The sequence below is a fragment of the Litchfieldella rifensis genome (assembly GCF_042646605.1).
GTDB classification, from domain to species: domain Bacteria; phylum Pseudomonadota; class Gammaproteobacteria; order Pseudomonadales; family Halomonadaceae; genus Litchfieldella; species Litchfieldella rifensis.
Window position 1 is genome coordinate 1 of sequence record NZ_JBHRUG010000029.1, and the last position, 115,343, is coordinate 115,343.

The following is a 115,343-nucleotide window of genomic DNA, read 5'->3' on the forward strand; positions in this document are numbered from 1 at the left end:
CTCGCGACGACGCAGTTACCTTCGGCTACGGGGTCATGGCTTACCCCGGTGTGGACTTTCACCACACGGAATGCACGCCTTCGCGGGCGCACTAGGAGCGGCTTCAGCCGCGATTGGCCAGTCGGCCCCGACACCCGCCATCTACCGCTATAGCTCTCTTTCTTCTTCAAGTCGCGAAGCGACGTCTTCCCGGCGCGCAGCGCCGCCCTTCCAGCTTCCAGCTTTTCATGCCGACAAATACCGGTCCTGGTACTCGTTACGCAGCGCCACGTACCACGGTTCCTGGATCGGCCACCACCACAGGTTGGCCAGGTCGTCCTCGGTGTAGGAATCCTGGAAGAACTTGCGGGTCGCTTCCGGCAACAACGCCTCGGCACCCTTGGCGGTGGAGTTGTAGCCGGTGGCCTCGACGAACATGGATCCGGCTTCCGGGGTGTAGTACCAGTTGATCAACTCGTAGACGGCATCGGGGTTCTGGGCGTTCTTGGGAATCACGAAGCCTTCCATCCACGCCAGGGCACCTTCACGCGGCGCGGCGTAGGCGATATCCTCGCCCTCCTGCTGCAGGCGGAAAGCGGTGCTGTCCCACGTCTGGCCGATGATCGCGCCGTTGGTGCGGAAAGCGGCCTGGGCATCGTTTTCGGTATCCCAGAACTGCACCAGCATGTCCTTGTGCTTGATTGCCTCTTCGAGAATGACATCGAAATTGGCACGCATCGCCTCTTCATTCTTGTAGGAATCGAGCAGTGGGAATGGCAGACGCCCTTCACGCTCCAGCCACAGGCCGATACCCACCAGCGCCGAATGCCCACGTACCGTGACGCCCTGGCCATGATCGGGATTCCACAGGTCGGCATAACTCAGCGTCGCACGGTCGATGTCGGTGAAGCGGCGGTTGTAGGTGATCGCCTCGGTTCCCCAGTCGCTGGGCGCGAAGTAACGCTTGCCATCCACTACGCCGCCCACCTCGGAGCCGGCGATGGCGCTGTCCAGCGCGCCACCCCAGTTGATGCGCGACTCGTCCAGCGGCTGCACCAGGTCGTAGTCGAGGTAGCCCGGCACGCGGTCCACGGTGGGCATGATCACGTCGAAGCCGCTGCCATCGGTGGCACGCAACGAATTCATCAGCTCGTCGTTGGTGCCATAGGGAGTGAAGGTGGCGCGGATGCCGGTTTTCTCGGTGAAGTCGGCAAGCATCGCCTCGGAAAAGTACCCGGCCCAGGCATAGATGCGCAGGGTCTGGTCCTGGGCAATCGCCCGATTGATGTAGAACGGCACCGAGGCGGCGGCCCCGGCGGCCAGTGTGCCCTGCAGAAAACGACGACGCGTGATCGACATTTGTTGGTCTCTCCCTGCTAACGAAATCCGATTCATTGTTCGAGGGGCTGCCCGGCCCGCCACTCGTCATGACAGGGGCCTTGGTACCCATCGCGACCCTAGCGCTGGGAGATGACCGGGAGATGACGATTGAATGACCGTTCAACTTGCCTAGCGTTGAGAATAGCAGGCGGCCAGAAAAGCGACAGATGGGGGATTCAACGCTGCGGGCTGCGGGCTGCGGGCTGCGGGCTGCGGGCTGCGGGCTGTAGGGTCGCCACCCAGGCAGCAAAAGCAACACATCGCTCGTAGCTCGTGGCCCGTGACTCGCTGCTGGCGCGCAGCGCCCGTGGCTGTAAGTTTTGGCGGGCCGACGCTACAAAGAACCAGACACCTTACTGATCAACTTGACCACCATCCCGGATAACGATGGTTGATACAACGGGTGTCGTGACGCGCAGCATAGTAAATAGACTGACAAGTCGAGGTGTCCCATGAAGATCACGCTATTCACCACAGCCGCTCTGGCATCGCTTCTGATGGCAGGCTCGGCTTTTGCCATGGATTCCGAGGCCGTGGAAAAACATCTGGAAAAAATCAACCAGCAGGCAGAAGAAACCGCTGCCAACCAATCCCGCGTCGAGGCGCTCGAAACGCAGGTGCAAGAACTACAAGAATTGATTCGCATGATGCTCGAGGAAGAGGAGGAAGGTGCAAGCACCTGACCCCTTATCCAGCCGAAACATTCGCCTCTTTACTTGCGAGTGCCGAACAAGGATGGGCCGCTAAAGGCGGCCCATCCTTGCCTTGAGCGCCCTGGTCAGACCAGGAGGCAACACGACTTCATTGACGGTCCATCTGGACCACCTTGAGTTCATAGTTATTGACGCCGGTCATCACCGAGCCGAACTTCTGGCCCTGCACACGGATGCGATAGCGCCCGGGAGTCAACTCGGTACGCAGATCGACATTGCCATCGAAGCCCTGGCCCGCCCCTTCGGCGACCACGCGCCCGCTCTCGTCCAGCACCTCCAGCTCGATCCGGTAGGTGTCCTCATACCCCTTCGGATAGGTCGCGGTGGTGATGGCGATGGTGCCGGCTTCGACCACATCGAAGGTCAGGACTTCGCCACGGGCACGGATCTTCACATCGGTGACGATGGTCTCGAAACCCTCGGGTGTCGCCCTGTCAGCGGCCTGCCCGGCTGGTGCTTCACTGGCTGACGGCTGGGGGGCGGCAGTCGACGGCGCAACGTCCCCGGCCATGGCAGAGCCCTGGGCATCGCTCGGCGGCTCGGCCGCGGGGGCCGCTATGGTCGCCACGTCGCTGCGGTCGCGCACAAAGACGCTGCGGCGCCCCTTGCGGTCACTGCCGGTAAAGACCAGCCCCTCGCCATCGCTGACGCCCTCCTCGAGGCGACGCCCTTCGGCATCCAGTCCCGACACCGTGATATAGAAGCTGTTGCCTGACCTGGCGCGGGTGCCGAACTTGTGGCCCTCCACACGCAGCACATAGTCGCCCGGCTGCAGACGCTGACGCATCGCCAGGCCACCGCTCCGCCCCAGGGCCTCGCCACGGGCGATCACCTGGCCCTGGTCATCCAACAACTCCGCCGCCACCCGATAGTCCTCCGAAAAGCCGCCCGGTACGCGGCTCTCGAACAGATAGGTCCCGGCTTGCTTGACGGTGAAGTCATGCTCATGGGGAGAACCGTAGAGGAAGCTGCGGCTACGCGCGTCGTTCTCCGACTGCAGAAAGCCGGTCAGATCGAGCTGGCGCCCTTCCTCGCGAAAGCGCTCCTCCATCACACTGTCGGCGACAGCGACATCGGCCAGCACAAGACCGCACGCTATCAGGGCGCCGGTCACAATAGACGGTTTCATAGGACCTCGCATCGGCACAAAGAAAAAAGCCGATCCCGCAGGGATCGGCTTCGTTATATAAGGCTTTCGGTACAGGGTCAAACCCCGCGACAAAAGCGCTTAGAACAGGTAGGTGACACCGACGGCTACGCCATCGTCTTCGTCGTTTGCCTTGTCGTACCAGGCACCCTCGACCCAAGTGTACATGGCGTCGGAGATGTTGTAGGTAGCGCCAAGGATGACCTCGTTGTAGGTCTCGTCACGGTCCTGCTCATCCTGGATGGTTTCGTCCAGCTCGCTCAGCAGGGTACCGGCACCCACGTCGACGTACTGGTAGGCGGCGTAGATGTCGCCCATGCCGTAGCCGTAGCGGGCACCCAGGCCGTAGAAGTTGATGTCGTCGATGGCTTCACCACCGAAGCTATCCTGGCCGGCCTCGAAACGCTCGAGCTTCAGCGCCACACGCAGGGTATCGACGGTGTACTGGGCGGTGATACCGTACTGCTCGCCGGCATCGAAGGAACCGCCACCGGTGAAGTCGGCGTCGTAGTTGTCCAGGTTGTCGTAGGCGGCCGCGATGGAGAAGGCGCCAACGGCGTACTTCACGCCACCGAAGAAGGAGGCGCTGCTGTCGGATTCGACTTCATCATTGATTTCTTCCGCATCGCCCTTGTACTGGGTACCGACGGCGAACTGGAAGCCGCCCAGCGACGGTGACGTGTAGGTGAACTTGTCGCCTTCACGGTCGCCGATGCCGTAGCCGTCGACGATGGCGCCGTTGGAGTCGCTGACGTCGAAGAACTCGTTGTTGCTGACCGGATCCTGGATCCAGTCATCGATCAGCGGATCGTAGGAGCCCAGGCGACCGTCACCGAAGTTGCCGCGCAGACCGACATAGGCCTGGTCGCCGGCATCACGACCCCTGACCTTGATCTCGTCGGCCTGGAAGTCGTCGAACTCGAGCTTCAGGTAGCCGGTCAGGCCCGGATTGATCACGTGCTCGGCATTGAAGCCGAAGGTGGAGCCGTTATCGAGGAGCTCGTCCTGCCTCTCACCCTCACCATCTTTGGTGTTGGCGTAGGCGATCTGGATGTTGCCGTACAGGTCCAGCTTGGTGCCGTCCTGATTGTAAACGGTGGCAGCCTGAGCAGCGGCAGAGGCACCCAGGGCACCGGCGATAGCAGTCGCTAACAGTGTCTTTTTCATCGCGATATGTTCCTTTTTCACTAGCTTACTGTTTCGATCGTTACTGCAAAAGCAGTCGGCTTTCCCGGTGCGCTTTGGATTCGATACCAGCCGAATCCGAGACCGCCACCTGAGCGAAGCCTTGTTATAATCCAATGCTCGCAGGGAAACCTTATACCGGGATTTTCGAGAGCGCAAGAAGAAAAAACACTGTTTTTAATCTCAACACTCGAAAATCATGGAACCTTTTCCCTGCTCCCGTGGTCGCGCCACCACCCTGCAACGCGCCCCAGACTGACGACCTTGCATGACAACAAGATGACGGCAGCGAGCCTCGCCTATCTTGGCGACACCCGCGCCAGCTTGCAAGAGGGAATCTAATCAACGGCTTGCGAATCCGCTCAATAAGGATATGACGGTCTTTACAGACAAGGGGATAGCGCTCGAGCCGTAGGCGAGATCTCGAGCATAGTAGGAAAGTTTACGGGCTGCGGGCTGCGGGCTGCGGGCTGCGGGCTGCGGGCTGCGGGCTGCGGGCTGCGGGCTGGATGCTCGCTATCGAGGTGGCAAAAGGCAAGGAATCGCTCGCAGCTCGTGACTCGAAGCTCGTAGCCGGCGCATAGCGCCCCGCTCGTAGCCCGCAGCCGTTACCTCAGTGATCGTGCTTGGCCAGCAACTCACCGATCTTTCGCTCGAGCCGTTCGTCCTTCTCCTGCTGACGCTGACGCTCGCGGCGCTTGGCCTGGCGGGTGCGATTCTGGGCCTGCAGATCGTCGAGCTGCTTGCGGGCGTACTTGGCTTCGCCCTCGGTGACCGTGCCGGCGCTCTCGCCGTCCAGCCCCACGCGTTCGGCCCCGGCGCGTACCGCCTTGAGATAGCGCGGCAGGTGCACGTAGCAGGCCAGCGCCCGGCGCACCAGTTTTTCCGGCCATGGTTCACGCGCCACCAGCTCTTCGTGAATGCCGACCTTGAGTGGCCGGGTGTGGCCCTTGAAAAAGGTCTCGGTATAGCGGCGGTACCATTCATCGAGCAACGCCTGGGGGGAAGGGGCTTCACCGATCGGCAAGCGGCTCTGGGGCCCGGGCGCCTCGTCTGGCGCAACCTCCGAGGGTGACTCGCCGCGGGATGGCGGCTGTCGGTCGAGCACTGCTGGCGATGCCGGACGAGGGGAAGTCGGTGGCGCCTGTTCGACGGCCGATTCGTCTTTCCCTGCCCCTGCGGCGGGATCGTCCTGGGTCACCGGGGCCTTGGCCTTCTCCGAAGCCGGCGGCGCATGGTGCCGAGGCCGGCGCGCCATCAACGCCGCCAACCCCTGGCTGCGGCCGGCGGTCACGGGGGCCTCCCGCTGGGCATCGAGCTGGTCGCGAAGCTGGCGATTCTGGGCCTGCAGCTCGCGGTTCTCCGCTTCCAGCACCTTGATCTGCGCGCGTGCGTCGAGAAGCTCCAAGAGCCCCTTGTCGGCTTGCCGTTCCAGAGCGTCGATGAGTTGAGGGATCAAGGGCACAACCCTCCCTGAGTGATGCTGTATGCCATGCGCCATTCGAAAGGGATCGACGTGGGTGTCGAGCCCCGCTTGATTCACCAGTCTGTGCCAGCTTTGACCCACTGACAAACTGCCCACCCCCTCAATGGCGCCGATATTCGACGAAAGCATAAGCCGGCTGCCCTTCCCTGGCCTCACCGGCTACGCGCTGCACCTCTTGCCATTGGGCCATGTCCAATTCGGGGAAACGAGCATCGCCTTCGACCTCGAGATCGACCTCGGTGAGATACAGCCGCGAGGCCCAGGGCAATGCCTGAGCGTAAATCTGGGCGCCGCCCATGACCATGATTTCCTCGGCGCCGTCGATGATCGCCTGCTGGTCGGCCAGGTCCAGAGCACTGGCCAGGTCGTGACAGACCCGCACGCCGGGCGGCTCGAAGTGGGGGTCGCGGGTGACGACGATATTCAACCGCCCCGGCAACGGCCGGCCGATCGAAGCGAAGGTCTTGCGCCCCATCACCAGCGGCTTGCCCTGGGTCATGGCCTTGAAGAACTTGAGATCCTCGGGCAGGTACCAAGGCAGCTTGTTGTCGACCCCGATCACCCGATTGCGCGCCAGGGCGGCGATCATCGCCACCGGGACGACGGTTTCGACATTCGGCGCTTCGCCACTCATACCGCCACCTCGGCCTTGATATGCGGATGGGGATCGTAGCCCTCGATGCGAATGTCTTCGTACCGGAAGGCGAACAGGTCCTCGACATCCGGATTGAGTACCAGTCGCGGGGCCTCACGCGGGGTGCGCGAAAGTTGCAGTTCGGCCTGTTCGAGATGATTCGAGTAGAGGTGCGCATCGCCCAGGGTATGGATGAACTCGCCCGGCGCGAGACCGCAGACCTGCGCCACCATCTGTGTCAGCAGTGCATAGCTGGCGATGTTGAACGGTACGCCGAGGAAGATATCGGCGCTGCGCTGGTAGAGCTGACAGGAGAGCCGCCCCTCGGCGACATAGAACTGGAACAGCGCATGGCACGGCGGCAATGCCATCTCGTCGACCAATGCGGGGTTCCAGGCTGAGACGATCAATCGCCGCGAATCGGGATGCGCCTTGATCTGCTCGACGACATTGGCGATCTGGTCGACATGGCCGCCATCGGGTTTCGGCCAGCTACGCCACTGGTAGCCGTATACCGGGCCCAGCTCGCCATTCTCGTCGGCCCATTCGTCCCAGATACGTACGCCGTGTTCCTTGAGGTAGGCGATATTGGTATCGCCGGCCAGGAACCACAGCAACTCGTGGACGATCGAGCGCAGGTGCAGTTTCTTGGTGGTCACCAGCGGAAAGCCGCGCGACAGGTCGAAACGCATCTGATGGCCGAAGACGCTACGCGTACCGACGCCGGTGCGATCGTGCTTTGCCACACCGTGCTCGAGCACGTGCCGCATCAGGTCCAGATAGGGTTGTTCCAGCGCCGGCAGCGCCATATTCGATGGAGTCGATGGGGATTGCTTTTCAAGGAATGTCACAGTATCGCCGGACGTCAAAGCCAATGTGGAAGGCTAGTGTAGCGATGCTGTGACATCAGAACCAGAGCCCAAGAGTAAGCGTGCGTTATCCCTTGCTTGGCGAAAAATCCACCGGCTGGCTGCGCGACCAGGCAATCAGCGCCACACCGGCCGCGATCATCGGCAAGGTAAGCAACATGCCCATGGTCACCCAACCGAAGGCGATGAAGCCGATGTGAGCGTCGGGCAGACGCACGAACTCGACGGCGAAGCGGAACACGCCATACAGGAGCAGGAAAAGACCGGAAATCATGCCGCGAGCGCGGGGCCGGGCCGAGACGAACCACAGGATCGCAAACAGCAACACCCCTTCCAGCAGCGCCTCGTACAACGACGAGGGATGACGAGGCGCCGGCCCCATGCCGGGAAACGCCATGCCCCACGGCAGCTCGGTAACCCGTCCGGGCAGTTCATGGTTGATGAAGTTGCCGATGCGCCCGGCCCCCAGGCCAATCGGCACCAGCGGCGCGACAAAGTCGGTGAGCTGGAAGAACGCCAGCCCATGCTTGCGCGCAAACAGCCAGGCGGCAAGCAGCACGCCGATGAGACCGCCATGGAAGCTCATGCCGCCATCCCATACCTGGAACAGCCACAGCGGATTGTCCAGCAACCGCTCGATACCATAAAACAGTACATAACCCAGTCGCCCACCGGCCACCACGCCGATGGCGCCATAGAACAGCAGGTCGCCGACATCGTCCCGGGTCAGGCCGATCCGGGCGGCGCGCCTGCGCCCCAGCCACCAGGCCGCCACGAAGCCGATCACATACATCAAGCCGTACCAGTGGACGGTCAAGGGCCCCAACTGGATGGCCACGGGGTCGATATCGGGATAAGAAAGCATGCAGGATCCTTGATGAATTCAAAACCAGGAGTGAAACGATAAAAACTGCCACCGAGGGGCGGTAAGCGATAAGCTGCGAGCGGTAAGTCACCCACAGACCCCAGCCCCCGGGGAGGGGGTTGTTTTTTCTTACAGCTTACCGCTTCAAGCTTACAGCTCCTAAAGCAGAAACCTTACCCCCACCCCCGCCAGCAGGGTGGCGAAGGCCAGGCGCAGTACGCGGGCCGACAACACATGCGCCAAGCGTACTCCCAGGCGCGCGAAGGGCACGCTGGTCAGGACGATGCCCAGGAAGGCCGGCCATGCTACGAAACCGATGGCCCAGGTAGGGAGTTCGGGGTTCCCCCAGCCCACGACGATGAAAGTCAGGGCACCGAAGATGGCGATCGGTAGGCCACAGGCCGCCGATGTCCCGACGGCTTCGGTCATCCGGGCCCCGGCACGCGACAGCCACGGCACCGTCAGGGTGCCGCCGCCGATGCCGAACAGCGCCGAGATGCCACCGATCACGACACCGGCCAGGCCCATCGCCAACCGCCCAGGGGCGGTGGAGCCCGGCCGCGGGGCCAGGCCCAGCGCCATCCTGACGGCGACCACCACCACGAACAGGCCGAACAACGTCCCCAGCAAACCACCGGACAGACTACCGGCGACGAAGACCCCGGCTACCGCACCCAGCATCAGCCCCGGCAGCAGCGCCAGAAACCAGTGACGGTGTACGCTGCCCTTCTGTATGTGCCCCCAGGTGGAGGAGGCGCCGGTGACCACGATGGTGGCCAGCGAAGTGCCAACGGCCAGGTGCATGGTCACGGCCGGCTCCACGTCCTGCAGCTCGAAGGCGAGGACCAGGGCCGGCACGATGATCAGCCCGCCGCCAACCCCGAAGACACCGGCCAGGGTGCCCGCCAACGCCCCCAGAACCAGATACCCCGCCATGATCGTGACCGACGAGGTCATCACTGCTGCCGGTCTTCCAGCGCATCCGGCAGCCAGCGCCCTACCATGTCGAGCAGGGCCTGGGGACGATACGGCTTGGGCAGGAAGTCATCCATTCCCGCGGAAAAGAAGCGCTCACGATCCACAGTGCTGGCATTGGCGGTCAGCGCCACCAGCACACTGGGAATGGCACCGCCACCCTGCTCTTCTTGATGACGCCAGCGACGACTGGTTTCGACACCATCGAGATCGGGCATGTAGATATCCATGAACACCAGGTCATAGTGTTCGCGTGCCGCCAGTTCCAGCGCCTGCTCGCCACTCTGGGCAGTATCCACACCGAGCCCCTCGGCCTCAAGCACCCGGCGCGCCAGCATGGTATTGACCGGTCCGTCATCGACGATCAGGATCCTGGCGCGGACTTCCGAGGCAGCCTGGGAGGGTTCGGCATCGTCGCCATCGATCGGGCTGGGACCGGTGAGATTGGCCACCAGTATGGCAAGATCGGCAAGGCGCTCACGCAGAATGCCGTGCTGCTCCGGCGACTGGCAGACGTCGAGATGTCGGCCCAGGTCGTTGATGACGACATCCAGCTCATGCTGCAACAGAATCAGGTAGCTCGACTTGAGCCGCGACTCCTCGCGCGCCCGGTCCCGCGACAGCGTCAACTGCGCCAGACGCTGCTGTTGGTCGTTGACGTCTTCCAGGATTCCCAGGGCATGGCCATGACCGTCAACCAGGGACGACAAGCGAAAGGTCTGCCATCCGCCCTTGCTGTCATGGAGCCTTACGACACTGGAACCCTGCCCCTTGTCATCGCGACGAATCAGATATTGCAGATCGAGCCCCCGCATTTCGCCAAGCGAACGGCCGACCAGTTGCTCGAAGGCACTGTTGGCAGCCACCAGACAGTCATGGCGAGCAATGAATGCCGGCCGTGACAAGCGTTCCAGCATCTGCATCAGATGAGGGCGTTCAGCGAACCGGTTGAGCACCGTCTCCAGCACATCGAGCAGCGATTCCAGACGCGTGACCGGCCCCTCCCCTGTGGTCCTGGCCGGTACCAGCCGCCGTGACTTGAGCCACGGCGGCAGCTCTTTCTGCAGTTCGCGCAACACTCGCTCCAGGCGCTCGAAGGGTACCCCGAGTGCCACTTCCCAACGCTGCAATCGATGGCGCAACAATAACAGGAAGGTGGTGACGATCAGGCTGGTACCCACCAATAACGCGAGTATCAACCAGGAGAGGGCTCGCCAGGATTGCTGTGCCGGCATCGCCGACTGCCACAGCACCACCCACGCCAGCGCGCAAAGCACCACCAAGCCAGCCTGCACCAGCAACAGTGGCCAGAGAGTGGGCCAGATAAGCCAGCGCCATAGGCTATCCGTGCGTGTCTCGACTCTCATTATCGTCCCTGTGATCGGTCGATGATGGCAACGAGTGTACGTCGCGCGAGCGTGTCTGTCATGACGCTATCGATGTCGCCACCCCTTTCCTGAAACAGGGATACAAGGCTAAAGTAGCGCTCATGTGCCTGATCGCCTTCGACTATCGCCCCGGCCAACCAGCCCCTCTGCGCCTGGTGGCCAATCGCGATGAATTCCATGCCCGCCCCAGCGCCGCCCTGGCCGTCTGGCCAGATGCGCCATCCATCGTCGGCGGTCGCGACCTGCAGGCCGGCGGCACCTGGCTGGCGGTGCACCGCCGCGGGCGCTTTGCCGCAGTCACCAATGTCCGCGACCCGGAGCTCATCGCCCCTTCCGGAGCTCCCAGCCGTGGGCACCTGGTGCGCGAGGCCCTGGAATGCAACGATCTGGCTGCCTGGCTTGAGGCACTGGCCGATCGTCATGCCGCGGATTACGCCGGCTTCAACCTGCTGGCTGGCGGTCCCCATGGCTTGTGGCACCTGCATCGTGGCCGCCAGAGGATTCAATTGCTGCCCATCGCCCCGGGCATCCATGGCATCTCCAACGATAACCTGAACACCCCCTGGCCAAAACTCGAACTGGCCCGCCGGGGCCTGGCCCAGAGCCTGGAATCCGGCAACTGGCCGCAGGCAGCATTGGCCGCCATGCGTGAAAGTCGCCCAGTCGAAGAACTCGAGCGCCTGCCGGATACCGGCGTCGGCGCGGAACTGGAAAAACGCCTGTCGCCACCCTTCATCGTCGGCGACGACTACGGCACCCGAGCCATGAGCTGGCTAGAGTGGCGTAGCGATGGACACATCGAGATCGGCGAGCGACGCTTCGGCCCAAACGGCGAAGCGTTGGGGGAGACGCAGTTGGAGGTCGAGTGCGGCTAGGCTTATTGGCTCGGTCGCGTGCAGGGGTGGTTTCAGCCGCGATGGAAAGTATCGCCCAGGCTAGATAGGGCACCGCGCTCAAGTAGGAGTGGCTTTAGCCGCGATCCGACCGTCAGGTCGGCTTAGCTTCCTGTGCCCCTTATGCCAAGGGCAGTGGCTATCGGGCTCTGACTGACGCTGGTGCCAGGAACATCGCGGCTAAAGCCGCTCCTACCTTAGCCATGGTGCCCACAATGCCTGCTGCCCGGGCATCGGCAACCAATCGCAGCACAGCCGCATCCCTTAGCGATGGTGCCCCAACGCCTGCCACTCAATCCTTCGGCGGCAGCAGATGTGCCAGTTGCCATTCGCCCAGGCGCTTCTCGAGATGCTGCCGAACCTCGCGCGGCGTCGCCAGGCTCAAGATCTCGGAAACCAGGGACTGTGCCGATGTCTGCGATACACGACGAATGGCAGCGCGCACCCGCGGCAGGCTCGGTGCGTTCATCGACAGGGCATCGAAGCCCATTCCCATCAGCAACAGGGCTCCGGCCGGATCCCCAGCCAATTCGCCGCAGACGGAAATCGGCACGCCCAGCGCCGCGGCCTCGTCGGCCAGCCGTGCCAAGGCCACCAGCACGGCCGGATGACAGGCGTCATAGAGCCCGGCCACGCGAGGGTTGTTGCGATCCACCGCCAACAGATACTGGGTCAGGTCGTTGCTACCCACCGAGAAAAAGTCGACCCGCGCGGCCAGTGGCTCGAGCTGGTAAAGCGTGGCCGGCACCTCGAGCATGACCCCGATCTTCGGCCGCGCGACCGTCACGCCCTCTTCGGCCAATTCGGCCTGGGCCCGCTCGATCAGCTTGAGGGTGTCATCGACCTCATCGACATTGGTCACCATCGGCAACAGGATCTGCAGGTTGCCGAGTCCCAGTGACGCACGCAGCATGGCGCGAAGCTGCACCATCAGCACCTCGGGATGGTCCAGGGTCACGCGGATACCGCGCCAGCCCAGGAAGGGGTTGGCCTCGTCGATGGGAAAGTACGGCAGATCCTTGTCACCGCCGATGTCCAGGGTGCGCATCACCACCGGCAGCGGTGCGAAGCTCTCGAGCTGGTCGCGATACAGGCGCGTCTGCTCCTGCTCACCGGGAAAGCGCTCGGTGATCATGAATGGCACTTCGGTGCGGTACAGCCCCACGCCACTGATTCGCGTCTTCAGCGAGGCCACCGCATCGACCGCCAGACCGGTATTGACCATCAATGGCATCGCGTGGCCATCGGGGGTCTGACTGGGCAAGTCCTGTTCGTGCTCGAGCACCTGAGCAAGAGCCGTTTCCTCGTCGATCAGGTTCTGGTAGTGGCTCTGCAATTCGGCATCGGGACGCACGAACAACCGTCCGCGGTGGCCATCGAGGATGACCGGCGCACCATTCAGACGCGGGAGCGGCAGGTCGACCATTCCCAGCACCGTGGGAATCCCCATGGCCCGAGCGAGAATCGCCACATGCGAGGTACTCGATCCGCGAATCGATACCAGCCCGGCCAACTTGCCGCGCGGCACTTCACCGAGGGTGGCTACGCTGATCTCGTCCCCCACCAGCACGGTGCGCTCGGGGAAAGTGTCCGGCGTCTGTGGTGTTTCTTCCTGCAGGTGCGCCAGCACCCGACGCCCCAGATCGCGCACATCCGCCGACCGCTCGCGCAAGTAGTCGTCATCGACCCGTTCCAGATACTGCACATGGCGACGCACCACGTCGGCCAGCGCCCCGGGCGCCCACTGTCCCTCACGAATACGCTTCTCGACTTCGTGGCCCAGCGCGGCCTCGCTGAGCATCTGCTGGTAGACCTCGAACAGCGCCAGCTCCTGGGCACTGATACGACTGGCGAGGCGTTCGCCGGCGGCGCGGATCTCGTCGCGTACGCGATAGATGGCATCCTTCAGGCGCTGGATTTCGTAGTCGGTATCGGTGGGAATCAGGTCAGGGACATTATCCAGATCGGCAGGCGGGGCGATCACCAAAGCTTCGCCGATGACCATGCCCGGCGAGGCGGCCACACCGGTGAATGTTGCCATGCCATCGGCACGGGTCGGTCGATTGAGCGCACCGGTAGCCAGCGCGTGAGCCAGGACCCCGGCCAGTTGCGCCGCCATGGTTACCAGGAAGGCTTCATCGCCTTCGTCGAAGCGCCGCTTGTCCTGCTGCTGTACCACCAACACGCCGAGCATGCGCCGTTGATGGATGATCGGCACGCCCAGGAAACTGGAGAAGCGTTCTTCACCGGTCTCGGCGAAGTAGCGGAACTGCGGGTGTGTGGGGGCGTCCTCGAGATTGAGCGGTTCCTCGCGCTGGGCGACCAGGCCCACCAACCCTTCGCCCAACCGCATGGAAACCTGTCCTACGGCCTGGGCATGCAGGCCGATGGTTTCCATCAATATCAGGCGCTGCTGCTCGGTGTCGAATAGGTAGAAGGAGCAGACATCGGTCCGCATCGCCTTGCGAATACGGCGCACCATGGTCGAGAGCGCGGCGTTGAGGTTACGCGCGCCGTTGACCTCCTGGACGATGCGGCGAAGAACATCGAGCATAGCTTGTCTTCTTGTGTAGCCTGAAAATTCATGCCGGCGGGAGCTCAAACGCCCCCTAGTGCCAGCCGCTGTGCACGTGGTGCCAATTCACGCAGGGCGCGACGATAGACCTCGCGCTTGAAGGGCACCACCTGTCCCAGAGGATACCAGTAGCTGACCCAGCGCCAGCCATCGAATTCCGGCTTGGCGGTGGTATCCACACAGATCCGGTTATCCTGGCAACGAATCTCGAGCAGAAACCATTTCTGTTTCTGGCCGATACATACCGGCCGCGAATGCGTTCTTACCATGCGTCGTGGCAGACGATAGCGTAGCCACCCCCGGGTGCAAGCCAGCACGTCGACATCGGCTGCCGTGAGGCCGATTTCCTCTTCAAGCTCTCGATACAGGGCCTGTTGTGGTGTCTCGTTTGCCTTGATGCCTCCCTGAGGAAACTGCCAAGCATTTTGTCCTACCCGACGCGCCCAAAGCAGCTGGCCCTCGCGGTTGGCGATGATAATGCCAACGTTGGGGCGGAAGCCGTCAGCGTCGATCACGGACGTCACCTTATGAATCCACTATTACGGCCATTCTTCCACAAAGCCGGAAAGCGCATCAATACAAGCTATGACTCCGTGTAACGACAGTGTTCATGATCGGGCGTGTCTGTAATAATCGGCAACCCGTTTCATAGTGACAAGGAGCCTACCTTGAGCCTGGCCATCTTCGACCTCGACAACACCCTGCTGGGCATCGATAGCGACCATGCCTGGGGGGAATTCCTGCTCGAGCAGGGCGCCGTGGACCCCATTTCCTATCGTGAGGCCAACGAACGTTTCCTGCGCGACTATGAAGACGGCACCCTGGATATCCATGCCTTCCTGGCAGTGGCCTTGAAACCGCTAGCCGACAACACCCCCGAACAGCTGGCTGCCTGGCACCAGCAGTTCATGGCCAGCAAGATCGAACCCAATATCCTGCCCAAAGGGGAAGAACTGCTGGCACGCCACCGAGCACATGGCGACACTCTATTGATCGTTACGGCCACCAATCGTTTCATCACCGGCCCCATCGCCGAGCGACTGGGCGTCGATCACCTGATCGCCGTGGAACCAGAAATCGTCGCTGGCCGCTACACCGGCCGCGTTTCCGGCACCCCCAGTTATCGCGAAGGCAAGGTCGTCCGTATCGAAGAGTGGCTAACCGGCAAGGAGCTGACGCTGGACGACGCCTGGTTCTACAGCGACTCCCACAACGACCTGGCGCTGCTCGAGCGGGTCGACCACCCGGTAGCGGTGGATCCCGACGACCTCCTGCGCCAGGAAGCCAAGGCGAGGGGCTGGCGGATCATCAGCTTGCGCTGAGGCTGCGGGCTGCGGGCTGCGGGCTGCGGGCTGCGGGCTGCGGGCTGCGGGCTGCGGGCTGCGGGCTGCGGGCTGCGGGCTGCGGGCTGCAGTCTCGTTACTTTCAAGCTCACTGCAAACCGCTTGTAGCTCGTCGCTCGTCGCTCAATTCCTTCCTTCTTTTGGTCAGCAGACAGAAATTTCCATATTGCACCGCACCATGAACCAACGCCATGCATCCATCACTATCATACTGATTTTCATGGTATTTTTCCACACCTCCATTCCCAAGCTTTTCCTTATGGCCAACTGCTTCAGCATAAAGTTAAGCTTTGGTATGGATTTTTTTTGCCGCCAATGTGGCTATAATGCGCCATCTGACTCACGTCGAACCTGTCAAGAACGACCGATTTCCGACAGGCGTAGGCCTCCGGGAAACCCTGGAGGGTTTGTCCCGCACCCAGGCAAGCGAGAGCATTCATGTCCACACCGACCTATGATGTCCTGATAGTGGGTGGCGGCGTATCCGGCACCGCCCTCCTCTACGAACTGGCTCGCTACACCGACCTCAAGGCCATCGGCCTGGTCGAGAAGTACGATCACGTGGCGATCGTCAACTCCCATGGCCGCAACAACAGCCAAACCATCCACTGCGGCGATATCGAAACCAACTACACGTTGGAAAAGGCCAGGGTGACCAAGCGTACGGCGGGCATGGTGGTCAACTTCGCAACCAAACTGGCGCCAGAGGTGCGTGACAAGATCGTCTATCGCTATCCGAAGATGGTGCTCGGGGTTGGCGAGCAGGAGTGCGAATTCCTGCGCAATCGCTATACCCGGTTCAAGAAACTCTTTCCCCGCATGAAGCTGCTCGAGCGCGACGACATCGCCGAACTCGAGCCCAAGCTGGTCGAAGGGCGTCGTCCGGAAGAGCCCATCGTCGCCATGGGGTCGACCGACGAATACACCGCAGTCAACTACACCACCCTTTCCGAGGCCTTCGTCAAGGAAGGCAGCAAGAGCGCCGAAGAGAAAGGCATGGCCTGCGACATCCACCTGTCGACGGCGGTGGAGAAGATCGAAAAGGTTGGCGACCTGTACAAGATCAAGACGCCCAACAAGGGCACGTTGAGCGCCCGCTACGTGGTGGTCAGCGCCGGCGGCCATTCGCTGCTGTTCGCCCATCAGATGGGCTATGGCCGGGACAAGTCCTGCCTGCCGATGGCCGGCTCCTTCTATTTCACTCCACGAGTGCTCAACGGCAAGGTCTATACCGTCCAGAACGAAAACCTGCCGTTCGCTGCCGTCCATGGCGACCCCGACGTGCTGGTGGAAGGCAAGACCCGTTTCGGGCCAACGGCCCTGATGCTGCCGCTGCTGGAACGCTACAATGGCAAGACCTTCTTCGAGTTCCTCAAGGTCCTGCGCCTGGATCGCAATGTCGTCAAGGCTCTGTGGGACTTGATGAAGATACGCGACATCCGTCGTTATATCTTCAAGAATTTCCTGTTCGAGGTACCCTGGCTGCGTGAGCGCCTGTTTCTCAAGGACGTCCAGAAGATCGTGCCCAGTCTGACGGTCAAGGACGTCAGTTTCGCCAAGGGCTTCGGCGGCGTACGCCCGCAATTGATCGACAAAGGGGAGAAGAAACTCGTCATGGGCGAGGCGAAGATCACCCCGGGTAACGGTATTGTCTTCAACATGACGCCTTCTCCCGGTGGTACCAGTTGCCTGGGCAATGCCGAGAAGGACATGTACCTGGCCCAGGAATTCCTCGGCTTCCACATCGACAAGGAAACCTTCGAGCGAGATCTGCTCACGGGCGAGATCCCGCTCACCGACCTGGTGCGTCCGGCCGCCACTTCATTGATGTAACGTCTCCCCCGACCCACCGCCGCCCTATCGCCCCGGTCCACTACCGGGGCGACGACGTTTTGTCCGGACGGACAAATGCGACATGCCAATCCCTGCGTTATGATGCTGGCCACATCTCGCCAATCCGCCCAAGGAAGGCCTATGGCATTTCGTCGTCCTTCTCTGTCCTTCGTGCTCGCTACCGGCTGTGCACTGGCCCTGCTGGTGTGGATGACATTCGGTGATCTGCAACGCTTTCGTGCCGAGGCCCCCGCCGCCGAACCCACCGTCGACCCGCTGCCCCGGGTGGAAGTCCGCGAGAGCCGACAGGCGTCTTATCAACCCTCGCTGATCGCGCAAGGGCAACTCATGCCCTGGAAGGAAGTCGAGCTGCGCGCCCGCGCCAGCGGCCAGATCGAAACCCTGCCTGTCGCCCAAGGTGATGCCGTCGAGGCCGGCACCCCCCTGCTGCACCTCGCCCTGGAAGACCTGCCCGCGCAGCTCAAGCGCGCCGAGGCCGAACTGGAACTGGCGCGTGCCGAATTGAGCGGTGCCGAGCGCCTGCGGGAGCGGAATCTGGTATCGCGCACCGAGCAACTGCGAATGGCCAGCGCGGTGGCAGAGGCCGTCGCCGAGGTGGAGAGCCTGCGCCAGACACTATCGCATACCCGCCCCCAGGCGCCCTTCGCGGGCACACTCGATCGCCTGGATGTGGAAGAGGGCGACGTGCTGCAAGTCGGCGAGCCCTATGCCCTGCTGATCGACAACCAGCGTCTGAAGGCCCAGGCCTACGTGGCCCAGCGCGATGTCCTCGACCTTTCCCCCGGCCTGCCAGTGCGGGTCAGGCTACTCGATGGCAGTGAACTGGCAGGCGAACTGACCCATGTCGCTGCGCGTGCGGACCCGAGCACTCGCACCTTCGCCATCGAGGCCGTGGTCGACAATCCCGCACGCCGCCGCCTGGGTGGCGCCAGCGCGACTCTCGATATCACGCTCCCCGAGCGGCAGGCCCATCAGCTGTCACCGGCACTGCTGGTGCTGGACGACATGGGGCGGCTGGGCGTCAAGACCCTCGACGCTGATGACCGGGTTGCCTTCCATCACGTGTCGCTGGTGGCGATGAAACCCGACCACGCCTGGGTCGCCGACCTGCCCGAACAGGTACGGCTGATCACTCTGGGAGGTGGCTTCGTCGAGATCGGCGAACGCGTCGAAGCAGTGCCGGTGGCACCGGATGCCACCCCCGATGAGGGCTCGGCCCTGGCCGGCGGCAAGTTGCCTGGTGCCGATGGCGACGACGGGGAGCGCTGATCGATGCGCACGCTGATCCTCGCCGCCCAGGACCGCTCGCGCACCACCCTGCTGCTGCTGGTCTTCCTGTTGCTTGCCGGCACGGCAGCCTATTGGGCGATTCCCAAGGAGGCCAATCCCGACGTCGCCATCCCGATGATCTATGTATCCATGACGCTGGAGGGAGTGAGCCCGGAAGACGGCGAGCGACTGCTGGTGCGGCCCATGGAACAGGAACTGCGCGCCATCGAAGGCGTGCGCAAGATGACCTCCCAGGCCAGCGAAGGCCATGCCTCGGTGATGCTCGAGTTCGATGCCGGCTTCGATCCGCGCCAGGCCTTGGCCGATGTGCGCGAACAGGTCGACATTGCCAAGAGCTCGTTACCCGAGGAGGCCGAGGAACCACGGGTCATCGAGGTCAATGTGGCACTGCTGCCGGTGCTGTCGATCGGCCTGTCGGGGCCGCTCGAGGAAACCCAGTTATTGACGGTGGCACGCCGGCTGCAGGAAGAGATCGAAGGCATCCCCGAGGTGCTGGAAGTGGAGATCGGCGGCGAACGCGAGGACCTGCTGGAAATCGTCGTCGACCCGCTGGTGCTCGACAGCTATGGCGTCGACTTCGACACCCTGTTCAGTCAGGTTTCGCGCAACAACCGCCTGGTGGCCGCCGGCAGCCTGGATACCGGGGCCGGCCGCATGGCCCTGAAGGTACCGGGGGTGATCGAGAACCTCGCGGATGTCCAGGCCATGCCGGTCAAGATCGACGGCGACCGGGTGGTGACCTTCGGCGATGTGGCGCGTATCCGGCCGACCTTCAAGGACCCACGAGGCTTTGCCCGCATCAATGGCCAGCCAGCGCTGGTGCTGGAGGTCACCAAACGTGCCGGAGCCAATATCATCGCCACCATCGGATCGGTCAGGGCGGTATTCGAGGAAGCCGCCCCACTGCTCCCCGCGGACCTGGAAGTGACCACCATCCTGGACCAGTCCCAGACCGTCGAGGACATGCTCTCGGATTTGCTCAACAATGTACTGACGGCGGTGGTACTGGTGTTGATCGTGGTGGTCGCCGCCATTGGCCTGCGTGCCGCACTGATGGTCGGCCTGACCATTCCCGGGGCCTTCTTCACCGGCATACTGCTGATCTGGGCAGTCGGCTATACACTCAATATCGTGGTGCTGTTTTCACTGATCCTGGTCGCCGGCATGCTGGTGGACGGGGCCATCGTGGTCAGCGAACTGGCCGACCGCCATCTCATCGAGGGCCAGCCGCCACAAGATGCCTGGGCCAATGCGGCGGCACGCATGTCATGGCCGGTGATCGCTTCCACCGCCACCACGCTCGCGGTTTTCGTCCCCTTGATGTTCTGGCCCGGCGTGGTCGGTGAGTTCATGAAATACCTCCCGGCCACGGTGATCCTGTGTCTGCTGGCCTCCCTGGCCATGGCACTGATCTTCCTGCCTACGCTGGGGGGAGTGTTCAGTCACGGACGCGCTCGCAGTCAGGTCGTCATCAGCGCAGGAGGGCACGCCTATCGCCGCGTGCTCGGCTGGCTGCTCGTCCGCCCCGGCGTCACCCTGCTGAGCGCCCTGGCCGTGATGGCGCTGGTCTATGTCGGCTACGCACGCTTCAATCACGGGGTGGAATTCTTTCCCGACGTCGAACCCGACAGCGCCCAGGTCACGGTGCGGGCGCGTGGCGACTTCTCGGTCATGGAGAAGGATGCCATCGTGCGCCGCGTCGAGTCGCGGCTGGCCGGCATGAGCGAAGTCAAGGCACTCTATGCCCGCACCTTTGCGATGGCCGATGAGGAGCTCCAGCTCGGCGCCGACGTCATCGGCGTGCTGCAGTTCCAGTTGATCGACTGGCAGCAGCGTCGCCCGGCTCGCGAGATCCTCGACGACATGGCCCGTCGCACCGAGGACCTGGCCGGCGTGGTTCTGGAATTTCGCCAGCAGGAGGAGGGGCCGGCGGCCGGCAAGCCGATCCAGCTCGAGGTAAGTGCCCAGGACCCGGCGCGAACGCTCGAGGCCGTCGACCGATTGCGCGCAGCCATGGAACAACTGGGCGGTTTTCGCGATATCGAGGACAACCGCAGCCTGCCCGGCGTGGAGTGGCGAGTACAGGTCGACCGCGAGGCAGCGGCACGCTTCGGTACCGATGTCGCCACGATCGGCAGTGCCGTGCAACTGGTGACTACTGGTCTGCAGGTGGCCAGCTACCGCCCCGCCCGGGTAAACGATGAAGTGGATATCCGGGTGCGCCTGCCGAAAAGCTGGCGCTCCCTGGATCAGCTCGGCCGCTTGACGCTGAACACGCCGCGAGGACAGGTCCCCATCAGCCACTTCGTCGAGTTGGAGCCGGCGCCCAAGGTGGGTAGCCTGCAGCGGATCGATGGCCGTCGCGCGCTCACCCTGGAGGCCGACGTGGCCGAGGGCTATCAACCCGATGAGCGGCTGCAGACGCTCGTTGACACCTTCGACTCGCTACCCGATGGCGTGATGCTCAATGTGGCCGGCGAGCAGGAAGACCAACGGGAAACCATGCAGTTCCTGATCACCGCCTTTCTGGTCGCCCTGTTTCTGATGGCGCTGATCCTGGTGACCCAGTTCAACAGCCTTTACCAGGCTACTCTGGTACTTTCGGCGATCGTCTTTTCCACCGCCGGGGTACTGATCGGTCTGCTGGTCAACGGCCAGCCGTTCGGCATCGTGATGGTCGGCATGGGCATCATCGCCTTGGCGGGCATCGTGGTGAACAACAATATCGTGCTGATCGATACCTACAACCATCTGCGTCGTGAAGGGCTGTCGGCACCGGAGGCAGCGCTGGAGGCCGGTGGCGTGCGCCTGCGCCCGGTACTGCTCACCGCTCTCACCACGGTACTGGGGCTGATGCCGATGGTATTGGGCGTCAATGTCAATCTATTCGCGCCATCACTGGGCATCGGCGCGCCCTCGACCCAGTGGTGGACCCAGCTTTCCAGCGCCATCGCCGGAGGCTTGACCTTCGCCACCGGTCTGACACTGCTGCTGACGCCCTGCATGCTGGTGCTGGGAGCGAAACTGGGCAGGAAGCGGCACTGATACGGAACTTCGCATGGCCGATTGGCCATGCGGTATGCGGAACAAAGTCGGGGGAGGTGCCGAAGCGGGTTCTTCTCAGGTCGTGGCTCGCGACGCCATCTGAGCGCCCGGCGGTGGCGAATGGGCGGCATGCAGACGCCCGATCAACTGGTCTTCCAGGGCGAAGCGTTCTGTCAGCCCCTTGCCCAAGCGGTCGAGCCATGCCGGTAGTCGCGGCAGATAATGCTGGCAGCGGGTCGGCGACGCATAGTCGGCATCGAACGACAATACCAGTTCGGTGGACATGTCCAGGCGCTCGAGCAGCTTGTCGGCAATCACCAGCGCTTCGTCATCGCTGAATGCCTTGGCTTCCTCGCGCAGTTGAGGATAGATCTCGAAGTGACCGGCACTGATATAGTCCATCAGCAATTCACTGAAGGCGTCGATCTGCGCCTTGTCGACGGCATCGAGCTCGACATCGCAAGCCTCCCGCAGTTCGACGAAGCTCACCAGCATGTCACGGCGCTGGTCGAGCCAGCGATCTATCAACTGGTGCACGCCACCCCAGCGTTCCAGTGCAGACTTGCAATCTTCCAGCATGGGCGCCTCCCTAGCTCGTCTTCTACGCCAGCGGTCGATCGTCTCCAACCGCATGGTGGACTGACAGACTCACCTGCCTGGCAGTCGCTGTCAATCCCGATCTGAGCACTTGCCGGTGGAGAATCGGTTCAACTCTCAAGATCCGCCGCGCATGCCGCGAAGCAGCATGCCCAGCGGGGACAACGCCAGTATCAGGAAACCGATCAGCGTCCAGCCGGGCAGCGACAAGCCGAGAAACAGGAAGCCGATCTCGGCACATTCTCCGGAACCTGACAGCACATGCACCAACACCTCGCGCAGGGGCAGGACGTCCACCATGTAGTCCAGGCTCGGTCCGCAGCTCGGCACCTGGTCGGCTGGCAAGGACTGCAGCCACAGATGACGCCCGGCCACGCCGATCCCGCCGGCGACACTGAGCAGCCCCAGGGTGCCGTAAAGTGCGCCCCAGCGTCCCCGCGGATTGTGAATGGCGGCCACCAGCAACACCGCCGCGGTGGCCAGCACCCCGACCCGCTGGAAGATGCACAGCGGGCAAGGCTCGAGCCCCACCACATGTTCGAGATAGAGCGCCACGCCCATCATCAGGGCACAGAACAGCAGGCCGGCGATGCTCCACTGCCGCACGCTAAGCGTTTGCCGCATGCTGAACGTTCTCACTGACATCATCGACCGACGGCCTCCTTGCTCGTCGCACGGGGTTCTTGAGCCCGGGCGAAGTAGTGTTCGAGAAAATCGCTGAAACTTTCGATATCCGCCGCCTCGATATCGCCCTGCTGCTGGTGCGAGGTTTCGGTGAGTTGGCTGAACAGTGCATCACGGGCACGATCCATGGACTCGCCACGCAACTGAGTCGCCTGGTCGCGGGCCAGCTCCAGCATGTAGTCGACGAAGTCGTCACCGCTCTCCTCGAGCGCCAGCAGCATCTGGCCCGACGGCGTCAGGCGCGGATCGTCGAGACGCGGCGCCAGCTCGCGGATGGCATCCGCGTGCGGGCTACCGCCTTCGATGATATCCAGCAGTTCAGCGACCTGGACCAACTCGGCGAACACCTCATGGCCCAGCTCTGCCAGGCGCCGCTCGGTGCTGTCGATGGCCAGTCGCAGCGACGGGTCACGCCCGCGCTCGACCACCAGCGCGCGGTTGTCATCGAGCCGGTCGCATTCATCGTCGGGAATCCAGGGGCTGTCGGTGAGCAAGCACCACATCAGGAAGGTATCGAGGAAGCGCATCTGGGTTTCGTCGATGCCCAGTGTCAGGAAGGGATTGAGGTCGAGACAGCGCACCTCGATGTATTCGACGCCACGCGCTTCCAGAGCCTGGCTGGGCGTCTCGTCATGGCGAGCCACCCGCTTGGGCCGAATGTCGCTGTAATACTCGTTTTCGATCTGCAGGATATTGGCGTTGAGCTGCTGCCAGTCGCCGCCATCGTTGACCCCCAGCCGTTCGTAGGCCGGCCAGGGGGTGGAAATGGCATGGCGCAGGGTACCGACATAGTTCGACAGTGAGTTGAAGCAGATCTTGAGCTGGGCCTGGACCTTGTTCTGATAGCCGAGATCCGACATGCGCAGGCTCGTGGCATAGGGCGAAACCAGCGTATTGCGGGCATGCGCGCGTAGCTTGTCGGGTGTTGCCCCGGTCAGAAAACTCCGGTCCAGTGCCGGCGATGCGCCGAACAGGTACATCAACAACCAGCTATGGCGGCGAAAATGGCGAATCAGGCCGAAGTAGCGCGACGAACGATAGTCGTTCATGGCGACATCGCCCTGTCCGTCCAGTTCACGCAGCAATGTCCACATGTTATCGGGCAGCGAGACGTTGTAGTGCACCCCGGCGATGGCCTGCATGATGCGCCCGTAGCGGACATCCAGGCCCTTGCGGTAAACGTGCTTCATCGTCCCGATGTTGGAAGTGCCATAGTCGGCGATGGGTATGCTGTCGTTGCCGTTCAGGCGCGCCGGCATACTCGCCGGCCAGATCAGTTCATCGCCCAGGTGGCGATAGCTGAAGCGGTGCAGATCGCCGAGGAAGGCCATGGCATCCTTGGGCCGGCAGTACACCGGGGTGATGTACTCGAGCAGTGCCTCGGAATAATCGGTGGTGATATGCGGATGGGTCAGTTTCGAGCCCAGCTCCCGAGGATGCAGGCTCTGGGCGATCCGCCCGGCGCTGTCGACACGCAGACCTTCCTTCTCGATACCGCGCCGCAAGCGGCCGATCAGTCCCTGGCGTGCCGGCCCCTTGAGCCGCGTGATGACGGTGGCAAGTTGCTCGGACAAGGTGAACACCCCATGTCATGGAAGCGGTCGGCGATGCCGCGGCCGCTTCGGTCGTGATAACCACGCGAGCGGCGACTCTCGGGGTCGGCGCTTGCACAAGTGTCAGATTATGGTGGCGGGCAGCTACCTTTCAAGTTTCGGGCTTCGAGCTGCGAGCTGCGAGCTTCGAGCTTCGAGCTTCGAGCTTCGAGCTTCGAGCTTCGAGCTTCGAGCTTCGAGCTTCGAGCTTCGAGCTTCGAGCTTCGAGCTTCGAGCTTCGAGCTTCGAGCAGAATTGTCGTTGGTTTCGAACCATCTGCAAATTGCCCGCAGCCCGCAGCCCGTGGCCCGCTACCCGCAGCTCGTGGCCCGTAGCGGTCATTTCCCTTTGCGCGCCTGCAGCAGCGCCGCCCCCAGGGCACCTAGCTGGCCGCTGTCCTGGCCACGTTGCGGTTCCTTGCCCTGGGGCTTGCGCTGGCCCTTGCGTGACCCGGTGCCATTGGCACCGGCACGTTCGCCGCTGCGCTGTTCTCCCGGCTCATCGGAAAGACGCATCGACAGACCGATCCGCGCACGCTGCAGATCGACGCTCATCACCTTGACCTTGACGATATCGCCGGCCTTGACCACCGAGCGAGGATCCTCGACGAACTTGTCGGACAAGGCCGAGATATGCACCAGCCCGTCCTGATGCACGCCAATGTCGACGAAGGCACCGAAATGGGTGACATTGGTCACGGTACCTTCCAGCACCATGCCCGGCTCGAGATCCTTGAGGGTTTCCACCCCTTCGCGGAATTCGGCAGCGCGGAATTCGGGGCGCGGGTCGCGGCCGGGCTTGTCGAGTTCCGCCAGGATGTCGCTGATGGTCGGCACGCCGAAGTGGTCGTCGACGAAGTCGGCGGGCCGGATCGCTTTCAGGGTGGCGCTGTCGCCAATCAGGCTGGCCACGTCACGCTGGCGCTGCCGCGCGATGCGCTCGACCAGCGAGTAGGCCTCGGGGTGCACGGCGCTGCCGTCCAGTGGGTTGTCGCCGTTCATGATGCGCAGGAAGCCCGCACACTGCTCGAAGGTCTTGGGGCCCAGTCGACCGACATCCAGCAGCTCCTTGCGGCTCTTGAAAGCGCCTTGGGCGTTGCGACGGGCAACGATGTTGTCGGCCAGTCCCGGATTGAGTCCCGAAACGCGTGACAGCAACGCCGACGACGCCATATTGAGGTCGACCCCCACCGCATTGACGCAGTCCTCGATCACCGCTTCCAGGCTCTTCGAGAGTTGCAATTGGGAGACGTCGTGTTGGTACTGGCCGACGCCGATCGACTTGGGCTCGATCTTGACCAGTTCGGCCAGCGGGTCCTGCAGGCGCCGGGCAATCGATACCGCGCCACGGATGGTGACATCGAGATCGGGGAATTCGCGGGCCGCGTATTCCGAGGCCGAATACACCGAGGCGCCGGCCTCGCTGACCATCACCTTGGCCAGGCGCTGCTTGCCGGCCATGGCCTTGACCAGTTCACCGGCCAGCTTGTCGGTCTCGCGGCTGGCGGTACCATTACCCACGGCGATCAACTCGACGCCATGCCTCTCTACCAGCTTACCGAGCACGGCCAGGGATTCGTCCCAGCGGTTTTGCGGTGCGTGGGGATAGATGGTGGCATGCTCGAGGAACTGGCCGGTGGCGTCGACCACCGCCACCTTGCAACCGGTGCGCAGCCCCGGGTCGATGGCCAGGGTCGCCTTGGGGCCGGCCGGAGCGGCCAGCAGCAGGTCCTTGAGGTTGGCGGCGAACACCCCGATGGCCTCCTGCTCGGCGCGTTCGCGCAGGCGGCCCATCAATTCGGTTTCAAGATGCGTATACAGCTTGACCCGCCACGTCCAGCGCACCACCTCCGTCAACCAACGATCGGCGGCGCGCCCCTCGTCACGAATATCGAAGTGCTGGGCGATGGCCACCTCACCGGGGTGACGCGGCGCCTCGTCCTCGCCGGACAGCTTGATGGCGAGCGACAGCACACCCTCGTTGCGGCCGCGAAACATGGCCAGCGCACGATGCGACGGCGCCCTGGCCAGGCGTTCGTCATGCTCGAAGTAATCGGAAAACTTGGCCCCTTCGCCCTGCCTGCCGTCGATGACCCGGGCACTGAGCTGCCCCTCGTTCCATAGCCGCTCACGCAAGCGTCCGACCAGTTCGGCGTCTTCAGCGAAACGCTCCATGAGGATCTGCTTGGCGCCATCCAGTGCGGCCTTGGCATCCTCGATGGCGGGGATATCCCCTTCCGCGGGATGCAGATAACCCTGTGCCGTGGCCTCGGGGTCGAGGTTCGGATCGGCCAGCAGGGCGTCGGCGAGCGGCTCGAGGCCCGCTTCACGGGCGATCTGGGCCTTGGTCCGCCGCTTCTTCTTGTACGGCAGATAGAGGTCTTCCAGTCGCTGCTTGGTATCGGCAGCGCGGATCAGGCCGGCCAGTTCATCGCTGAGCTTGCCCTGTTCGTCGATGGCGGTCAGCACCGCCTCGCGACGCTCTTCCAGCTCGCGCAGATAGCGCAGCCGCTCGTCCAACTGGCGCAACTGGGTGTCATCGAGGCCGCCGGTGACTTCCTTGCGGTAGCGGGAAATGAAGGGCACGGTGGCCCCGCCATCGAGCAGCTCTACGGTGGCCGCCACCTGCTGGGGGCGGACGGCGAGTTCCTCGGCGAGGCGTGCGGTGATCTTGGCGTGTGCGTCCATGAAATCCTTGGCAATCGATATCCAGACAATCGCGACAAGGTATCATAAACGACGTGGCGTCGCGCCCGTCAGCGTGTTTCGCCGCCCGCCTCGCGTTGCCGCTCGAGGGCATTGCGGTAGAGCGCCCCCAGCCGAGAGCGACATCAGCGTCGCCATTCGCCACCGTCCCAGAAAGGCCGGCGTGATTCGCGTTCGACATCCTCGCGAGTCAGGCCGATATCCCGGAGCATCGCATCGCTTAATTCCCGCAGTTGGCGGCGCTCGCGACGGAGCCGAGACCAGCGAGACAGACGAGCCCACCATTCGTCGAACCGGCCCCGGGGGCGGGCGTACAGTGCCTCGACTCGATCGGCGTGAAGTCCAGTGTCGCGGCAGGTTGATAATGTCATGGTGACCTCCTTCCGTGTCTGCTGGAAGTAGTGTCGACCGCGGACTAGAATCAATCCAACGAATGTTTTTGATGCCGAACATCAATAGAAATGATGGAAATACTCCATGCTTCAGACCATCGATCATGAACTGCTACGCACCTTCGTCGCCATCGTCGACCACGGCAGCTTCACTCGCGCCGCCGAAGCGGTCAACCGCACCCAGTCCGCCGTCAGCATGCAGATCAAGCGGCTCGAAGAGGACGTGATCCAGCGCCCGTTGATCGAGCGCGAGGGTCGCATGATGCGCCTGACCAGCGAAGGTAGCACCTTGCTCGGCTATGCACGCCGCATTCTCGACCTGCATGGCGAGGCGCTCAACGTGCTGCGCACGCCCGATATGGTGGGCCGTGTCAGGGTCGGCGTGCCCGATGACTATGTGATGCGCTTCCTGCCCGGTATTCTCAAATCCTTTTCCCAGACCTGGCCTATGGTGGACGTGGAAGTCCATTGCGCGCCCTCCTCCGAGCTGTTGAGCCGACAGAATGGCAGCCTCGACCTGAGTATCGTGACCCGCGAGGTGGGTCACGAGATCGGCGAGATACTGCGTCGGGACGAGACGGTATGGGTCGTTGCCGACAGTCACTCGCCGCATCAGCAGACCCCGTTGCCGCTGGCGCTTTTCGAGGAACCCTGCTTCTGCCGCCGGCATGCGTGTAACGCCCTGGCACGTGCCGGACGGGAATATCGCATCGCCTACAGCAGCCCGAGCCTGGCAACGCTACAGGCGGTGGTCGGCGCGGGGCTGGCCGTCTCGGCGTGGATGAGAAGCCTGGTGACGCCGGGCATGCGCATCCTTGACGAAGCCGACGGTTTTCCAGCATTGCCCGACTCATCGATCGTGTTGCTGCGCGCCCCCGAGGCACACTCTCCCGCCATCGATGGGCTGGCCAGTCATATCATCGAAGGATTCAAGCACTAGGTTCTGTCCGAAAACTGTCTGCGCTTGCCCATGCGGCGTTAAAAATCATCTCAAAATGCTCATTTACACCCACGTAAACTGCGCTTTTTCGATGATTTTTGCCTTGCCTGGCCTTCGCTCGCCGACTTTTCAGACAAAACCTAACCCTTCAAGCCACACAGGCTACGACATTGTCGCTCAGTAAAAGCATTTATTCCTAATATAAAGAAATATGCATATAGTTCTTTTTGACATCCTCCTATTTTCATTCAAGTTCACCGCCTATCTGCCGATGAAATAGTCAGGACGCATACCAACTCAGCGAACCCACCACGCAGCATAAGGACATGCCAATATACAAGAAGCCAACCTGCTCCTTAAGGGGATACTAATGACAAAGCTTCTTAACAAGATAAGTGTCAAATATGCTGTTGCCTTCATTGGGGTAGCTCTTTCATTGCTTATCGTTGTTACGCTCGATTTCCTGCTTGTGAATTCTGTCAAGAATCGCATGGTCGAATTTAGCGGCACCTTCAATACCGCCATATCCACCATACTGAATGCCGATCGCGATCTTTACCAGGCCCACCTCGCCGAGCTGGAATACTTGCGCGCGGAGCCCGGATCAGAGAGAGCGAAAGCCGAACAAAAAAACTATGAGGAGAATGCACAACAGGCCTACGATCGCATGCATGAGTTTTCACAAGTGATGGCGGCCTATCCTGACGTGATCGAGCCATTGAATGAGTTTGAAACGCTATTCACCAATTGGGCCAACCAATCCGAAAAAACGCTTACGCTATACGACAAAGGCGATACCGAGGCCGCAGTGTCCCATGCCGAGGGAGCGTCACGAGATGCGTTCAACGAACTGCGGGAACTCTATAACATCGCCGGCGAAGTCGCAGACGGAAAGATCGTCGAATTGGAAACTGCCACCTTGGCGAGAGTCAGAAATCAGCAATATGTGGTGATCGCTTTTTCGCTTCTGGTTTTCCTCGCCTCTGTTGCCATCGCGCTCGTGGGACCACTCAAGATGTCACGGGCGATCCGGCAGCTGACGCATCGTATCCGCGAGATCACCGAAGGCGACGGCGATCTCACCGCACGCATCGACAGCCGGCGCAATGATGAGATCGCTGAGCTGGCCAACCAGTTCAACGTCTTCGTCGCTCGCATCGACAAGACCTTGCAATCGGTACGCACCAGCACCCGAAGCGTGCACGGTGCCTCAAGCGAGATTGCCAAAAGCAGTCAGGAGCTTGCCTCACGCACCGAGCAGGCAGCCTCCAATCTTCAACAGACATCGGCATCGATGGAGGAAGTCACCGCCACGGTGAACAACACCTCGGATGCCGCTCAACAGGCCAACCAGCTTGTCCAGTCGACGGCAGAAGTGGCCCGTCAGGGCCACCAGGCGATGCGCCAGGTAGAGAACACCATGGATGAGATCAGCACTTCCGCGTCACAGATCAAGGAGATCATTACCCTGATCGACGGCATCGCCTTTCAGACCAACATCCTGGCGCTCAACGCGTCGGTCGAAGCGGCACGTGCCGGTGAGCATGGACGTGGATTCGCCGTCGTGGCGCAAGAGGTGCGTACACTCGCCAGCCGTTCCAGCGACGCCTCGCGAGATATCCGCGAACTGATCGACACCTCGGTGGCTCGTACGCAATCCGGTGCCAGCCTGGTCAAGAGTACCGGCAAAACGATGCAGGAGATCGTGGAGAGCATCGAGCGGGTCACCGAGGTGATCGCCGATATCAGCACGGGCGCAAAAGAGCAGAGCCAAGGCATCGGTCAGGTCAATACGGCAGTCACCGAACTCGACAGCATGACCCAGCACAACGCCGCCATGGTCGAGCAAACCAGCTCTGCTGCGGATGAGATGCGCGAACAGGTCGAACGCCTGAATGCCCTGATCGCCTCATTCCGGTTGAGTGACGAAGGGGAGCCCCGTCTGCCCACCCCCGCTCCAACGGCAGGGGAGCCTATCGAGTCACTATCCGCCAAGCGAGATCGCGACAGGACACCGGTCCCCGACAGGACAGCCATGGCGGAATGGGAGGCATTCTAGCCAACGTCGGTCAATAGACAATGGCGTCAACTGGCGACGAATTTCAGCGCCAGTCCGTTATTGCACCAGCGCAACCCGGTGGGCTCGGGGCCATCGTCGAATATATGGCCCTGGTGCCCCCCACAACGCGCACAGTGGTACTCGGTACGCGGCCAGATCAGGGTGTAGTCGGCCTGCGTCAGCAGGTGGCCTTCGACATGCTCGAAGAAACTCGGCCAGCCGGTCCCGGAGTCGTACTTCATGGCACTGGTGAACAGCAGCAGGTCGCAACCGGCGCAGCGATACTCGCCTTCGCGCGTTTCCTTGTCCAATGGGCTGGAGAAGGCCGGTTCGGTGCCATGGTTTCGCAGTATTTCGAACTGCCCGTCGGTCAGACGCTCGCGCCATTCGGCCTCGGACAGTTCCAGCACTTCGAGCCCTTCCGCCCGCTGGAGGTCGGGCTTGGGACGCGCGCTGACCATGCCGGGTATCACTCCCGCCAGGCCACCGGCCCCTAACAAGCCGAGAAAGTGTCGACGTTTCATGGCAGGACTCCCTCAAGTGCGAACCGAGACAGCGTACGCAAGGGCCCCTCTCTCGGAGGCGAAGGAAAACGGGGTGAGTCTCACGACTCACCCCGTTTCGACCATCCGGCTGCGATAGGGTTCGCTACCTTACGTGAGGCGTGGACCGGCGGCGATGATCGCCGCATCGACCCCGGAGAACTTCTTGAAGTTATCGATGAACTTGGCCACCAGCTCCTGCATCTGGCGGTCGTAGGCACTACGATCGGCCCAGGTTTCGCGCGGGTCGAGCAAAGAGGTCTCGACGCCGGGCACGGCCAGCGGCACCTCCAGGTTCAGCCCTTCGATGCAGCGGGTTTCGACATCGCGCAGCGCACCCGACTGGATGGCACTGATGATGGCGCGAGTGGTGGGGATCGAGAAGCGTGCCCCGCCTTGGCCGTAGCTGCCACCGGTCCAACCGGTATTGACCAGATACACCCGCGAGCCATGGGTCTCGACGCGCTTGATCAGCAGGTCGGCATACTCACGCGCAGGGCGCGGGAAGAAGGGAGCGCCGAAGCAGGTCGAGAAGGTCGCTTCCAGACCAGCGGAAGACCCCATCTCGGTCGAACCGACCTTGGCGGTATAACCGGACAGGAAATGATAGGCGGCGGCTTCCTTGGACAGTACCGAGACCGGCGGCAATACACCGCTCATGTCGCAGGTCAGGAAGATGATGGCATTGGGCTCGCCGGCGCGGTTTTCCGGTACCCGCTTGTCGATATGCTCCAGCGGATAGGCGGCCCGCGAGTTCTGGGTCAGGCTGTCGTCGCTGTAATCCGGCTCGCGACGGTCGTCGAGGACCACGTTCTCGAGTACCGCACCGAACTTGATGGCCTTCCAGATCACCGGTTCGTTCTTTTCGGACAGGTCGATGCACTTGGCATAGCAGCCGCCCTCGACGTTGAACACCGAACCTACCCCCCAGCCGTGCTCGTCGTCGCCAATCAGGTAGCGGGCCGGGTCGGCGGACAAGGTGGTCTTGCCGGTGCCGGAAAGCCCGAAGAACAGTGTCGTCTCGCCATCCTCGCCGACGTTGGCGCTGCAGTGCATGGGCAGTACATCGTATGCTGGCAGCAGAAAGTTCTGCACCGAGAACATCGCCTTCTTCATTTCCCCGGCGTAGTGCATGCCGGCGATCAGGACCTTGCGTGCGGCGAAATTGAGGATCACCACGGCTTCGGAATTGGTGCCGTCACGCTCGGGCTCGCAGACGAAGTGTGGCGCATTGAGAATGGTCCACTCTTCCTTGGCGGCGGGGTTGTACGCCGCCGGGCGCACGAACATGGTGCGCCCGAACAGATTATGCCAGGCGGTCTCGGTGTTGACGCGAATCGGCAGGTAATGGGTGGGGTCGGCCCCGACATGCAGCTCCGAGACGAAGTGATCGCGCTCACCGAGATAGGCCTCGACGCGCGTCCACAGGGCATCGAACTTGTCGGCCGCGAAGGGTCGGTTGACACTGCCCCAATCGATCTGAGCACTGGTGGATGGCTCGTCGACGATGAAACGGTCGGCGGTGGAGCGACCGGTACGCTTGCCCGTATTCACCACCAGGGCGCCGTTGGCGGCCAGCCGCCCTTCTTCTCGCAATACAGCGCGCTCGATCAGTTCGGCACTGCATAGGTTGGTGAAGGTCTTGGGGCTCGCAGCCCCCCTGGTGTCGATCTGGGCAGCAGCGTGGGTCGTGGTCATATCGATGTCCTGGGCCTGGTGGCCGATTCTCTCTCGTTAGCCCGAGTGTCATTCGACGACGGGTCATGGCACTGCACTCGGTCGATGCGGACGAGTGGTCTCGTCTCTGATGATCGATATGACGACCGAGCACCTCGATGGAGTAAACATTATGGCAAAAAGCGCGCCGCTGGAAAACGTTGAAATTAGCGGATTTTCTTGTAGTTTTTCTACTACATAGCGCAATTTACGCCCAGTGCGAAAACCGGGGGAACATGGTGCGGAAGAACGGCATATCCACCGCAGTTCAATGGATGATAGGTGCCGGCGAGTCCGGCGACTCGATCAGGGCCTCGATCTCGGCGGCCGCGAAGTGGTAACGGGTATGGCAGAAATGACATTGCGTATCCACGGCTTTCTGCTCCTTGAGGATGTGGCGAAGTTCTTCGGCACCCAGGCTGTAAAGTGCCTGGGCAATGCGCTCCCGGGAGCAAGTACAGCCAAAGCGTAACCCTTTGGGAGTAAAAACGCGGGTGGTTTCCTCGTGATAGAGACGGAACAGCAGTTCGCGCTGCTGCAGGCCGAGTAGTTCGTCGTTACGCAAGGTGGAAGCCAGGTGCACGGTACGTTCCCAGGCATCCGGATCCTTGTTGGCAGTGTCGTTGGGCAGTTGCTGCAACAGCAGTCCGGCGGCGCGATGACCGTCGGCGGCCAGCCACAAACGGGTCGGCAACTGCTCGGAACGGAAGAAATAGCCTTCCAGACATGACGCCAGGTCGTCGGCGTCCAACGCCACGATGCCCTGGTAGCGATTGCCACCTCGTGGGTCGAGCGTGATCACGATCCGGCCATCGCCAAGCCATCCCCGGAATCCGGCCGTGTCGTCGGGCAGGGCTTGCGTTTCGGACAGTCGGGCAATGGCACGCAGTTCGCCACCGGGGTTGGATTCGGCCATCAGCAGCGACACGGGCCCCTCTCCGCGGACCTCCATGCTAAGGGTGCCGTCTAGCTTGACCGTTTCGGTGAGTAGCGCCACGGCCGAGAGCAGCTCGCCCAGCAAGCGATTGACCGGTGCCGGGTAAGAATGCTTGTCGAGCACTTCCTGGTAAGCGGCTTCCAGGGTGACGATCTCACCCCGTACATTGGTGTCGTCGAAAAGGAATCGTTGGATTTGGTCGGTCATTGTCGATGCCTGAGGTCTAGTGATCTATCAAAGAGGTTGGCAACGGGCCGCGAGCGGCGCGCTACGAGCAGAATGGTGTCAGCGCTCGAAGCTCGAAGCTCGAAGCTCGAAGCTCGAAGCTCGAAGCTCGAAGCTCGAAGCTGCAAGTCTAGTCTTCGCCCTGCTGCCGCTGCAGCCGCTGGAGTTCACGGCGCTGCTTCTTGTCGGGGCGGCGCGGCGGCTGCTGGAAGGCCTGGTTGGCCAGGCGCCGCTGTTCGGCTTCGCGCGTGCGGCGCGCTTGGCTTTCCGGGGTCTCGCGGTAGAGTTCGCGTGCCTCGGGCGCGCCGCGGCGCTGGTCGGCCAGCGCCACGACCTCGACCTCCCAGACATCCCAGCCCTGAGGCACCTTGATCAGGGCCCCCATCTCAACGGCCTTGCTGGTCTTGGCACGTGCGCCGTTGTAGTGGACCTTGCCGCCTTCGATGGCCTTCTTGGCCAACGCTCGGGTCTTGAAGAAGCGGGCGGCCCACAGCCACTTGTCGAGTCGTACCGTTTCCATCACCCACCTCAGGTATGTGGCCGCTCGCCGGGCAGGATGGCGGCGAAGCGGTCCAGCGCGATGAATTCTTCGAGCTCGCGTTCAGGGCGCGTACTGTCGGGCTGCTTGATGCCCAGCAGATAACGAATGCCGAATTCGCGGGCACTTTCCAGGACCGCCGGGTTGTCGTCGATGAACAGGGTCCTGGCGGGATCGAAGGGCTCGATCTCCTGCAATGCGAACCAGAATTCCTGGGCCTCCTTGGCGACCCCGACATCTGCCGACGACACGATAGCGTCCAGGTAGTCCTCGAGGCCGGTCAACGGCAGCTTGAGTGCCAGGCTCTCGCGATCGGCATTGGTGGCCAGCACGACCCGCGGGTGGGCGCGCTTCAACCATTTGAGAAAGTCCAGGGCGTCGCCACGCAGGCCGATCAGATGCTGCACCTCACGCTTGAGCGCCACGATATCCACTCCCAGCTCGCGACTCCAATAGGCCAGGCTGTACCAGTTCAGGGTACCCTGCTCGCGGATGATGCGAGCGCGTAGTTCCTCTTGGGTGGCGTCATCCAGGCGGTGTAATTCGACATAGCGCCTGGGCAGGTGTTCCAGCCAGAAGTGGCTATCGAAATGCAGGTCCAGCAGGGTGCCGTCCATGTCCAGCAATACAGTGTCGATGGCGCGCCAGTCGATCATCGGCCAGTGGCTCCGCGCAAGGGGATTGAATGGTATTGTACTGGATCATCAGGACCGGCAACACATACCCAAAACACCTCGTGCCAGGAGCCCCCATGCCTGCATTTCCCGAAAAGCCGCGCATTCTGTCGCGCCGCGAAGTCACCCGTAGCCGACTGTTCACGGTCGAGGCGCTCGAGCTGCGCTTTTCCAATGGCGCCGAACGTAGCTTCGAGCGCCTGATGGGCAGCGATCAGGGGGCCGTGATGATCGTCGCCATGCCCGACCCGGAACACGTCCTGCTGATCCGCGAGTATGCCGCCGGGTTCGACGACTATGTCCTGACCCTGCCGAAGGGGCTGGTCGACCTGGGTGAGGACATCGTCTCGGCGGCCAATCGTGAGCTGATGGAAGAGTGCGGCTTCGGTGCCCACAGTATCGAGCCCCTGGTGGAGCTGTCGCTGGCTCCGAACTACATGCGCCATCGCATGCAGGTCATGCTGGCCACCGACCTTTACGCCCAGCGGCTGCCCGGCGACGAGCCGGAGCCGCTGATCGTCGAAACCCACGCCATCGACGAACTGCCCGCCCTGCTGGCCCGCGACGACTTTCACGAGGCACGCGCCATCGCCGCGCTATATATCGCTCGCGACAGGCTGCGTGACACGATGGGCACTCGCCCCAAGTTGTGGTAGGGCGTCCGCCAGCCGAATTCAATGCGCATGCAGTCGCTTGGAACCGGCGCTCTCCTTGAGTTTTACCCATCGGCCCTGACGAGAGCTATCGAGCCCCGTCTCGAGCAATTTCATCACCGCCAGGGCATCGTCGACGCCGATCGGACTCGGAGCATCGCCCTCCAGCGCCGCCACGATCCCCCGGTAATAGGCCAGATAGTCACCCGGTAGCGTAGGTTGCTCGCGGGACACCAGCTCGGCGTTCTCGCCTTCCCCATTACGCAGGGTCAGGATCCCGTGGCGACTGTCTTCGCCCCATTGCGGCGCCGGGACTTCACCCGCCTTGAGTCGCTCCTCCTGGGGATCGAGCCCGTACTTGACGTAACTGCCCCGGGTGCCATGGACGGCAAAGCGTGGCGTAGGCTCGGCCACCAGGGTGCTGGCCCTGAGCGTCACCCTGAGCCCGTCATAGTCCAGCAGGGCCAGGAAGTCGTCATCGACCTTGGCACCATCGCGGCGGCTGGCCAGATCGAGCAGGATTTTCCGCGGCATGCCGAACAACTCCCGGGCCTGGTCGAGCAGATGCGGTCCGAGATCGTACCAGATTCCTCCCCCCGGCTTGGGCTGCTCGCGCCAGCGATCGCGCACTTCGGGGCGGAAGCGGTCGAAGCGCGAGTCGAACTGCACTACCCGCCCTAGAGTCCCCTCGGCGAGTAGCGTCTTCAGCGTCAGGAAGTCACTGTCCCAACGCCGATTATGGAATACCGACAGCAGCCGGTCGCTATCATCGGCCTGGGCCTTGAGCAAGCGGGCCTCGGAAAGCGTCACGGTGAAGGGCTTGTCGAGCACGACATGCTTGCCAGCCACCAGTGCCGACTTGGCTAACGGAAAATGGGTCTCGTTGGGAGTAGGAATCACCACCAGGTCGATGTCGTGACGCGCGAACAATGCCTGCGGCTTGGCCTCCACGGCGATATTCGGCAAGTCGGCATGCACCTTGTCGGCATCACTCGACGACACCGCTACCAGTTCCAGGCCGGGAGTGGCCAGGATCAACGGGATATGAAAAGTCTTGCTGGCAAAGCCGTAGCCCACCACGCCAACGTTGAAGGTTTTCTTCATCCCGACTCCTCGTTCAGATTGCGCCATCATTCTCGATAGTACCGGGTAGATACGCCTTCGTTATGCACGTGAGTCTGATGCATATCAAAAAAGGATCAAAGAAACGTCATGTCGACCTTCGTCTAGTCAACCATACTGAGTGCGGATCGTGTCATCAGCCACTCATCAGGGAGGTTGCAGGATGTGCTGTTCCGAAGACAGTCTTGACATGCTTGTGCTGTGGTTCGAATTGGAATGCGAGCTTCAGGCACTTGAACAAGCCCCGAACGCCATTCGCGAGGCTGCCTGACGCATCGCGCCAGACAGGGAAATCGTCGGATTTCATCGAGGCCCGCACCAACAGGTGCGGGCCTCGTTTTGTGCTGTCTGGCTTGGTGATGTCAATCCAACTTGGTCAGATCGCGCACCGCACCCTTGTCGGCAGAGGTAGCGAGCAGCGCATAGGCCTTGAGTGCCGCCGACACCTTTCGGTCACGTTGGATGCCGGGTTTCCAGGCCCCACTGCCTCGATCCTCCATGGCCTTGCGGCGCGTATCCAATTCCGCGTCGGACAACTTGACATCGATGGCACGGCCAGGGATGTCGATGCGAATGATGTCGCCGGACTCGACCAGGCCGATGGCGCCGCCCGCCGCGGCTTCCGGCGACACATGGCCGATCGACAGCCCCGAGGTACCACCGGAAAAGCGCCCGTCGGTGAGCAATGCACAGGCCTTGCCCAAGCCCTTCGACTTCAGGTACGAGGTCGGATACAGCATTTCCTGCATGCCCGGTCCACCCTTGGGTCCCTCGTAGCGAATCACTACGACCTCGCCTTCGGTCACCTTGCCCTGAAGAATGTGCTCCACCGCCTGATCCTGGGACTCGACCACGTGGGCCGGGCCCTCGAAGACCAGAATCGAGTCGTCGACGCCGGCGGTCTTCACCACGCAGCCGTCACGCGCAATGTTGCCGTAGAGCACCGCCAGTCCGCCCTGCCGGGAGAAAGCGTGCTCGAGGTCGCGGATGCAACCGGTGGCGCGGTCGCCGTCCAGGCTCGGCCAGCGCGCGCTCTGCGAGAACGCCGTTTGGGTGGGAATGCCACCGGGGCCGGCCTTGAAGAACTCCACCACCTCGGGGGACGGGCTTCTCATGATGTCCCACTCGTCGAGGGCGTCCTTGAGGGTATCCCCGTAGACGGTGGGAACCCGGGTATCCAACACCCCGGCGCGGTCGAGCTCGCCAAGGATCGCCATGATCCCGCCGGCGCGGTGCACATCCTCGATATGATACTTCTGGGTATTGGGCGCGACCTTGCACAGCTGGGGCACTTCCCGCGACAGCCGGTCGATATCGGCCATGGTGAAGTCGATCTCTGCCTCCTGGGCAGCGGCCAGCAGATGCAGGATGGTGTTGGTGGAGCCACCCATGGCGATGTCCAGCGTCATGGCGTTCCTGAACGCCGCCTGGGAGCCGATGGCCCGGGGCAGCAGGTGTGCCTCCTCGCCTTCGTAGTAGCGCTTGGCCAGTTCGACAATGCGATGCCCGGCAGTCTCGAACAGCCGACGACGGTCGGCGTGGGTGGCCAGCACGGTACCGTTGCCCGGCAGCGCCAGACCCAGCGCCTCGGTCAGGCAGTTCATCGAGTTGGCGGTGAACATGCCCGAACAGCTGCCGCAGGTCGGGCAGGCGCTGCGCTCGACCTCGGCCAGGGTGGCATCGTCCACCGAATCATCGGCGGCCATGACCATGGCGTCCACCAGGTCCAGGCCGTGGTCGAGCAGCTTGGTCTTGCCCGCTTCCATGGGGCCGCCGGAAACGAAGATCACCGGAATGTTGAGGCGCATGGCGGCCATCAGCATGCCCGGGGTAATCTTGTCGCAGTTGGAGATGCACACCAGCGCGTCGGCGCAATGGGCGTTGACCATGTACTCGACGCTGTCGGCGATGATGTCGCGGCTCGGCAGCGAGTAGAGCATGCCGTCATGGCCCATGGCGATGCCATCGTCCACCGCGATGGTATTGAACTCCTTGGCCACGCCACCGGCCTTCTCGATCTCGCGGGCCACCAGTTGTCCCATGTCCTTGAGATGCACGTGCCCGGGTACGAACTGGGTGAAGGAGTTGGCCACGGCAATGATCGGCTTGTGGAAGTCATCGTCCTTCATGCCAGTGGCACGCCACAGAGCGCGGGCGCCGGCCATATTGCGGCCGGCGGTGGTGGTGCGGGAACGATATTCGGGCATGCTGTCCTCTATGCGCTTGCGCCGTCTTGGCCCACCCTCGCTCGGGGAGGAATGGGCCGACGGTCTCGGTGTCCAGGTTGGCCGTTGATTCTGGCACGACCGAGGGCGGCTGGCCAGATGACGGGCTTCGGGCTTCGGGCTTCGGGCTTCGGGCTTCGGGCTTCGGGCTTCGGGCTTCGGGCTTCGGGCTTCGGGCTTCGGGCTTCGGGTTTATAGTTTACAGCTTACAGCTTACAGCTCGTAGCTCGTAGCTCGTAGCTCGTAGCTGAACTTAGCCGAATACCACCTTGGCCACATCCTGATAGCGCTTGGCGAAATGCACCGTCATGCCGTCCTTGAGGAAGTCCGGCAGTTCGTTGTAGTCGCGGCGGTTGGCGTCGGGCAGGATCACCTCGAAGATATCGCTGCGCCGTGCAGCGATGATCTTCTCGCGAATGCCGCCCACTGGCAGCACCTGGCCGGTGAGGGTCAGCTCGCCGGTCATCGCCAGTTGCCGATCGACGGACTGGTGGCGAGCCAACGACAGCAAGGCCGTGGTCATGGTCACCCCGGCCGAGGGACCATCCTTGGGCGTGGCGCCTTCCGGGACGTGCAGGTGGATGAAGGCGTCGTTGAAGAAGTCGGCATCGGCGCCAAACTCCCCCAGGTGGCCCTGGACATAGCTGTAGGCGATATTGGCCGACTCCTGCATGACATCACCGAGCTTGCCGGTCAGCTTGAAGCCGCGATCCAGGGCATGCACCTTGCCGGCTTCCACCGGGAGGGTAGCCCCGCCCATGGCGGTCCAGGCCAGCCCGGTGACCACCCCTTCCCCCTTGAGCACCTGCTCCTTGCGGAACAACGGCGCGCCGAGGAATTCCTCGAGGTTGTTGACCGATATCTTGACCGTCTGCTGCTCGCTCTCCAGCAACTTGACCGCTGCCTTGCGCACGATGCGGTGGAGTTGCTTCTCGAGCTGACGTACGCCGGCCTCACGCGCATAGCCTTCGATCACCTGCTTGAGCGCGGCCCGAGTGAGGTTGATGCGCTTCCTGGGGATCTTGTCGCGCTTCAATAGCTTGGGCCACAGGTGATGCCTGGCGATGGCCAGCTTCTCTTCGGCGATATAACCCGACAGGCGAATCTGCTCCATGCGATCGAGCAACGCCCCGGGAAGCGTATCCACGGTGTTGGCGGTACACACGAACAGCACCTTGGACAAGTCCAGGCGCACGTCCAGGTAGTGGTCGAGAAAGTCGATGTTCTGCTCCGGATCGAGTACCTCGAGCAATGCCGAGGCCGGGTCACCCTGAAAGGACTGCCCCATCTTGTCGACCTCGTCGAGCATGATTACCGGGTTCTCGACCTCGACTTCCTTGATTGCCTGCACCAGCTTGCCGGGCATGGCCCCGATATAGGTGCGGCGGTGGCCCTTGATCTCGGCTTCGTCGCGCATGCCACCCACCGAAAAACGGTAGAACTCACGCCCCAGCGCCTCGGCGATGGAGCGCCCAACCGACGTCTTGCCGACCCCGGGCGGACCGACCAGCAGCAGGATCGAGCCACCGACATCGCCCTTGAAGGTGCCCTCGGCGAGAAATTCGATGATGCGGTCCTTGACGTCGTCCAGACCATCGTGGTCGCGGTCGAGAATTTGACGCGCATGCTTGAGGTCGAGCTGATCCTGGCTGGTGATGCCCCAGGGCAGTGAGGTCAACCAATCCAGGTAATTGCGGGTAGTGCCATACTCCGGCGACCCGGTCTCCAGTACCGAGAGCTTGTCGAGTTCGTCGTCGATCCGCTCCATGACCCGCTCGGGCACCTGGAGTTCGGTGAGACGCTTGCGGAAGGTATCGACATCGTTCTCGCGATCGTCCTTGGAAATGCCCAGTTCACGTTGAATGATCTTGAGCTGTTCGCGCAGGAAGAACTCGCGCTGACGCTGCTGCATCTGAGCATTGACCTGCTCGCTGATCTCACTCTGGAGTTGGGCGACCTCGATCTCCTTGCGTAACAGCGGCAGTACCTTCTGCATTCTCTCCATCACCGGCAGCGTCTCGAGAATCTCCTGCAGTTCGGGACCCTTGGCCGAGGTGATGGCCGCGGCGAAGTCGCTCAGCGGCCCTGGCTCGTGCGGGCTAAAGCGATTCAAGTAATTCTTGAGCTCTTCGCCGTAGAGCGGGTTGATCGGCAGCAGCTCCTTGATGCCATTGATCAGTGCCATGGCATAGGCCCGCGTCTCGTCTTCCTCGGCTTTGACCGGCTCTCTCGGATAGGTGACCTCGACCAGGTACGGTGGCTTCTTCGATAGCCAACGCACGATACGGAAGCGCCGCATACCCTGGGCGATGAACTGAATCTGTTCATCCTCGCCTTGCACCTTGTGCACGCGCACGGCGGTACCAATCTCGGGAAACTGGTCGAAGCTCAGATTTTCGACCCCGGCATCACCGACGAAAGCGACCCCCAGAGTATGATGGGGGGTATCGGTCACCCGCTGCATGGTGTCTTCCCAGCGCGGGCGATGAATCACCAAAGGCTGTACTTGGGCGGGAAAGAAGGGTCGATTGTGGATCGGCAGCAGATAAAGGTGTTCCGGCAGATAATCCTGGGTAGGAACCACCGCTCCACTCTGACGGGAGTCGTGACGCTGTTCCTCATCCTCGGAAGCTTCGGAAATGACATCATCATATAGGTCGTCGTCGTGCTCGCTCATCATGCATCCTGTATCGAGAGGTCCGTTGACCGCGTTGGGTACTGGAATGCGGGCGCTGATGACGAACTTCAAGCACCTAAGGTGTGTTCACGATAATCCGTCAACCACGGTAACGACAACATCGCTAAGGGAATGATGGCAATGGGCGTCCATTGACCGTCACTTCACCGGCCTCGATCTCGATCGTCAGGCGCTCGGTATCCAACGGCAGGCCAAGCTGCATGGCTACCAGGGGCGGCGGAGCCGTCCAGGTGAAGTGACCGTCGAGACGCGATCGCCAATGCTTCCGACCGGCGGCACTCTCCAGGTCGGTCAGCCTGAACTCACCCCAGTCACCGCCCGTGAAGCGCAGTTCACCGACGATATCGACTGACAGGCCGAGAGAAGGACTCGATACGCGCAAGGTTTCCAGCGACCAGCGCGGCGGTCGCTGGCCCGTGCCGGCCCGGTAACGGGTCTCGAGGGTCAGCGGCTCCACCAGCAGGGCGCTCTCCCCTTGCTCGACCTGCAGAGGCCCGACACGGGCCTGCACCTGCAGATCGTCTTGGCGACCATCGAGCACCAGTTCGCCGCCCTGGAAATCGAACTGTCGCTCGCCCTCGGTGGCTCGAAACGCCGCCAGGTCGACACGTACCGTCATGTCGTTGGACAGGGTTCGATAGTTGGCATGCCAGCGTGGCGGCGTGGCGGGCAGGCGCTCGCCGAACAGCGGGACCGCCTCCTCGGCGAGGATCGGCATCAGGCTGCCATCGGCACGCGTGGAGAGAAGTCCATGACGCGCGGTGTACGGCAGCTCGATCCGCCAGCCGTTGTCGAGCCGTGGCGTCACGACGATCTCGCCATGCGACGCGAACCAGCCCTGCTCGACCCCACGACGCTCGACCTGAAGATCGCTGCGCGCATCGAGACGATTCACGATGCGCTCGAGCTCACGCTCGAAGAGCAGGCTGGAGGTGGCCTGGGCAGCCAGATACCCCACCCCCAGCACCGCGATGACGATAACAACGAACAGTCCCTTGCGCATGGATCTCCTCGTCAGGAAGTGTCTTTTCTCAATGCAGCCATAACCACAAGTGGATGCTCCCCCACGCATAAAGAGCGGCCATGACATCATCGATCATGATACCGAAGCCACCGGCCACCCGGCGGTCGGCCCAACGAATGGGCCAGGGCTTGAAGACATCGAAGATGCGAAAGACGACAAACCCCCACAATGCCGCTTCCCAGGAAAACGGCACCGCCGCCATGGTCAGCCAGTAACCGACGAATTCGTCCCAGACGATCCCCGAGTGGTCGTGCACCCCTAGATCTCGCGAGGTCTTGTCACACAACCAGATGCCGATCAGCATGGCCACGCTGACCAGGCTCAGGTACCAGCCCAGCGGCAGGTCGGACATCAGCCAATAGACGGGAATCGCTGCCAGAGTGCCGAAAGTCCCCGGCGCCCAGGGCACGGCGCCACTGCCCAGGCCAAAGGCCAGGAAATGCGTGGGACGCCGCCAGACGCTCGCGGGAGCGCGATTCATGGAGTGTCCCCGCGAAAGTGCAGCCAACCACTCGGAATCGAATCGGCCACCCCGCGGATGCCCGGCTCGGCGGCAAGACTGCCGATCACGGTCAGGGGAACACCCAGCGCCTCCAGGCGTGCACGCGCCTCGTCGACAGCGGAGGGCGGCAAGCTGACGAGCAGTTCATAGTCGTCGCCACCGCCCAGGGCGGCGCGATAGGCCTCTTCCTCGCCCAGGCGCTCGACCAGGCCGGGCGCCAGGGGCAAGGCCTCGCCATCCAGATCGGCCCCTACGCCAGACGCCTCGCACACATGACGCAAGTCCGCCAGCAGGCCATCGGAGACATCGATGGCGGCCGTGGCCACCCCGCGCAACGCTTGCCCGGCGGCGATACGGGGCTGGGGCAACAGATAGGCGGCCAGCAAGGGATCATCGAGATTGCGCTCGCCATCCTGCCAGGCCCGCAAACCGCCATGCCCACCGCCGAGGGTACCGGTCACCGCCAGCACGTCGCCCGCTCGGGCACCATTGCGCCGCAACGCCGTACCTGGCGGCAACTCGCCATGCACGGTAACGCCGATGCTCAATTCACCGCGGGCGATATCGCCACCCACCAATGACACGCCACTGGCATCGCACAATTCATGGAAGCCTCGCGCGAAGTCGGCGAGCCAGTCGTCCTGCGCCTCGGGGAGCGTCAATGCCATCAGGCACCAGCGCGGCGTGGCCCCCATCGCCGCCAGATCACTGAGGCTGACCGCCAGCGCCCGATGGCCAATGGCATGGGCCGGCGCTGCGGCGGGAAAGTGTACATCGACGACCGAGGTATCCACGCTCACGACCAGCCAGTGCCCAGGGCTGGGCTGCAACAGGGTACAATCGTCTCCCACTCCCAACTGCACGCTGTCGTCAGCGGGCTGGCGAGAGAAGTAGCGGGCGATCAGCTCGAACTCGCTGGACATCTGGCTAGGCATCGTCCAGGACATGTCAGCGACGCGCGCTGACCTCGGAATAGCGCAAGCGTGCCGCTAGCTTGTCGAGAATGCCATTGACGTACTTGTGACCGTCGGTGGCACCGAAGGACTTGGCGAGCTCCACGCCTTCGTTGATCACCGCCCGATAGGGCACTTCCATGCGCCGCGACAGCTCATAGGTCCCCAACCGCAGGATCGCCAACTCGATGGGATCGAGATCTTCCAGGCGACGGTCGAGTACCGGGGCGATGGTGGCATCGAGATCGGCCTGGAAGCGCACCACGTTATGCAGCAGTTCATGGAACAGTGCCAGGTCGGCGATTTCCATCACCTTATGCCAGTTCTCGTGATCCTCCAGGTCGTCGTCGGCGATCTGGCTACGAAACTCGGCTTCCACCACGGAGATCGGCTTGCCGGTCAGTTGCCACTGGTAAAGCCCCTGCACGGCGAGCTCACGGGCCGCATGGCGTGCCTGCTGTGCCTTCGACGGGGCGCGATGCGATTGGCTCATGCCTCACCTCCGTCTTGCGCGAAGCAACGCAGCAGCGAGACCATTTCCATCGCCGCCATGGCTGCCTCGGCGCCCTTGTTGCCAGCCTTGGTGCCGGAACGTTCGATGGCCTGCTCGATGGAGTTCACGGTCAGTACACCATTGGCGATGGGCGTGTCGAATTCGAGCTGCAGGTTGCCGAGTGCCGCATTGCAACCGCCTGCCACGTATTCGAAATGCGGAGTGCCACCACGAATGACCGCCCCCAGGGCAATGACGGCATCCGGCCTGGCGACCTTCAAGACCCGCTTGACCGCCAGCGGCAGCTCCCAGGCGCCCGGTACGTGAACGATATCGATATGCTCGGCATCCACGCCATGACGCACCAGGCTATCCACAGCGCCTTCCACCAGGCTATCGACCACATGGTGGTTGAAGCGGCCCACCACGATCACGTAGCGACCATCGACATCGGTGAAGCTGCCTTCGACTTGGGAGATAGGTTGCATGGTATCCAATCCTGCTTAATCTGCAGCGTGCCCATGGGACACATCATAAAGGGGGCCTGTCACGAGGCCCCGGTCAAGGGCGACACTCTGGCCCAGCGGGCCGAGGCCGGATGCCTGCTGTATATCAGGGACTCAGGCGTTCGACGACCTCGAGATCGAAACCGGACAGCGCCGAGAACTTCCACGGCGAGCTGAGCAGGCGCATCTTGCCCACCCCGAGATGACGCAGAATCTGTGACCCGGTACCGATGGTCAGATAGTTGCCGGCGCCGTCGGAATCGCTGGTACGCGGTGCCCGCTTGCGCTCCAGCAGGACGTCGAGCTGATCCTTGAAATCCTGATGCGGCCGGCCATCGTCGAGCAGCACGAAGACGCCGGCATTCACCTTGGCGATCTCGGCCAGTGCTCCCTGGGCGGTCCAACTTTGACTACCGGGCCTGGTCAGCGTCAACAAGTCGCGCAGCGGCTCGGCCAGGTGCACGCGCACGGTGGTCGGCTGCTGAGGATCGGGACGTCCCTTGACCAGCGCCAGATGATGCGCGCCCTGGATGCTGTCGCGGAACACATGCAGCGTCAGCTCCCCGAAGGCGGTCGTCACCGGATTGGCTTCGAGGTGCTCGACGGTCTGTTCGTTATGGATCCGGTAGTGAATCAGGTCAGCGATGGTGCCGACCTTCAGGCCGTGTTCGGCGGCGAAACGCTCGAGCTCCGGACGCCGCGCCATGCTGCCGTCATCGCTCATCACTTCGCAGATCACGCCACTGGGGGCGAGCCCCGCCATGGCGGCCAGGTCGCAGGCGGCTTCGGTATGTCCGGCACGACGCAGCACGCCGCCCGGCTCGGCCATCAACGGGAACACATGTCCCGGCTGGACGATGTCCTCGGGGCGGGCGTCGCGCGCCACGGCGGCCTGCACGGTGCGTGCCCGGTCGGCGGCGGAAATGCCGGTCGACACACCCTCGGCGGCTTCGATGGACAGGGTGAACTTGGTGCCGAACCCCGAGCCATTGTCACGCACCATCAGCGGCAGCTTGAGCCGCTCGCAGCGCTCACGGGTCATCGGCAGGCAGATCAGGCCACGAGCATGGCGAGCCATGAAGTTGATATGCTCGGCCTGCACCTTTTCGGCGGCCATGATGATATCACCCTCATTCTCGCGATCCTCATCGTCCATGAGAATCACCATCTTGCCCTGCCGAATGTCCTCGATCAGGTCCTCGACTCGCGCCAGGCCGGTTGCCTGCGTCGCCTCGTTAGCGGGGGCCGAATCCTGGGATGAATGCGCCATGGAGTCTCCGAATCACATTGGTGCGAGGTGTTGCCGGCTCGCGACACGGCTTGCCGGCCGAGTTGCCATTTACCAACGCCTCACTTCAGTCGGCGCTCAGGGTACCTTGGCGCGGCGTCGGGCGCCAGTAGTGAGCACCTTGGCGCGGCGTCGGGCGCCAGTAGTGAGCACCTTGGCGCGGCGCCGGGCGCCAGTATCCGAGCTGTAAGCCGTAAGCTGTAAGTAAAATACGCCACCTCGGCGCCCATAGGGTTTTGCTTACAGCTTACAGCTTACAGCTTACGGCTTACGGCTTACGGCTTACGGCTTATCGCCGCGGGTCGGGCGATGATGCGCCAGTCGCGCCCGATGGCGCGGATATCGTCGATATCCAGCGGCCGCTGCTGCGCCATGCGCTCGAGCCCCGGCAAGGCAAACAGTGGCCGGGCGTTGCCACCCAGCAGGGTCGGCGCCATGAATAGCTGGATTTCGTCGACCAGTCCGGCATCCAGCATGGCCCCGGCCAGGGTCGCACCGGTCTCCAGCAGCACCTCATTGACCTGTTCCTCTCCGGCCAGGTAGGCCAGCAAGGCGTCGAGATCGACGCGGCCTTCATCCCCCGACCGCAACACCAGCACCTCGGCTCCGGCCGCTTCCAACCGCTGGCGGCGCTTGCCCTCCCGGCTACAGGTCGCCACCAGGGTACGCCCCGGTTCGCGAAGACATGCCGCCGCCAGGGGCAGGCGCAGGCGTGAATCGACCACCACGCGCAGCGGCTGGCGTCGGGCGATGGCCTTCGCGTCCTCCAGTTGCAACTGCTCGGCGCGCACGGTGAGCCGCGAGTTGTCGAAGATGATCGACTCGACACCGCTGATCACTGCACTCGAGCGCGCTCGCAGTCGCTGCACTTCGGTACGCGCCGACGGGCCGGTGATCCATTGCGACTCTCCCGAGCGCATGGCGGTACGCCCGTCGAGGCTCATGGCCATCTTCAGACGCACATAGGGGCGCCCACGACTCATGCGGGCAATGAAACCGGGATTGAGTGCCCGCGCCTCTTTCTCGAGCAACCCGCACTCGACCTCGACGCCGGCCTCGCGGAGCATGGCGAAACCGCGTCCGCCAACCTGCGGATTCGGGTCTTGCATGGCCGCCACCACCTTCTTCACACCGGCCTCTATCAGTGCCCGAGCACAGGGCCCGGTGCGCCCCTGGTGAGAACAAGGTTCCAGGGTGACATATGCCGTCGCCCCACTGGCGTCATCACCGGCAGCGCGCAAGGCGTGAATCTCGGCATGCGGCTCGCCGGCCCGGACATGAAAGCCTTCGCCGACCAGGCGGCGGTTCTTGACCAGCACGCAACCAACCCTCGGGTTGGGATCGGTGGTATAGAGACCGCGGCGCGCCAGCGTCAGCGCCCGCGCCATCCAGGATTCAGGTGTCAATTTGGGCATGGCGATCACTGGTCGTCATTGGGGGGGAAATGTGGCTCCTGGGCGAGCCGGTCGATCTCGGCTCGAAACTCGTCGATGTCCTGAAAACGCCGATAGACCGAGGCGAACCGGATGTAGGCTACCTGATCGAGACGTTTCAGGGCCCGCATCACCTCCTCGCCGATCTCGCGGGACTCGACCTCACGCTCGCCACGCGCTCGCAGGCGTTGGCGCATGCGTTCCACCGCCGCTTCGAAGGACTCGGCACTGACCGGGCGTTTTTCCAGTGCTCGCAACATGCCCGCCCGCAGCTTGACCTCGTCGAAGACCTCGCGCGAGCCATCGGCCTTGACCACCCGCGGCATGACCAGTTCGGCGGTTTCATAGGTAGTGAAACGTTCGCCGCAGGCGACGCATTGACGGCGTCGACGCACCTGGTCGCCTTCCGCCACCAGGCGCGAATCGGTAACCTTGGTGTCATGCGTACCACAGAAAGGACAGTGCATCGGCTAGCATCCGGCATTGTTTATCGTTGTATTGTAACGAGTTGCCTGCATCCCGCCCAGCCGCATCGCCTCGTTGGGTGCATGGCTGGCACGGCTTCTGCAAGACTAGGGGAAATTCCGTCGCTCAACCTCCTGTCCGGAGTTGCCCATGTCCTCGACGCTTCCTCCCACCACCGGTCGCCATCTGGACGAAGACGCCTTTATCGCACTGGCGGCCGATCGCCTGGCCGAAATCTATGGCCCACGCGCCGATGAGGTGCTGCGGCGCCTGCTGACGCTGCTCGCGCACCACAGCGGTGCGCTCGGCGATGCCTCGGTCTCTCCTTCGGGCGTGCTATGGAGCGAGCAGGATCAGTGGTTGATCACTTATGGAGATACCCTGCTCGACGGGGAGCGTCCACCGCTCGAGGTACTCGACGGCTTTATCGAGAGTCGCCTCGGCGATACCTTCAGTGGCGTGCATGTGCTGCCCTTCTTTCCCTGGAGCAGCGACGATGGCTTTTCGGTGATTCACTACCGCGAAGTCAGTCCGGCACTGGGCGACTGGTCGCATATCCGCCATCTGGCCCGTCATCACGACCTCATGGTCGACCTGGTGATCAATCACGTCTCGCGCGAATCGCTGTGGTTCGTCGACTACCTGGCCGGCAGCCAGCCGGGACGCGACTACTTCATCGAGATGGACCCGGGGACAGATCTTTCGGCAGTGACCCGGCCGCGCAACACGCCGCTACTGGTGCCTGTCGCCACCCGCCGCGGCACCCGGCACCTGTGGGCGACCTTCTCCGACGACCAGATCGACCTCAACTTCGCCAACCCCGATGTGTTGCTGGAGTTCATCGGCATCCTGCTCTACTACATCGAACAAGGCGCTCGTATCATTCGCCTCGATGCCATCGCCTACCTGTGGAAGGAGGTCGGCAGTTCCTGCATCCATCTGCCCCAGACCCATGCTATCGTGCGCCTGCTGCGCGCCACTGTCGACTTCATGGTCCCGGGAACCCTGCTGGTCACCGAAACCAACGTGCCGCACCGCGAGAACCTCAGCTACCTGGGGCTGGAGCGGCGGGATGACGAGCATGGTGGGCCTGACGAGGCGCATCTGGTCTACCAGTTCACCCTTCCCCCGTTGCTGGTGCATACCCTGACCAGCGGCGAGGCTGCCACCCTGGCGGGTTGGCTGAAGAGCCTGCCGGCCCTGCCCCCCGGTTGCAGTTATCTGAACTTCACCGCCAGCCATGACGGCATCGGTGTACGTGCACTGGAAGGCCTGCTGCCCGAGCACGAAATCGGCGGCCTGCTGGAATTGATGCACCGCTTCGGCGGCTTCGTCAGCATGAAGACCGATGCCGACGGCACGGATTCGCCCTACGAGATCAACATCACCTATTTCGAGGCGCTCAAGGGCACCCGCCGCGGCCCCGATCCCTGGCAGGTCGAGCGTTTCCTGTGCAGCCAACACTTGATGATGGCGTTGCAGGGCATCCCGGCACTCTATCTGCATTCCTTGACCGCCACCCTCAACGACCACGAGGGCATCGAGCGCAGCGGCCGGCTGCGCTCCATCAATCGCCGCCGCTGGCACAAGGAGGAACTCGACGAATTGCTCGACAGCCGCAATACCCCGACCCGCGAGGTTTTCCTGGCCCTGAAGCGCCGCCTGGCGATCCGTCGCGGCGAACCCTGCTTCCACCCCGAAGCGCCGCAGCGGGTACTCGACACCCCCGACACCCTGCTCGCCATCGAGCGTGGCCCGTTACCCGATGGCCGCCGCTTGCTGGCGATCTACAACGTCACCGACAAGCGCCAGCCGCTCGACCTGCCGGAGCTCGACGCCGGTGACTGGTTCGATCTGCTGGAGGACGCCCCATGGAAGGATCAGACGAGAGAACTCAGGCCCTACCGTAGCCTGTGGCTGGTCCAGCGCTGAGAGACCGGCATGGCCGGCTCAGAAACGATTGATCGGGACTTTCAGATAGACCTGGCCGTTGTCCTCGGGCGGCGGCATATGGCCGGCCCGCATGTTGACCTGCACCGAGGGCACTATCAGACGCGGTATATCGAGCATGGCATCACGCTCGGTGCGCATCTTGACGAACTCGTCCTCGCCGATGCCCTCGTGTACATGCACGTTGTGGGCACGCTGCTCGGCAACGCTGGTCTGGTGCTGGTACTCCTCGCGCCCTGGTGCCTTGTAGTCGTGACACAGGAACAGGCGAGTCTCGGGCGACAAGGCCAGCACCTTGTGGATCGAGCGATACATGCTACGGGCATCGCCACCGGGGAAATCGCAACGCGCCGTGCCGTAATCAGGCATGAACAGGGTGTCGCCGATGAAGGCGGCATCACCGACCACATAGGTCAGACAGGCCGGCGTGTGGCCCGGGGTGTGCATGACCCTCCCTTCCAGGGTACCGATATTGAAGGTATCGCCCTCCTCGAACAGCCTGTCGAACTGGCTACCATCGCGGGAAAACTCGGTACCGGCGTTGAACACCTTGCCGAAGAGCTCCTGGACTTCGGTGATTCTGGCACCGATCCCGGTCTTGCCCCCCAGCTTGTCATGCAGGTAAGGAGCAGCCGATAGATGGTCGGCGTGGACGTGGGTCTCGAGGATCCATTCGACACCGAGACCTTCGCGCTCGATGAAATCGATGATGGCACCGGCGGAACGCACCTCCGTACGCCCGGCAGCGTAGTCGAAGTCCAGCACCGAATCGAGAATGGCGCAGGCGCGGCTCGCCGGGTCCTGCACCACGTAGCTGAAGGTGTTGGTGAGTTCGTCGAAGAAGTGGGTAACGACAGGATTGCTCACGGGATGCCTCCTATCATAAGAAAACGCGATCCCCGGGTCCGGGAATCTCGGCCTCTATGCCGCTTTCCGTCAAGGCTGCCTTAGGTACTCGCCGACCGCGCCCTGAAAGGTCAATGTCGTCATGCAGGCAACATCCTCGCGCGAACGCATGAGCGTGTTCTCTCAGCATACTACCGGATTGCGCGAGTGCGACTTGAGCGAGGACAAGAGAGCTAAACTACACCTTGCCCTTGTTATCCAACTCGACCGCAGCGTGCATACGTTCGAGCAGGTCGGGAATCGCCGCCTGCACGCGATTCCAGCTGGGGATGAAGGGCTTGTCTCGAGGATTGTCGAGAAAAACAGCGCCGGCTTCCATGATGTTGGCGGCGAACAGCTCCACGACCTGCTCCTCGCTGTGCCGGTCGAGCTTCAGGCCGTTCATGATGGCATCGTTGTCGTAGGTTTCGATCAGATCCAGGGCGATACGATAGTAGGTGGCCTTGATGGTGCGGAAACTCTCGGCGTTGATCTGCACGCCCAGCGTCGCCAGCTTGCGATACAGCGCCTTGGCAATGTCCAGGCTCATGCGGTTGAGGCCGCCGCTGGGGTCGTCCTCGGACACCGGCTGGTGCTTGTGGTCGTAGATATCGGCGATATCCACCTGGCACAGCCGCTTGGTGGAATAGTTGCGATGCACCTCCGAGAGCACGCCGATTTCCAGCCCCCAGTCACTGGGGATGCGGATCCCATCGAGCACATCGGCGCGCATGGAGCACTCGCCGGACAGCGGATAGCGATAGCTGTCGAGATAGTCCAGGTACGGCAGTGGACCATAGATCTTTTTCAGGGCACGAATCAGCGGCGTCACCATCAGCCGCGCCACTCGGCCCTTGAGCTTGCCCTCGGCAATGCGCGCGTAGTAACCCTTGCAGAATTCGTAGTTGAATTGTGGGTGAGCGACGGGATAGATCAGTCTGGCCAGCAGGCCACGGTCGTAGGTGACGATGTCACAATCGTGCAACGCCACCGCCTCGGCACGGCGCGAGGCCTGCACGTAACCCGCACAGTACCAGACGTTGCGCCCCTTGCCCGGCTCCTGGGGAGAAATGCCCTCGGCGGCCAATTCGGCGTCCAGTGCCTTGAGTCGCGGTCCATCGTTCCACAGGATGCGATGGTGCTGCGGCAGCCGCGAGAAGAACTCCCGAGCGTGCAGGAACTGATCGCGGTTGGCGCAATCCAGGCCGATGACGATCTCCGACAGATACGGCACCTTGGCCAGTTCGTCGACGATAGGCGACAGCGCCGGCCCTTCCAGCTCGGAATACAGTGACGGCAGGATAAGCCCCATGGGACGTCGCATGGAAAAGCGCACCAAGTCGGCTTCCAGCGCCTCCACCGGCCGGCCGGTCAGGTTGTGGAAGTTGGTAATGATGCCGTTCTGATAGAAATCACTCATGCCGGGCCCTCCGCGGCTGCCGAATCGTCGGGGATCTCATCGCCCCACCAATATTCCACTCCTTCAGCCCACCCCTTCGGGCCAAAGTCCTCGGTGCGATAGAGCCGCTCGCTATTGACCTCGACCGGCTGACCATGGCGGCCACGAATCAGCACGGCCATATCCGCCGATTCGAGCAGCGGGATGTCATTGGGGCCATCCCCGAGCCCAAGCGTCAGCGGGCGGGCTCCACGCAGCGCCACGAAGCGGTCGACCAGCCAATGCATGGCATCGCCCTTGTGCACTTGGCCCATCACATGCAGGAAGCGCCCGCCCCGAACCAGGCGCAAGCCATCATTGTCGAGGGCTTGAATGAAACGCGCCAAGGCAGCCTCGGAATCCTGCCACAGCAGAGGCTCGCTGCCTTCACGGACTCGTGCCTGACGCGCCTGCGGCTCGGACAAGCCGGTATGGGACATGATCTCTTCCAGGTCCATGTCGGCCATGCCACGAAATGCCAGTCCCAGTCGCTCTCGCAATATCTCGAGGCGTTGGCGGATGAAGCCGATGTCCAGGCTCGGCGTCTTGATGCACAAGCCCTCGACATCGTTGGGATTGCGGTCCAGGCGCGCATGTTGCCAGGCCGGTGGCAAGCCGATGACCGCACCGTTCTCGGCAACGAAGGGGCTGGCTCGTAACCCGAGTTCGAGACGTAACGACAGCAGCTCGGCGCGCGTCTTGCTGGTCACCGGTATCACCGGGATACCGGCACGACCCAAGCGGGCCAACCAGGGACTGGCAGGGCGCCAGTCGTAGGTATCGTGGTCCAACAGGGAGCCGTCGAGGTCGGTGAACACCATTCGGGGCGGAGAGGACGGCAGTGTCATGGCAACACCTGCTTGGCTTGCATGGTATTGGTGAACCTAGCACGTAGCGTGCCAAGTCCTGTACTACCGCCTTGGCCATCGCTTTGGAAGACTTGGCCATCGGCTCCTCCAGCCACCATGCACCATGAGGGAGCACAACCATGCCAGGTAGGCTTTCGGAGCGCACTGTTAGGGCGCATCAGCACAAGAGTAGATGAAAAGGCATGAATGAATGGAAAGAGCACACTCATTATCACAGATTTCCTGGCTATATCCCTCAGCAATTCGTTATAATCTTTCCCAGATTTACAATGAAATATTCAGGCAAGCTCACCATGAATATCAGACCGGAATCCATTCTGGTAATGGGCGTATCAGGCTCCGGAAAATCGCATATAGGTCGGCTCATTGCCGAACGCCTGCATGCGGACTTCATCGATGCCGACGATCACCACAGTGCTACCAGTATCGCCAAGATGTCGCGTGGCGAGCCGCTCAATGATGGCGATCGTGAAGGTTGGCTACAAACGCTTTCCGGTTTCTACCGTGATTATCAACAGCACGGAAAATCGTTGGTTATCGGCTGCTCGGCACTCAAGCATCGCTACCGCGACATACTGCGCCAAGGCGCGCCGGCATTGCGCATTCTCTATCTTCATGGTGAGCGTGAAGTATTGTTGCAACGCTTAAAGAATCGTCAGGGCCACTTCTTTCAAGGCGACCATATGCTTGACAGCCAGCTGCACGACCTGCAGCCACCCAGTCAAGATGAGGCCACTCTTCTTGATATACGGCTATCGCCGAGCGAGATAATCGATCAATACCTTGAGACACTAAGGGTTTAAAATCCCACGAAACAATATTCGGATATTCTCCACCAATTCTTCATCACTTTTCTCCCATCTCCCAGTAGCATTATCGGCAGCGGCACTTCTCTTTCTTGAGAAAAACCGCCGACCCAGGGTCGGCGGTTTTTCTGACATTGGCGATAAAATTACGGACAATTCCGTCTACAATGGCCAGATGGCCAGTTGCGGCCACAGCAGCAGCGCCGCCAGCACGCACAGCTGGATCAGCATGAACGGCAGCACCGACAGGTAGATGTCCTTGAGGCTGATCTCCGGCGGCGCCACGCTCTTGAGGTAGAAGGCCGCCGGCCCGAACGGCGGTGACAGGAACGACACCTGCATGTTGACCGCGAACAGGATCCCGAACCAGATCGGGTCGAAGCCCAGTTGGCTGACGATCGGCAGGAAGATCGGCAGCGCCAGCATGGCGATCCCGATCCAGTCGAGAAACAGCCCCAGCACCAGCATGATGCCCATCATCACCAGGATGATCACGATCGGCGCCACCTCGAGCCCCAGGATCAGCCCCGACACGAAGCGGTTGCCGCCCATCAGGTTGTAGACCCCGACCAGCGCCGCGGCGCCGATGCCGATCCAGATGATCATGCCGCAGGTGTTGAGCGTCTGGCCCAGGCTGTGGTGCAGCATGCCCACACTGAACTCGCCGCGCACCACGATCGCCAGCAGCACCCCGAACACGCCCATCGCCGCGGCCTCGGTCACCGAGGCGATGCCGCCGTAGATGGTGCCCAGCACCAGGAAGGCGATCAGCCCCGGCAGCAGGATGGCCTTGACCGCCTCGAGCTTGTTGGCGAAGGGGTTGTCCTGGGTGGTCGCGTCCAGCGGCGGGCCGAGCGCGGGGTTCTTCAGGCAGCGCACCAGCACGTAGGCGATGTACGCGCCCATCAGGATCACCGCCGGGGTGATCGCGGCGGTGAACAGCTCGGCGATCGACACGCTGGCGATCAGGCCGTAGATGATCAGCACGATCGACGGCGGCATCATGGTGCCCAGCGCCCCGCCGGCGCACACCACGCCGATCGACAGGCGCTTGTCGTAGCCCAGGCGCAGCATCTGCGGCAGCGCCAGGATCCCCAGCAGCACGATCTCGCCGCCGATGATCCCCGACAGCGCGGCGAGGAAGAACGCCACCACGATGGTCTGCACCGCCACGCCCCCGGGCAGGCGCCCGGCGAACACGCGCATGGCGTTGAACAGGTCCTTGGCGATGCCCGAGCGGTCGAGCAGCGAGGCCATCAGCACGAACATCGGCACGGCGACCAGCGAGTACTCGGTGATGAAGCTGTAGACGCGGCTGGTGACCAGCGGCAGCGCGGTCTCGCCGAACCAGCCGAAGGTGAAGGCCATGGCCACCAGGCCGGTGATGAAGGCCAGCGGCAGCCCGGTGACCAGCAGCGCGAAGATCGCGCCGACCATCAGCAGCGTCGCGGTACCGATGTCCATCAGCGGCGCTCCTCGGTCAGGGGTGTGGCGGGCCGGGCGCGCAGCGACTGCAGCAGGTGCAACGCCGCCTGCAGGGTCATCAGCGCCAGGGCGAACAGGATGATGCCCTTGACCAGGGCCGGAAAGGGCGGATTCCACGAGGTCCCGGAGCGCTCGAGCTGCCACGCGCCGAGCGGGTTGTGCGAGGCGCGCCAGAACATGTGGAAGGCGGCGTAGCTCATGGTCAGGCAGAAGCCCAGGGTGACCAGGTCGTTGAAGCGATCCATCCAGCCCCGGAAACGCGGCCCGACGCTGTCGTAGAGCACCTTGACGCGGATATGGCTGTTGCGGGCCAGCGCCGCCGGGCCGCCCAGGGCGAAGCTGATGGCGACCAGGAACACCACGCTCTCGTGGACCCAGGAGGTGGGGTTGTTGAAGCCGTAGCGCAGGCCCACCTCGACCACGCTGATGGCCATGGCCAGCAGGATCAGCCAGGCGGCGCCGCGGGCGCCGCGCGACACCAGGCGGTCGAGGGCGTTGCGTTCGGGGGCGACATCCTCGGCCTGTTCCAGCACCTCGGACAGGTCTTGCGGGTCGGAAGTTTGTTGCGACATTGACTGCCTCCGCGAATCGCCCAAGGCATTGCCTCGGGCGATCCCTCGGTCAGATGGTTGATGAATGAATTGGCATCCGCCGGCTTACATCAGGTTGCGAGCCTGCAGGAACTCGACCACCGAGTCATAGATCTTCTGGTTCATCTCACTACGCTCGGCCCAGGCGGCCCACTCGTCCTTGGCGATGTTACGGAACTTGGCGCGTTCCTCGGCGGGCATGTCGATCAGCTCGATGTCCGGATTGTTGCGTGCCTCGGCCACGGCCTCGAGATCCAGCTTCTTGAGTTCGAAGACCATCTCATAGGCCAGCCTGTCTACCGAGGTCTCGAGGATCGCCTTCAGGTCATCGGACAGGCCGTCCCAGATGCCCTTGTTCAGCGATACCGACACCATCGGCAGGGAGTGGAAGCCCGGGTAGTTGGGATACTGGGCGAAGCTGTGCAGCCCCTGGCTGTGGTTGGTGGAGAACACCGTATAATCGGCGGCGTCGATCACCCCCTTCTCCAGCGAGGTATAGACTTCGGAGCCCGGCAGGTTGACCGGCGCGGCCCCGGCCTTCTCGAAGATGTTGTAGACCATGCCTTCCGGAGCGCGGACCTTGAGGCCTTCCAGGTCTTCCACGCTGCGGATTGGTCGCTTGGAAGGGAAGGATTCCAGCCCCGTAGCGGCGGCACCGATCAGGTGTACGCCATAGGGGTTGACCAGCTCGTTGTAGAGTTCCTCGCCACCACCGTGGTTCATGTATTCGAGAAATTCGAGCGGATCACCCCAGGCGCCCACCAGATTGCCGAGCATGCCGAAGGCCGGATCGCGGCCGGAGAAGTAGCTGGGGTCGGTCAGGTGCCCCTGCAGGATGCCGGCCTCGACGGCGTCGAGCGTCTGGTTGGCCTGAACCACGGCATTGACCGGCAGAATCTCGATCTCGATGCGCCCGCCGGACATGCGGTTGACGTTCTCGGCCCATTCCTTCTTGAGCTCGAACTGTGGCTCCCCGGAGGTCTCCGAGGTTTGGAAGGTCCACTCGTATTCGGCGGCTTGAACGCCGAAGGCAAGTGAGCCAAGTACCGCAGCGGTCAAGGTCTTGAGAGCGACATGCTTGAGCGGCGTGGGTGTGGTCATGATGATTTTCCTCTATTGCATTCGACGGTTGTTGTTGTCGGTACCGGCGGCACCGTTTCGGCAAGAGCCATCAGGATGGCTCGGAACGGACTGCGTCCCGTAGCCCCAGGGAGGGAAGCTTGTCGCTCAGGCCCTCCAACCCCAGGTCGAGGCCGGTACGCTCGAGGACCGACAGGGCGGCGGCTTCGGCCTGTTCGGGCTGACGCAGGCGGATCGCTTCCATCAAGCGACGGTGACGCTCCATGCTGTCATTGAGTTCATCGGCGCTGTGATTGGAGGTTTCGACCAGCAAGGCAATGGCCGGCTTGAGCACATGACTGATCTGCGACCACAGCAGGTTATGGGTCGCGGCGAAGATCGCTTCGTGGAACGCCACGTCATGATCGTCGTGACTGATACCCTGGTAATGATGGTCGGGGGTTTCGAGCGCACGAATCATGCCGTGATAGGCGGTTTCGATCTCCAGCAGGTCTGCCGCGGTGGCATTCTCGGCCGCCAGACGCGCCACAAAGGGTTCCACGGCGACGCGAAAGGCGAAGATTTCGCGACAAATACGCGGATTGGGTTGGGCGAATCGCGCCATCCATTCGCTGACTCGCGGATCGAGCAAATGCCATTCGGTCAGTTCGCGTACCCGGCTGCCCTGCCCGGAAATGCGTTTCACCATGCCCGCTGCCACCAGCGTCTGCAGGGCGCTGCGCACCGTGCTACGGCTGACGCTGAATTGCTCGCAGAGATCCAACTCCTTGGGCACGAAATCCCCCGGCGCGTAGACGCCGCTGAAGATCGCCTCGGCGAGCTGCTCGGCGATATCCGGGCGCGACGCGCGATTGTTGGGAGAAGATGTGGCTCGGCTCATGCCAGCTCCGACTCTCATGTAGGACTATGCTCGATCTATGTCCGACATAGGATCGAACATAAAGAGACATAGCGCCTTTAGACGTTAGTCGAGCACAACAGACCGATACCGCTAACGGCAACGCGAAAAAAAAGCGCCTCGGCATATGCCGAGGCGCTTGCTTGATCGAGCTTGAGCGTCGAGCGAGATCAGTCGCGATAAACCGGGAAGCGCGCGCACACGGCTTCGACCTTGGCCTTGATCCTGGCCTCGGCGGCAGAAGAATCGCCCTCGGCCATGGCATCGAGGATGTCGCAAATCCAGCCGGCCAGATCCTGGCACTCGGCTTCGCCAAAGCCGCGCGTGGTGACTGCCGGGGTGCCGATACGCAGACCGGAGGTCACGAAGGGGCTCTGCGGGTCACCCGGCACAGCGTTCTTGTTGACGGTGATATGGGCACGGCCCAAGGCAGCGTCCGCGTCCTTGCCGGTAATGCCCTGCTTGATCAGCGACAGCAGGAAGAGATGATCCTCGGTGCCACCGGAGACGATGTCATAGCCACGCTCGACGAACACCCCGGCCATGACTTGGGCGTTCTTCACCACCTGGCGCTGATAAACCTTGAAGTCCTCGGACATGGCTTCCTTGAAGCACACCGCCTTGGCGGCGATGACGTGCATCAGGGGACCGCCCTGGCTACCCGGGAACACCGCCGACTGCAGCTTCTTCTCGATGTCGGCATTACCCTCGCTGGAGAGGATCAGGCCGCCACGCGGGCCACGCAGGGTCTTGTGGGTAGTGGTCGTGACCACATGGGCATGCGGCAACGGACTCGGATAGATACCGGCGGCGACCAGGCCGGCGATGTGTGCCATATCGACCAGCAGATAGGCCCCTACCTCGTCGGCGATTTCGCGGAACCTGGCCCAGTCGATGATCTGAGAGTAGGCGGAGAAGCCGGCGATGATCATCTTCGGCTGATGCTCGCGAGCCAGACGCGCGACTTCCTCGTAGTCGATACGACCGCTCTCGTCGATGCCGTACTGCACGGCATGATAGTGCTTGCCGGAAAAGTTGGGCTTGGCGCCGTGAGTCAGGTGTCCCCCGGCGTCCAGGCTCATGCCCAGCACGGTATCGCCCGGCTTGACCAGCGCCTGGAAGACGGCGCCATTGGCCTGGGAGCCGGAGTGTGTCTGGACGTTGGCATAGCTCGCACCAAACAGTTGCTTGGCGTAGTCGATGGCCAGATCCTCGACGATATCGACATACTCACAGCCACCGTAGTAGCGCTTGCCCGGATAGCCTTCCGCGTACTTGTTGGTCAGCTGGGTGCCCTGAGCTTCCATCACCCGGGGGCTGGCGTAGTTTTCGGAGGCGATCAGCTCGATGTGTGCCTCCTGGCGAGCGACTTCCTTCTGCATCGCGTCGAACAGGGCATCATCGAAACCGGCAATCTGCATATCACGGCTGAACATCGTCGAGGGTCCTCGAAATCACGGGAAAATCGAAGTACCTATAATACCCTAGCCATGACCCCCTTTCACATGAAAGGGGATCATGGTCTGCCCCATTATTTCTCACCTTGGGTTTAGTCAGACTGAAGCACTAGCGGCTTTCGACGCTGATCGTCACGCGCTCCGTCACCCCCAGCGGATCCTTGCGATAGGTGTCGAGATTGCTCTCGGCAGGCAGGATGGCCGAGACCGTCAGCTTGCTGACCTTGCCCTCGAGCATGCCGACCAGCGCCAGCAGGATGTCCTGCACATCCTTACCCAGCATCATGCCGAAACCCCGTGCCTGAGCACGCGCCTGCTCGATATACTGCTGCTCGCTGACACCGGCCATGGCGGCCCCCACCGACGCGAGGCGGCCGAATAGCCCCCGGTTCTCGAGGTGCAGCACGACATCGCCACCCATCAGCATCACGTCTTCGACATCGTCGAGGCCGGCGAGATAGGCGGACGGCTCGACGCCCTCGGGCACCGCCACCGGGATGTCCGTATCCAGGCTCAGACGCAAGGCATCGGCGATATCGATCGCGCTCTGACTGAGCAGGATGCCACTGGCACCGTCAGCCTCCCAACGTCCCTCGAAAACGGCATCCACATCGAGTTTACCGCCACCATCGGTCAGCACATTGCTGAGCATGCGCATCTGGGTGCGCTGGTCAGCGGGCGCCAGGGCGATCATGCGATTCAGGTCCAGGCGCAAGCCATCCAGCCACAGACCACCCTCACCATCATCCATATCGCCATCGAGCCGTAGCCGGTCGACGGCCCCTACCAGTTGGTCGGTGTCGATGGCCATGTCGGACAGCAGGAGCTGGCCGATCCGCGCTTCCTCCTCGTCACCGAGATCACGCACATCGTCGAGGCGCAGCGACGCCAGGCGAAACGTCCCGGAACCCAACTCGCCGAGGCCCTTGCCGACGGCGGTCATGTCACTCACTTCGAGCCAGCCGATACGGTTCGCCGTCAGCTCGTGACCCTCGACGCGGGCGATCTCCAGACGTCCGCTGCCGCCAGCAAGGGGGGTATCATGGAGCATCTCCTCGGCGATAACCGACGTCAGGTCGATGACGATGCTATCGATAGTCAGGCCCTTGACGTGTACTGCTTCCGGCGGCAAGCCGCCGGTCAGCGGAAACACCGCCCGCGACGGTTCCTCGAAGCGCAGCCGTTCGGCACTCATCAGGATCTGGCCCGACAGGCTGTTCTCGATACTCAGACCGTCGATCTCCACAGCATCGGGAGCGTCGTAATCGCCACGCACGGTGTAGCTGTCGATCCGCACCCGTTCCCCCTGGCCGCTGTCGTAGACCAGTTCCTCGGCGACCACCCGGCTACCCAGCGACAGCAGGGGGGAAGAGACCTCGCCGATCTCCAGGGTCCCCGTGTCCCCGAACATGGCCTGCAGCTCGGCTTCCAACCGCTCGGCGCTGGCCAGCGCCGAGGTGACGGGGAACAGGACAAGGCCCAGCACCACAACCGCTGTACGACACCTATCGATACCTTTCATGGTTCACTGCCCCTGTGGCATACCCTGCCACTGATACTGTTCGTTACAGTCTATCCTGCCTGGCGGCGTCAAGCCTCCCCCAGGAGTCCCAGGCTGGCCATTGGCGTCTGGCGGCGCACGCCGCGCGACAGGACGTGGCCGATAAGGCCGATCAGCAGGGCACCGCCCACCGGCAGGGTCAGCCACAGCCCCCAGTGGAGGCGCGGCACCAGATCCAGCCAACCGAGATAGATACCGGCCGCAGCCAACTCGGCGAGCAGGGCTCCCATCAGGCCACTGGTGAAACCGAGAATCGCGAATTCGGCCCCCTGCACGCGCGAGATCAGCCGGTCGCCGGCGCCGAAGACGCGCAGCAGGCCGCTTTCATGAGCACGCATGGAGTGGCTGGCGGTGAGCGCCGCATACAGGACACTGATCCCGGCCAATAGCACGAAGGCCAGCACCAGCTCCACGGCGCGCGTGACCTGGGAGAGCAGGTCGCGGACCTGGCCGAGAATGGCCTCGACGTTGAGCAGCGAGACACCGGGAAACCGGCTGACCAGTCGCTGTAGAGTATCGCTGCGGTCGCGCGGCAGGTGGAACGCGGTGATATAGCTATGCCCGAAACGCTCCAGCACCTGGGGAGGAAAGATCACGAAGAAATTGGGCCGGAAGCTGTCCCAGTCGAGGTTGCGCAGACTGGCGATCTCGCCGGTGATCTCCTCGCTACCGATGGCGAAGGTCATGCTGTCGCCCAATTCCAGCCCCAGGCGCTCCGCCAGGCCATCCTCCACGGAAATGGGGACGCGCTGCGTCGACCGGGTGTCAGCCTCTCCATACCAGCCCGCCCCGCCGGAGCCCGTCGCCGCCAGCGAGTCGAACCACTCGCCCGCCACCACGCGATTGCCCTCGGGCAGGCGTTCGCGCCAGGTCAGGTTGAGTTCACGACGCAACGAGCCATCGCTGCGCGCCTCGGCGGGCACCGCCTCACGCGGAGGTTGGTCGTTGATGGCGATGATACGCCCGCGCACCATCGGATAGAGTGCGGTGCGATCGTCCACGGCCCCCTCGAGGCTCGCGATGAAGGCCTCGCGTTCGCCAGGTTGGATATTGATGGCGAAATAATTGGGGGTATCGTCGGGCAGCTGGGCTTGCCAGGTGGACAGCAGATCGCCACGCACCAGAGCGATCATCGCCATCGCGGCGAAGGTCACCGCGAAGGCCAGCATCTGTCCCAGGCTAGCCTGACGGCGACGCGCCAATTGCCGTGCCCCCAGGCGCATCGCCTGTCGCGAGCCACCGTTTGTACCGCCGGTGACCGCGGGAAAGCGCGCGGCGAGACGCAATACCGCGCCCAACAGCAACCAGCCCAGAATCCACAGCACCATCAGCATGGCCAGCCCACCGCCGAGCAAGCCGAAGGACAGCCACGCATCGCCGGAATAGAGCCACAGCAGCGCGCCGAAGACCAGGCTGGCCACACCCACCACCAGCCAGGCCGATGCCGGCAGGGGAGCCAGCTCGCGGCGCAGCACCTTGAGCGCGCTGACGCGCTTGAGACGCAACAGGGTGGGCCCGGCAAAACCCACCAGCACGGCCAGCGCCGTCAACACCCCCAGCCACAAGGGCAGTAGACCGGGCGGCGGCAGTTGCAACGGCAGAAAGCGCGTCAATAGCGCCAGCAGCCCGGCCTGGCCGGCCAGCCCCAGCAGCGCGCCGAGCAGCGAAGCTGCCAGCGCCAGCCACAGCAACTGGAGGGCGAACAAACGGGAAAGTTGGGCCTGGGACGCACCGAAACAGCGCAGCAGCGCGGCGGTATCCAGGTGACGCTCCACATAACGACGGGTGGCCATGGCCACTGCCACCCCGGCCAGCAGCACCGCGGCCAACCCGGCCAGGCTCAGGTACTTCTCGGCCCGCTCCAACGAACGCCCCAGGCCCGGACGATCGACACGCACATCGCGCACCTCGACGCCATTGCGCCGCAGTTGGTTCAAGCGCCCTTCCAGGCTGGCCACGGCCTCCGGCGGGCCGGCCGCCAACAGTTCGAACTCGACACGAGAGCCGGGCTGCACCAGTCCGGTGGCCTCGAGGTCGGCCAGGTTCATCATCAGGCGCGGGTTGAAACTGCTGAACCCGGCCGATTGATCGGGCTCGCGCTCGATCCAGCCTCCCACTCGGAGCGTCGCCTGCCCGACCCGAACTCGGTCACCCACGTCCACCTCGAGGAGTTGGGCCAGGCGGGGTGCCAGCCAAACCTCACCGGCGGCGGGTCCATGATCCACAAGTTCGATTCCCTCGCCGCGATCGACATGCACCTCGCCATACAGCGGGTAATGCGCATCGACCACCTTGAGACTGGCCGGCTGGAAGGCGTCCTGTTGGCTGACCATGGAGACCATATCGACCTGCTCACTGACGATCAGACCGGCGTTGCGCAACTCACGCCGCAGCGCATCGTCGAAGGGACGCGACTGCTCGAGCACCAGATCGCCGCCGAGCAACTGACCGGCCTGGCGTTCCAGGCCGCGCTCCAGACGATCGAGAAAGAAACCGATCATAGTTGCCGCGGCCACGGCCAGGGCCAGGGCCACGAACAGCGCCCGCACATCGGCGGCGCGCAGATCGCGCCGCAATCCTCGCCCCGAGAGAGCCAGCCAGTGCATGACGGACCTGGGTGCCGACCATGGCAGGCTGCGCCGCCCGTTGGCGATGCTGGACGTTGCCCTCATGCTTCCACCTCGTCGTGCTGCATGGCGACGAGACGGCCATCCTCCAGGCGCAGGCAGCGGTCACAGCGCCGTGCCAGGGCATGATCGTGGGTCACCAGGACCAGGGTAGTACCGGCCTCATGATTGAGTTCGAACAGCAGGTCGATGATTCTCTTGCCGGTGCCCTGATCGAGGTTGCCGGTGGGTTCGTCGGCGAACACCAGTTGGGGGCCGGTAACGAAGGCACGCGCCAGGGCGACACGCTGCTGCTCGCCACCGGAGAGCTGCTTGGGCAGATGGCCCAGACGCTCGCCCAACCCAACGCGGGTCAGCCAGTCGCGCCCCCGCGCCTCGCTATCGGCGAGTGGCGACAACTCCAGCGGCAGCAGCACGTTTTCCAATGCCGTCAGGGTCGGCAGCAACTGGAAGTTCTGGAACACGAAGCCTACCCGCCCGGCCCGCAGTCGGGCCCGACCGTCTTCGTCGAGACGCGTCAGCGACTCACCGAACAGGCTCAGCTCACCGCCGGATGGCGAGTCCAATCCTGCCAACAGGCCCAGCAGCGTCGACTTGCCGGCACCACTGGCGCCGAGAATCGCCAGCGTCTCACCGGGGAACACCGTGAGGTCCAGCTCACTCAGAATGGTCAGCGGTCGCTCGCCACTGGTCACCTGCTTGTTCAAGGCGCGGGCGTGTAGAATCGGAGTCGGATCGGGTCGAGAGGAATCGGACATGGTAAGAGAATTCCCTGTTTTCCTGCGTATTCCACGGAGTTCGCAGCATGTGGCTGCCCGGCTGTGGCTGGCGTCTCTGGTCTGGTTATGTCTGGCGATTGCCCCGGCGCATGCCGATTCTCGCCCCACCTTGCTGGTGATGGGCGACAGCCTGAGCGCTGCCTACGGCATCGAGCAGGATCAGGGCTGGGTCGACCTGCTGGCCGAGCGCCTTGGCGACGAGGTTCGGGTGGTCAATGCCAGCATCAGTGGCGAAACCACCTCGGGGGGCGTATCACGCTTGCCCGACCTGTTACGACAGCATGAACCCGAGTTGGTGCTATTGGAACTGGGCGGCAATGATGGCCTACGAGGCCTCCCCCCTCGCCAGATGCGCAGCAACCTGGCCGAGATGATCGAGGCCAGCCAGGATGCCGGGGCCGAGGTACTGCTGCTGGGCATCGACATTCCTCCCAACTACGGCCAGGCCTATCGCGAGGCGTTCCGGGCAGTCTACACCGGCCTCGCCGAAACCTACGAGGTACCACTGGTGCCCTTCATCCTCGAGGACATTGCCCTCGACGAGACATTGATGCAGGGCGACGGCATCCATCCCACCGCCGCCGCTCAACCACGCATCCTCGACAATGTCTGGCCCGCACTCGAAGCGCTGCTGGAACGTCATGACCTCATGTCGCTGGCCGATCAGGATTGAGGGGCGGGAGTGGGGGCTCTCTGCCACTGCTGCAGCCCCAGTCCTCCAAGAATCAACACCAGGCCGATCAAGGTCGAGAACAGGATCGGCTCACCGACGATGAAGAACAACAACACCAACGAAACCGGCGGCGCCAGGAAGATCAGATTGGCGACCTTGGCGGTGCGTGAAATCCGCTGTACCGCCAGTTGCCACAGCACGAAGGCGAGGCCCATCTCGAACAGTCCCACATAGACTCCCGCCCCCAGCCCGGCCCAGCCGTACCACTCGAATCCCGGCCCCACTATCACGATGGCCGTGAGGATCGGCAGGCCGGCGCTGAAGTTCTGCCACTGAGCGACCAAGGGTGGACGGTGGTCACGGGCATTGAGCAGCCAGTACAAGGCCCATAGCAGGGTGGAGGCCAATGCCAGGGCGACTCCCAGCGGATCGGCGAATGCGACATCGAACACCGTACCGCGGGTGGCGATCACCCATACCCCGGCATAGGCGATCAACCCGGCGACGATATCGAGGCGGGTCAAGCGTTGGCCGAGTATCGGCACGGCGAGAAACGCCATCGCCAGGGCCCAGGTGTAGTTGAGTGCCATGGCTTCCTGGCCGGGCAGCCGATCGTAAGCGGCGAACAGCACCAGGTAGTAGGCCACCGGATTCATCAATCCCGCCCAGGCCGCGGTGCGCCAGCCATGGCGCAGTGCCTGCCCCATCAACCCTTGGCGACTCACCAGCACGCCCATCAGCAGCCATGAAACCAGCGCGGCGATCCACATCAGTTCCACCGGCGACATGTAGGACAATGCCACCTTGAAGGCGGTGGCCACGGTCGACCACAGGGCTACGGCCCCCAGTCCGCACAGCATGGCCTGACGATCCTGTGTCATTTTCACTCCCTAGTCTATCGCCTCGAGCGGCGAGCCCCGGTCGCGAGCGGCTCGAAGCTCGAAGCTCGAAGCTCGAAGCTCGAAGCTCGAAGCTCGAAGCTCGAAGCTCGAAGCTCGAAGCTCGAAGCTCGAAGTCAGATTATCGATCGATGTGACCCAGGTCACGCTCGGGGTCGAGGCGGTCGCGCACCCGCTGCTTGAGGGTCTTGATGTCCGGGAATCCACCATCGCGCTTGCGCTCCCAGATGACCTCGTCGTCGAAACGAATCTCGAAATGCCCACCATGGCTGGGCACCAGCGCCACTTCCTCGAGCGCTTCGCCGAAGGTCGAAAGCAGCTCTTGGGCATACCAGCCGGCACGCAAGAGCCATTGGCACTGCGTGCAATAGTGCAGACGAATTCGCGCCATGTGTCATGCTCCTGCACAAGGGATGTCGGTGCATGATACCAAGATACGAGGTGTTCGCGCGCCGACACCCGCCCAGCCTTCCGGTTTACCGTCAGTTGCCAATTTTTTCGCCCTCCCCCCTTGTTCTTCCTCGAATCTGACGTTATAAGGCCATCAGGCGCCGCCAGGCGTCCGATGGCGCCCTCCAGGCTCTTGACGAATTGCGTCCAAGCGCTTGTGCTATAGGGTGTAATGTCAGAATCAGGGTCATGGGAGGGCATCGCATGAGCCGAGAACATCTTGTCAACGACCCCCAAGACGACGAGCAGGAATTCTTCGACGCCGTCAACGACGAACACTATACCCGCTCACGCCCCAGCAGCCGCGCCGATACCCTTCGCGCGCGTCGCCGGGTCGAAGCATTGCTCGAGGAACGCCGCCTGAAACGAGCCATCGAGGATGACTGGTCGCTGGACCTGGACGACGAGGAAGAAGAGTAGAACCGACCAGGTTGACGACCACTCAATGGGCGCTGCGGCGCCCATTGTCGCTTGAGGGGACTGGCCTTTCGGAGTGACGACCACTATCATCGATGGCCACTGATAACCCCCAACCCAAGTGGATGTCCATGGCGCAATACGTCTACACCATGAATCGGGTGGGCAAGGTCGTGCCCCCCAAGCGCGAGATTCTCAAAGACATCTCGCTGTCCTTCTTCCCTGGTGCCAAGATCGGCGTGCTGGGCCTCAACGGCGCGGGCAAGTCGACCCTGCTGCGGATCATGGCCGGCGTCGATACCGAATACAACGGCGAGGCTCGCCCGATGCCGGGTCTCAATGTCGGTTACCTGCCGCAGGAGCCGCAACTCGACGATGACAAGAACGTTCGCGAGACCGTCGAGGAAGCGCTGGCCGAACTCAAGGAGGCTCAGGAAAAGCTCGATGCCGTCTACGCCGCTTATGCCGAGCCGGACGCCGACTTCGACGCCCTGGCCGCCGAGCAGGCTCGCCTGGAGAACCTGATCGAGGCTGCCGACGCGCACAATATCGAGCGCAAGTTGAACGTCGCCGCCGATGCCCTGCGCCTGCCGCCGTGGGAAGCCAGGGTCGGCAATCTGTCAGGGGGCGAGCGTCGCCGCGTGGCTTTATGTCGTCTGCTGCTGTCCAATCCGGACATGCTGCTGCTCGATGAGCCCACCAACCACCTGGACGCCGAATCGGTGGCCTGGTTGGAGCGCTTCCTGCATGACTATCCCGGTACCGTGGTCGCCATTACCCACGACCGCTACTTCCTCGACAACGTGGCTGGCTGGATTCTCGAGCTCGACCGCGGCCATGGCATCCCCTTCGAGGGCAATTACTCCCAGTGGCTGGAATCCAAGGAGAAGCGCCTGGAGCAGGAAGCCAAGCAGGAAGCCTCGCGCCAGAAGGCCATCAAGCACGAGCTCGAGTGGGTGCGCAGCAACGCCAAGGGTCGCCAGGCCAAGAGCAAGGCGCGTCTCAATCGTTTCGAGGAGATGCAATCCGGTGACTTCCAGAAGCGCAACGAGACCAACGAGATCTACATTCCGCCCGGTCCACGCCTGGGCGACAAGGTCATCGAGCTCCATGACGTAGCGAAGCGCTTCGACGACAAGCTGCTCTACGAAGACCTGTCGTTCAGCGTGCCCAAGGGGGCCATTGTGGGTCTCGTCGGCGGCAATGGCGCCGGCAAGTCGACGCTGTTCAAGTTGATCACCGGCCAGGAGCAGCCCGATAGCGGCGAGGTGGTGCTCGGTGACACCGTGGATATCGCCTATGTCGAGCAGCTACGCGATGCCCTCGACAACAAGCAGACGGTGTGGCAGGCGGTGTCCGACGGCCAGGACATCCTCAACATCAACGGTTACGAAGTGTCCTCGCGAGCCTACGTGGGCCGCTTCAACTTCAAGGGCAACGACCAGCAAAAGCGTCTCTCCGAACTCTCCGGTGGCGAACGCGGTCGCCTGCAGTTGGCCCAGACGCTGAAACAGGGCGCCAACGTGCTGCTGCTCGACGAGCCGTCCAACGACCTCGATATCGAGACCCTGCGCGCCCTCGAGGAAGCCCTGCTGGCCTTCCCCGGCTGCGCCATGATCATCTCCCACGATCGCTGGTTCCTCGACCGCGTCGCGACTCATATCCTCGCCTTCGAGGGCGACTCCCAAGCAGTGTTCTTCGAGGGCAATTACACCGACTACGAGGAAGACCACAAGAAGCGTGTCGGCAACGACACCCCGCATCGGGTCAAGTACAAGCGTATCGACGCCTGAACGGCTTCGCCGGAGTTGGAAGAACGCCCGCTTCGCGGGCCTAAGCTTGAAGCTGGAAGAAAACCCCACGGCCGAGAGGTCAGTGGGGTTTTCTTTCTTCCCGCTTGAAGCGAAGCTTCGCTTCAGTAGAGCTTGGGTTCGCCTCGCGGCCGGGTCTTGAAGCGCCGATGCAGCCACAGATACTGCTCGGGGCGCTTGCGGATGGCGTGCTCGATAAAGGCATTGACCCGGGTGGCATCCGTTACCTCGTCGCCGCTGGGGAAGTCCTCCAACGGCGGCAAGTACTCCAGGGTATAAGTGCGGTTATCGGGGTTGCGGTGAAACATCAGCGGCATGACCGGTGCCCCGGTCAGGCGAGCGATCTTGGCGGTGAGCTTGATCGTGGCGGCATCCACACCGAAGAATGGCGCGAACACGCTGACCCCGCGACCGAAATCCTGATCCGGCGAATACCACACCTGGTGCCCCGACTTGATGCGCCGCACCACGCCGCGTAGATCGTGGCGATCGATGGCGGTGCCGAAGATACGCTGGCGGGCGCGCGTCATGAAGCGTTCGAACAAGGGATTGTCGTGGGGCCGGTAGACCACATCGGCGGGAAAGAACAGCGAATGCAAGGCACCACCGAGATCCAGGGTGGAGAAGTGCACGCCGATGATCAATGCTCCCTTGCCCTGGGCCTGAACGCGGGCCATGTGCTCCTGCCCCTTGAAGACCACCCGGTGCCGAAGATGCTCGGGGTCACGGCACCAGCCGGTGGCGGTCTCCAGGATACCGATACCGTTGGCGATGAAGGTTTCGCGTACCAGCGCTCGACGTTCGTCCTCGCTCTTTTCGGGAAAGCACAGCCGCAGATTGGTCTCGGTGATGTGCCGACGGCGCCGGGCCAGACGCCAGGCCAGCAGGCCGATGGCCTTGCCGACAACGAGCTTGGCCCGCCACGGCAGCCAGGCACACAGATGCATCAGGGCAATGGCCAACCAGGTCGGCCAATAACGCGGATGAGCGAAGGACGCGGGATAGTGAGACTTGGCCATGCACGGGGCAGATCCCCGTTATCGAGGATCTCTCCTGTTTCAGTCGTGGGCATTCGGGTGGCGGACCGCCCCCGCCGGGGCACCATGATAGCGCCTCGGCACCCGTGGCAGTACCCCGGTAAGCAAGGTATAGCTAATGGTATCGCAATGGCGAGCCACTTCATCCACCGACAGGCGCTCGCCGCCTGCTGCCTGCCCCCACAGGATCACAGGGCTGCCGATCCCGGCCTCGGGGATTTCGGTAATGTCGACCGTCAGCATGTCCATCGACACCTTGCCGGCGATCGCGGTGCGTCGACCATTGACCAGTACCGGCGTGCCATCCACGGCGTGACGATCGTAGCCATCACCATAGCCGCAGGCCACCACGCCAATCCGTGAGGGACGCGGGGCTTGCCAGCGGCCGGCGTAACCAACCGGCTCACCGGTGTCCAGCTCACGGACGGCGATGATCTCCGAGCGCAGCGTCATGACCGGCGCGAGACGGCGGCTGGCGTCGTTGGGCGCCTCCAGCGGATCGCTGCCATAGAGCATCACACCGGGGCGATTCCAGGCGCCATGAGCCTCCGGCCAGGCCAGGGTCGCCGGAGAATTGGCCAGGCTGGTGGGAGCGCCCAAGCGCTTCGCCAGTGCCTCCAGCAAGTCGAGTTGATGGCGAAAATAGGTCGAGTCCGGGGCATCGGCGGTGGCGAAATGGCTCATCAGATGCAGGTCGCTGACCCGGTCGGGTGCGGCGGCCAGACGCGCCCAGACCTGCTCGGCGCGGTGGGGACCGAAACCCAGACGATGCATGCCGGAGTCCACCTTGAGCCATGTCGGAATCGGCCGCCGTGGCCGATAGGCCAGCATCGCTTCGAGTTGCCAATCGCTATGCACCACGGTCCACAGCCCCATGGCATCGACGGCTTCCAGTTCGCACGCCTCGAAGATGCCTTCCAGCAGCACGATGGGCGTGTCGATACCTGCCTCGCGCAGCACGCTCGCTTCCTCGAGGCAGGCTACGGCAAAAGCCGGTGCCAAGTCACTCAGGGCGCGTGCACAAGGCACCGCCCCATGGCCATAGGCATCGGCCTTGAGCACGGCCACGGCCCGACTGTGCGGTGCCAGGTCGCGGGCCAGACAGTAATTGTGGCGCAAAGCGTCGAGATCGATATCGGCGATCAGCGGCCGGGCCATGAGAGTTCTCCTGAAGTGAAACGACGATGACAGCAGGCGACGATTATTTGCTATTTGAACGCCAATTTCACCGGCCAACTACCCAAAAATCAGCCAATTCCTAGAAAGCAGCACTAAATTTTCAAGCATTGACAGCCGAATCATTCCTGGAACTGTGGGCGGACCCCGATATTGATCACTCGGTCGCTGCTGCCCGCATTGTCGCCGGGCAACTCCAGCAACACGGCCTGGTCGGCCCGCAACCACTCATTGACCGAACGAATCGCCTCGACATCGAGCACCCCCGCCTGCTGACGCAGGTTGAGCAGGGCCAGCACATAGTCGTAACGCGCCTCGGCATGGTCGGCAATCGCCGTGAACAGGCTCTGCTCAGCGTTGAGAACATCGACGATATTGCGCGTGCCGACTTCATAGCCCGAGCGGGTCGCCTCGAGGGCGCTCTGGTTGGAGATGATCGCCTGCCGTCGTGCCTCGACGGTGTCCACGGCGTTGCTGGCCTGGGTATAGAGCGAGCGCACCTGCTGAACGGTCTCGCGGCGCTGGGCCTCGAAGTCGTACTGACTGGCTTCCAGATCGAAGGTGCTCTGACGGATCTGAGAACTGGTGGACCCACCGGTATAGATCGGCATGCTGGCACGTACACCAAGCTGGCTGCTCGAGTCATACCCGCTCAGTTGCTCGCTGTCGCTGTCGGCGTACTGATAATTGGCGAAGGCTTCCACGAGGGGAAGTCGCGTCGCGCGGGATACCTCGACACCACTGCGCGCCACCTCTACCCCGGCTTGCGCCACCAGCAGCGTCGGGCTGTTGTCCAGCGCACGCTCTACCCAGGCGTCACGGCCGGCGGGCTCGGGCACTTCAATGGGCAGTTCGTCAGCCAAACCATCGATACTAGCGTAGCGCTGGCCCGTCAGGCGCTCCAGGGCCTCGAAGCTGACCTGCATGGCTCCTTCGGCCGCGATTCGCTGGGCACGCGCCAAGTCATACGAAGCCTGGGCTTCGTGAACATCGGTAATCGCCACCAGCCCCACCTCGAAACGCCCACGAGCCTGCTCGAGCTGGCGAATGATAGCCGCTTCCTGGGCCTGGCGGGCAGCCAGAACATCGTGGGCACGCAGGATCTCGAAATAGGCTTCGGCGACATCGAACAAGAGCTGCTGTCGGGTCGCCTCGAGCGACAGGGCCTGCTGATCGACCTGACGCTCGGCACGCTCGAGCTGCGCCCGATTGCTGGCGTCGAACAGCGCCTGGGAAGCGTCGAGGTCGACGCTGGCGAGGTTGAGGCGATCCTCTTCGAGCAAGGAGAGGCTGTCGGTGAAATCGCCTTGGCCGCCGCTGGAGAAGCCATTCTCCTGGCTGCTGTAGGTGCGGTTGTGCGAAGCATTGGCGCTGGCACTGACCTGGGGCAGCAAGGTCCCCCGCTGGGCATCGCGACCCGCCTCGACGCTGCCGAAACCGGCCCGCGCCGATGCCAGCGTGGCATCGTTGTCCAGGGCGTCGCGGGTGATGGACCATAGATCGGCGGCATGTGCCGGGCCGGCCAGCAGAGTTACCGCCAGCAGGGGCAAGGACAGGCGCGAAGCGCATGACGGGAGGATGACGGACGACATGAATGTTCCTTCTGCAAGCGGCGGATACTGCACACGCCCCGGCCAGTGTGCCAGCGATTCGTGCAAGGAACATGCAACCATCACCGGTCGCGCGTGACGCCCCTGCCCCTCATACGGGGCGTCACGGCCATGTCAGTGATGGACGACCATCGGAATGGGAATTACTCGAAGATGGCATCCAGTGACAGGCCTTGCTTTTCCAGCACCCGGCGCAGCTTCTTCAGGGCCTCGACCTGGATTTGGCGAACGCGCTCACGAGTCAGCCCGATCTCTTCACCTACCTCTTCCAACGTGGCAGCCTCATGACCACGCAGACCAAAGCGCCGCACCACCACTTCCATCTGCTTCTCGGTGAGCTCAGCCAGCCAGTCGTCGACATGTTGCTTGACATCGACATCCACCAGTGACGACTCGGGGCCCAGGTCGTTGTCATCGGCGAGGGTCTCGATCAGTGGCTTGTCGCTCTCGCCACCCATGGGGTAATCCACCGACGAGACACGCTCGTTGAGTCCCATCATCTTCTTGACGGTCGACACCGGCTTGTCGAGGAAGTCGGCGATTTCCTCCGGCGTGGCCTCATGGTCGAGCTTCTGGGTGAGCTCACGAGCGGCCCGCAGGTAGATATTGAGTTCCTTGACCACATGAATGGGCAAGCGGATGGTGCGCGTCTGATTCATCAGCGCCCGTTCGATGGTCTGGCGAATCCACCAAGTGGCATAGGTCGAGAAGCGAAACCCACGCTCCGGGTCGAATTTTTCCACCGCTCGGATCAACCCCAGGTTGCCCTCCTCGATCAGATCGAGCAGTGACAAGCCACGATTGAGATAGCGCCGCGCAATCTTCACCACCAGGCGCAGGTTGGATTCGATCATCCGGGCCCGCCCCGCTGGGTCACCCTGCTGGGCGAGGCGGCCGTAATGAACCTCCTCCTCGGGTGTCAGTAGCGGCGAAAAACCGATCTCGTTCAAGTAGATCTGAGTGGCGTCGAGGCTGTGATGATACTGGTTCTCCTCTCGACTCAGCGCCTTCTCGAATTCCTGCTCATCCTTGGCGCTGACCTCGTCGTCATCGTCGTCAACGTCCAACTCTTCATCAATGGCGTCGAGGTCCACTTCCTGAAGGTCCCGTTCGAGCATGCTCATGTCGCTACCCCGTTCGATGCTACCCAGAAACACGGCCGTCGCACTATGCTGACCTGCCCCGCCGCAAGGCAAAAGCCGTTACTTGTTATTTTGCGATGCAAGCCGTCGCTCAACGCGACGGCAGGAATTCCAAGGGGTCCTGAGGCTGGCCATCCCGGCGCACCTCGAAATGCAGTTTGACTCCATCGGCATCCGTGTCGCCCATGGTGGCAATCACCTCGCCGGCTTCGACCACGTCGTTCTCCCTGACTCTCAGGCTATCGTTATGTGCATAGGCACTAAGATAGCGATCGTTATGCTTCAACAGAATCAGATTACCGTAGCCTCGCACACCGCTGCCCGCATATACCACGATTCCGGGTCCGGCTGCCTTGACAGGTTGCCCCTTTTGCCCGCCGATATCAATGCCGGCTGTGATACTCGAGCCTTCACCAAAACGTCCCAGTAGCGTCCCATCGGCGGGCCACTGCCAGGGCACCGTCTCCACGGGAGTGTATGTCCGGCGGGCATTTTCACTTTCCGACGGCTGGGACTCACCGGCCACGGCGGTACCGGCATCCGGCTGTTGCTGTTGCTGTTGCTGTTGCTGTTGCTGTTGCTGTTGCTGTTGCTGTTGCTGTTGCTGTTGCTGTTGCTGTTGCTGAACAGTATCGCGCGTCGCCGATGACGGCTGTGTGTCAGCCCCCACTTGTTCCGCAGGTTGGGGGGCCACCGTGCCCACTTCGGGCGACGGCTGCTGCGGTGGCTCGGCAGCCTGCTGGCGAGCGGCCAGCGCTTCGCGCTCGGCGATGTCGCGCTCACTGAGCTGTCCACTGGCTCCCGGACTGTCGTAATTGAAAATTGGCCCGGGCGCACTGGCGGTCTCACCCGGCGCCGCTTGCTGTCCTCCTGCAGCGGCAGCGGCTCCGAGCGCCGACTCGCTGGCTCCCGATTCCTCGAGCGGACGCGCGGTCAGCTGACGATTACGCTCGATGGCCTCTTCGTCCGGCGCCAACCAGTCGGGGCTGCCGCTATTGTCGACGTCGATGGCGCCGCTGACCTGGGCCCCGGATGCATCCGGTGCCGACGTCGCTGCATTCGCTCCCGTGCCACCGGAGGCATCGAGACGCAATTCCTGCCCCGGCTGCAGCCGATAGGGCGGGGCGATGTTGTTGAGTTGTGCCAGGGCGCGGAAATCCATGCCGTGGCGCCAGGCGATTCCATACAGAGTGTCACCGGACTCCACGGTATAGGTGCTCGCCTGCGCCTGCTCACGGCTCAACGTCAAGTCACGCACCTGCACCTGGGAGGCACCCTCCTGCTGGGCAGCGCAACCTGCCATGCTCAACGCCATGGCGGAAATCAACAGAGCCTTACGCATCGGAGCCTTCCTCCTTGTGGGGGTGTGCCTGGGAGTTACCGGGCTGTCTGCCAACCACCAGGACCAATATCAAACCGGCCAGCATCAATGCCAGCACACCGAATAGCTGCGCGGACTCTCCGGTCAACAGCGCATAATCATTAGGCAATAGGTAGCGATAATCCAGAGGGATTATCTGATCATCCGGCCCCAGTTGATAACTGACAAGTTCACGCCACGGCCACAATGTCGGCAACGACCCCAGGATGAAGCCGATCAGCAGTTGCAACGTCGCCGTATGGAAGTGGCGCAGCAGCCACGACAATAACCGCGAGAAGAAGAACAGGCCAATAGCACAGCCCACGGCAAACTGGGCGATCAGGGTCAGATCGAAGCTCTTGATGCCTTCCATCACCGTGCCATAGAGCCCCATGGTCAGTAGCAGGAAGCTGCCCGACACTCCGGGCAACAGCATCGCACTGATGGCGATGCTTCCCCCAACCACCAGCATCAGTGAATCCGCCCCCAGGGTGGAAACGAAGGGCATCAGCGCGGGCAGCATCCTGGCCAACACCAACCCCACAGCCAATGGCAGCACGTGCCACCACCGCCAGTCCGGGAGGCTACGGCTGACCACCACGGCCGAGGCCGCGACCAGGCCGAAGAAGAAAGCATCCAGCAATAGGGCATGCTCGGCCATCAGGTAGGTCACCAGATGCGCCACGCTGATCAGGCTGGCCGCGATACCGGCAAGCAGCGGCACCAAGAATGCCAGGTTGAGGTGCGTGGCAAGCCTCGCCCAGCCGCCACGACGCCAGGCCATGAAGGCAGCGGGGCCAAACTGCTTGATGGTATGGATCAACTCTTCGTAGATACCGGTGACGAAAGCGATGGTCCCTCCCGACACGCCGGGAACCGCATCGGCCGCCCCCATGCCGGCACCCTTCAGAAAGATGGAATACGAACGCTTCAACGAATAACTCCTTGTAACAACGGGACGAAGCGCACCGGTTCCAGGCGTTGGTAGTCGAAGGTGTCGCCGTGACGGCACACCTGCGTCAACCACTGACTGCCATCGGCCTCTTCCAGTGGCGTGATCAGTCTCCCCCCATCCGCGAGCTGGGCCAGTAGCACTTCGGGCAATTCGCTGGCACAAGCCGTCAACAGGATGACATCGAACGGCGCCGCTTCGGGCCAGCCGTGGCCACCGTCGGCGAGACGCAACCGCACATTGAAGACCTTGAGCCGGCGCAGACGTTCACCGGCACGACGGTACAGCGCCGTAATTCGTTCGATCGACCACACTTCCGGCACCAGTCGCGAGAGAATCAGCGTCTGATAACCGGATCCGCTGCCGACTTCCAGCACACGCTCGGGTGCTTCATTGATCACTAGCTCGGTCATCCGCGCCACGATCCATGGCTGCGATAGGGTCTGGCCATGCCCGATCGGCAGGGAGGTATCCTCATAGGCACGGTGGGACAGGGCCTCGTCGAGAAACAGGTGGCGCGGCTCCCGACCCATGACCGCCAGGACGCGGGGATCTTCAATGCCATTGGCTCGCAGGCGAGCCACCAACCGATCACGGGTGCGTTGCGATGTCATGCCGACACCGCGAAGTTCATGTGAGTGCATCCAACCAGCCCTGAACGTCATCCAGTGCCGCATGCCGGGTCAGGTCGGTCTGCAGCGGCGTAATCGATACGAAGCCCGCCTCCACGGCGGCGAAGTCGGTATCCGGGCCATCATCGGCATTCTCGCCGACGGCGGCGATCCAGTAACGCTCCCGACCGCGCGGGTCCTGGATCTTGAGCGGCCGTGCTGCAGGGCCGCGATACCCCAGCCGCGTGACCCGGAAGCCGCGAATTTCATCCCAGGGCAAATCCGGTACGTTGACATTGAGCAGGCTACGCGGTGGCAGCGACAGCAGGTCGGCGGCCCCGATCAGGCTTGCCGCGACACGCCCGGCGGTTTCGAAATGGCGGTCACCGACCAGCGACATGGCGATCGCCGGCATGCCCAGATTGCGTCCCTCCATGGCGGCGGCGACAGTCCCCGAATAGAGCACATCGTCGCCCAGGTTGCCGCCATGGTTGATTCCCGAGATCACCAGATCCGGTTTCTCGTCCCACACGCCATTGACTCCCAGGTATACACAGTCGGCCGGCGTGCCATCGACGCTGTAAAAGCCGTTATCGAGATCGTTCAGGGCCAACGGACGGGTCAGGGTCAGCGAATTGCTGGCACCGCTCTTGTCACGATCCGGTGCCACTACCCGCACACGAGCATGCGGACATAATGCCTCATAGAGCGCTCGCAGTCCCGGAGCATGCACGCCATCATCATTGGACAGCAATAGTTTTCGCATCGTCTCTCCCTGAGCACATGAATCGCCCGACACCACGGGCCGGTACGATGTTACAAACTGGAATGTGCCATCAACTCACGCAATACCGATGTGGCAAAGGCGCCGCGAGGTAGTTCAAAGTCCAATATCAGGGCATCTTCGTGGCGTCTCAACGACGGCGCGCCAAGGCGGACGCGCAATGCCCGCCGCGCCATGCGCACCCCGGCTCGCTGCAGCCCATCGCACAAGGCCGGCTCGTCGACGGGCAGTTGCCCTTCAACGGCCGCCGCCTCGGCCTGGCTCGCCAGACGACCGCTCCCCCACAGTACGCCACTAGGGTGCACATCCAGGCGCTGTGCACGCCCACGCAGTTCGTCATCGACGATCTCGGCCAGGAACTGGCTGGCCGTGCCGTCGAGAATCAGCAGCTCGCCAGGCAGTGGTGACGCCCAATTGCCCGCCGCCAGACGCCGAGCCAGCAACGTATTGAACAGATAGCTTCGCGCCGTGGAAAGCAGCATCCCCTCCCGGTCGTCGCGTTTGCGCCAGCCGCGCGCAAGCACCGCCCTCGCCTTGACCAGATTCCGGCCCGCCGGTCCAAAGCGCTGCGGGCCGAAGTAATTGGGCACACCATGCTCGCACAACCACTGCCAACGCTCCTCCACGGCAGGATCACGCACTACCTCCCCAGTCAGGCGCAGCGTGAAGCGATTGGCACGATGCACGCCTCGCTTGAGCTTGCGCGGATGGCGCACCTGTTCGAGCAACGTCACCGGCGTCTCCGCCAGCCGGGAGACCAGATCCTGTGGCGCCGCTCGCCCGGGCAAGTGTACCGACAACCATTGCCGCGTCACCGCCACCCGATCCTTCATGCCGGAATAGCCGATGTCACGCAGTGACACCTCGCAGGCCCGGGCCAGGCGCCGGGCCAACTCCAGCGTGGTCAGATCGCGCTTCTCCACCCACAACCAGAGATGTTCGCCCTCCCCCTCCGGCGAGAAGCCCAGGCATTCCTCGACGCGGAAATCCTCGGGTGTGGCACGATAGTCACCGCTGCAGGGTGGTCCGCCCATCACCGCATCCAGCGCCCTTGGCCAGGCGGGCGGCCAGGACGGTACCATCGAGATCGTAGTCTCGCTCACGACTCGCCCTCCGTGGCCTGCAACAACACCACCGCCTCTGCGGCGATTCCCTCGCCACGCCCGGTGAAGCCCAGACGTTCGGTCGTCGTGGCCTTGACGTTGACGACGCCCGATTCGACCCGCAGATCGCTGGCGATCCGCCTGCTCATGGTCTCGATATACGGGGCCAGCTTGGGCGCCTGGGCGATCAGGGTGGCATCCAGGTTGCCGATCCGGTAGCCCCGCTCCGCCACCAGCGCCACCACCTGGCGCAACAGCACCCGACTGTCGGCTCCCGCCCAGGCCGGATCGGTATCGGGAAAATGCCGACCGATGTCACCCAGGCCGCAGGCTCCCAGCAAGGCATCGCAGATCGCGTGCAGCAACACGTCGCCGTCGGAGTGAGCGACGAAGCCATGGGAGAAGGGAATTTCGACGCCACCGATCATCAGATGATCGCCGGTACCGAATCGATGCACATCGAAGCCATGGCCGATTCTCAGGGTCATGTCAGCTCTCTTGCCGGAAGTCGGAAATGGGGGACGTGGGCACCGTGTCCAATGCGGCCTGCACGGCGAGAATATGCGCCGCCAGAGCCAGATCCTCGGGATGGGTGATCTTGAGGTTATCGCGCCGCGCTACCACCAGCCGCGGCGAGCCCCCCAGGGCCTCCACTGCCGACGACTCGTCGGTAACCGTTATGCCGTGGGTGCGCGCCGTCTGCAGGGCATCGCACAACAGGCGGTATCGGAACCCCTGGGGAGTCTGCGCCTGCCACAACCCATCGCGCGACTCGGTAGTGCTCACCCGGTCATGACCATCGTCGCGCTTCATGGTATCGGCCACCGGAACGGCCAGCAGCGCTCCGTCGGGAGACTCGTCCAGCACGGCGAGCAGGTGCCGTAGGTCCTCGACGGTGACACAAGGGCGCGCCACATCGTGCACCATCACCAAGTCATCGTCGGCCGCTTCTTCGGCGAGCGCCGCCAGGGCATTGGCGACCGAGTCCGCCCGCTCGACACCACCCGGCACGCGGCGCCAGTCGGCGAAAGGCACCCAGGCGGGGTCGAACCAGCGATCCTCGGCATCCAGGCAGAGACAGAGTCCAGCCTCGGGAGCGGCCCGATGCAGCCGGCACAGCGTATGTGCAAGCACCGGTTTCCCATCGAGCTCGAGGTACTGCTTGGGGCGATCGCCCCTCATGCGCCTGCCCCGCCCCGCGGCCGGCACGATCCACCACAATCGGCTCATGGACGAGCCTCCTCGGTCGCCACGCCCGGCACCCAGAAGAACTGCTCATCCTCGCGCACCATGCCGATATCGCTGCGCCCACGCTCCTCGATGGCATCGAGCCCGGTCTTCAGGTCCATCACCTCCGCCGCCAGGCGCTGGTTGCGGGCACGCAGCGGACGATTCTCGGCCTCCAAGGCATCGGCACGCGCACGGATCTGCCCAAGTTCCCGCAGCCCTCCCTCACCGAACCACAGGCGGTACTGCAACAATACAAGCAGAGCAATCAACACGATGGTGAGCCACTTCAACATCCCGGCATCCTGTTGGGAAACACGATGCCAGGCATTATGCCATCATCGCCCCTCGTTGCGCAGAGTCGTGAACCGCTGACGTCACTCGGCGTTACGTCCGCTTGAAAGGCAGGGACTGACTGACCCGACGTCGGTACGCCGTGATGTACCGGCGCTCCTCGTCACAAAAACGCGCGACGGCATCGCGCAACCGGGGATCGGCAATATGGTGCAAGGAGCGCAGACGACGCGGCGCGAACCCCCGTGCCAGCTTGTGCTCGCCCTGCGTGCCAGGATCGAAACGACGCAGCCCCTGCGCCAGGCAATGCTCGATGCCTTGGTAGTAACAGGCCTCGAAGTGCAGGCAGTCTGCCTCCACCTCACTGCCCCAGTAGCGTCCATAGAGGGTATGACGCCCCTGCAGGCATAACGCCGCAGCCACCGCTCGCCCCGCGAGACGTGCCTGGATCAACACCAGTGCCTCGGGCATGGTCGCGAGCAGGCGTTCGAAGAACTCCAGGCTCAGATAGCCCTGCCGGCCACGTTCGAGGTAGGTGATCTGATAGCAACGATAGAAATTCGCCAACGCCTCATGATCGATTTGCTGACCGACCAGACGCCGCAGTTGCAGCCCTTGATCGGCGACGATCCGCCGTTCACGACGAATCTCCTTGCGTCGTTTGGAGGTCAGGGCGGCGAGAAAGCCCTCGAAATCGCCATAACCGGCATCCTGCCACTGGAACTGTACGCTATGGCGTTCGAGCAATGTCGGATGCGACGCTTGCCAGGCGTCGAGTTCCTCATCCTCGGCGAACAACAGGTGCCAGCTCGACAGTTCCCTGTCTTCCCAGGCACTCGCCAGCAATTCTCGGGCCACGAAAGGATCGACCCCGGAGGCCAGTGCCAGGCGAGGCCCCGGCGCCGGTGTGAAGGGAATGGCCGTCACTGCCTTGGGATAATAGTGGCCACCGGCCCGCTCCCAGGCGTCGGCCCAGGCCCAGTCGAAGACGTATTCACCGAAGGAGTGATACTTGTGGTAACACGGCATCACGCCCACCAGGTCGCCACCACGCCATAGACTCAAGTGGCGCGGCACCCACCCGGTCCGAACGCTAGCGGCACCGCTGGCCTCGAGCGCGTGCAGGAATTCATGCCGCAGGAACGGATAGGCATCGCCGACCAGGGCATTCCAGGCGGCAGCGGGCAATGCCTCGATGGTGGACACGGCCTGCAATGACAAACCAGCGCGCATTCCCTTCACCTCTCGGCCGCCCTCAAAGCCAAGAGAAAAGCATGCCCGGCAGGGCACTGCCAAGTGCCTGTCCCGGCATTCGCATCAATGCAAGGCTTGCTGCACCCGATTGCGTCCCAGGCGCTTGGCAGCATAGAGCCCCATGTCGGCGCGATGCAGCAAGGCATCCATGGACTCGTCGCGACGCCGCTCGGCGATGCCGAAACTAACGGTAAAGCTGAGCCATTGACCATGGAATTCGACACGTACCTGTTCGAACTTGCTACGCAGCCGCTCGGCAAGCACCAGCGCTTCCTGCAACGACTGTCCATTCAATATCAAAGCGAATTCCTCGCCCCCGATACGACCGAAGATGTCCTTGGCACGCAGCGTCGTTCGACACACCTCCCCCAGACAGGCCAGTACCAGATCGCCGGCGGCATGTCCCCATGAATCATTGGTGGCCTTGAAGTGGTCGATATCGAACAGCACGACGGACAGCCGGGCGTTGGTATGGTCGGCCGCCTCGAGCGAGCTCTCCAGGCAACCCATGAAGGCAGCACGGTTGAGTGCCCCGGTCAGGCTGTCGGTGGTCGACAGTTCGTGGAGACGCATGTCGCGTCGCTTGCGATCGGTGATGTCACGGGCCACGGCCAGCAGCCACTCGTAGCGCCTGTTGAGTGGGCTGACATAAGGCGAGCAACTGGTTTCCAGCCAGATGTAGTGCCCATTGGCATGGCGAACTCGTACCTCGAGCCGCAACACCTCCCCGCGACAGGCCGCCTCATGCAACAAGCGCTGCACGCGCGGGGCATCATCCGGCGGCAGCAAGGTGACCAACGCCTGCGACTCCAGCTCCTCCGCAGCGTAACCCAGCACCTGGCTCACCGACGGTGAAACGAATCGGCAGATGCCATCGGCATCCATCATGATAATCAGGTCGGACACGTGCTCGACGATGAAACGATAACGACGCTCGCTCTCCATCAAGGCAAGTTGCGAGCGCTTATGCTCAGTGATGTCCTCGCAGAAGCCGTGCCACAACACGCTGCCATCTCGTTCCCGCTGAGGGGTGGCGTGGCCATGAACCCAACGAATGCCCCCTTGAGGATGGCAATAGCGAAACTCGTGGCGCCACACGGCAAGCTTCAACGCGCTGCGATGGATGCTGCGCCACAAGGCGTCGATATCGTCGGGATGCACCCTCGACAATGCCTGGCCAGGATCGCGCATCACCTCCCCGGCGTCAATGCCGAACATCTTCTGCATACCGGCACTGACCAATGGGAAACTGAGCTCACCGTCCGGTGAGAGACGGCATTGGTAGAGCGTACCCGGCAACTGCTCGCTCAGGCGTTCGAAGCGCTGCAGAAAATCCAGGTTCTCTGGAACCTGTGTATGCATATCCATGGTGTTCCCTCGACCGGAGCTTGACGACCGCAAGCAGTCTTAGGTCGATGCCACGACTCATGACTGCTTGGAAGACCCGATCGCCAAGGACACGACATCAGGGCTGTCCGGTGCAGTGACATCGCCGTCATCGCCCGGTTGCTTCCGAGTCTGACGACTCACGCTGGCCTCCACCAATGCCTGAAGCTCTTCACGGCTTAAACCGACACGCTCGGCGCCCTGTCCCGACGCCCATACGATCAGCAACGCCGGTGTCGGCTGCGTCTGGTCTATACCCACGATTCGCCCTTCGCGACCTCGACGAGCGTCACGCAATCGTGATCCCAACAGGGTATGAACACCATCTACGCTATCGTGCATGACACAGGGTCGCCAGCCACTGAATCCTGATGATACTGAAGTGATCCCCTTAACCAGCAGCTTAGCAGCTTGCTCGCACGGCGCTCGATTCATTAAGCCTCGATGGCTCATCATCGCGCGAACCAGCACAAAAAAGGGGTGCCACTTGGCACCCCAACGTCAATGATAGCAATAGGTAGGACATCATGCCGCTGCGACATTCCGAGCGGAGCCGTGAGTGCGCGAAGAAACCGCCACGGCATGATGTCCGTACAAGGCCGGCGCGCTTCGTGGGCGCCTCGTGCGAGACGCCCCGACGCGGGCCGGAGGGATCAACTGGCCGCTTGCATTGCCAGCGCGGTGTCCAGCATCCGGTTGGAGAACCCCCACTCATTGTCATACCAGGCCATGACCTTGACCAGGCGACCATTGACGCGAGTGTGATTGGCGTCAAAAGTGGAAGAGTTGGCATCATGGTTGAAGTCGATGGACACCAGCGGCTGGGCGTTGACGGCCAATACCGGGGAGGCCTCGGCCGCACGTGCGACGATGGCATTGACTTCTTCCCTGGTGGTGTCACGACTGGCGGTAAACACCAGGTCGACCAGCGAAACATTGATCACCGGCACGCGTACCGCCAGTCCATCGAACTTGCCATTCAACTCGGGCAGCACCAGGCCAACGGCCGCGGCAGCCCCGGTCTTGGTCGGGATCATCGACTGCGTGGCGCTGCGCGCACGGTACGGATCCTGATGATAGACATCGGACAGGTTCTGGTCATTGGTATAGGCATGCACCGTGGTCATCAAGCCATTTTCGATGCCAAGGGCATCGTTGAGCGCCTTGGCCACCGGTGCCAAGCAGTTGGTGGTGCAGGAAGCATTGGAGACCACACGATGCTCGGCCGTCAGCACCTGCTCGTTGACGCCGTACACCACCGTGGCATCGGCATCCGGGCTCGGCGCCGAAACCAGCACGCGCTGCGCACCCGCTTCGAGGTGCTTGGCCGCGTCGGCGCGCTTGGTGAACAGGCCCGTGCACTCCATCACCAGATCGATCTCGAGCGATTGCCACGGCAACTTGGCCGGATCACGCTCGGAGAGGATGCGAATCCGTTCGCCGTCGACGCTCAGGTTTTCCTCGTCGTGTGCGACCTTGTGGGGAAAGTGGCCGTGCACGCTGTCATGCTTGAGCAGGTGCGCGTTCAGCGAAGGGTCGCCCAGATCATTGATGGCGACCACCTGAATACGGTCGCGATACCCGTTTTCGTACAGGGCGCGCAGCACATTGCGACCGATACGACCGAACCCGTTGATAGCGACACGTAACGTCATGGCGGCATCCTCGTATTTGTATGCTGTATTGAGTCGGGCGCCGGATCGTGAGGTACAGGACGACGACCTCATCAAGAACGACGCTTAGTGAAATAATCCTACATTTAGGCCCTAATTTGGCCCAAAGGATGACGACATTCAAGGTATTTTTTTGCTAAATTTACCAACATCGTCATTGATCACCGCCAACCGAGGTAACTTATGGCCACTCAGACCCCTTCCCTGCATGACACGGTAGATCAGGTTACCAGGCGCATTCGCGAGCGCTCGCACGAGCGTCGCGCCCTCTATGAGCAGCGCATGGCCGACCAGCATGGTCGCGGTGTGCATCGTGGAGAACTTTCCTGCGGCAACCTCGCGCACGGCTTCGCCGCTTGTGGGGATACCGACAAGGGACGCCTGAAGATGATGAATAGTGCCAACCTGGGCATCGTGTCGTCTTATAACGATATGCTGTCAGCTCACCAGCCGCTCGCCCCCTTCCCCGATATCATCAAGGAAGCTGCTCGCGCCATGGGCTCCACTGCCCAGTTCGCCGGTGGCGTGCCGGCCATGTGCGATGGCGTCACGCAAGGACAGCCCGGCATGGAGCTGTCGTTGTTTTCCCGCGATGTGATCGCCATGGCCACCGCCGTGGCCCTGTCCCACAATATGTTCGATGCGGCACTCTATCTTGGTATTTGTGACAAGATCGTCCCGGGCCTGTTCATTGGCGCGGCGCGCTTCGGCCACCTACCGGCGCTGTTCGTCCCGGGGGGCCCCATGACCAGCGGCCTGCCCAACAAGGAAAAGGCCCGCATCCGCCAATTGTATGCCGAGGGCAAGGTGGGGCGTGAGGAGTTGCTGGAAGCGGAATCTCAGTCCTATCACAGCCCCGGCACCTGCACCTTCTATGGTACCGCCAACTCCAACCAGTTGATGATGGAGATCATGGGCCTGCATCTGCCTGGCGCCTCCTTCGTCAATCCCAACACTCCGCTGCGCGATGCCCTGACCCGCTACGCTGCCGAACAGGCGATCCGCAATACCGAGGCCGGTGGCGACTACCGCCCCTTCTACAAGCAGGTCGACGAGAAGGCCATCGTCAATGCCATGGTCGGCCTACTGGCGTCAGGCGGCTCCACCAACCATACCCTGCACCTGGTAGCCATGGCCGCGGCGGCGGGGCTGACCATCACCTGGGACGACTTCACCGAGCTATCCGCGGTGGTGCCGAGCATGACCCGCATCTATCCCAACGGCCAGGCCGACATAAACCACTTCCAGGCCGCCGGCGGCATGAGCCTGTTGATCCGCGAGCTGTTGGATGCCGGCCTGATTCACTGCGATATTGCCACCGTCTTCGGCACCGACATGAGCGCCTACACCCAGGAGCCCTTCCTCGACGACGGCGAGCTGGTGTGGCGCGAAGGTCCCGTCGAGAGCCTCGATCTCGATGTGCTGCGCCCGGTAGCCGACCCCTTCTCCGCCACCGGTGGTTTGACCGTCCTCGACGGCAACCTCGGCCGGGGCGTGATCAAGGTGTCGGCGGTCCAGCCCGAGCACCGGATCGTCGAAGCGCCGGTCAGGCTGTTCGACGACCAGAATCAGCTCAAGGCCGCTTTCGAGGCCGGCGAGCTGGACCGCGATGTGGTCGTGGTAGTGCGCTTCCAGGGCCCCAAGGCCAATGGCATGCCCGAGCTGCACAAACTCACCCCCTATCTCGGTGTGCTGCAGGACCGCGGCTACAAGGTGGCCCTGGTCACCGACGGGCGCATGTCCGGAGCCTCGGGCAAGGTACCGGCGGCCATCCATGTCACGCCGGAAGCTGTCGATGGCGGCGCTCTGGCCAAGCTGCGCGACGGCGACGTGATCCGCCTGGATGCCGACAAGGGCGAACTACGCGCGTTGGTGGACCCTCATACCTGGAAGGCTCGCGAGGTCGTCGAGGCCAACCTCGACCATTATCATTACGGCCTGGGGCGTGAACTGTTCGGTGGCTTCCGCCATCTGGCAGCCGGCGCCGAGGAAGGTGCCGGCGTGTTCGGAGGCTTCGAAGCCGAAGACCTGGCCCGCCAGGAGGCCTTCATCCACGAGCTGGATGCCTAGAGGGCCTCTACGTGAAAACCACGACCACGAACCCAACAACGGATCGGACAGGCCGCCTATGACACGTCCAGCCCTGATCGGCGATATCGGCGGCACCAATGCACGCTTCGCACTGGTGACCCCGGATACCTTCGAACCCCGTGACATTCATAGCCTGGCGTGTGCCGACTATCCGAGCCTGGTCGATGCCGTGCGCGACTACCTGGCCCGTGTCGGGCGCGACGACGAGCAGGCGCCTCGCGAGGCTTGCCTGGCCTTCGCCTGCCCGGTACACGATGATCGGGTACGCATGACCAACAACGCCTGGGAGTTCTCGAAGCGCGGAGTACAGGCGACGCTCGGCCTCGAACTGTTCAAGGTCATCAACGACTTCACTGCCCAGGCACTGGGCGTGCCGCATATCGACACCCAGGATCTGGTCGCCATCGGCGATGGTCAGGCCGCCAACGACTGCGCACGCCTGGTAATCGGCCCCGGAACCGGGCTGGGCGTGGCTGGCGTTTTCCCCGGTCGGCATGCCTGGGTCCCCTTGCCCACCGAAGGCGGCCATGTGACCTTCGCGCCCACCGACGAGCGCGAGCAGAATCTTCTGCGCTACTTTCACTCTCGCTATGGGCGGGTCTCGGTGGAACGCATTCTCTGTGGTCAGGGCCTTTTGGACTTGTACTACGCCCATGCCTCACTGAAGGGTGCCAATCCGCGCTACTCCACGCCAGCAGAAGTCAGCACCGCCGCCAACGACGGTGACGCGATCGCGGCGGATACCGTGCAGCGCTTTCTCAAGATTCTCGGCGACGTGTGTGGCGACGCCGCCCTGACCATGGGGGCCCGCGGCGGTGTCTACCTGTGCGGGGGCATCCTGCCACGGCTGCTCGACTGGTTGCCGCGAAGTCGCTTCCGCGACGCCTTTACCGACAAAGGACGCATGAGTGCCTACAATGCCAGCATCCCCACATGGGTGGTCACCGCACCCTGGACAGGGCTGCTGGGCGCCGCCGAGGCATTGCATAACGAGGAGGTCGAATGATTCCGGAGTCGCTGCGCGCACTGCTGGACGAGACTCAGGGACAGCGCCGGGTCGAGTGGGCCGGACGCGAGCTATGGCTGGCCAATGAGTCCTGGGGGGAACTGGCAATCTCGCTGCAAGGTGCCCAGGTGCTGCACTTTCTACCGGCGTCCGCCACTTCACCGTCGGCAGATGCCGGCTGGCTATGGGTCACTCCCACACCGCAGGACGTGCCCGGCGCCATTCGCGGAGGCATTCCGCTGTGCTGGCCCTGGTTCGCCGACGAGTCGCCGGACGGCCAGGGGCCCATGCACGGCCCCGCACGCAAGGCCGATTGGCGCCTGGACGCCGCCGATGAACACGAGGAAGGCATCGAGCTGCATTTCTCGCCTGCCGGACGGCTGCATGAGCAGCTCGTCCCCAGGACGGTGATCCAGGCCAACGCCAAGCGCCTTCACGTCGAGCTGATCACCGAACACCGCGGCGAGACGCCGGTGAAGATGAGCGGTGCCCTGCACAGCTATTTCGCCGTAGCCGACGCCCATCGCTGCCGTGTCGAGGGCCTGGCCGGTGCGCGCTATCTCGACAAGCGCCAAGGGTTCGCCGAATGCGTCCAGCAAGGCGAGCTGGGCATCCGCGGAGCATTGGACCGCATCTACGAGTCGAATCGAGAAGTGGTACTCGATGACGGTAGCCGCCGCTTGCGTATCGCCAAGCAAGGCAGTGACTCGACCGTGGTGTGGCATCCTGGCGACGACCTGCCCAACGACACGCCGGTCGAGGTGGGGCGGCGTTTCCTGTGTGTCGAGGCCGCCACCACCCGCCTGGACCCGGTTTGGCTGGTACCCGGCGCCCAGCACCTGCTGGCCACGACCATCACTTGCGAGGATGTCTGATGAGCGACGACCTGCAACTCGATGTCCCCTTCCTGCTGGGCATGATGCGGCTGCATGAGCAGGACGAGCTGCACGATCCCCTCCAACTGGCCGACTGGATCGAAGCCCGACTCGATCAGGGCTTGTGCTGGTTCGATCACGCCGACATCTACGGCGACCGCGAGGCGGAAGCCTTGTTTGGCGCGGCCTTGCATGCCCGACCGTCACTGATTCCGCGAGTACGTATCGTCACCAAGGCCAGCATCGTCACCCCGAGTCGCGATGCCTCACCCTATGGCGTCAAGCATTACGATAGCTCGCCTGACTACCTGGAAGCCGCTATCGATGCCTCGCTCACGCGCCTCGGCGTCGAGCGTCTCGATCATTTCCTGCTGCACCGCCCGGACCCGTTGATGGATGCCGCAGCCACCGCACGAGCCTTGGACAACGCCATCGATGCCGGCAAGATCGGAGCGGCCGGGGTTTCCAACTTTCTGCCCGAGCAATGGCGGCGCTTGCAGGCCGCCATGCACCATCCACTCCTGACGCATCAGCTGCAATTGTCGCTGGCCTATCCGGAACCGCTGTTCGATGGGTTCTATGATGCCCTGCTGGCAGACGGCATGCGCCCCATGGCGTGGTCGCCCCTGGGCGGTGGCACCGTCTTCGAGGACGTGCTTGGGGCGTCGCTGGAGCGCCTGGCGACCGATTTTGCATCCAGCTCCGCGGGCCTGGCACTGGCCTGGCTGCGTGCTCTGCCCGGCAGTCCGGTGCCGGTGATCGGCACCCTCAAGGAACAGCGTATAGAAGAACTGCTGACAGGTGCCTGTATCGAGCTCGACCGCCCGACCTGGTTCGCCCTGCTCGAGGAGGCGCGCGGCCAACGGGTGGTGTGAATGTGCCCCATGCCGCAGCCATGGATCAATGGCCGGCTGAGCGCAAAAGTGACACGATTCACCTTTCTTCTCGCAATCGAATTCTCGTTTCCTGTTTCGATAACAAAAGGATCATGGCATGTTCCAACTCACTCGCAGCGTGACCTGGCAAGCCCTCGAGGCACTACACCAGGAAACCGCCCACGACCGTATCAGCGACTACTTTGCTGGCGACTCCCGGCGTTTCGACAAGATGAGCCTGCGCGTCGGCGGACTGTTCCTCGATTATTCCAAGCATCATATCTCGGACGCCGTGCTCGCCAAGCTCGTGGAGCTGGCCGACCACTCGGCGCTGGTGCAGCGCCGCGCCCAGATGTTCTCCGGGGATATCATCAACGTCACCGAGGACCGCCCGGTACTGCATACCGCCTTGCGTAACCTGGGCAAGGGACCATTGATGGTCGACGGCAAGGACGTGATGCCGGAGATCCAGCGTACCCGCGAACAGATCAAGCAGTTTTCCGAGGCGGTGCGCAGCGGCGAATGGAAGGGGTACAGCGGCGAGCGCATCAAGGACGTGGTCAACATCGGTATCGGTGGCTCGGATCTGGGGCCCAACATGGCCTGCCGGGCGCTGCTCAAGCACCGCCATACGGAACTCAATTTCCACTTCGTATCCAACGTCGACGGTGCCCATATCCAGAAGATATTGAAACGCCTCGACCCGGCCACCACCCTGTTCATCGTCTCCACCAAGACCTTCTCCACCCAGGAAACCCTGCTCAACGCCAAGACCGCACGCCGCTGGTTCCTCGACAATGCCGGCGAGGATGCCGACGTCGGCGCCCACTTCATCGCCGCCTCCACCAACCGCAAGGCGGCCATGGAGTTCGGCATCCGCGAGGAGAACGTCTTCGAATTCTGGGCCTGGGTCGGCGGACGCTACTCCATGTGGTCGTCCATCGGGTTGCCCATCGCCCTGTCGATCGGTTTCGACGGCTTCATGGAACTGCTGGAGGGCGCCTATGAAATGGACCAGCACTTCATCAACGCTCCCCTCAAGGAAAACATGCCGGTACTGATGGCACTGATCGGCATCTGGTACATCAACTTCATGGGCGCCGAAACCCACGCCATCGTGCCCTACGACCAGGCTCTGCACCAGTTGCCCGCCTTCCTGCAGCAGCTCGACATGGAATCCAACGGCAAGTCGGTGGACATCTTCGGCCATCCGGTCAACTACAAGACGGGCCCGATCGTGTGGGGCCAGACCGGTTCCAACGGCCAGCACGCCTTCTTCCAATTGCTGCATCAGGGCACCCGCTATGTGCCCATCGACTTCATCGCCTCCCTGAAGTCCGAACCGGGAGTCGAGGAGCATCACTTCGCGTTGCTGACCAACATGCTGGCCCAGGCCAACGCCTTCATGGAAGGCAGTCAGGGAGGCAGCCAGCTCGATCACTATAGCTGCCCCGGCAACCGCCCATCGAGCACCTTGCTGCTCGATGAGCTGACTCCCCGCAACCTGGGTGCCCTGATCGCGCTGTACGAACACAAGGTGTTCGTGCAAGGGGTGATCTGGAACATCAACTCCTTCGACCAGTGGGGCGTGCAGCTCGGCAAGCGTATCGCCGGCGAGATCAGTGAGCGTATCGACGAGCACACCCAGGACTTCGATGCCTCGACCCAAGGCTTGCTGGCCTTGGTGCGCCAGCACTTCAGCGACCACACGCCAGGCCCGGCCTCCAGCGACAAGGGCAAGGCCAAGGGCAAATCCCAACCCCGGAAGGAGAAACAGGCATGACTCCGGTAATCGCCTTCGGCGAAGCTCTCGTCGACATGCTTTCCAGCCGCCTCGGAGAGCAGGCAACCGAGGGGCCCGAGACCTTTACCCCTTACGCCGGCGGCGCCCCGGCCAATGTGGCCGTGGCCTGTGCTCGCCTGGGCGTGCCGAGCCGTTTCCTCGGCATGCTGGGCGAGGACCATTTCGGCGACTTCCTGGCCGATGAGCTTGCCGCCCACGGCGTCGACACCTCGGGAGTGATTCGCACCCGACAAGCGCGTACGGCGCTGGCCTTCGTCTCCCGCGACGCCTTGGGAGAGCGCACTTTCGACTTCTATCGCCCGCCCGCGGCCGACTTGCTCTATCGCCTGGAACACCTGCCGACCGGGGTCTTCAGCTCACCTGCCATCGTCCACCTCTGCACCAACAGCATGACCGAAGAGGCCATTGCCGATACCACCTTGGCCATGGCCGATATGGCCGCGCGTGCCGGCTGCCTGGTCAGCGTCGATGCCAATCTGCGCCACAACCTGTGGCTCGACGGGTACGCCGACATCACCCTGGTCACCCGCTTGCTGGACAAGGCCGGTCTGCTCAAATTGTCCCGCGACGAGCTCGATTTCCTGCGTGCCGATCACCCGGTGGACGCCTGGCTAGCCGAACGCTTGGCCGCCGGAGTGAAACTGATCGTGATCACCGATGGCGCTGCAGAAGTGGAAGTGCGTAGCATCGCCACGACCTTCCGTGTCGCCCCGCCCAAGGTCCAGGCAGTGGATACCACCGCCGGTGGCGATGCCTTCATCGGCGGCTTGCTGACGATGATCGCCGAGACCGGCATCGAGGACGATTGGCATCGGGACGAGCAACGCCTACGACGCTTCGTGGATGTGGCCTGCCGCTGCGGCGCCCACGCGGTGACTCGTCCCGGCGCCTATTCGGCATTGCCGACCCGTGCAGACCTGGGAGAACTGCGCTAGGGAAAGCCACCCTAGCGCGATGCATCGAAAAAAGACCCGCCAGATGGCGGGTCGAACAACAGCACGGGCTGTCGAGAGAGATCATGCTCGTAGCTCGTAGCTCGTAGCTCGTAGCTCGTAGCTCAGTGATGGAAGCGCTCGGCCGCCTGACGGGCCAGATCACGAATACCGTCCCAATCCTCGGCCTCGACCAGCGCCTTGGGCGTCAGCCAGGAGCCGCCCACGCACATCACATTGGGCAGTGACAGGTACTCCTCGGCGTTATCCACGCTGATGCCGCCGGTGGGGCAGAACCGCGCTTCGGGAATCGGCGCCCCGAAGGCCTTGAGGGCCTTGGCGCCACCGCTGGATTCGGCGGGGAAGAACTTGAAGCGGCGATACCCGTATTGCCAGCCGGTCATCAATTCGGAAATGGTCGAGACTCCCGGCAGCATTGGCACCGGACTGCTGACGCCATAGCGGTACAGGGCCTCGGTGGCACCGGGAGTGACCACGAAGTCGGCGCCGACCTGCTCGGCCTGACGGTATTGCGCCGGGGTCAGCACGGTACCGACGCCGATGCTGGCGGCGGGCAGGGCATCGCGTATGCGCTTGATGGCGTCCAGCGCACAGTCGGTGCGCAGCGTGATCTCGAGTACCGGCAAACCTCCCTCGACCAGGGCACGGGCGAGAGGGACCGCATCTTCCAGCCGCTCGATGGTGATCACCGGGATGACCTCAGCCTTCAGGCAGATGCTGTCGAGTTCGGTGGTGCGGGTGGAAGGCAGCTGCTTGTCGATGGTCATGTCGTCGTTCTCCAAAGGAAATCAGGGCGCCCAATAGATCGCCAGTGGGCAGGCCAGGAAAGCGCGGATCGGCAGTTTGCGGACATCGTCGCCGGCCATGGCAGTGGCCAGCACGGTTCGTTTGTCTTCGCCGTTGAGATGCAGCACATGACGCCTGGCCTGATGCAGGCGTCCGGCACTCAGAGTAATGCGTGCCTGTGGCTGGCTGGGGGTGCGCACGGCGACGACGGTATCGTCGGTGGACAGCGCCAGGCCAAGCTCACGGCTGTCGGGGAACAGGGAGGCCGTATGGCCGTCGCCGCCCATGCCCAGAATTACCATGCTGGCCGGCCAGGCAAGCCTATCGATCCTGGCAGCCACGGCATCGACCCCTTGCTCCGGGGTGGCGTCGTCGGTGGTCAACGGGACAAAATTGGCCTCCGCCGCCGCCCCCGTCAGCAAGTGTTCACGTACCAGGCGCGCATTGCTGTCGGCACTGTCCTCGGCGACCCAGCGCTCGTCGGCAAGCGTCACGTCGATACGCTCCCACGGCAGGTCGAGAGTCGCCAGGGCGCGGAAGAACGGCACCGGGGTCGAGCCACCGGACACCACCAGCAAGGCGCGCTCCTGAACGGCCAGGTCGCTCCTCAGTGCCTCGGCCACCGCTTCGGCCAACTGCCGGGCCAGTCGCTCGCGGGAAGTCTCCATGTCAGTAGTCCTCATACCAGCTACGCCCATCCTGGGTGATCATGGCGATTGACGCCACCGGCCCCCAGGAGCCCGCCGGATAGCGCCGCGGCGGGGCACCGCGGGCCTCCCAGCCGGCGATCAACTGATCGCACCAATGCCAGGCGTATTCCACTTCATCGCGACGCACGAACAGATACTGCTGACCCTTCATCACCTCGAGCAGCAGGCGTTCATAGGCATCGGGAATCCGCGATTTAGGGAAGGCGCTATTGAAATCCAGGTGCAGCGGCCCCGGGCGCAGGCGCATGCCCTTGTCCAGCCCGCTGTCCTTGGTCAGCACCTGCAGGGCAATGCCCTCTTCCGGCTGCAAGCGAATGATCAACTTGTTGGCGGCCAGGCTGCGCTGATCCGGATCGAAGATATAGTGCGGCTGCTGACGGAAATGAATGACGATTTGCGACAACTTCTCCGGCATGCGCTTGCCGGTACGCAGATAGAAGGGCACGCCGGCCCAACGCCAGTTGGCGACCTCGGTCTTCATCGCCACGAACGTCTCGGTGTGACTCTCGGTATTGGCACCTTCTTCCTCGAGATAGCCGGGCACGCTCTGGCCATCGATGGTGCCTGCAGTGTACTGGCCGCGCACCACATCACGTCCCAACGCCTCGCCGGTGAACGGCTTCAAGGCCTTCAACACCTTGACCTTTTCATCGCGGATGGCATCGGCATCCAGATTGGCGGGCGGGTCCATGGCGATCAGGCATACCAGCTGCAGCAAGTGGTTCTGCACCATATCCCGCAACTGGCCGGCCTGGTCGAAATAGCCCCAGCGCCCCTCGATCCCCACCTGCTCGGCAACGGTGATCTCTACATGGGAAATGTGATTCTGGTTCCACTGCGTGCCGAACAGCGGGTTGGCGAAACGCAGTGCGATCAGGTTCTGGACGGTTTCCTTGCCCAGATAGTGATCGATGCGGTAGACACGCGACTCGGGGAACACGTCGCCGATGGCGTCGTTGATCTCCTGCGAAGACTCCAGGTCATAGCCGATGGGCTTCTCTACCACCACGCGGGCCTTGTCATCGAGACTGCCGCTGTCCTGGAGGTTGCGACAGATCGCCCCGTAGATGCTGGCCGGCACCGCCAGATAGACGACCATTGGGCGTGGGGCCCCCTCGCGCCAGGCGCGAATGGGTTCATACCCCTCGACCGTGGCAAACTCGACCTTGGCGTAGTCGAGCCGGGCCAGGAAACGCTTGAGACTTTCCTTGTCCAGGTCGCTGGCCTTGACACGCTGCTTCAAGGCTTCCGTGACCCTGTCCTGAAACGCTGCCGTATCGTATTCCTGTCGCGCCAGTCCCAGCACACGTGTGGCGCTGGGCAGGAGTCCTTCTCGGTCAAGATAGTACAGCGCCGGATACAGCTTACGCAGGGCTAGATCGCCCAAGGCACCGAACAATGCCAGATCGACCTCGGTACTGGACACGTCCAGCGGGCTGATTTCGTGGGTCATGCCACGCCCCCTAAAAATCTGGTTAAATTACTAACAAAATACGCCAAAGCGCTGCCTCAAAGCAAATTTTATATGTAACTTTACAATCAAAGCATCGTGCCAGGCGAACTCTCTTGGCCAGGCTGTCCGCCACACGCTAGGATAGTGGCAATATGTAGTTAAATCACCACATCAACATGACAAGCCCCAAGGCAGCACCTCGTCATTGTGGCACAGCCACTGCCCATCGGCGGCTCAACCATCACGCAACCCAATCACGGAGCGCCTCTCTTACCATGGCCAGCCACGACCTGATCGATCGTATTCGCAGCCGTCTCGACGAGCTCAATCGCTCGGAGCGCAAGGTCGCCGACGTTATCCTCCATGATCCATCAGCGGCCACCGGCATGAGCATCGCCACTCTCGCGCAGGCCGCCTCGGTCAGTGAGCCCACCGTCAATCGTTTCTGCCGCAACTTCGAAGCCAAGGGGTACCCGGATTTCAAGATCAAGCTGGCACAGAGCCTGGCGGGAGGCACGCCTTACGTCAGCCGCAACGTCGAGCGCGATGACGATGCGGCCAACTATGGCGACAAGATCTTCGGTGCCACCATCGCGGCCCTCGACGATGCCCGCCGCGCCCTGGATGCCAAGCGTATCGAACGTGCTGTGGACTACCTGATCCAGGCCAAGCAGATCCACTTCTTCGGTCTCGGCGCCTCGGGCCCAGTGGCCCAGGATGCCCAGCACAAGTTCTTCCGCTTCAACCTGCCGGTGATGGCCTACGAAGACGTGCTGATGCAGCGCATGGTGGCAGCCTCCTGCCATACCGGCGACGTGGTCGTCATCATTTCCTATACCGGCCGCACGCGCGAACTGGTGGAGATCGCCCGCCTGGCCCGCGAGAACGGCGCCATCGTGCTCGGCATCACCGCACCGGGTTCGCCGATGGCAGCCGAGTGCACCGAGACGCTGGAAGTCATCACTCCCGAGGATACCGACGTGTATATGCCGATGACTTCACGGATGATCCACCTGGCGTTGATCGATGTATTGGCCACCGGGGTCACCTTGCGCCGTGGCGAAGACTTTCTCCACCACCTCAAGAAAATCAAGGATAGCCTGCAAGCCACGCGTTTTCCTGCAAGGCAAAAGGAGTAGCACCCTACCCATAAGCGTAATAAATGGCTTGCCGCCAATAATAGAGGGAGAATCTTTCCCGCCACGTCTCTTGGATCAAATGTAAGTGCGAGACAAATATGTGTTCGGCGACTCTAAAACAACAGGGTCGCCATATTCCTCGAGATTGTCCGGTTCCCACTACAACAAACTGCGCTTGAACTCAGGCCAGAAAGCAGCACTAGCCTTTCAGCCAAAAGCTGCGCCCTCATCATTTTCCCAAGTCCCCTTTCGGTTTTTACATTCCCGCTTCACAGCCCGAAAAACTTTTCCAAGACACCCGACACTATCGGCAACCCAGCCCAACTCTTTAGCCCCATATGCACGACATCCAGCAGTCGTGAACTGGCAGCCCAACGAATCACTGCGGCTCCATCCCTGATACTACAGAGAAACGAAATACAGCTCCGTTACAACTTGAGGCATCACCATAACCAAGTTAAAATTAACGACCTTTTATCAACCAAGAATGACAATATGCGTGCGGCCCTACATCTTGAGGACTGGCGAGCCTGGAGTGCCAACTCGATGAGTTGTGCTGGAGACAGTCGGCATGATATTTCGGCGTGTCCGAATCCCGGCAAGTTGCCGGCCCTGCTGCGCCGCCGTCTCGATAGTGCCGGGCGCGCTACCTGCGAGATTCTCGGCGCACTCGACCCGGAGGCTAACTGCCCGCTGGTCCACGCGTCCCGTCATGGCGATGCCACGCACACACTGGAAATGCTGGCAGCCCTCACCCGAGGCGACCCCGTATCGCCGACCCGGTTTTCGATGTCGGTCCACAACGCCGTGCTGGGCGTGCACTCCATCGCGACTCGGCATTATCTTCCCATGCAGGCACTAGGCGCCTGTGGCCATGAATTCGAGGCATTGCTCTACGAGGCACAGGGATACCTGATGGAAGGTCACTCGGCAGTGGTCGTCGTGTTCTCGGAGGGCTCGCTGCCGCCTGCCTATCACGGCCACGCCGAGTCGCCCGACGGTCCTTGCGCGGTCGGATTGCGCCTCACCGCAGGGCCAGGGACGGCGCTGATGGCAAGCGACACTCCACGCCCCGCTCACCCTACCCCCCTCGATGTGGTTGCCTGGCTGAATTCCGCGGTCCCCCATCTCGATGGACAGCGGCGCTGGCAGTTGGAGGCGGGATGACGCTTGACCAATGGCGCCGCGGCATGGGAACGGCACTCGCCTTCACGACATTCGGACTAGGCGGCCTGTGTATCGGCGTGCTGGCGGCGCCCTTGCTGTCTGTCACCACCCGCGATGCCGAACATCGCCAGCGGGTGGCGCGCCGACTGATTCAGTGCTGTTTCCGCTGTTTCGTTGCCCTGATGCGAGCCCTCGGGGTGTTGGACTATCGTTTCGAACACGTGGAACGACTGCAACGCCCCGGTCTTCTGGTACTGGCCAACCATCCCTCGCTGATCGACGTCGTGTTCCTTCTCGCGCACATGCCGCAGGCCGATTGCATCGTCAAGGGTCGGCTGGCGAGCAATCCTTTTACGCGCGGGCCAATTCGTGCTGCAGGCTACATCACCAACAGCACCCCCGAAGCCGTGCTCAGTGCCGCCAAAGCGAGCCTCGATCGGGGCAATTCCCTGGTGCTCTTCCCCGAAGGCACCCGCACCGCGCCACAGCGCCCGATCAAGTTTCGGCGCGGGGGCGCCAATATCGCCTTACGCACGGCCACCGATATCACCCCGGTGCTGATACGCTGCACGCCCACTACCCTGACCAAGGGGGAGCCCTGGTATCGTATCCCTGCGCGCAAGGTACAGCTGGACCTTCGCGTACTCGACGACCTGCCCGTCAGTCAAGATAACCAACAGCCGACCGGGCAGCTCGCCAGACAACTGACACGTCGGCTGAGCGATCACTTCAACAGGGAACTGGAACGATTTCATCATGAGCGAGACACACGACCTGGCGCTTGAACTCAAACGCCTCATCATCGATACGCTGGAACTCGAGGATATCACCCCGGAAGACATCGTCTCCGATGCCCCGCTGTTCGGCGATGGGCTGGGCCTCGACTCCATCGATGCTCTCGAACTCGGTCTGGCATTGCAAAAGCGCTTCGGTATCAAGCTCGATGCCGAAGCAGAGGAAACACGCCACCATTTCGCCAGCCTGCATGCCCTGCAGTCACTCGTGGAGGCCCGTCGTGTCGACTGATATTGCCGCTACCAACCACGCCGACATCTTCAACCACGTGCGCAAGACACTGGTCGAACTGTTCGATCTCGAAGCCAACGACATCAAGCCCGAGGCGCGCCTCTACGAGGACCTCGACATCGACAGCATCGATGCCGTCGACCTGGTCGTCGAACTCAAACAGTTCACCGGCCGACGCATCAACCCCGACGACTTCAAATCGGTGCGTACCATCGAGGATGTGGTCAATGCCGTCGCACGCCTGATGCAACGCTGAGACATGCTTCAACAAGCGATCAAATGGCTCGGCACGCTCTTGATTATGGCCTGGCCGGTGCTGGTCTTCGTGTTGCATGACTACCTGGGTAGCTGGCCCTTACTGGCGGCCGGTGCCGCGTTGCTCGCCTGGCGGATGCCACAGGCTCGTTATCTGGCACTCGTGGTAGCGACCTTCTTGCTCACATTGGGCGGCCTGGGGCACGCCGAACTCGGCATGCGAGCCTATCCGGTCGCGGTCAATGCCATGATGCTGGCCGTCTTCCTGACCAGCCTGTGGCAGGGCATGCCGATCGTCGAACGCCTGGCCCGCCTGCGCGAGCCCGAGTTATCGCCGGCCGGGATACATTACACTCGCCGGGTCACCTGGGCATGGTGCGGCTTTTTCGTCTTCAACGGGACCATCGCCGGCTGGACGGCGCTATATGCCGACCTGGCGACCTGGTCACTGTACAACGGGGTCATCAGCTACGGCCTGATCGGCCTGATGTTTGCCGGCGAATGGCTGTTGCGCCGTCGACTGCGGAGAACCGTGACGTGACCTTCGAGCCCCTCACGCAACTGCCCTGGCGCCGGCAGGCAGACCACACCCGCGCGCTGACACCCCCTTGGGTGACCCCTGCCTCCTTGCTCGCGCGCATCGATGCCTGGCGTCACTGGCTGGTCGGCCAGCCCGGTGGTCGCTGGCTACTCAGCCAACGCGACCCCGAGGACTTCTGCGCGGCCTTGGTGGCACTGTGGGAAAGCGGTCGGGTCGCGGTGCTGCCGGCCGATGACCGCCCCGAGACCCTGGCACGGCTCGCCGTGGAGGTCGATGGCACGCTACCCGATGCCCCTGGCAACCACGTCACCCGCCATCAGCAGACCAATGTCCTCCCACCCCACGAGGCGCTCGCCCCTTCGTCCACGGCGGTGGTCCTGTACACCTCCGGCTCCACCGGCGATCCCGTGCGTCTGGCCAAGCGTTTCGACCAGCTCGATGCGGAATTGGCCGCCCATGCCGACCTGTGGCCCTTGGCCGGCACCTGTGTCATCTCGCAGGTCAGTCACCAACATATCTATGGCCTTCTCACTGGGGTGTTGCACCCTCTTTGTAGCGGTGTCCCCTTCTGTGGCGATGATTGCCGCTATCCCGAGGTGCTTGCCGCGCGCCTCCAGGAAGCCGACGATGTCGGTCTCGCCCCGGTGGTCGTGAGTTCCCCTGCCCAATTGTCGCGCCTGCCGGAACACCTGCCCTGGAACGAGCTTCCCCGCCCCACCCGCGTGTTCTCCTCAGGCGCGCCCCTGCCGGCAAGGCATGCCCAGCACGCCGAATGCCTGTTGCGTGCCCCGGTGATCGAGCTTTACGGCAGTACCGAGACCGGAGGAATCGCCCACCGGCGACAGGCCCAGGGCGCTGCCTGGCAATCCCTGCCGGGGGTGCAGCTGTTGATCGCGGACGGCTGCCTGGCGCTGCGTTCGGCGTTTCTCGAAGATCCTCAGCGCTGGTGGCAGCAACCCGATCGGGTCGCACCGACGGCGGAAGGTTTCGAGCTGCTGGGTCGTGCGGATCGCGTGGTCAAGATCGCCGGCAAGCGTGTCTCGTTGGATCATATCGAGCACGTCCTCACCGCCACACCGGAAGTTCGCGAGACACGTTGCGTCGATCTCGGTCGCGCCGACGGACGACTGGGTGCCGTGATCGTATTGCACGACGAGTCCATACCGCACCAGCATGATACCCGCCATGCCCTGATCCAGCGCCTGAGAGCACGCCTGTCGACACACCTGGAGCGAGTCGCCATTCCCCGCTACTGGCGCTTCGTCGATGCCCTGCCGAGCAATGCCCAGGGCAAGCTCGACCGCGGCCTGGTCAACCGGTTGTTCGCCGACCTCGACGACGCCAAGGCACCACGCTGGCTGGGTGAGCGTCGCCCGGATCCCTCATCCTGCACCTTGACCCTGGAAGTCCCGGAACGCTTGATCTTCCTCGAGGGGCATTTCGAGGAGTACCCGCTGGTGCCGGGGGTGGTCATGGTGCAGTGGGCCATCGAACTCGCCGGCGAGAGCTTTGCTGAACCGGGCGCATTCCAGGCCATCGAGCGGCTCAAGTTCCAGCGCGTGCTGCGCCCCGGAGTGCGCTTTACGTTGCAGCTGACGCGTCGCGACGATGGCATCGCCTTTGCCATCGATTCGTATGAAGGGCGGCATTGTGCAGGCCGGGTTCGCCTGCAGACCCGGAATGGAGGTGATCATGGCTGAGTCACGTCCCTGCGTCCTGATTCCGGTCTACAACCACCCCGCCACCATTGGCCCGGTATGCGATGCGTTGGCCGCCCTGGGGGTACCGCTATTGCTGGTGGACGATGGGTGTGACGCCGAGTGCGCGACCGAGCTCGACCGCCTCGCCGCGGACGGTCACCACCTGCTGCGCCTGGCCGCCAACCAGGGCAAGGGGGCCGCGGTGCGTGCCGGGCTGCAGGAAGCCCAGCGCCGGGGCTATACCCATGCCCTGCAGGTCGATGCCGATGGCCAGCATGCCAGCGAAGACCTGCCTGCCTTTCTCGCCGGATTGGATACGGCGCCCGACACCCTGGTGGTCGGCTATCCCCGCTATGATGCCAGCGTTCCTCGCGCGCGCTTCCTTGGCCGTTACGCGACCCATGTCTGGGTGTGGATCAACACCCTGTCTCTGGAGATCCGCGATTCCATGTGCGGGGTCAGACTTTATCCGGTTGCCACCCTCAACCGCTTGCTGGCACGCCACCCCTGTGGCGATCGCATGACCTTCGACACCGAAGTGCTGGTGCGTTGGCTGTGGGACGGCGGCAACCTCGCACAACGACCGGTGCGTGTGCACTATCCGCGCGATGGCGTGAGTCATTTCGCCCTGTGGCGTGACAACCGCCAGATCTCCGCCATGCATACCCGCCTGTTCTTCGGCATGCTGCTGCGCTTGCCCCGATTGCTGGCTCGACGGCTGCGAGGACAGCCTTCGAGGGTGGGCCCATGAGTCATTGGGCGCAGATCGGGGAACGGGGCACCGTCGCCGGCATGACCCTGATGGTGGCCATTCAGCGCCACTTGGGGCGCTGGCCCTTCCGACTGGTGCTATGGCCGGTCATGCTGTGGTACTTCCTGATGCACGGCGCGGCGCGACGCGCCTCCCAGTCCTACCTGCAACGCCTGGATCCCCATCTCGGCCAGCGACCGCTCGCTCGCTGGTGGTGCAGTTATCGCCACTTCCTGGCCTTCGGCGAGGCCCTGATGGACAAGGTCGCGGCCTGGAGTGGAGATATCGCCGATGAGCGTCTGGGCGGCACCGGTATCGCCCGTTTCACTGCCGCTATCGACGGTGGCCGAGGAGGACTGATCCTGGTCGCCCACCATGGCAACCTCGATGTGGTCAACGCCCTGGTCGAGCGGCATCCGGGACTCGAGCTGACGGTGATGATGCATACCCGCAATGCACGCAAGTTCAATGCTCTGCTCGAGCGTGTCACAGGGCGGCCTCGCCCGCATGTGCTCGAAGTCAGCGAGATCACGCCGGCCACCGCCCAGGCCCTGGCCGAACGTATTCAGGCTGGCGGGTATGTGGTCATCGCCGCGGACCGGCTCTCCCTGTCGAGGGGACGGACACGGTGCCTCGACTTTCTCGGCGGCCGGGCCAGGTTCCCCGAAGGGCCCTTCCGGCTTGCCGCGCTACTGCGCTGCCCACTGTATACCCTGGCCTGCGTGCGCGAGAGCGACGGGTTCCGGATCGATTTCGAGCTCCTCGATGATACCCGGGACCTGGCGCGCCGCCAGCGCGAGCCCTGGATCGCCGAGACCATGCAACGCCACGCCGATCACCTGGCCCGGCGCGTACAGCGCCATCCTCGGCAATGGTTCAATTTCTTTCCGTTCTGGATGAACGACACGGGACACCTTCATGACGATACCCCATGACCCGGTTGCTGGATCCACCGCCAGCGAACCTCTCACGCTGGATGGCTCGCCCGTCACCCTCGAGGACGTGCTGGCGGTCGCCGAAGGGCGCCGCCGCGTCGCCCTGTCGACGGCGCCGGACTTCCGTGAGCGCATCGCTCGAGGCAACGCATTTCTCGAACGCCTGCTCGAGGAAGACGGCGTGGTCTACGGCGTCACCACCGGCTATGGCGATTCCTGTACCCGCGAGGTGCCCGCATCCGACCTCGAGCAACTACCCCGCCAGTTGTATACCTTCCATGGCTGCGGCCTGGGCGAGGTGCTGTCGGTGGAAGCCGCACGGGCGGTGGTCATGGTGCGCCTGGTGTCGCTGTGCCGTGGCGTCTCGGGTGTCAGCGTCGAACTCCTCGAGCGCCTGGTCTGGCTGCTCGAGCATGACGTCGTACCGGTCATTCCCGAGGAGGGGTCGGTGGGGGCAAGCGGCGATCTGACGCCGCTGTCGTATCTGGCCGCCGTGCTGTGTGGCGAGCGCGACGTGTTCGACCGTGGCCAGCGCCGCGCCACCGCCGAAGTCCTCGCCGAACACGGCCTCGCCCCCTATCGCCTGAAGCCCAAGGAAGGCCTGGCACTGATGAACGGCACCGCGGTGATGACCGCGCTGGGTGTCTTCGCCTTTGCCCGGACTACCTATTTGGCTCGGCTTGCCACACGCATCACCGCCCTATCGGTCTATGCGCTGGACGGCAACCCCTATCATTTCGACGCCGACCTGTTCGCCGCCAAGCCGCATCCGGGGCAGAACCGTGTGGCCGAACGCCTGCGCGACGACCTGCACGCTCCCAGCACGCCGCGCAACTCGCCACGCCTGCAGGACCGTTACTCGACACGTTGCGCCCCGCACGTGATCGGTGTGGTGGAAGACGCCCTGCCCTGGTGGCGCCAGTTCCTCGAGACCGAACTCAACAGTGCCAACGACAACCCGCTGATCGACGCCGAGGGCGGCAAAGTCATGCATGGCGGGCACTTCTACGGCGGCCATGTCGCCTTCGTCATGGACAGCCTCAAGCAGGCCAATGCCAACCTGGCCGACCTGCTCGATCGCCAGTTGGCGCTGCTGGTCGATGCCCGTTTCAACCACGGCCTACCCAGCAACCTGAGCGGCGCCACGCCGGAACGGGCCAGCCTCAACCATGGCTACAAGGCGGTGCAGATCGGGGCATCGGCGTGGACCGCGGAGGCCCTCAAGCTGACCATGCCGGCCAGTGTCTTCTCGCGCTCCACCGAGTGCCACAACCAGGACAAGGTCAGCATGGGCACCATTGCCGCCCGCGATGCGCTGCGCGTCCTCACTCTCGTCGAACAGGTCGCGGCCGCCTCCCTGCATGCCGCCTGCCAGGGCGTCGAGCTGCGTAGCCGCCTCGCCGATGCCGCCCCGCTCCCTCAAGGCCTGGCCAGCTTTCTCGATGTCTGTCGGTCGACGTTCCCGGCCTTGGGCGAAGACCGTGCCCTGGAACCCGAGCTGCGCACCCTCTGTGGCCTGATCCGCCAACGCCGCTGGAGCCTGTATGACGCCTGACGACCGCCCACTGCCGCACAGCGAGACCGAGCTGACGATTCCCTTTCATGACATCGACATGATGCGGGTAGCCTGGCACGGCCACTATGTGCGCTATCTGGAAATCGCCCGCTGCGAACTGCTCGATGCCATCGACTACAACTATCCGCAGATGCAAGCCTCGGGGTTCGCCTGGCCGGTGATCGACCTGCGCCTGCGCTATGCCGCCCCGGCGGTGTTCGCCCAGCGTATCGCCATCGAAGCCCGCGTCAGCGAATGGGAACACCGCCTCAAGGTCGACTACACCATCCGCGATGCCGAGACGCGCAAGCGCCTGACCCGGGCCTGGAGCGTGCAGGTCGCGGTGGGACTCGACGATCACGGCATGCGCCTGGCATCACCGCCGGCGCTGGTCGAGCGGCTGCTCGCCTGGCAGGAGGCCAACCACTGATGCGCCGTGTCCTGTGGGCCGCTTGTGCCGCCTTGCTCCTGAGCGCCAGCCCATCGACGTGGGCCACCCCCGACGCCGCCACCCTCGCTGCACATCTGGCCGCCCATGCCCCGCAATGCGGCCGCTTCGAGCAGTCGCGCTGGCTGGCCGATCTCGAGACACGCCTCGACAGTCGCGGCCATTTTCAGCAGCAGGAAAACGGTCTGATCTGGCAGACCACCGTACCGGTGAAGGATCGCGTGGTCCTGAGCCAGGACAACGACGCGCTGCCGCTCGGTTTCCAGGTCATGCTGCCGGTCTTCACCGGCCTGCTGTCGGGCGACTGGCAGGCCTTGGAACGTCACTTCTCGCTCGAACTCAGCGGTGAGCTGGAAAACTGGCAGGCCAGGCTGGTGCCCAGTGAGGCGGCTGTCGCCGAGCGACTCACGCACCTGGTGGTCGGGGGCGACCAGCGAGTGAAGCGCATCGAACTCGAATTCGCCGACGGCGACCGGCTCGACCTGCGATTGACGCCGGCCGCTTGCGAGAACCTCGGCCACGGCGCTCCTTCGCCGTGAGCGATGCACAGCGCCCTACCCGTGTCGAGCGCCTTGCGGCTTGGGGCTGGGCCGGGCTGCTGTTGGGATGCTCCATCCTGCTCGCCAGCTTGCTGCGCCAGGCAACGCCGCTGGATACGCGCATCACGGCGCTGCTGCCGGAAACCCCTCGGACCGCGTTGATCGAGCGGGCCGAGCGACGCCTGACCCAGGCCTTCGAGGACCGCTTCGTGCTGCTGGTCAGCGGTGAGGAGTCGGCCCGGCTGATCACCGATCTCAAGGTTCGCCTGCAGGCTTCCGGGAGTGTCGCCGGTTTCGACGAGACCACGGTCGAGCGCCCCGACGATGCCCTGGCTCCCTACCGCTATCGACTGCTGGCCGAGCCACTGGCCAGCGGCGATACCGAAGCCTGGGTGCAACGCGCACTCGCCCGTCTGTTCACCCCCGGCAGCGATGCCGATCCACGACGCGACCCCTTCGGCCTGCTCGATGCCTGGCTCGCGCAGCGACTCGACGGTCCCATTCATCTGGTCGACGGCCTCCCGGCCATCGTCGATCGGGATCGCCACTGGTTCGTGATCAGTGGTCGCCTATCCGCCAGCCCCTACGACATGCCCATGCAGCGGCGTCTGGTCGCTGCACTGTCGAGCTTCCACGACGCTCACCCCGAGGCCGAACTGTTGCGCAGCGGCCTGGTGTTCCACGCCGCCGCCGGGGCAAGCCAAGCCAAGCGGGAAGTCTCCACCATCGGTCTGGGTTCACTGCTGGGTATCGGCTTGCTGCTATGGGCAACCTTTCGTCGCGGCTCGATTCTCGCCAGCCTGCTGCTACCGGTCGGTTGCGGTGTGCTGTTTGCACTGCCGCTGACCTGGGCCATCTTCGGCACGCTCAACCTGCTGACGCTGGCCTTCGGTGCCAGCCTGATCGGCATCGCCGTCGACTACGCCCTGCACCTGCAATGCGCTCGCCAACTGGCTCCCGAGCGGCCGTTATCCCGGCTCTGGCCCGGCTTGTTACTGGGACTGGCCTCCAGCCTGGTCGCCTATCTCGCCCAACTCGCCACGCCCCTGCCCGGATTGCGCCAGATGGCCACCTTCGCCGCCCTGGGGCTGCTCGGCGCCTGGCTGACCGTGCGCCTGTGGCTACCGAGGTTCGCACCCCGACCTCATGGTGCCACGGCACGCATCGCCGCCCGCCTGAACCGGCTACGCCTACCGTCCCGAGCCCCGTATCGCTGGACCCTGCTGGGCTTGCTCGGCCTGTTCGCGGGAGGACTGATCGTCGCGCGCCTGACAACCAGCGACGACCTGCGCCAACTCAATCCCTCGCCCGACGCGCTGATCGCCGAGCAGCAACGTGTGCAAGCCCTGCTGGAGCGGCCGACCGGCAGCCGCTACCTGGTCGTGACCGCCGACCGCGAAGCCGAACTGCTGGAACGCTTGGAAGCCCTCGAGGCACCTCTGGCCCGGCTGCATGAGCAGGGCCACCTGGCAGATTATCGCCATCTCGCCCAGGCCGTGCCTTCCCCGGCCACCCAGCAAGACAACCTGGCACGGGTGCGCCAGGCTTACACTCGCGCCCTTCCCCCGCTGATCGAACGCGCCGGGCTCCCCGGGCACCTGCACGAATCGGCCTTCGATGCCTTGCGGTCAGTCCCGCTGCTGACCCTCGATGAATGGCTAAAGATGCCATTGGCACGTGCCGATAGCATGTTATGGCTCGGCGAGGATTCCGCTCCCGGCACCGAGAGTCGCGAACTGGCGGCCCTGATCGCGCTGGGTGACGCCGATGACGTCGCCCAGCAAGCACTGGCCCGGCTCGCCTCGTCATCGCATGTCCATTACCAGGACCGCGTGGCAACGCTCTCCGAGCACCTGGCGCGGCTGCGCAACCAGATTGCCCTGTGGCTGGCAGTCGCCGTGGCGGGGTTGGCGTTACTGTTCGGCTGGCGCTATCGCTGGCAGGCCTGGCGCGTGTTGCTGCCGCCGTTGGGCGCGGTGGTGGCGACCCTGGCGTTATTCAGCGCACTGGGCATCGGCCTGACACTGTTTCATCTGCTGGGACTGCTGCTGGTGCTGGGCATCGGGCTCGACGCCGGCATCTTCAGCAGCGAGCATCCCGATAGCCCGGCAGCCTGGCTGGCGATCAGCCTGTCCTGCGCGTCGAGCCTGTTGGCCTTCGGCCTGCTGGCCTTCAGTGCCACGCCGGCATTGCATTATCTGGGCCTGACCTGCCTCATCGGGCTCGCGGCCACCTGGGGGCTGGTGCCCTTCGCCCGGGCGGCCACGATGCCGACGACACACGAGCACGATGCCATCGGCGATGGCCAATAGGAGAACGCAACACATGGAATCGAGTGATACCACCGATGTCGCCATCATCGGTGCCGGGCCCTCCGGGGCCGCTGCGGCGGCCTGGCTCGCCCGACGCGGCCTGCGGGTTCGGGTCGTCGAGCGCAGTCGCTTCCCGCGCTTTTCCATCGGTGAGAGTCTGCTGCCGCAGTGCATGGAGCATCTCGAGGCCTGCGGTCTGCTCGAAGCCGCTCAGGGTGGCGACTTTCAGCCCAAGAATGGGGCAGCCTTCACCTGGCGAGGCCAGGACACCGCCATCGATTTCCGTGACAAGTTCAGCCCCGGCCCCGGTACCACCTGGCAGGTCGAACGCGCCGATTTCGACCAGCGCCTGATCGACGGTGCGCGCCAGGCCGGCGCCGAGGTCGAGTTCGGCACCCGTGTCGAAGCCTTCCTCGCCGATCCGCTGCGGCCACACCTGACGCTGGTTGATGGCGACGGCGAGCAGCGCTCGCTCAGCGCCCGCTTCGTGCTCGATGCCAGCGGCTACGGACGCGTCCTGGCACGCCTCACCGGTCTCGCCCGTCCCTCGACCCTGGAGCCGCGCTGTGCGCTGTTCACCCATATCGAGGATCGCATTCGCTGCCCGCGCCATGACCGCGAGAAGATCCTGATCGGCCTGCATCCCGAACATCCGGGCATCTGGTACTGGCTGATTCCCTTCCGTCATGGACGCGCCTCGCTCGGCGTGGTCGGCGATCGGGCGACCCTCGACGCCGCCGGTCACGACGATGCCGAGCGCCTATGGCACTTCATCCATGCCGAGCCACGGCTCGCCGCGTTGCTGGCCGATGCCGAGGCCATACGCGACATCGGCCGCCTGGAAGGCTATTCCGCCGATGTCGAGCGACTGCATGGCCCCGGCTTCGCACTGCTGGGCAATGCCGGTGAGTTCCTCGACCCGGTGTTTTCCTCCGGCGTGACCATCGCGCTGGACTCGGCCCTGCGCGCCGCGCCACTGGTCGAGCGTCAACTTGCCGGAGAAAGGATCGATTGGCATACCCAGTTCGAACAGCCGCTGCGACGTGGCGTGGCCACTTTCCGCGAATTCGTGGAGGCCTGGTACGACGGCCGCCTGCCACGCGTCATCTTCAATGCACAACAGACGCCACGCATCCGCTCGATGATCAGTGCGGTGCTTGCCGGCTATGCCTGGGACGAAAACAACCCTTTCGTTGCCGCCAGTCGCCGCCGGCTAAGCAGCCTGGCCGAGGCCTGCACCGACGACACATCCTCTGCCATCAGCGAGGTGCGATAGGTGCGACGTCCTTTTCTTCGCCATGCGTTGTTGGCCGCCATCCTCGCACTGCTGTTTGGCTGCGCCGGGCGACCGATCGATGCGCCGTCACCCGAGCTGTCGGCACTGCCCAAGGCGGGCCCCCTGACGCAACGCCTGACGTTCACCCATCAGGACCAACGACACGAACTGCTCGGCGTCCTGCGCCACGACGAGCGGTCGCTGCGTCTGGTCCTGCTGAGTCCCCAGGGCCAGCGCTTGCTGACTCTGGTGCGTGACGCCCGCGGTGCCCGCTTCCTGGGCGGCGCCGAGTTCGAGCCACCGATCTCGGCCGAGTGGCTCGCCAACCGCCTGGCCTGGAGCCTGTGGCCGTCATCGGCACTGATACAGGCCTTCGATGGCAGCGACTGGTCACTGGTGGAGGATCGCCAGGGTCGTACCATTCACTATCGGAATCGACCGATCGTCCGCATCACGGGAAGTGCCGAATGCCGTATCATCGACGATATCGAGGGCGGCTACCGCTTGCGTATCGCGCCCCTTGACGACGACACCGACCGGACAGCAGACGCATGCCCAACCGCTTGACTCCCCTGCAGAACCAACCCTGCCGTCTTTGGCCACCGGCCTTGGTGTGCCCGTTGGGCGACGACCTGCCGGCGATCGCCGAGGCCCTGTTCAGCGGACGCCGAGCCCTCGCGCACGATGACACCTTCACGCCCGGCCGCCCATTGCCACTGGGCCGGGTGAATTCGCCCCTCCCCGATACCCACGACTGGCCGGCGAAACATCGTTCGCGCAACAACCAGCTACTGGCCGCCGCGCTGGAGCGACTGGCCCCGACGCTGAACGCCTTTCGCCGGCGTCGTCCTCAGGCGCGCATCGGCGTGCTCCTCGGCACCAGCACCTCGGGCATCGGCGAAACCGAGCAGGCACTGGCCATACGCCAGCGCGAGGGCGACTGGCCTGCGGACTTTCGTTACCAGCGCCATGAGATCGGCTCCCCGGCGTGCTTCGTCGCCGAGCGGCTGGGCCTTGCGGGTCCGGCCTATACGTTATCCACCGCTTGCACGTCGAGCGCCCGCGCCCTGGCCAGTGCCAAGCGCTTGTTGGCGAGCGGCGCCTGCGACGCAGTGATCGCCGGTGGTGCCGACAGTCTCTGCGGCTTGACCGTCAATGGTTTCGCCTCACTCGAGGCGCTCAGCGACAGCCCCTGTCAGCCATTCTCGGCCAACCGCGACGGCATCAACCTGGGCGAAGCCGCCGCCTTGTTCCTGGTCACCGCCGACCCCGGTGGCATCCAGCTCAGCGGCTATGGCGAAACCAGCGACGCTCACCATATTTCCGCCCCGCGCCCCGATGGCCAAGGCGCTATCGCCGCCATGCAGGCGGCGTTGGACATGGCACGACTGCCAGCCACGAGCATCGATTACCTCAACCTGCACGGTACCGCGACCCGCCAGAATGACAGCATGGAAGCGCGAGCCGTCGCCCAAGTGTTCGGTGGCACGCTGCCCTGCAGTTCGACCAAGGCCCTGACCGGCCACACGCTGGGCGCCTGTGGGGCCCTGGAAGCGGCCTTCTGCTGGCTGACCCTGGATGCCGGACGACTACCGCCACACATCAACGACGGTCAGACCGACCCTGAACTGCCATCTCTCGCCTATGCCTCCGCCGTGAGGCGCGACTGCACCCGCGCGCTCAGCAACGCCTTCGCCTTTGGCGGTAACAACATTGCCTTGCTGCTGGAACGCTATCATGACTGATTTCTCGACACCGGCAGGGCTCAGCGTGCCCTGCGATATCGCCCCCTACCTACCGCACCGCCATGGCATGTGCCTGCTCGACACCCTGCTCGAGGTGGGAGACGAATACCTGCATGCCGAGGTGACTCCGCGTCGCGGCGACCTCTTCGCCGGTACCGACGGCATACCCGGCTGGGTGGGGCTCGAATGGCTCGCTCAAGCGGTTGCCGCCTGGGCCGGTGTACAGGCCGTGAGTCATGGCGATGCGCCGCAGATCGGCTTTCTGCTTGGCACCCGACGCTACCAATGCCAGACGCCGTGGTTCGCCTTCGACCAGCCGATACGCATCGAGGTCGAGCTCGACTTCCGTGCCGACAATGGCCTGGGGGCCTTTCGCGGCCGGCTGCTGGGCAGCGACGGCCAGCCACTCGCCACCACCACGCTCAACGTCTTTCAGCCCGAATCGCGACAGGCGCTGGAGGCCATTCAACAAGGGGACGGCCCATGACCGATACCATCCTGATCACCGGCTCGAGCCGCGGCATCGGTCGCGCCATTGCCTTGCGCCTGGCGCGGGACGGCTTCGATATCGTGTTGCACTGCCGCCATCGCCAGGAGGCCGCCGAGGCCGTCGCTGGCGAGATCCGTGCCGTGGGCCGCAACGCCCGCGTGCTGTGCTTCGATGTCGCCGACCGCGAGGCGGCGCGGCATGCCATCGAAGCCGATATCGAGGCGCACGGTCCTTATTACGGAGTGATCTGCAATGCCGGCATCACCGCCGATGGGGCCTTCCCCGCGCTCTCCGACGAGGACTGGGACAGCGTCATCCATACCAATCTCGATAGCTTCTACAACGTGGTCAAACCCTTGGTCATGCCGATGATTCGCCGCCGCGCGCCCGGGCGCATCGTGGTGATGTCGTCGGTTTCGGGGCTGATGGGCAATCGCGGCCAGGTCAACTACAGCGCCGCCAAGGCCGGCCTGATCGGTGCGGTGAAAGCCCTGGCGGTAGAACTGGCCAAGCGCCGAATCACGGTCAACTGCGTGGCCCCGGGACTGATCGACACCGACATGACCGACGACCTGATCACCGAGGAAGCCCTCAAGCTGATCCCCATGCGTCGCACCGGTACCAGCGAAGAAGTCGCCGCCACGGTGGGCTTTCTGTGCTCGCGTGATGCCGGCTACATCACCCGGCAGGTCTTCGCCGTGAATGGGGGAATGTGCTGATGCCCAGCGACATGCTACGCAAGGATGGACTCGGTCGCCGCGTGGTGGTCACCGGCATGGCAGGTTTCTCGCCGATCGGCAACGACTGGCCGAGCATGCGCTCACGCCTCGAGCGCCTGGAAAGCGGTACCCGCCACATCGATGGCTGGTCCAGCTACGAAGGCCTCAATACACGCCTCGGTGCCCCGGTCGGTGACTTCACGCTACCCGAGCATTACCACCGCCGCGCGCTGCGCAGCATGGGCCGGGGCGCACAGATGGCCACTCGTGCCAGCGAATTGGCGCTCGAGGATGCCGGCCTGCGCGACGCGCCGCTGGTGACCAGCGGCGACATGGGCATCGCCTACGGCGCCTCGGCGGGAGAACCCGACGCGGTAGCCGATTTCGGCAACATGCTGATCAACAAGTCCACCGACGGTCTCAACGCCAACTCCTACATCCGCATGATGTCCCACACGGCACCGGTCAACATCGGCGTATTTCTCGGCGTGCGTGGGCGCATCCATACCACCTCCAGCGCCTGCACCTCGGGTAGCCAGGGCATCGGCTACGCCTTTGAAGCGATTCGTTTCGGTCGTCAGACGGCGATGATCGCCGGCGGCTGTGAAGAGCTGTCGGCCTCCGAGGCCGCGGTCTTCGACACCCTGTTCGCCACCAGTACGCGCAACGACGCGCCCCACACCTCACCGCGTCCCTTCGACGCCGAGCGCGACGGCCTGGTGATCGGCGAGGGCGCCGGTACGCTGATCCTCGAGGAGCTCGAACATGCCCTGGCTCGTGGGGCCAACATCCATGCCGAGTTGGTCGGTTTCGGCACCAACAGCGACGGCCGCCATGTGACCCAGCCCGATGCCGGCATGATGGAACGAGCCATCCGCCAGGCGCTCGACGATGCGGGGTTGATACCGGAGCAGATCGGGTATGTCAGTGCCCACGGCACCGCCACCGATCGTGGCGATATTGCCGAAAGTCATGCCACGCACGCGGTATTCGGCCAGCGCCTGCCCATCAGCGCCTTCAAGAGTTTCACCGGCCATACCCTGGGCGCTTGTGGCGCACTGGAGGCCTGGGCCGCCATCGAAATGATGCGCGAAGGCTGGTTCCATGCCACCGCCAATCTCGATCGTCCCGACCCCGCCTGTGCCGAACTCGACTACCTGCGCGGCGAGGCACGGCACATCGACTGCGAGTACGTGATGAGCAACAACTTCGCCTTCGGCGGGATCAACACCTCGTTGGTCTTCCGCCGCTGGCCATGACGCCACCGAGCGTCTTTCACCAAAAGGAGCAAACGATAATGACCAAGGGATGTCTTTCACTCGCCGTCCTGATCAGCGGTTTGGTACTGGCAACGGCGGCCCAAGCCAGGGATACCCAGTACCTATTGTCGATCGACGAGGCCATGAACACCGCCGCGGCCCGGGAGCGGCTCGATCCCGACATCCATTTCGTCTTTGCCGATTCCCCGCATGGCGATGTCGTTGCCGAGCACGGTAACTTCGTCACCAACAAGAAGACCAACGCCTTCAACAAGAGCGACGAAGAAGCCTGCCGCTGGGTCATGCTTTCGGCGTTGCTCAGCCTGCAGGAGCGCGTCAAGTTGGAAGGGGGTAATGCAGTGATCAATATCGAAAGCTATTACAAGAAACAGCCCATGGCATCGCGCAGCGAATATGAATGCCACGCCGGCGCCCTGATGGCCGGGGTGGCCCTGCGTGGCGACGTCGTCACCCTGCGCTGAACGCATGACGGCTCGTCTTGACCTGCTGCTGGCGCAAGCGCCTGCCGGCAGCAGCGGGGCTTGCCTGTCGCGGCTGGGACGAGAGCTACTGTCCCGGCTCGCGGCCCGGCACGGACTCGACTGTCCTTTGGCCGACTGGTCGCCCCGAGGACGTGGCGCACCACAGCATCCGGCCCTTCCCTCCCCTTGGCAGGCTTGTCTGAGCCATCGTGGCCAGCGCGTCGTCGCCGGGCTCGCCACTATCCCGGTCGGCATCGACCTCGAACATGCACGAGCCCGGCACGCCTCACGCTTGGCATCTCTCGTCGATCTGCTGCCTGAGCCCGAGGTACGGCGCACCATCCACGCCGCTGCTCGTCCCCAGGCTGCCTTCTACCGCGCCTGGACCCTGCACGAAGCGCTCTACAAACTTGCCAGCCTGAATGGCGAGAGGCCCACCGGCGTATTCGCCACTCGTCTGGCCCGTCTTGTCCCACATGGCGATGCCCATGCCTGGCTATGGCAAACCGATGACTGGACATTGACCATTGCCGCCTATGTGCCAACCCTGACGATTCACATCCTGCCCGACATCTCGCTGACCAAGCATGAATGGGCGTGAGAAACGGCCCGGCAAGGAGTAGGATTAGAGTCCCCTGCTCACCCCCGATTGCCGACGCTTGATTCAGAAGACAGTGACCTTGCCCAGATTCCTCATTGCAATGCTGCTATTGACCGGTGTCACCCCGGCATTGGCTTTCGATCTCGAAGCGCTACGGACACGCCTGGCCGAGCCCGCCGCCATCCAGGGTCACTTCGAGCAGCGCAGCTGGCTGGCCGACCAGCAAACGCGTCTCTACAGCGAGGGACGCTTTCTCTATCAACGCGACCGGCGGGTGATCTGGCAGCTCTTGACCCCCGTGAAGTCCACCATGGCCTTCTACGTCGACATGGTGTTCCCCCCAACCCGGGATAACGAAGACGAAAGCTCGGAAGAGGCGAACCTGATGCTGCTGAGCGATCGTTTTGCCTTCGCCCAGCAACTCGTCGACCTGATGGGCGGCAACTGGCCGGCACTCTCGCACTATTACCATATCGAGTTGGAAGGCGAACCCAAGGACTGGCAGGTACGGCTCACCCCACTCGCTCCGCCACTGGAAACCTGGCTGGGCACTCTGACCCTGGAAGGGAAGGATAGGCTCGAGAAGATCACGCTAGCGGCCGCCAATGGCGACGCACTGATTGTCCAACTGGAAGAACAGCGCCCGCTGGTCGACGTGTCCCTGCAGACCTTCCTCAGCGAATGGTTTGCCCGCTCTCCCGAAGCCTCGACGGAAGACGCGCGCGACAATGAGGAGACACTCGAGGATAAGTGAAACCGTCACCATTCAGGTATCTCGGTCCGCTGCCGATAATCCGACATCACCTCTCGTTTTCCCACGCCGGAGCACCAGGAGCCCAGCGATGCCATCCATCACTACCTTGTTATCGATCGTCATTGCCACACTCCTCCTGGGGGCACTGGGGATCGCCGCCAGCGACATCGCCTGGCCGCTGCCAGCCGAGCAGTTGGCGCCACTGGGTATCTTCGCCCTGGCTCTGGC

Annotated in this window: 107 protein-coding genes (1 of these 107 running past the window's edge); 43 read left to right on the forward strand and 64 right to left on the reverse strand. The window is 63.2% G+C overall.

Annotated features, from left to right (window positions below):
* Positions 1-225: 225 nt before the first annotated feature.
* The gene (locus ACFOEV_RS14505; RefSeq protein ID WP_386775151.1) at positions 226-1,338 is read right to left on the reverse strand and encodes a substrate-binding domain-containing protein; all 1,113 of its coding nucleotides are present in this window, start codon (positions 1,336-1,338) and stop codon (positions 226-228) included.
* 473 nt (positions 1,339-1,811) lie between these two features.
* Between ACFOEV_RS14505 and ACFOEV_RS14510 the strand changes: the two genes are divergently transcribed.
* Positions 1,812-2,042 carry a hypothetical protein gene (locus ACFOEV_RS14510; protein WP_386775153.1) on the forward strand — a complete coding sequence of 77 codons (231 nt, stop codon included), beginning with the start codon at positions 1,812-1,814 and terminating at the stop codon, positions 2,040-2,042.
* Positions 2,043-2,160: 118 nt separating this feature from the next.
* Here ACFOEV_RS14510 and ACFOEV_RS14515 read toward each other — a convergent pair whose 3' ends face one another.
* The 8 genes from ACFOEV_RS14515 to ACFOEV_RS14550 form a co-directional block, all read right to left on the reverse strand.
* The gene (locus ACFOEV_RS14515) at positions 2,161-3,201 is read right to left on the reverse strand and encodes a hypothetical protein (RefSeq protein WP_386775155.1); all 1,041 of its coding nucleotides are present in this window, start codon (positions 3,199-3,201) and stop codon (positions 2,161-2,163) included.
* A 99-nt stretch (positions 3,202-3,300) separates the two neighbouring features.
* Positions 3,301-4,386 carry a porin gene (locus ACFOEV_RS14520; RefSeq protein ID WP_386775157.1) on the reverse strand — a complete coding sequence of 362 codons (1,086 nt, stop codon included), beginning with the start codon at positions 4,384-4,386 and terminating at the stop codon, positions 3,301-3,303.
* A 631-nt stretch (positions 4,387-5,017) separates the two neighbouring features.
* Entirely contained in the window at positions 5,018-5,863 is an 846-nt protein-coding gene (locus ACFOEV_RS14525; protein WP_386775159.1) for a ProQ/FINO family protein, read from the reverse strand.
* 127 nt (positions 5,864-5,990) lie between these two features.
* Positions 5,991-6,524, reverse strand: coding sequence for a dihydrofolate reductase (locus ACFOEV_RS14530; protein ID WP_386775161.1), 534 nt, complete (start codon positions 6,522-6,524; stop codon positions 5,991-5,993).
* Positions 6,521-7,333 carry a thymidylate synthase gene (locus tag ACFOEV_RS14535; RefSeq protein ID WP_386775163.1) on the reverse strand — a complete coding sequence of 271 codons (813 nt, stop codon included), beginning with the start codon at positions 7,331-7,333 and terminating at the stop codon, positions 6,521-6,523. Before ACFOEV_RS14535 ends, ACFOEV_RS14530 begins: the two co-directional genes overlap by 4 nt.
* 127 nt (positions 7,334-7,460) lie before the next feature.
* The gene (lgt, locus tag ACFOEV_RS14540; RefSeq protein WP_386775165.1) at positions 7,461-8,258 is read right to left on the reverse strand and encodes a prolipoprotein diacylglyceryl transferase; all 798 of its coding nucleotides are present in this window, start codon (positions 8,256-8,258) and stop codon (positions 7,461-7,463) included.
* A gap of 159 nt (positions 8,259-8,417) precedes the next feature.
* Positions 8,418-9,215, reverse strand: coding sequence for a sulfite exporter TauE/SafE family protein (locus ACFOEV_RS14545; RefSeq protein WP_386775167.1), 798 nt, complete (start codon positions 9,213-9,215; stop codon positions 8,418-8,420).
* Positions 9,215-10,600, reverse strand: coding sequence for a response regulator (locus tag ACFOEV_RS14550; protein WP_386775169.1), 1,386 nt, complete (start codon positions 10,598-10,600; stop codon positions 9,215-9,217). The genes ACFOEV_RS14545 and ACFOEV_RS14550 overlap by 1 nt, the downstream gene beginning before the upstream one ends.
* 122 nt (positions 10,601-10,722) lie before the next feature.
* Here ACFOEV_RS14550 and ACFOEV_RS14555 point away from each other — a divergent pair, with 122 nt between their 5' ends.
* Entirely contained in the window at positions 10,723-11,496 is a 774-nt protein-coding gene (locus ACFOEV_RS14555) for an NRDE family protein (protein ID WP_386775171.1), read from the forward strand.
* A gap of 310 nt (positions 11,497-11,806) precedes the next feature.
* Here the strand turns inward: ACFOEV_RS14555 and ptsP are convergent, their stop codons facing one another.
* Positions 11,807-14,068, reverse strand: a complete 2,262-nt coding sequence (gene ptsP / locus ACFOEV_RS14560) for a phosphoenolpyruvate--protein phosphotransferase (RefSeq protein ID WP_386775173.1) — start codon at positions 14,066-14,068, stop codon at positions 11,807-11,809.
* A gap of 44 nt (positions 14,069-14,112) precedes the next feature.
* Positions 14,113-14,604 (reverse strand): RNA pyrophosphohydrolase, encoded by a 492-nt coding sequence (locus tag ACFOEV_RS14565; RefSeq protein ID WP_386775175.1) that lies wholly within the window; start codon positions 14,602-14,604, stop codon positions 14,113-14,115.
* Between the two features lie 153 nt (positions 14,605-14,757).
* Here ACFOEV_RS14565 and ACFOEV_RS14570 point away from each other — a divergent pair, with 153 nt between their 5' ends.
* The 4 genes from ACFOEV_RS14570 (at position 14,758) to ACFOEV_RS14585 (ending at position 21,621) form a co-directional block, all read left to right on the forward strand.
* The gene (locus ACFOEV_RS14570) at positions 14,758-15,411 is read left to right on the forward strand and encodes a histidinol-phosphatase (protein WP_386775177.1); all 654 of its coding nucleotides are present in this window, start codon (positions 14,758-14,760) and stop codon (positions 15,409-15,411) included.
* Positions 15,412-15,870: 459 nt separating this feature from the next.
* Positions 15,871-17,265: an FAD-dependent oxidoreductase gene (locus ACFOEV_RS14575; RefSeq protein ID WP_386775179.1), complete on the forward strand. Its 1,395-nt coding sequence runs from the start codon at positions 15,871-15,873 to the stop codon at positions 17,263-17,265.
* A 141-nt stretch (positions 17,266-17,406) separates the two neighbouring features.
* Positions 17,407-18,555, forward strand: a complete 1,149-nt coding sequence (locus tag ACFOEV_RS14580; RefSeq protein WP_386775181.1) for an efflux RND transporter periplasmic adaptor subunit — start codon at positions 17,407-17,409, stop codon at positions 18,553-18,555.
* Between the two features lie 3 nt (positions 18,556-18,558).
* The gene (locus tag ACFOEV_RS14585) at positions 18,559-21,621 is read left to right on the forward strand and encodes an efflux RND transporter permease subunit (protein ID WP_386775183.1); all 3,063 of its coding nucleotides are present in this window, start codon (positions 18,559-18,561) and stop codon (positions 21,619-21,621) included.
* A 75-nt stretch (positions 21,622-21,696) separates the two neighbouring features.
* Here the strand turns inward: ACFOEV_RS14585 and rsd are convergent, their stop codons facing one another.
* From rsd to ACFOEV_RS14610, 5 genes are all read right to left on the reverse strand, one after another.
* Complete coding sequence (gene rsd / locus ACFOEV_RS14590) at positions 21,697-22,200, reverse strand: sigma D regulator (protein ID WP_386775185.1); 504 nt, start codon at positions 22,198-22,200, stop codon at positions 21,697-21,699.
* A 135-nt stretch (positions 22,201-22,335) separates the two neighbouring features.
* Positions 22,336-22,842: a disulfide bond formation protein B gene (locus ACFOEV_RS14595; RefSeq protein WP_386775187.1), complete on the reverse strand. Its 507-nt coding sequence runs from the start codon at positions 22,840-22,842 to the stop codon at positions 22,336-22,338.
* A gap of 20 nt (positions 22,843-22,862) precedes the next feature.
* A complete protein-coding gene (gshA, locus tag ACFOEV_RS14600) occupies positions 22,863-24,476 on the reverse strand; it encodes a glutamate--cysteine ligase (protein WP_386775189.1) in 1,614 nt (537 codons plus the stop codon).
* Positions 24,477-24,832: 356 nt separating this feature from the next.
* Entirely contained in the window at positions 24,833-27,181 is a 2,349-nt protein-coding gene (locus tag ACFOEV_RS14605) for a Tex family protein (RefSeq protein ID WP_386775191.1), read from the reverse strand.
* A 143-nt stretch (positions 27,182-27,324) separates the two neighbouring features.
* Positions 27,325-27,570: a DUF1127 domain-containing protein gene (locus ACFOEV_RS14610; protein WP_386775193.1), complete on the reverse strand. Its 246-nt coding sequence runs from the start codon at positions 27,568-27,570 to the stop codon at positions 27,325-27,327.
* Positions 27,571-27,676: 106 nt separating this feature from the next.
* On the opposite strand from ACFOEV_RS14610, the gene ACFOEV_RS14615 reads away from it, so the two are divergent.
* Both ACFOEV_RS14615 and ACFOEV_RS14620 read left to right on the forward strand, forming a co-directional pair.
* A complete protein-coding gene (locus tag ACFOEV_RS14615; protein ID WP_386775195.1) occupies positions 27,677-28,531 on the forward strand; it encodes a LysR substrate-binding domain-containing protein in 855 nt (284 codons plus the stop codon).
* A 370-nt stretch (positions 28,532-28,901) separates the two neighbouring features.
* Positions 28,902-30,590: a methyl-accepting chemotaxis protein gene (locus tag ACFOEV_RS14620; protein WP_386775197.1), complete on the forward strand. Its 1,689-nt coding sequence runs from the start codon at positions 28,902-28,904 to the stop codon at positions 30,588-30,590.
* Positions 30,591-30,616: 26 nt separating this feature from the next.
* On the opposite strand, the gene msrB is transcribed toward ACFOEV_RS14620, so the two are convergent.
* The 5 genes from msrB to yrfG form a co-directional block, all read right to left on the reverse strand.
* Positions 30,617-31,114, reverse strand: a complete 498-nt coding sequence (gene msrB / locus ACFOEV_RS14625; protein WP_386775199.1) for a peptide-methionine (R)-S-oxide reductase MsrB — start codon at positions 31,112-31,114, stop codon at positions 30,617-30,619.
* 129 nt (positions 31,115-31,243) lie between these two features.
* Positions 31,244-32,830 carry a phosphoenolpyruvate carboxykinase gene (locus ACFOEV_RS14630; protein WP_386775201.1) on the reverse strand — a complete coding sequence of 529 codons (1,587 nt, stop codon included), beginning with the start codon at positions 32,828-32,830 and terminating at the stop codon, positions 31,244-31,246.
* Between the two features lie 286 nt (positions 32,831-33,116).
* Positions 33,117-33,992, reverse strand: a complete 876-nt coding sequence (gene hslO, locus ACFOEV_RS14635) for an Hsp33 family molecular chaperone HslO (protein ID WP_386775203.1) — start codon at positions 33,990-33,992, stop codon at positions 33,117-33,119.
* 148 nt (positions 33,993-34,140) lie between these two features.
* Positions 34,141-34,530, reverse strand: a complete 390-nt coding sequence (locus tag ACFOEV_RS14640; protein WP_386775205.1) for an RNA-binding S4 domain-containing protein — start codon at positions 34,528-34,530, stop codon at positions 34,141-34,143.
* Between the two features lie 8 nt (positions 34,531-34,538).
* Entirely contained in the window at positions 34,539-35,204 is a 666-nt protein-coding gene (yrfG, locus tag ACFOEV_RS14645; protein ID WP_386775207.1) for a GMP/IMP nucleotidase, read from the reverse strand.
* A 95-nt stretch (positions 35,205-35,299) separates the two neighbouring features.
* Here yrfG and nudE point away from each other — a divergent pair, with 95 nt between their 5' ends.
* Complete coding sequence (nudE, locus tag ACFOEV_RS14650; RefSeq protein WP_386775209.1) at positions 35,300-35,878, forward strand: ADP compounds hydrolase NudE; 579 nt, start codon at positions 35,300-35,302, stop codon at positions 35,876-35,878.
* Positions 35,879-35,896: 18 nt separating this feature from the next.
* Here nudE and ACFOEV_RS14655 read toward each other — a convergent pair whose 3' ends face one another.
* The 11 genes from ACFOEV_RS14655 to nrdR all read right to left on the reverse strand — a co-directional run bounded on the left by ACFOEV_RS14655 (position 35,897) and on the right by nrdR (position 48,586).
* Entirely contained in the window at positions 35,897-36,979 is a 1,083-nt protein-coding gene (locus tag ACFOEV_RS14655; protein ID WP_386775211.1) for an oxidoreductase, read from the reverse strand.
* 380 nt (positions 36,980-37,359) lie between these two features.
* Entirely contained in the window at positions 37,360-39,204 is a 1,845-nt protein-coding gene (gene ilvD, locus ACFOEV_RS14660) for a dihydroxy-acid dehydratase (protein WP_386775213.1), read from the reverse strand.
* A gap of 271 nt (positions 39,205-39,475) precedes the next feature.
* Entirely contained in the window at positions 39,476-41,899 is a 2,424-nt protein-coding gene (lon, locus tag ACFOEV_RS14665; RefSeq protein WP_386775215.1) for an endopeptidase La, read from the reverse strand.
* 124 nt (positions 41,900-42,023) lie between these two features.
* Complete coding sequence (locus tag ACFOEV_RS14670; protein ID WP_386775217.1) at positions 42,024-42,923, reverse strand: DUF945 family protein; 900 nt, start codon at positions 42,921-42,923, stop codon at positions 42,024-42,026.
* A gap of 28 nt (positions 42,924-42,951) precedes the next feature.
* On the reverse strand, positions 42,952-43,425 hold the full coding sequence (locus tag ACFOEV_RS14675; protein WP_386775219.1) for a phosphatidylglycerophosphatase A family protein: 474 nt from the start codon (positions 43,423-43,425) through the stop codon (positions 42,952-42,954).
* Entirely contained in the window at positions 43,422-44,369 is a 948-nt protein-coding gene (thiL, locus tag ACFOEV_RS14680; RefSeq protein WP_386775221.1) for a thiamine-phosphate kinase, read from the reverse strand. The genes ACFOEV_RS14675 and thiL overlap by 4 nt, the downstream gene beginning before the upstream one ends.
* Positions 44,370-44,394: 25 nt before the next feature.
* On the reverse strand, positions 44,395-44,892 hold the full coding sequence (gene nusB / locus ACFOEV_RS14685; protein WP_386775222.1) for a transcription antitermination factor NusB: 498 nt from the start codon (positions 44,890-44,892) through the stop codon (positions 44,395-44,397).
* Entirely contained in the window at positions 44,889-45,380 is a 492-nt protein-coding gene (gene ribH / locus ACFOEV_RS14690) for a 6,7-dimethyl-8-ribityllumazine synthase (RefSeq protein ID WP_386775224.1), read from the reverse strand. Before ribH ends, nusB begins: the two co-directional genes overlap by 4 nt.
* 124 nt (positions 45,381-45,504) lie before the next feature.
* A complete protein-coding gene (gene ribBA, locus ACFOEV_RS14695; protein WP_386775226.1) occupies positions 45,505-46,668 on the reverse strand; it encodes a bifunctional 3,4-dihydroxy-2-butanone-4-phosphate synthase/GTP cyclohydrolase II in 1,164 nt (387 codons plus the stop codon).
* Positions 46,669-46,961: 293 nt separating this feature from the next.
* Complete coding sequence (gene ribD, locus ACFOEV_RS14700; protein ID WP_386775228.1) at positions 46,962-48,101, reverse strand: bifunctional diaminohydroxyphosphoribosylaminopyrimidine deaminase/5-amino-6-(5-phosphoribosylamino)uracil reductase RibD; 1,140 nt, start codon at positions 48,099-48,101, stop codon at positions 46,962-46,964.
* A gap of 5 nt (positions 48,102-48,106) precedes the next feature.
* Entirely contained in the window at positions 48,107-48,586 is a 480-nt protein-coding gene (gene nrdR, locus ACFOEV_RS14705) for a transcriptional regulator NrdR (protein ID WP_386775230.1), read from the reverse strand.
* Positions 48,587-48,734: 148 nt separating this feature from the next.
* Between nrdR and ACFOEV_RS14710 the strand changes: the two genes are divergently transcribed.
* Positions 48,735-50,516: a sugar phosphorylase gene (locus tag ACFOEV_RS14710; RefSeq protein ID WP_386775232.1), complete on the forward strand. Its 1,782-nt coding sequence runs from the start codon at positions 48,735-48,737 to the stop codon at positions 50,514-50,516.
* An 18-nt stretch (positions 50,517-50,534) separates the two neighbouring features.
* Here the strand turns inward: ACFOEV_RS14710 and ACFOEV_RS14715 are convergent, their stop codons facing one another.
* The 3 genes from ACFOEV_RS14715 to ACFOEV_RS14725 all read right to left on the reverse strand — a co-directional run bounded on the left by ACFOEV_RS14715 (position 50,535) and on the right by ACFOEV_RS14725 (position 53,705).
* Positions 50,535-51,401, reverse strand: a complete 867-nt coding sequence (locus tag ACFOEV_RS14715) for an MBL fold metallo-hydrolase (protein WP_386775234.1) — start codon at positions 51,399-51,401, stop codon at positions 50,535-50,537.
* A 217-nt stretch (positions 51,402-51,618) separates the two neighbouring features.
* The gene (locus tag ACFOEV_RS14720; protein ID WP_386775236.1) at positions 51,619-52,839 is read right to left on the reverse strand and encodes a glycosyl transferase; all 1,221 of its coding nucleotides are present in this window, start codon (positions 52,837-52,839) and stop codon (positions 51,619-51,621) included.
* Positions 52,836-53,705, reverse strand: coding sequence for an HAD-IIB family hydrolase (locus tag ACFOEV_RS14725; protein WP_386775238.1), 870 nt, complete (start codon positions 53,703-53,705; stop codon positions 52,836-52,838). Before ACFOEV_RS14725 ends, ACFOEV_RS14720 begins: the two co-directional genes overlap by 4 nt.
* 203 nt (positions 53,706-53,908) lie before the next feature.
* Here ACFOEV_RS14725 and ACFOEV_RS14730 point away from each other — a divergent pair, with 203 nt between their 5' ends.
* Positions 53,909-54,529: a gluconokinase gene (locus tag ACFOEV_RS14730; protein ID WP_386775240.1), complete on the forward strand. Its 621-nt coding sequence runs from the start codon at positions 53,909-53,911 to the stop codon at positions 54,527-54,529.
* A gap of 165 nt (positions 54,530-54,694) precedes the next feature.
* Here ACFOEV_RS14730 and ACFOEV_RS14735 read toward each other — a convergent pair whose 3' ends face one another.
* From ACFOEV_RS14735 to ACFOEV_RS14770, 8 genes are all read right to left on the reverse strand, one after another.
* On the reverse strand, positions 54,695-55,996 hold the full coding sequence (locus ACFOEV_RS14735) for a TRAP transporter large permease (protein ID WP_386775242.1): 1,302 nt from the start codon (positions 55,994-55,996) through the stop codon (positions 54,695-54,697).
* Positions 55,996-56,589, reverse strand: a complete 594-nt coding sequence (locus ACFOEV_RS14740; RefSeq protein ID WP_386775244.1) for a TRAP transporter small permease subunit — start codon at positions 56,587-56,589, stop codon at positions 55,996-55,998. Before ACFOEV_RS14740 ends, ACFOEV_RS14735 begins: the two co-directional genes overlap by 1 nt.
* Positions 56,590-56,673: 84 nt before the next feature.
* A complete protein-coding gene (locus tag ACFOEV_RS14745; RefSeq protein WP_386775246.1) occupies positions 56,674-57,708 on the reverse strand; it encodes a TRAP transporter substrate-binding protein in 1,035 nt (344 codons plus the stop codon).
* A 70-nt stretch (positions 57,709-57,778) separates the two neighbouring features.
* Positions 57,779-58,567, reverse strand: coding sequence for a FadR/GntR family transcriptional regulator (locus ACFOEV_RS14750; RefSeq protein ID WP_386775248.1), 789 nt, complete (start codon positions 58,565-58,567; stop codon positions 57,779-57,781).
* Positions 58,568-58,755: 188 nt separating this feature from the next.
* Positions 58,756-60,021: a serine hydroxymethyltransferase gene (glyA, locus tag ACFOEV_RS14755; RefSeq protein WP_386775249.1), complete on the reverse strand. Its 1,266-nt coding sequence runs from the start codon at positions 60,019-60,021 to the stop codon at positions 58,756-58,758.
* Between the two features lie 130 nt (positions 60,022-60,151).
* A complete protein-coding gene (locus ACFOEV_RS14760; RefSeq protein ID WP_386775251.1) occupies positions 60,152-61,564 on the reverse strand; it encodes a hypothetical protein in 1,413 nt (470 codons plus the stop codon).
* Positions 61,565-61,632: 68 nt separating this feature from the next.
* Complete coding sequence (locus ACFOEV_RS14765; protein WP_386775589.1) at positions 61,633-64,209, reverse strand: ABC transporter permease; 2,577 nt, start codon at positions 64,207-64,209, stop codon at positions 61,633-61,635.
* 62 nt (positions 64,210-64,271) lie between these two features.
* Entirely contained in the window at positions 64,272-64,988 is a 717-nt protein-coding gene (locus ACFOEV_RS14770; protein ID WP_386775253.1) for an ABC transporter ATP-binding protein, read from the reverse strand.
* Between ACFOEV_RS14770 and ACFOEV_RS14775 the strand changes: the two genes are divergently transcribed.
* Positions 64,987-65,682 (forward strand): arylesterase, encoded by a 696-nt coding sequence (locus tag ACFOEV_RS14775; RefSeq protein ID WP_386775254.1) that lies wholly within the window; start codon positions 64,987-64,989, stop codon positions 65,680-65,682. The genes ACFOEV_RS14770 and ACFOEV_RS14775 overlap by 2 nt on opposite strands.
* Here the strand turns inward: ACFOEV_RS14775 and ACFOEV_RS14780 are convergent.
* On the reverse strand, positions 65,673-66,563 hold the full coding sequence (locus tag ACFOEV_RS14780) for a DMT family transporter (RefSeq protein ID WP_386775255.1): 891 nt from the start codon (positions 66,561-66,563) through the stop codon (positions 65,673-65,675). The two genes, ACFOEV_RS14775 and ACFOEV_RS14780, sit on opposite strands and share 10 nt — an antisense overlap.
* Positions 66,564-66,702: 139 nt before the next feature.
* A complete protein-coding gene (locus ACFOEV_RS14785) occupies positions 66,703-66,972 on the reverse strand; it encodes a SelT/SelW/SelH family protein (protein ID WP_386775256.1) in 270 nt (89 codons plus the stop codon).
* 263 nt (positions 66,973-67,235) lie between these two features.
* Here ACFOEV_RS14785 and ACFOEV_RS14790 point away from each other — a divergent pair, with 263 nt between their 5' ends.
* Both ACFOEV_RS14790 and ettA read left to right on the forward strand, forming a co-directional pair.
* The gene (locus ACFOEV_RS14790) at positions 67,236-67,451 is read left to right on the forward strand and encodes a PA3496 family putative envelope integrity protein (RefSeq protein ID WP_386775258.1); all 216 of its coding nucleotides are present in this window, start codon (positions 67,236-67,238) and stop codon (positions 67,449-67,451) included.
* A 128-nt stretch (positions 67,452-67,579) separates the two neighbouring features.
* Positions 67,580-69,241, forward strand: a complete 1,662-nt coding sequence (gene ettA, locus ACFOEV_RS14795; RefSeq protein ID WP_386775591.1) for an energy-dependent translational throttle protein EttA — start codon at positions 67,580-67,582, stop codon at positions 69,239-69,241.
* A 122-nt stretch (positions 69,242-69,363) separates the two neighbouring features.
* Here ettA and lpxL read toward each other — a convergent pair whose 3' ends face one another.
* The 16 genes from lpxL to gap form a co-directional block, all read right to left on the reverse strand.
* On the reverse strand, positions 69,364-70,278 hold the full coding sequence (gene lpxL, locus ACFOEV_RS14800) for an LpxL/LpxP family Kdo(2)-lipid IV(A) lauroyl/palmitoleoyl acyltransferase (protein WP_386775260.1): 915 nt from the start codon (positions 70,276-70,278) through the stop codon (positions 69,364-69,366).
* Between the two features lie 39 nt (positions 70,279-70,317).
* Positions 70,318-71,454 carry an alanine racemase gene (gene alr / locus ACFOEV_RS14805; RefSeq protein ID WP_386775262.1) on the reverse strand — a complete coding sequence of 379 codons (1,137 nt, stop codon included), beginning with the start codon at positions 71,452-71,454 and terminating at the stop codon, positions 70,318-70,320.
* Between the two features lie 140 nt (positions 71,455-71,594).
* On the reverse strand, positions 71,595-73,064 hold the full coding sequence (locus ACFOEV_RS14810) for a TolC family outer membrane protein (RefSeq protein WP_386775264.1): 1,470 nt from the start codon (positions 73,062-73,064) through the stop codon (positions 71,595-71,597).
* Positions 73,065-73,225: 161 nt separating this feature from the next.
* Complete coding sequence (gene rpoS / locus ACFOEV_RS14815) at positions 73,226-74,206, reverse strand: RNA polymerase sigma factor RpoS (protein ID WP_386775266.1); 981 nt, start codon at positions 74,204-74,206, stop codon at positions 73,226-73,228.
* 109 nt (positions 74,207-74,315) lie between these two features.
* On the reverse strand, positions 74,316-75,566 hold the full coding sequence (locus ACFOEV_RS14820) for a peptidoglycan DD-metalloendopeptidase family protein (protein ID WP_386775268.1): 1,251 nt from the start codon (positions 75,564-75,566) through the stop codon (positions 74,316-74,318).
* On the reverse strand, positions 75,559-76,518 hold the full coding sequence (locus tag ACFOEV_RS14825; RefSeq protein ID WP_386775270.1) for a DUF368 domain-containing protein: 960 nt from the start codon (positions 76,516-76,518) through the stop codon (positions 75,559-75,561). The genes ACFOEV_RS14820 and ACFOEV_RS14825 overlap by 8 nt, the downstream gene beginning before the upstream one ends.
* The gene (locus tag ACFOEV_RS14830) at positions 76,515-77,150 is read right to left on the reverse strand and encodes a protein-L-isoaspartate(D-aspartate) O-methyltransferase (RefSeq protein ID WP_386775272.1); all 636 of its coding nucleotides are present in this window, start codon (positions 77,148-77,150) and stop codon (positions 76,515-76,517) included. The genes ACFOEV_RS14825 and ACFOEV_RS14830 overlap by 4 nt, the downstream gene beginning before the upstream one ends.
* A 16-nt stretch (positions 77,151-77,166) precedes the next feature.
* Entirely contained in the window at positions 77,167-77,913 is a 747-nt protein-coding gene (gene surE / locus ACFOEV_RS14835) for a 5'/3'-nucleotidase SurE (protein WP_386775274.1), read from the reverse strand.
* A gap of 50 nt (positions 77,914-77,963) precedes the next feature.
* Positions 77,964-78,965, reverse strand: a complete 1,002-nt coding sequence (truD, locus tag ACFOEV_RS14840; RefSeq protein WP_386775593.1) for a tRNA pseudouridine(13) synthase TruD — start codon at positions 78,963-78,965, stop codon at positions 77,964-77,966.
* A gap of 65 nt (positions 78,966-79,030) precedes the next feature.
* Positions 79,031-79,516, reverse strand: a complete 486-nt coding sequence (gene ispF, locus ACFOEV_RS14845; protein WP_386775595.1) for a 2-C-methyl-D-erythritol 2,4-cyclodiphosphate synthase — start codon at positions 79,514-79,516, stop codon at positions 79,031-79,033.
* 7 nt (positions 79,517-79,523) lie between these two features.
* Positions 79,524-80,264, reverse strand: coding sequence for a 2-C-methyl-D-erythritol 4-phosphate cytidylyltransferase (ispD, locus tag ACFOEV_RS14850; protein WP_386775276.1), 741 nt, complete (start codon positions 80,262-80,264; stop codon positions 79,524-79,526).
* Positions 80,261-80,557 carry a cell division protein FtsB gene (gene ftsB / locus ACFOEV_RS14855; RefSeq protein ID WP_386775278.1) on the reverse strand — a complete coding sequence of 99 codons (297 nt, stop codon included), beginning with the start codon at positions 80,555-80,557 and terminating at the stop codon, positions 80,261-80,263. Before ftsB ends, ispD begins: the two co-directional genes overlap by 4 nt.
* 91 nt (positions 80,558-80,648) lie before the next feature.
* Positions 80,649-81,788: a GNAT family N-acetyltransferase gene (locus ACFOEV_RS14860; RefSeq protein ID WP_386775280.1), complete on the reverse strand. Its 1,140-nt coding sequence runs from the start codon at positions 81,786-81,788 to the stop codon at positions 80,649-80,651.
* A gap of 84 nt (positions 81,789-81,872) precedes the next feature.
* Complete coding sequence (locus ACFOEV_RS14865) at positions 81,873-83,177, reverse strand: sensor domain-containing diguanylate cyclase (protein WP_386775282.1); 1,305 nt, start codon at positions 83,175-83,177, stop codon at positions 81,873-81,875.
* 57 nt (positions 83,178-83,234) lie between these two features.
* A complete protein-coding gene (locus ACFOEV_RS14870) occupies positions 83,235-83,537 on the reverse strand; it encodes a hypothetical protein (protein ID WP_386775284.1) in 303 nt (100 codons plus the stop codon).
* A 311-nt stretch (positions 83,538-83,848) separates the two neighbouring features.
* Positions 83,849-84,850 (reverse strand): type I glyceraldehyde-3-phosphate dehydrogenase, encoded by a 1,002-nt coding sequence (gap, locus tag ACFOEV_RS14875; RefSeq protein ID WP_386775286.1) that lies wholly within the window; start codon positions 84,848-84,850, stop codon positions 83,849-83,851.
* Between the two features lie 201 nt (positions 84,851-85,051).
* On the opposite strand from gap, the gene edd reads away from it, so the two are divergent.
* The 6 genes from edd to ACFOEV_RS14905 all read left to right on the forward strand — a co-directional run bounded on the left by edd (position 85,052) and on the right by ACFOEV_RS14905 (position 92,454).
* Positions 85,052-86,938, forward strand: a complete 1,887-nt coding sequence (gene edd, locus ACFOEV_RS14880; protein WP_386775288.1) for a phosphogluconate dehydratase — start codon at positions 85,052-85,054, stop codon at positions 86,936-86,938.
* A 58-nt stretch (positions 86,939-86,996) separates the two neighbouring features.
* Positions 86,997-87,965: a glucokinase gene (gene glk, locus ACFOEV_RS14885; protein WP_386775290.1), complete on the forward strand. Its 969-nt coding sequence runs from the start codon at positions 86,997-86,999 to the stop codon at positions 87,963-87,965.
* Positions 87,962-88,840 (forward strand): D-hexose-6-phosphate mutarotase, encoded by an 879-nt coding sequence (locus ACFOEV_RS14890; protein WP_386775292.1) that lies wholly within the window; start codon positions 87,962-87,964, stop codon positions 88,838-88,840. Before glk ends, ACFOEV_RS14890 begins: the two co-directional genes overlap by 4 nt.
* Positions 88,840-89,715: an aldo/keto reductase gene (locus ACFOEV_RS14895; RefSeq protein WP_386775294.1), complete on the forward strand. Its 876-nt coding sequence runs from the start codon at positions 88,840-88,842 to the stop codon at positions 89,713-89,715. The genes ACFOEV_RS14890 and ACFOEV_RS14895 overlap by 1 nt, the downstream gene beginning before the upstream one ends.
* Positions 89,716-89,833: 118 nt before the next feature.
* A complete protein-coding gene (gene pgi, locus ACFOEV_RS14900) occupies positions 89,834-91,498 on the forward strand; it encodes a glucose-6-phosphate isomerase (protein ID WP_386775296.1) in 1,665 nt (554 codons plus the stop codon).
* Complete coding sequence (locus ACFOEV_RS14905) at positions 91,495-92,454, forward strand: carbohydrate kinase family protein (RefSeq protein WP_386775298.1); 960 nt, start codon at positions 91,495-91,497, stop codon at positions 92,452-92,454. Before pgi ends, ACFOEV_RS14905 begins: the two co-directional genes overlap by 4 nt.
* 122 nt (positions 92,455-92,576) lie before the next feature.
* Here the strand turns inward: ACFOEV_RS14905 and ACFOEV_RS14910 are convergent, their stop codons facing one another.
* Genes ACFOEV_RS14910 through zwf form a run of 3 tightly spaced genes read right to left on the reverse strand, consistent with a single transcriptional unit; the run spans position 92,577 to position 95,421 of the window.
* Entirely contained in the window at positions 92,577-93,239 is a 663-nt protein-coding gene (locus tag ACFOEV_RS14910; RefSeq protein WP_386775300.1) for a bifunctional 4-hydroxy-2-oxoglutarate aldolase/2-dehydro-3-deoxy-phosphogluconate aldolase, read from the reverse strand.
* Positions 93,240-93,260: 21 nt separating this feature from the next.
* Positions 93,261-93,926: a 6-phosphogluconolactonase gene (gene pgl / locus ACFOEV_RS14915; protein WP_386775302.1), complete on the reverse strand. Its 666-nt coding sequence runs from the start codon at positions 93,924-93,926 to the stop codon at positions 93,261-93,263.
* Between the two features lies 1 nt (position 93,927).
* On the reverse strand, positions 93,928-95,421 hold the full coding sequence (gene zwf, locus ACFOEV_RS14920) for a glucose-6-phosphate dehydrogenase (protein ID WP_386775304.1): 1,494 nt from the start codon (positions 95,419-95,421) through the stop codon (positions 93,928-93,930).
* Between the two features lie 275 nt (positions 95,422-95,696).
* Between zwf and ACFOEV_RS14925 the strand changes: the two genes are divergently transcribed.
* The 23 genes from ACFOEV_RS14925 to ACFOEV_RS15035 all read left to right on the forward strand — a co-directional run.
* On the forward strand, positions 95,697-96,560 hold the full coding sequence (locus tag ACFOEV_RS14925) for a MurR/RpiR family transcriptional regulator (protein ID WP_386775306.1): 864 nt from the start codon (positions 95,697-95,699) through the stop codon (positions 96,558-96,560).
* Between the two features lie 495 nt (positions 96,561-97,055).
* Positions 97,056-97,727 carry a beta-ketoacyl synthase chain length factor gene (locus ACFOEV_RS14930; RefSeq protein ID WP_386775308.1) on the forward strand — a complete coding sequence of 224 codons (672 nt, stop codon included), beginning with the start codon at positions 97,056-97,058 and terminating at the stop codon, positions 97,725-97,727.
* Positions 97,724-98,512, forward strand: a complete 789-nt coding sequence (locus ACFOEV_RS14935) for a lysophospholipid acyltransferase family protein (RefSeq protein ID WP_386775310.1) — start codon at positions 97,724-97,726, stop codon at positions 98,510-98,512. The genes ACFOEV_RS14930 and ACFOEV_RS14935 overlap by 4 nt, the downstream gene beginning before the upstream one ends.
* Entirely contained in the window at positions 98,484-98,753 is a 270-nt protein-coding gene (locus tag ACFOEV_RS14940) for a phosphopantetheine-binding protein (RefSeq protein WP_386775312.1), read from the forward strand. The genes ACFOEV_RS14935 and ACFOEV_RS14940 overlap by 29 nt, the downstream gene beginning before the upstream one ends.
* Positions 98,743-99,009 (forward strand): acyl carrier protein, encoded by a 267-nt coding sequence (locus ACFOEV_RS14945; RefSeq protein ID WP_386775314.1) that lies wholly within the window; start codon positions 98,743-98,745, stop codon positions 99,007-99,009. The genes ACFOEV_RS14940 and ACFOEV_RS14945 overlap by 11 nt, the downstream gene beginning before the upstream one ends.
* Positions 99,010-99,012: 3 nt before the next feature.
* Positions 99,013-99,549, forward strand: a complete 537-nt coding sequence (locus tag ACFOEV_RS14950) for a COG4648 family protein (protein ID WP_386775316.1) — start codon at positions 99,013-99,015, stop codon at positions 99,547-99,549.
* On the forward strand, positions 99,546-101,249 hold the full coding sequence (locus tag ACFOEV_RS14955) for an AMP-binding protein (protein WP_386775318.1): 1,704 nt from the start codon (positions 99,546-99,548) through the stop codon (positions 101,247-101,249). Before ACFOEV_RS14950 ends, ACFOEV_RS14955 begins: the two co-directional genes overlap by 4 nt.
* Positions 101,242-102,000, forward strand: coding sequence for a glycosyltransferase family 2 protein (locus ACFOEV_RS14960; RefSeq protein WP_386775320.1), 759 nt, complete (start codon positions 101,242-101,244; stop codon positions 101,998-102,000). Before ACFOEV_RS14955 ends, ACFOEV_RS14960 begins: the two co-directional genes overlap by 8 nt.
* Positions 101,997-102,935: an LpxL/LpxP family acyltransferase gene (locus ACFOEV_RS14965; RefSeq protein ID WP_386775322.1), complete on the forward strand. Its 939-nt coding sequence runs from the start codon at positions 101,997-101,999 to the stop codon at positions 102,933-102,935. The genes ACFOEV_RS14960 and ACFOEV_RS14965 overlap by 4 nt, the downstream gene beginning before the upstream one ends.
* On the forward strand, positions 102,919-104,490 hold the full coding sequence (locus ACFOEV_RS14970; protein WP_386775324.1) for an HAL/PAL/TAL family ammonia-lyase: 1,572 nt from the start codon (positions 102,919-102,921) through the stop codon (positions 104,488-104,490). Before ACFOEV_RS14965 ends, ACFOEV_RS14970 begins: the two co-directional genes overlap by 17 nt.
* Positions 104,480-104,920: an acyl-CoA thioesterase gene (locus ACFOEV_RS14975; RefSeq protein ID WP_386775326.1), complete on the forward strand. Its 441-nt coding sequence runs from the start codon at positions 104,480-104,482 to the stop codon at positions 104,918-104,920. The genes ACFOEV_RS14970 and ACFOEV_RS14975 overlap by 11 nt, the downstream gene beginning before the upstream one ends.
* Positions 104,920-105,477 (forward strand): LolA-related protein, encoded by a 558-nt coding sequence (locus ACFOEV_RS14980; RefSeq protein ID WP_386775328.1) that lies wholly within the window; start codon positions 104,920-104,922, stop codon positions 105,475-105,477. Before ACFOEV_RS14975 ends, ACFOEV_RS14980 begins: the two co-directional genes overlap by 1 nt.
* A complete protein-coding gene (locus ACFOEV_RS14985) occupies positions 105,474-107,789 on the forward strand; it encodes an MMPL family transporter (RefSeq protein WP_386775330.1) in 2,316 nt (771 codons plus the stop codon). Before ACFOEV_RS14980 ends, ACFOEV_RS14985 begins: the two co-directional genes overlap by 4 nt.
* 13 nt (positions 107,790-107,802) lie before the next feature.
* Positions 107,803-109,065, forward strand: a complete 1,263-nt coding sequence (locus ACFOEV_RS14990; RefSeq protein ID WP_386775332.1) for an NAD(P)/FAD-dependent oxidoreductase — start codon at positions 107,803-107,805, stop codon at positions 109,063-109,065.
* Positions 109,066-109,632: a DUF3261 domain-containing protein gene (locus tag ACFOEV_RS14995; protein ID WP_386775334.1), complete on the forward strand. Its 567-nt coding sequence runs from the start codon at positions 109,066-109,068 to the stop codon at positions 109,630-109,632.
* Positions 109,617-110,810 carry a beta-ketoacyl-ACP synthase gene (locus tag ACFOEV_RS15000; protein WP_386775336.1) on the forward strand — a complete coding sequence of 398 codons (1,194 nt, stop codon included), beginning with the start codon at positions 109,617-109,619 and terminating at the stop codon, positions 110,808-110,810. The genes ACFOEV_RS14995 and ACFOEV_RS15000 overlap by 16 nt, the downstream gene beginning before the upstream one ends.
* Positions 110,803-111,297: an ApeP family dehydratase gene (locus ACFOEV_RS15005; RefSeq protein WP_386775338.1), complete on the forward strand. Its 495-nt coding sequence runs from the start codon at positions 110,803-110,805 to the stop codon at positions 111,295-111,297. The genes ACFOEV_RS15000 and ACFOEV_RS15005 overlap by 8 nt, the downstream gene beginning before the upstream one ends.
* A complete protein-coding gene (fabG, locus tag ACFOEV_RS15010) occupies positions 111,294-112,019 on the forward strand; it encodes a 3-oxoacyl-ACP reductase FabG (protein ID WP_386775340.1) in 726 nt (241 codons plus the stop codon). Before ACFOEV_RS15005 ends, fabG begins: the two co-directional genes overlap by 4 nt.
* Entirely contained in the window at positions 112,019-113,278 is a 1,260-nt protein-coding gene (locus ACFOEV_RS15015; protein WP_386775341.1) for a beta-ketoacyl-ACP synthase, read from the forward strand. The genes fabG and ACFOEV_RS15015 overlap by 1 nt, the downstream gene beginning before the upstream one ends.
* Positions 113,279-113,316: 38 nt before the next feature.
* The gene (locus tag ACFOEV_RS15020; RefSeq protein WP_386775343.1) at positions 113,317-113,760 is read left to right on the forward strand and encodes an excinuclease ATPase subunit; all 444 of its coding nucleotides are present in this window, start codon (positions 113,317-113,319) and stop codon (positions 113,758-113,760) included.
* 4 nt (positions 113,761-113,764) lie between these two features.
* The gene (locus tag ACFOEV_RS15025) at positions 113,765-114,361 is read left to right on the forward strand and encodes a 4'-phosphopantetheinyl transferase family protein (protein WP_386775345.1); all 597 of its coding nucleotides are present in this window, start codon (positions 113,765-113,767) and stop codon (positions 114,359-114,361) included.
* Between the two features lie 79 nt (positions 114,362-114,440).
* Positions 114,441-115,115 (forward strand): LolA family protein, encoded by a 675-nt coding sequence (locus tag ACFOEV_RS15030; protein ID WP_386775347.1) that lies wholly within the window; start codon positions 114,441-114,443, stop codon positions 115,113-115,115.
* A gap of 88 nt (positions 115,116-115,203) precedes the next feature.
* On the forward strand, positions 115,204-115,343 hold the 5' portion of the coding sequence (locus ACFOEV_RS15035) for a hypothetical protein (RefSeq protein ID WP_386775349.1). Its footprint extends 472 nt past the window's final position; only the first 140 of its 612 coding nucleotides appear in the window; the start codon lies at positions 115,204-115,206; its stop codon lies beyond the right edge, outside the window.

Bases quoted from the DNA above. Each gene is read 5' to 3' on its own strand.
- ACFOEV_RS14975 (WP_386775326.1), top strand. From the start codon at position 104,480: ATGACGCCTGACGACCGCCCACTGCCGCACAGCGAGACCGAGCTGACG.
- ACFOEV_RS15015 (WP_386775341.1), top strand. From the start codon at position 112,019: ATGCCCAGCGACATGCTACGCAAGGATGGACTCGGTCGCCGCGTGGTG.
- surE (WP_386775274.1), bottom strand. From the start codon at position 77,913: ATGCGAAAACTATTGCTGTCCAATGATGATGGCGTGCATGCTCCGGGA.
- hslO (WP_386775203.1), bottom strand. From the start codon at position 33,992: ATGACCGACCAAATCCAACGATTCCTTTTCGACGACACCAATGTACGG.
- truD (WP_386775593.1), bottom strand. From the start codon at position 78,965: ATGGGCGGACCACCCTGCAGCGGTGACTATCGTGCCACACCCGAGGAT.
- ACFOEV_RS14615 (WP_386775195.1), top strand. From the start codon at position 27,677: ATGCTTCAGACCATCGATCATGAACTGCTACGCACCTTCGTCGCCATC.
- ispD (WP_386775276.1), bottom strand. From the start codon at position 80,264: ATGAGCCGATTGTGGTGGATCGTGCCGGCCGCGGGGCGGGGCAGGCGC.
- ACFOEV_RS14610 (WP_386775193.1), bottom strand. From the start codon at position 27,570: ATGACATTATCAACCTGCCGCGACACTGGACTTCACGCCGATCGAGTC.
- nusB (WP_386775222.1), bottom strand. From the start codon at position 44,892: ATGAGCCAATCGCATCGCGCCCCGTCGAAGGCACAGCAGGCACGCCAT.
- ACFOEV_RS14940 (WP_386775312.1), top strand. From the start codon at position 98,484: ATGAGCGAGACACACGACCTGGCGCTTGAACTCAAACGCCTCATCATC.
- ACFOEV_RS14655 (WP_386775211.1), bottom strand. From the start codon at position 36,979: ATGAAGAAAACCTTCAACGTTGGCGTGGTGGGCTACGGCTTTGCCAGC.
- ACFOEV_RS14965 (WP_386775322.1), top strand. From the start codon at position 101,997: ATGAGTCATTGGGCGCAGATCGGGGAACGGGGCACCGTCGCCGGCATG.
- ACFOEV_RS14745 (WP_386775246.1), bottom strand. From the start codon at position 57,708: ATGACCACACCCACGCCGCTCAAGCATGTCGCTCTCAAGACCTTGACC.
- ACFOEV_RS14580 (WP_386775181.1), top strand. From the start codon at position 17,407: ATGGCATTTCGTCGTCCTTCTCTGTCCTTCGTGCTCGCTACCGGCTGT.
- ACFOEV_RS14960 (WP_386775320.1), top strand. From the start codon at position 101,242: ATGGCTGAGTCACGTCCCTGCGTCCTGATTCCGGTCTACAACCACCCC.
- ACFOEV_RS14890 (WP_386775292.1), top strand. From the start codon at position 87,962: ATGATTCCGGAGTCGCTGCGCGCACTGCTGGACGAGACTCAGGGACAG.
- ACFOEV_RS14630 (WP_386775201.1), bottom strand. From the start codon at position 32,830: ATGACCACGACCCACGCTGCTGCCCAGATCGACACCAGGGGGGCTGCG.
- ACFOEV_RS14895 (WP_386775294.1), top strand. From the start codon at position 88,840: ATGAGCGACGACCTGCAACTCGATGTCCCCTTCCTGCTGGGCATGATG.
- alr (WP_386775262.1), bottom strand. From the start codon at position 71,454: ATGGCCCGGCCGCTGATCGCCGATATCGATCTCGACGCTTTGCGCCAC.
- ACFOEV_RS14710 (WP_386775232.1), top strand. From the start codon at position 48,735: ATGTCCTCGACGCTTCCTCCCACCACCGGTCGCCATCTGGACGAAGAC.
- ACFOEV_RS14810 (WP_386775264.1), bottom strand. From the start codon at position 73,064: ATGTCGTCCGTCATCCTCCCGTCATGCGCTTCGCGCCTGTCCTTGCCC.
- msrB (WP_386775199.1), bottom strand. From the start codon at position 31,114: ATGAAACGTCGACACTTTCTCGGCTTGTTAGGGGCCGGTGGCCTGGCG.
- lon (WP_386775215.1), bottom strand. From the start codon at position 41,899: ATGAGCGAGCACGACGACGACCTATATGATGATGTCATTTCCGAAGCT.
- rsd (WP_386775185.1), bottom strand. From the start codon at position 22,200: ATGCTGGAAGATTGCAAGTCTGCACTGGAACGCTGGGGTGGCGTGCAC.
- ACFOEV_RS14550 (WP_386775169.1), bottom strand. From the start codon at position 10,600: ATGAGAGTCGAGACACGCACGGATAGCCTATGGCGCTGGCTTATCTGG.
- ACFOEV_RS15020 (WP_386775343.1), top strand. From the start codon at position 113,317: ATGACCAAGGGATGTCTTTCACTCGCCGTCCTGATCAGCGGTTTGGTA.
- ACFOEV_RS14535 (WP_386775163.1), bottom strand. From the start codon at position 7,333: ATGGCGCTGCCGGCGCTGGAACAACCCTATCTGGACCTGATGCGGCAC.
- ACFOEV_RS14620 (WP_386775197.1), top strand. From the start codon at position 28,902: ATGACAAAGCTTCTTAACAAGATAAGTGTCAAATATGCTGTTGCCTTC.
- ptsP (WP_386775173.1), bottom strand. From the start codon at position 14,068: ATGCTCGATGTTCTTCGCCGCATCGTCCAGGAGGTCAACGGCGCGCGT.
- ACFOEV_RS14530 (WP_386775161.1), bottom strand. From the start codon at position 6,524: ATGAGTGGCGAAGCGCCGAATGTCGAAACCGTCGTCCCGGTGGCGATG.
- ACFOEV_RS15025 (WP_386775345.1), top strand. From the start codon at position 113,765: ATGACGGCTCGTCTTGACCTGCTGCTGGCGCAAGCGCCTGCCGGCAGC.
- ACFOEV_RS14775 (WP_386775254.1), top strand. From the start codon at position 64,987: ATGGTAAGAGAATTCCCTGTTTTCCTGCGTATTCCACGGAGTTCGCAG.
- ACFOEV_RS15005 (WP_386775338.1), top strand. From the start codon at position 110,803: ATGACTGATTTCTCGACACCGGCAGGGCTCAGCGTGCCCTGCGATATC.
- ACFOEV_RS14725 (WP_386775238.1), bottom strand. From the start codon at position 53,705: ATGACACTGCCGTCCTCTCCGCCCCGAATGGTGTTCACCGACCTCGAC.
- pgi (WP_386775296.1), top strand. From the start codon at position 89,834: ATGTTCCAACTCACTCGCAGCGTGACCTGGCAAGCCCTCGAGGCACTA.
- ACFOEV_RS14830 (WP_386775272.1), bottom strand. From the start codon at position 77,150: ATGACATCGCAACGCACCCGTGATCGGTTGGTGGCTCGCCTGCGAGCC.
- ilvD (WP_386775213.1), bottom strand. From the start codon at position 39,204: ATGCCCGAATATCGTTCCCGCACCACCACCGCCGGCCGCAATATGGCC.
- ACFOEV_RS14760 (WP_386775251.1), bottom strand. From the start codon at position 61,564: ATGAAAGGTATCGATAGGTGTCGTACAGCGGTTGTGGTGCTGGGCCTT.
- ACFOEV_RS14730 (WP_386775240.1), top strand. From the start codon at position 53,909: ATGAATGAATGGAAAGAGCACACTCATTATCACAGATTTCCTGGCTAT.
- ACFOEV_RS14605 (WP_386775191.1), bottom strand. From the start codon at position 27,181: ATGGACGCACACGCCAAGATCACCGCACGCCTCGCCGAGGAACTCGCC.
- ACFOEV_RS14970 (WP_386775324.1), top strand. From the start codon at position 102,919: ATGACGATACCCCATGACCCGGTTGCTGGATCCACCGCCAGCGAACCT.
- ACFOEV_RS14575 (WP_386775179.1), top strand. From the start codon at position 15,871: ATGTCCACACCGACCTATGATGTCCTGATAGTGGGTGGCGGCGTATCC.
- ACFOEV_RS14910 (WP_386775300.1), bottom strand. From the start codon at position 93,239: ATGACCATCGACAAGCAGCTGCCTTCCACCCGCACCACCGAACTCGAC.
- ACFOEV_RS14865 (WP_386775282.1), bottom strand. From the start codon at position 83,177: ATGGATATGCATACACAGGTTCCAGAGAACCTGGATTTTCTGCAGCGC.
- ribBA (WP_386775226.1), bottom strand. From the start codon at position 46,668: ATGGCGCATTCATCCCAGGATTCGGCCCCCGCTAACGAGGCGACGCAG.
- lgt (WP_386775165.1), bottom strand. From the start codon at position 8,258: ATGCTTTCTTATCCCGATATCGACCCCGTGGCCATCCAGTTGGGGCCC.
- ACFOEV_RS14515 (WP_386775155.1), bottom strand. From the start codon at position 3,201: ATGAAACCGTCTATTGTGACCGGCGCCCTGATAGCGTGCGGTCTTGTG.
- glk (WP_386775290.1), top strand. From the start codon at position 86,997: ATGACACGTCCAGCCCTGATCGGCGATATCGGCGGCACCAATGCACGC.
- edd (WP_386775288.1), top strand. From the start codon at position 85,052: ATGGCCACTCAGACCCCTTCCCTGCATGACACGGTAGATCAGGTTACC.
- ACFOEV_RS14765 (WP_386775589.1), bottom strand. From the start codon at position 64,209: ATGCACTGGCTGGCTCTCTCGGGGCGAGGATTGCGGCGCGATCTGCGC.
- ACFOEV_RS14720 (WP_386775236.1), bottom strand. From the start codon at position 52,839: ATGAGTGATTTCTATCAGAACGGCATCATTACCAACTTCCACAACCTG.
- thiL (WP_386775221.1), bottom strand. From the start codon at position 44,369: ATGTCCAGCGAGTTCGAGCTGATCGCCCGCTACTTCTCTCGCCAGCCC.
- ACFOEV_RS14930 (WP_386775308.1), top strand. From the start codon at position 97,056: ATGCGTGCGGCCCTACATCTTGAGGACTGGCGAGCCTGGAGTGCCAAC.
- lpxL (WP_386775260.1), bottom strand. From the start codon at position 70,278: ATGGCCAAGTCTCACTATCCCGCGTCCTTCGCTCATCCGCGTTATTGG.
- ACFOEV_RS14510 (WP_386775153.1), top strand. From the start codon at position 1,812: ATGAAGATCACGCTATTCACCACAGCCGCTCTGGCATCGCTTCTGATG.
- ACFOEV_RS14935 (WP_386775310.1), top strand. From the start codon at position 97,724: ATGACGCTTGACCAATGGCGCCGCGGCATGGGAACGGCACTCGCCTTC.
- ACFOEV_RS14505 (WP_386775151.1), bottom strand. From the start codon at position 1,338: ATGTCGATCACGCGTCGTCGTTTTCTGCAGGGCACACTGGCCGCCGGG.
- ribH (WP_386775224.1), bottom strand. From the start codon at position 45,380: ATGCAACCTATCTCCCAAGTCGAAGGCAGCTTCACCGATGTCGATGGT.
- ACFOEV_RS14860 (WP_386775280.1), bottom strand. From the start codon at position 81,788: ATGCGCGCTGGTTTGTCATTGCAGGCCGTGTCCACCATCGAGGCATTG.
- ACFOEV_RS14925 (WP_386775306.1), top strand. From the start codon at position 95,697: ATGGCCAGCCACGACCTGATCGATCGTATTCGCAGCCGTCTCGACGAG.
- ACFOEV_RS14770 (WP_386775253.1), bottom strand. From the start codon at position 64,988: ATGTCCGATTCCTCTCGACCCGATCCGACTCCGATTCTACACGCCCGC.
- ACFOEV_RS14670 (WP_386775217.1), bottom strand. From the start codon at position 42,923: ATGCGCAAGGGACTGTTCGTTGTTATCGTCATCGCGGTGCTGGGGGTG.
- ACFOEV_RS14785 (WP_386775256.1), bottom strand. From the start codon at position 66,972: ATGGCGCGAATTCGTCTGCACTATTGCACGCAGTGCCAATGGCTCTTG.
- pgl (WP_386775302.1), bottom strand. From the start codon at position 93,926: ATGGAGACTTCCCGCGAGCGACTGGCCCGGCAGTTGGCCGAAGCGGTG.
- ACFOEV_RS14950 (WP_386775316.1), top strand. From the start codon at position 99,013: ATGCTTCAACAAGCGATCAAATGGCTCGGCACGCTCTTGATTATGGCC.
- ACFOEV_RS14905 (WP_386775298.1), top strand. From the start codon at position 91,495: ATGACTCCGGTAATCGCCTTCGGCGAAGCTCTCGTCGACATGCTTTCC.
- ACFOEV_RS14990 (WP_386775332.1), top strand. From the start codon at position 107,803: ATGGAATCGAGTGATACCACCGATGTCGCCATCATCGGTGCCGGGCCC.
- gap (WP_386775286.1), bottom strand. From the start codon at position 84,850: ATGACGTTACGTGTCGCTATCAACGGGTTCGGTCGTATCGGTCGCAAT.
- ACFOEV_RS14520 (WP_386775157.1), bottom strand. From the start codon at position 4,386: ATGAAAAAGACACTGTTAGCGACTGCTATCGCCGGTGCCCTGGGTGCC.
- ACFOEV_RS14585 (WP_386775183.1), top strand. From the start codon at position 18,559: ATGCGCACGCTGATCCTCGCCGCCCAGGACCGCTCGCGCACCACCCTG.
- ACFOEV_RS14750 (WP_386775248.1), bottom strand. From the start codon at position 58,567: ATGAGCCGAGCCACATCTTCTCCCAACAATCGCGCGTCGCGCCCGGAT.
- rpoS (WP_386775266.1), bottom strand. From the start codon at position 74,206: ATGAGCATGCTCGAACGGGACCTTCAGGAAGTGGACCTCGACGCCATT.
- ftsB (WP_386775278.1), bottom strand. From the start codon at position 80,557: ATGTTGAAGTGGCTCACCATCGTGTTGATTGCTCTGCTTGTATTGTTG.
- fabG (WP_386775340.1), top strand. From the start codon at position 111,294: ATGACCGATACCATCCTGATCACCGGCTCGAGCCGCGGCATCGGTCGC.
- ACFOEV_RS14740 (WP_386775244.1), bottom strand. From the start codon at position 56,589: ATGTCGCAACAAACTTCCGACCCGCAAGACCTGTCCGAGGTGCTGGAA.
- ACFOEV_RS14790 (WP_386775258.1), top strand. From the start codon at position 67,236: ATGAGCCGAGAACATCTTGTCAACGACCCCCAAGACGACGAGCAGGAA.
- ACFOEV_RS14545 (WP_386775167.1), bottom strand. From the start codon at position 9,215: ATGACCTCGTCGGTCACGATCATGGCGGGGTATCTGGTTCTGGGGGCG.
- ACFOEV_RS15000 (WP_386775336.1), top strand. From the start codon at position 109,617: ATGCCCAACCGCTTGACTCCCCTGCAGAACCAACCCTGCCGTCTTTGG.
- ribD (WP_386775228.1), bottom strand. From the start codon at position 48,101: ATGCCCAAATTGACACCTGAATCCTGGATGGCGCGGGCGCTGACGCTG.
- ACFOEV_RS14735 (WP_386775242.1), bottom strand. From the start codon at position 55,996: ATGGACATCGGTACCGCGACGCTGCTGATGGTCGGCGCGATCTTCGCG.
- ACFOEV_RS14820 (WP_386775268.1), bottom strand. From the start codon at position 75,566: ATGCGTAAGGCTCTGTTGATTTCCGCCATGGCGTTGAGCATGGCAGGT.
- yrfG (WP_386775207.1), bottom strand. From the start codon at position 35,204: ATGATCGACTGGCGCGCCATCGACACTGTATTGCTGGACATGGACGGC.
- ACFOEV_RS14780 (WP_386775255.1), bottom strand. From the start codon at position 66,563: ATGACACAGGATCGTCAGGCCATGCTGTGCGGACTGGGGGCCGTAGCC.
- nrdR (WP_386775230.1), bottom strand. From the start codon at position 48,586: ATGCACTGTCCTTTCTGTGGTACGCATGACACCAAGGTTACCGATTCG.
- nudE (WP_386775209.1), top strand. From the start codon at position 35,300: ATGCCTGCATTTCCCGAAAAGCCGCGCATTCTGTCGCGCCGCGAAGTC.
- ettA (WP_386775591.1), top strand. From the start codon at position 67,580: ATGGCGCAATACGTCTACACCATGAATCGGGTGGGCAAGGTCGTGCCC.
- ACFOEV_RS14870 (WP_386775284.1), bottom strand. From the start codon at position 83,537: ATGCACGATAGCGTAGATGGTGTTCATACCCTGTTGGGATCACGATTG.
- ACFOEV_RS14980 (WP_386775328.1), top strand. From the start codon at position 104,920: ATGCGCCGTGTCCTGTGGGCCGCTTGTGCCGCCTTGCTCCTGAGCGCC.
- zwf (WP_386775304.1), bottom strand. From the start codon at position 95,421: ATGACCCACGAAATCAGCCCGCTGGACGTGTCCAGTACCGAGGTCGAT.
- ACFOEV_RS14675 (WP_386775219.1), bottom strand. From the start codon at position 43,425: ATGAATCGCGCTCCCGCGAGCGTCTGGCGGCGTCCCACGCATTTCCTG.
- glyA (WP_386775249.1), bottom strand. From the start codon at position 60,021: ATGTTCAGCCGTGATATGCAGATTGCCGGTTTCGATGATGCCCTGTTC.
- ACFOEV_RS14595 (WP_386775187.1), bottom strand. From the start codon at position 22,842: ATGCGGCAAACGCTTAGCGTGCGGCAGTGGAGCATCGCCGGCCTGCTG.
- ACFOEV_RS14640 (WP_386775205.1), bottom strand. From the start codon at position 34,530: ATGGAAACGGTACGACTCGACAAGTGGCTGTGGGCCGCCCGCTTCTTC.
- ACFOEV_RS14555 (WP_386775171.1), top strand. From the start codon at position 10,723: ATGTGCCTGATCGCCTTCGACTATCGCCCCGGCCAACCAGCCCCTCTG.